A 99,220-nucleotide genomic window follows, 5' to 3' on the forward strand; every position below is an offset into this window, starting at 1 on the left:
GGACAAGATCCATTGATGAATTCGTCCATCCACACACGGAGCAGGACTATGAGATAGCAGCCAAAATCTCAACCGCCCACCCAGACTGGGTAGTTGAGAAACAAAACGCCGCTGATCCCTTCGTCATCGCGTATGCAGCAATCGAGGGGTCGATCCTCGTGACTCAGGAAACAAGAAAGGGACCCGGAGTTCAAGGCCGGAATTTGAAGATTCCCAATGTCGCCGACGAGCATGGTGTCACATGCATCAATTTTTTCGGCCTACTCAAGGCTGAGAACTGGAGGTTCTGACATGATCCCGATCAGCGCCAACGAGGTCCGTAGCCGCGTCACTCCGATCCCCACACCCGCCATCGTGCGCGCGCTGGGTTCGCTGGCTGTGGGCGGTTCCGTGGGCGTGATGGTGTCCGAAGCGCCGCTGGGCATCAAGGCGATCACAGCACTGGTCTGCGTCGTTGTTGCTATCGCGGTGACGTGGTTGCACCCCTACCGGAAGCAGATTGTGGCGTTTGCGGAGGAGAAAAATGTCAGCAGGGTGCCGTCGATAAGCATGGTTGTGCCGCTCATGGTGTGGTGGCTGGTACTCATGATGGGCCCGCTGGTGCACTGGTCCGCGGTGGCGGGGCTGCTGGTTGGCATCCTTGCGGCAGTGGCGGCGTGGTTGCTGTACCCGCACGTGGACGGCACGCGGCGCCTCGCGTACGCATAGAACTACTAGAAAGAATCTACTCGAAAGGCTTTCTAGTAGACGAGTTTTCGCAGCTCAACCTAGAAACATTCCCTTTCGAGTAGCTTTCTAGTAGCTTTCGAGCTACCGCAAAGGCCCTTCCAAAAGCCATACCGCCCGAGGGTCCCGCGGACCTTTACCGCGCCATTGAATAAGGCCCTCCTCCCGCAGCGCTTTCAACGCGCGGCGGGCAGGCGGGTTCGAAATCCCCAAGGCATCTGCAACCTCCCCCGTAGACATTGGCCCGCCTTTCGCTTGCATGACTGACAGGGCGCTGCCGGCGTGAGGCGGGAGGGAGTCCGCGGTCTTCGGATCAAGCCGTTGAACCGCCTTCAACGTGAGCAGAACACTTCCGCTCGTCTGCTGGTAAATCGGGTCAGCAAAACCCACTCGCCGCATACCTGCGAACATACGGCGGATACCCTCGCCGAGTTCTTGACCAATCCGAAGCTCTGCCGTCACCCGCGCAATGAGAGGATTGCGCGCAAATCGAGCAATAGATTCTGGTCGTGTGGGGTCCACCAAACCGGGAAAGCGCCCCGGACTCGAAACTTCGAGGCGAGATGGATAGATCTCGAACCGCACATGGTCACCAGCCATGCTGTACGACCGGTGAATGACAGCATTTACTAATCCCTCAAGCCAAACGTCGTTCGGGATGAGATTTTCATCCTCGAACAACCCCGAAGCGCCCAGGCGCCGGACTTGCGGCAGCATCCCCTCAATCGCCCGCTGAGCAGCCCCAATTTGTTGTGGCAACGGCCCCTCAAACCGGTCGTCGGCCAAAAGCTGTTGCTGATGCCCCGCGAGCCGCTCATCCTCACCGAACCGCAGAACACGGACATGCGCATTAGGGAAGAACTCTTGCGGGTCTTTACCGAAGAGCAAGAGTGCTGCTGTTCGGGGCCTACCTTCACGGTCGATGAGATTTCTTGCTTTAAGAGCGTCTTCAGCGGAAGAAGAACCAATAACGTTGGCATATTCACCAACGACCTCCATATCGAGATCACCCATACCGACACGGGGCAGCACCGTCGCGTCGAACTGTTGCTCACCCTTGGTGTAACGCAGTTCGAGAATGCCGTCTGCATTCAGCAACCGAGATTCGTCGCCGACACGCAGGAAGCAGTCCCCCGACCGCAAATAATGCACATGCTCACTCGGGTCTACATGAAACAGGTAAACCTGCGCACCGTCGCCGACATCGAACGGCTCGATTCGAACACGCACGGTTGGATCCGTGTGGTCGAGCGATGTTTGTCTCAGATCATTGCCCTGCTTAGGCGTCGGTGCCCCATCAAACTCCCGGTCAGTAATTCCGACAGCAATAATGCCGCCCTCCGCATTTGCCATGCCGACGATGGTCTTGGCGAGATCCTTCGGCTTGATACGGAAAGACTTTCGCTCGAACCATTGATCTTCCGGCAGACGCAGAAGGAGGCTCGGGTCATCTCGGTAGTTTCTCTCTGGATGCACAGAAGGAATTCTACTCGAAAGGCTTTCTAGTAGACGAGTTTTCGCAGCTCAACCTAGAAACATTCCCTTTCGAGTAGCTTTCTAGTAGCTTTCGAGCTACCGCAAAGGCCCTCGCGCAGGCCCCGCCATTCTCGAAACCCCTGCTGCGAAGTCCGCCGTAGATACGGATAATGGCACGCATGGCTCAAACCTCATCGACATCGCTCAAGCACATGTGGGAAACCCGCCCGCGGCGCATCACGAAAGACCAAGGTGGTCGGGCCGTATTCGGCGGTGTGTGCACCGGTTTCGGTGCCCGCTACGGCTACGACCCGGTGGCGGTGCGTATCGCGTTTGTGCTCACCGGGTTTATTTTCGGCGGTGGCATCTTCGCATACCTGCTGTGCTGGCTGCTCATGCCGCGTCTTGGGGAGAACATGAGCCCGGGCCGGGCGATCTTTACCCGCAAGGATCAGCGCAGCCCCATCGAGCAGAAGGAGTGCCGCACCGGCTGGCTGCTTCTGCTCGGGCTGATCATTTTCATCCCGGCGGCGGCTGACGCAGGCGATAACCGTGTGACCTTTGGCGTGTTCGTCATGTTGCTGTTCATGTGGGTTTTCGCCTACGCCGAAAACCCGACGCCACCCGAGCAATGGCGTGACGACGACCTCGTGTGGCGCGACCAGAAACGCCGCCGCGGGTTCAGACGCTAGCGGTAGCGCTTCGGCACATCCGGCGCGCCGAGCGTGAGCATGAGACGGTTGGCCCAATTGAAGAAGGCCGACGAGTTGATCACGTCGATGATTGCCAGATCATCCAACCCGACCTCGCGCAGCGCCTCGACGTGCTCGGCACCGAAAGCAAACGGGGTGCGGGTCAGCGCAACCGCAGCCTGGCGGATCGCGTCCCATTCGTTAGAGCCAAGGTCCGCCTCCACGCCCTCGTCCAGCAGGCGGTCGATCGCCTCCGCGTCGCCGCCTTCCTCCTTCGAACGTGCCTGGTGCACGGACGCGCAGTACTCGCAGCCGTTCAAACGGGAGGCGACGGTGGCGGCAAGTTCGCGCTCGGCACGGCCCAGGCCACCTTCGGTGTTGTAGAAGATGTCCAGGTCGGTCAGGGTGCGGGCTTTCAGCGCCTGCGGGTCGCGGGCGAGCAGACGGAAGTACTCCATGCCGATGCGCTCCCGCTTGATCAGGGCGTCGCGCTGCTCGTCGGTGAATTCGGACTCTTCAAGTGGCGCCACCCACGGCTTCCACCCCAGGGAGTGGTTGACAAACTTTTCGGGTGCGACGACCTCCGGTTGCAGGGTCGCCGCTGCGGGAGTCCAGCCGGGATCGGCGACGCCGGCGGCGCGCTCAACAGCAGCATCGCCAGCACCCGAACCACCCGAGGCAGCAGTACCGCCAGCCAGCACCTGCACACCGTGCACGACGCGCAGCTGGAACGCCACAAAGGAGATGAGTTGGCCGAGCGAGACGATCGCGTCCTCGGTGTAGCCAGCGGTCTGCAGGTGCCCGATCGCCGCCGGCGAAGCATCCTTCGGATGGAAGGTCAGCAGGTGGGCGAAGTCGAAGGCCGCCGCGAGCTGCCCCTCGCCGAAGGTGACAAAGTCCCCGCCTGCATACGGGCCGGCGGACACACCTGCGCGCACCGCGTCTTCGACCACGGCAACGAGCGCCTCGTCTTCGTCGGCAAGCAAATCTGCGTAGAACTCCGCGGCACGCTGTGCGCCGGAAATGCCGGCGACGAAGGCGGCGACGGCGTAGCGGGTGGACACCGGCAGGGCCTCGATCAGCGCCGGGTTGGCGGGCTCAAACAGGGCTGCGAAGCTGCGCTGGGCGTTTTCTACGGCTTCGGGTCGGCGGCGGCGCAGTTCGGCAAGGTCGGCCGGGGTTTCTGCGAGCAGGTCGATAATGTCGTTAGACAACAAATTCTCCTAACTGTCGGGCACGGAAGACGGTGCCGGGGATGGCGTCGATAAGTTCACGAGTGACATCGTCGTGCGGGTGCGAGAACACTTCGTCGGTGGGGCCATATTCCACTTGTTGGCCGCGGCTGAACACACTCACGGTATCCGAGATCTGGCGCACCACTGCCAGGTCGTGGGAGATGAACACGTAGGTCAGCCCTAATTCGCGCTGGAGGTTTTCCAGCAGTTCCAGGATCTGCGCCTGCACGGTCACATCGAGCGCGGAAACGGCCTCGTCAAGCACCACCAGTTCCGGCTCGACGATGAGCGCGCGTGCGATGGCGACGCGTTGGCGCTGCCCGCCGGACAATTGCGCCGGGGTGCGCGAGGCGAACCGCTCCGGATCAAGCGCCACACGCTCCAGGTATTCGTTGGCGCGCGCAAGGCTTTCGCGTTTCGACGCCCCCGCGAGGTTGCGCAGCGGCTCCGCCACAATCTCGCCGACCCGCATCTTCGGATCCAGCGAGGAAAACGGGTTTTGGTACACCATCTGGATGCGGTTGCGGAACTGCCGCTTCTGCTTCGGGCTCAGCGTGGTCAGCTCCTCACCGTCGAGGGTGATGCTGCCCTCAGCAGGCTGGTTAAACATGGCGATCGTGCGGCCTGTGGTGGTTTTGCCGGAGCCGGACCCGCCTACCAGCGCGTGCGTGGAGCCGCGCGCGACCTCGAAGGAGATATCGGATACGGCGGTGAAATCGCCGTAGCGCACGGCAAGGTTGTTCACGCGCAGGAGGGTGTCGGTGGTGACAGGGGGTCGTCGATACGCATTTGCCACGGACAGCGACGGCACGTTTGCCAGCAGGCGTTTGGAGTAGTCCTGCGTGGGGTTGGTCAGCACCGTGCTCACAGGACCGTGCTCAACGACGCGGCCGCGCTCCATGATCACCACGTCATCGGCGCGATCGCCCGCCACGGCAAGGTCGTGGGTGATGAAAATGACACCCAAGCCCAACTCGGTACGCATCTCATCGAGCAGGTCAAGGATGGTTTTTTGCACGGTCACGTCGAGTGCGGACGTGGGCTCGTCCGCAATGAGCACCTCGGGCTCGAGCGCTACCGCAGCAGCGATGAGCACGCGCTGCTTCATGCCGCCGGACAACTCGTGCGGGTACTGGTTGTAGCGCTTTTCAGGATCATCGATGCCGACGCGCTCAAGCAGGGCGATTGCTTGACGACGACGCGACGCCGCGTCCCCCACCCTATGAATCTCCAACCCATCCTCCACGGATGCGCCGATGGTTTTCAGCGGGTTGAGCGAGTTGTTCGGATCCTGCGGAACCAAACCAATCTTTGCGCCGCGCAGCTGACGCCACTCGGCAGCGCTCAGGCTGGCAAGGTCTTGGCCCTTGAACCGGATGGAACCCGCGCGCACGTTGCCGGTGGGACCCAACAAGTCGAGCGCCGCCATGGCGGAAGTGGTCTTGCCGGAGCCGGACTCGCCGACGATCGCAGTCATCTTGCCGGCATCGACAGCAAACGCGATGTTTTCCACGGTCGGCTCGGCATCGCCGTACGCAACGGTAAGGCCGTCAACTTCAAGCAAAGGGGTACTCACTTCGCATCACCTTCTGTCTGAATGACCTGGGAGATGTGGTTGGTGGACATCACGGTGGCCACAATGGCCAGACCCGGCAGCAGGATCAGCCACCAGGCGGTGGACATGAAGTCGCGGCCTTCCGCGATCAGCAGGCCCCACTCCGGCACTGGTGGCGGTGCGCCGTAGCCCAGGAAGCCAAGGATGGACAACTGCAGGATTGCGGTGCCAAACTGCAGCGCAGCCAGCGCCAACACTGGGGTCAGCGAGTTGGGCAGCACGTGGCGGAACAACACCTGGGTCTGGGTTGCGCCAGAGCCGTAGGCAGCCTCGACGAAGTCTGCACCGGCAATCTGGATCACCTGCGAACGAGCCAGACGAGCGAACGTGGCCACCGATGTCATACCGACAGCAAACGCCGCCTGCAGCGAACCGAAACCGGTGACGATGATGATGGACAGCGACAGCAAAATGCCCGGGATGGCCAGCAGCACGTCCACGAACCGCATAAGCACGGTCTCTACCCAGCCACGCTGCGTACCTGCAACAAGGCCAATCAAGGTGCCCAGGACCAGGCCGACCACCACGGCGATCAGTGCGCCGAGCAGCGACTGGCGTGCGCCGTAAACCACGCGGGAGTACACGTCGCGGCCCACGGCGTCGGTACCGAAGATGTGCTCGCCATTCGGCGCGAGCAGCGCCACATCCACGCCCTTGTATGGGTCGTAGGTGGCAAACACACCCGGCAGCAGCGCCCACAGGGCAGCGATGACCAGGACGATCAGCGACAGGATCGTCGCCGGCGAGCGCCACCGGCGGTTCTTGCGCGACTTCGCCCGCACGCCAGCGCGCGTATTCGCCCGCGCAACAGGATTCGTTGCTGCTTGTGTTGTTTGTGTTGTCATCGGGCGCCCTCCTTCACGGCAGCCTGAGCGGTGCTCTTCTTAGCCTTGTTGCTCTGTGGCCCCGCATCCCGCAGTCGCACATCAAGCACCGGGTAGAGCAAGTCGACGATGAGGTTGATCAGCACGTACGCGGTCGCGGCGATAAGCACCACGCCCAGCAGGACCGGCATGTCGCGGCTGGACACCGCGTTGACGGTCAGGGAGCCCAAGCCTGCGCGGCCGAAGACGGTTTCGGTCACCACTGCTCCGCCGACAAGTTCGCCGAACAGCAGGCCGGCCATGGTGATGGCGGGCAGCAACGAGTTGCGCAGCACGTCGCGCCAGAAGATGCGGGCCTCGCTGGCACCGCGGGCGCGGATGACTTGGACGAATGGTTGGGCGCGGACGTCGTCGATAGACCGGATGAGCACCTGCATCAGTGGCGCCGCCATGGGCACGGCCAGGGTCAGCGACGGCAGGATGAGCCCCTCGAGCGGGGTCGGGTCGACCACGTTGACCCAGCCGAGTTGGAAGGAGAAGAACTGCAGCAGCAGGATCGCAATCCAGAAGCCTGGCAGCGACACCATGAACGACGGCAGCGCGCGGAAGAAATTACGCACCGCACCGCCGCCCGGCAGCGTGGCCACATAGGCGGTCAGCAGCGCGACGATGATGGCAAGGCCGATCGAGGTCGCCGCAAGCGCAAACGTGTGTGGTGCGGCGTCGACGATGAGGTCGAACACCGGCGTGCCCGAGGCAACCGAGAACCCCAGGTTGCCGGTAAACAGCCCGGCAAGGGTGGCCAGGTACTGCTCGACGAGCGGTTTATCCACGCCCATCTGCTCGCGGATCTCCTCGATCTCTGCCTGGGACAGCCCAAGCGCGGGGTCCGCATAGCGCGCGGCCACGCCGTCCGATGGCAGGGCGGAAAGCAGGAAGAACGCAAGCGTGTAGGCAAGCAGCAGCACGAGCAGCGCCTGCCCGATCCGTTTCAGCACAGTGGTACTCATTTAGTTGTCCTCCCCATCACGGTCGAAGTACACCGAGTAGAAACTCGGGCGGGCCACCGATTCGGTAATAAAGCCCTTCACGTGTGGCGCAAGTGCGTACACCTGCGGCTCCTCAAACAACGGCAGCATGTAGGCCTGTTCGGTGAGGTAGTCCTGCACCGCCTTCGACGCGGCCGCACGGCCCGCATCGTCCGGCGTGGAAACCACCTTTTGCAACAACTCCTCGAGCTTGGCATCCACTGGGGTGCCATCTCCTGCGTTGTTCAGCAGCGAGTCGCGGCGGTTCACCGACAAGTGCGACTCAATCACGTCATAATCCGCACGCCCCACCATCGTGTGCATCAACTGCACGCGGTTGATGTCCTTCTGCGCTGCGTTTTGCGTGGCACGATCCCCGGCCACCATGTTCAGCTCAATACCCAGGTCACGCAGGTCCGACTGCACCATCGTGACAATCTCCTTCGAACGCGGCTGCGGCAGCGCGTGGTTGACCGACAGGCTCAACCGCTGCCCGTCCTTGACGCGGATGCCGTCAGAGCCTGGGGCCCAGCCGGCGTCGTCGAGAAGCGCACGCGCACGATCCGGATCAAACGTGTACGCGCCGGGCTGCTCCGCGTAGCCAAGTGCCGTCGAGGTCATCGACGACGTGGCCAGCGGGTAGGAATCCGACAGCAGAATGCGGATGATCTCTTCACGGTTGATGCCGTGGATAATCGCCTGCCGTACGCGGATGTCCTGCAGCAACGGGTGGTTAAACCGCATGGCCAATTGGTTGTTCATGCCGTTGGTGGCAGAGGCAACCACCTGCACGCCCTGGTCTTCCAGGTGGCGCTCCACCGGCGGGGAGATCGTGCGTGCGATATCCGCCTGGCCGGACAGCAGTGCGCCGGAGCGGACGGCTTCTTCGGCGGCGAGGGTGTAGTGGATGCCGTCAATGCGCGCCCGGCCCTGGTGCTCGAGCGACGGTGGCGCCCAGTTGTAATCCTCGCGCGTTTTCAGCACGAGGTCAGTGCCCAGCGTTTCACTATCGACGACAAAGGGGCCCGAACCGATCACATTCGCCGCCCCGCCTGGGCCGAAGTCCTCGTTGCGCAGCTGCAGGGAGGAATCCGCCAGCAGGCCCGCGTTGTACGAGGACGTAGCCTGCGCGAAGCCCGGAGAAGGTGCGGTGAAGTGGAAGCGAACCGTGTCCTCGTCGACGACTTCGCCGTAGTCGTAGTTGGAGATCTGCTCCGAGACGTTGAGCAGGCGATCCTTGTCGCCCTGGCCGTAGAGGTCGAAGTTGTCCACGATGTTCTGCGCGGTCATCGGCGTGCCGTCGGAGTAGGTCACGTCGGTGCGGATATCGAAGGTGAACACGGTGGCGTCCTCGTTGATCTCCGGCAGGTCGGTGGCAATCCACGGCTGGAGTTCGAGCGTTTCAGGGTCTTGGTAGAGCAACCTGTCTGTTAGCTGATTGATCACACCGCCGTTGGGGTAAAACCCGGCAGCCGGCGGGTAGAGGCTGTTAAACCAGTTGGATTCCAGGTAGGTGAGCACATTGTCACCCTCTGCGTGAGATTCAGCGCCACCCCCTGCGGTGCAGCCGCTCAGCAGGGCAACTGCACCTACAAGTACAACTGGGGCCGCGACCGTTTTCTTCGGCACGTTATCGTCCTCTTTTCCCTTGTGGTTTTCGGCACCATACCACTTTTAGACAATTCGGTTCTTTCTTAATAGACTGCGCAGTCTATACACGTTATAAAGATTCATCGAAATCGTGGAGGTACATCGCTGTGGAAGCAGACATCGCCATCGTCGGAGCAGGACCGCGAGGCATCTCCATCACCGAGCGCATCGCAGCCTTCCTCAACGACCGTGGCGCTACACCACTGACGTTGCACATCATCGACGACGCCCAGCTCGGTGCCGGCCGCATCTGGGACACCGAACAAACCCGCACACTGTGCATGAACACCCTGGCTGGCGCGGTAACCCTGTTCACTGAGCCCGGCGCGACCGTCACCGCACCTGTGCTCGAAGGCCCCACCATGTTTGAGTGGATCCAGGCGCTTCGCGGCGAATTCGCGCATCCGCTTATCAGCGACCACCCGCCGGCCGTCCCCAGCACCTTCGACGCTGAAATCCGTGTGACGCGACCTGAATCTAATCCTTCGCGTGCGTTGTATGGCGAGTACTTGCGCTGGGTGTGGCAGGTTGCGCTGGCCGAGCTGCCGGACTCTGTCACCGTGGTTGAGCACCAGTCCCGCGCGATGTCGCTGTACAGCGACGGAGGCCGAGACGCGATCTTGCTTGCGGACGGCACCCTGATCCACGCCGACGCCACCGTGGTTGCCTCCGGCTGGGTGCTGCCCGCCCCGACCCCGGCGCAGCAGGCGTTTGCCAAATCTGGCTTGACCTACATTCCGCCCGGCAACCCGGTTGAGCAGGACGTAGAGCGCATCGGCGAAGGCGAGCGCCTGCTCGTGCGCGGTATGGGCATGGGCTTTTTCGACCTCATGGCGCTGACCACCATCAACCGCGGCGGCCGCTTCTTCGAAGACGACACGGCCCGCTCCGGTTTGCGTTACGACGCCACCGGCGAGGAACCCCACTTCGTTGTCACCTCCGGTCGCGGCTACCCCTACCTGCCTAAGTCCGAGTACAACTCGCTTCCGCCAAAGGCCGATCTGTCGCGTCTGCGCGCCGCCATCGACGCCAACCCCGCCGAACCCGGCACAGGCACTTTGTCGTTCGGCCGCACCCTGTGGCCAGCGCTCGCCCGCGATGCCTTCGCCGAGTACTACCGCACCCTCGCGCGCGTGCGCCCCGAGGCGCTGAAGGTGCCGCTCGAGGAGATCATCACGCGTATCGACGACACCGACCTGGCCGTCCACGCCTCCCCCGAGGACATCCTGCCGGTCGCCCGCGCCCTGACCGAAGCACTCGAGGGCACAAGCACCGAACCGTTCGACATGGCTGCCTGGGTCGACCCGCTCGCCGGCACGGAAGATCTCAGCCTGGACGAACTCCAGCGCGTGGTCACCGACTCCATGGCAGGCGACATCGCCGAGGCCGTCGCCGCCTGGGACTCCCCGATCAAGGCCGGGCTGTGGGCGATTTCAGCCGGCCGCAAACCCAGCGCCATCGCCACCGAAAACGGCAAAGGCACCCCGGAGGTGGCCCGCTCGCAGTACATGGCGTTCGGTCAGATGGTCGGCTCCGGCCCGCCACTGTTCCGCACGCGCGAACTGCTTGCACTTGCCGACGCTGGCCTGGTGACGTTCCTGGGCCCGCAGCCGGTCGTCGATACGCAAGATGGCGCATTCACCGCGACCAGCCACGGGCGCAGCGCCACCGCGACCGCACTCGCCGACGCGTTCCTGCCTGGCCCGGACATCCGCAACACCAAGGACCCGCTGGTGCGCTCGCTTGTCGACGCCAACCGCGTCCGCCCCTTCGCCCAAACCGCCTCACCCGAAACCGACGCGGACACCCGCCGCGCCGTCCACCCCGACGGCACCCTGGATCCCCGCCTGCACATCGTGGGCATCCCCACCGGCAAGCAGTGGGCGGACACGACGATCTCGCCGATGCCGGGCACGAACCCGCTCATGCTGCAAGAAACCGACAAAACTGCGTTGTCGCTGCTCACCCAGGCGCGCGTGCTCTAGGCCTGTTCTAGGCCGACACTAGATTAAGCGAACGTGTTATCGTCTACCTACATTCATTCGTTTTCGAGAATTCAGAAAGAGGTTTTTCCCTGAAGTTTGGAACTAAGCTTGCTACTTCTATCGCTCTAGCTTCTGTGCTCGTACCAATGCCAGTCGCTACGTCCGCAGAGATTTCTCAGAACGAGGTTCAGCAGCCAACTAGCACCGGGGCGGGAAATGATGTCCTTGAGGAAAGGATTGCTAAGGCACAAGAGGAGCGACAAGCGCTTCTCGTAATCAATGACGCTGATGAGCGCGGATATTCCGCTGAAGTAGTAAACGGTAACGTTCGCAAAGAAGCGGACACAGTATTTGTAGAAAGCCCGAAGGGCGAAGAAGAAGCTCTGCCCACTTCAAAGACTCTCACTACTGGAGAGAAAGTAAACATCGAATACTCGGTTGAAGGTGACCAGATCACTGCAAAGTATTCAACGAACGTTGATCCAGAGTTAGTCGATGCCGCCCTCATTCAACCTCGGTCTACTGCTGGGTGTGTGGGGGCCATCCTCGTAGGGATCGGAGGGACTACAGCATCTGCAGTCGGAGTCGCCACTGCGCCGCTCACAGGTCCTATTGGCCCTATGATGGCTGCAGCTACCATGGCAACCGCATCTGGTTCTATCGTAACCGCTGCTGATCAGTGCGGATAAATATAAGTACCACGAACAGTAAGGAACGAAATGAGCCTTGGACGCAGAATGCTGATCATTGCGTTGAGTACGAACATTGCCATGCTTTGTTTAGTGAGTGCTGTTCTCCAGATAGTTCTGCCGAACGATGCACCGCAGTGGCTCATCTTTGGAAATATTGTTGTCTTCGTAGCGTGTGTCTACTACACATACAAAGCAGTGACGGTGTGGCCGGATGAAGAAAAGGCAGCCACAATTAGTTGATTGCCAAATTTCCTGGAGCGCTACCCTAAGTCGCGCGCAACCGCCCACCGGGTCAACTGGTGGCGGTTCGACGTCTGCGTCTTGCGCAAAATGTTGGAGGCGTGCGTCTCCACCGTCTTCACCGAAATGAACAGCCGCTCGGCGATTTCCTTGTAGGTGTAACCACGCGCAAGCAGCCGCAACACCTCAAGTTCACGCCGGGTCAGCGAGTCCACCGCCGGGTCGTCCTCCTCCACAACCGGACCAGAGGCAAACGCGTCGAGCACAAACCCGGCAAGCCGCGGCGAGAAGTATGCGTCTCCGCCGCGCACCCGCTCAATCGCCTCCGCAAGTTCTGTCCCTGCGATGTTCTTGGTCACGTATCCGCGTGCCCCTGCACGGATCAGCGCGATGACATCCTCGGCAGCGTCGGAGACGCTCAGCGCCAAATACGAAGGTCCCGGCGCGCGCTTGAGCACAGCCAACCCGCCGCCGTCGGGCATGTGCACGTCCAGCAACACCACATCCGGGCGCTCCTTTTCGATCCCGCGCACCGCCTCCGCAACCGTGCCTGCCTCCCCGACGACGTCTAGCTGGCCATCGCCTGCGGCAGCCAGTTCGGCCTTCACTCCGGCCCGAAACACCGAGTGATCATCTACGAGAAACACGCGCGTCATAGGTCTAACGCTAGTTCGATCTCGGAGCCATTGCCTATCGACGACACCACGTTAACCTCTCCCCCAACCCGCTCAACCCGTCCCACGATGGAATCGCGCAGCCCGTGCCGGTCCGCCGGCACAGCCTCCGGGTCGAAGCCAGCACCCCGGTCACGCACGAACACCTCGAGCCTTCCCGCGAGATGCTCGGCGTAGACGTCGATCGTGTCTACCCCCGCATGCTTTGCGGCGTTGACCATCGCCTCCCGGGCGGCGAGCACGACCGCTTCGGTGCGCTCGTCGAAAGGAATGTCGTCTCCCACCGTGACCGGTTGAATCACGACCCCGTAGGCGTCCTCCACCTCGCCCGCGGCTTTCTGCAACGCGGCGAAGGTGGTGGTGTGGTTGGACACGGTGTCGTCGAAAAGCCATGCCCGAAGTTCGCGCTCCTGACCACGGGCAAGGCGCACCACCTCGTCCGGATCATCCGCCTGGCGCTGAATCAGCGCCAGGGTCTGCAGCACCGAATCGTGCAGGCGCGAGGCGATCTCCGCGCGCTGATCCGCCACCGCTTTCGCCTCACGCTCCGCGACAAGCGAGTTGGCCAACTTGGCAATCAGCGGCACCACAAGCACCCCGACACCAAGCACCGTCACCAGCACGGAAACAACCACACCGGCGACCCCGGCGCTCTCCCCGAGGAGTGCCACAGCGAGCACCCCGCTCATAATCAACAGCGCGCCTAAGGTCAACGCGGCGATGTTGCCCCACGAATCCGTACCGCGGTCGTACGCCTGCAACGCAATCACCGCACCGACGATGAGCACGCCGATGATGAACACCACCGTGGCCCCCGCGCCGGAGGAAATCTGCAGCGACGTCAACGCACCAGCGAAACCTGCAAGCACCAGGAAGATGTCGAGCGCACTCGGGCGCTGCCGCGGCGCAGCACTTTCAGCAACCGGGGTAAACACCCACAGACCTGCGTACAGCAGCACGCCGAAGCCACCAGCGAAACTCGCCGCAACCAAAAACAGACGCACCCATTTCACGTCCACCCCGAGCAGGTCAGCCGCCCCGGACGCCACGCCAGCAATGACGCGGCGGGAACGATCACGGGTCAGCCGGGGATACAACGCAGACATGTCCCCTATCGTTGCACGGCAACTCCCTCAGGCACATCGGGGTAAACCCTGAGATGAAAAATCAGGGTCGTTCCCGATACCGCGCTTGGCGTTGCCTCGCAACAATAGAAGCCATGGAAACCAACACACTCAAGCGCATGTGGGAGAGCCGCCCGCCCCGCATCCCACAAGACCAGGGCGGCAAGGCCGTCGTCGGCGGTGTCTGCGAAGGCATCGGTGCCCGCTACCAAATCGACCCAACGCTCATCCGCGTCCTGTTCGTCGTATTGTCAATCGCCTTCGGCGGTGGCCTGTTCCTCTACCTGCTCTGCTGGATCAATATGCCCCGCTTCGGGCTGACCCGCACCCCAGCAACTTCGATCGCCACCCCGAAAGAGCAGCTGACCAAGGTAGAGAAGAAAGAGCGCGACACCGGCTGGCTGCTGCTCCTCGGTCTTGTCATCTTCTTCCCGTCCGTTGCTGTTGCCAGCGACCTGCGCGGTGTTTTGGTTACCTTCGCGCTCTTCGCGCTCGGCTGGTACCTTGCCTACCAGCGCCAGCCGGAGGCACCCGAGGGACTCGTGGTGGGCGTGGAGTCGCAGACGAGCAAAGGCCCTGTCGTAGACACCTCCCACCTGACCGTGCCGGAGGGCTACGAACACCCCGGGCAGAAACCACCGGCATGGGACCCACTCGGCGCGGCACCGGGCCTGTGGCACCTGCCGGACCCAGTCGAGCCAGCTCCGGAGCGTGCGCAACCAAAGAAGCGCTACTGGCTGTGGATCCCCGTCACGCTGGTGCTGACAACGGCAACGGTGTTTGCGCTGGGGGTCACCAGCGAAGTACGACTTGGCAATTACAGTCGCTTCGGCAGCGCGTACATCACCGTGTACGACGTCGACGAGCTACCAGACCAAATGGGCACCAGCGGCTTCATCGGCGAGTCCTACATCGACTTCACCGATCTCGAACCGCTGAGTGAGCCGAAAACGGTCAACATTGCGAACAACATCGGCAGCACCGATATCATCCTGCCGGAAAACGTCCCCGTCGACATCAACTGCAACGTGAACATCGGCGAGGCCGCATGCCCCGAAGAACGACAAAACGCGGACACAGACAGCGCACTACTCACGATTAACGTGTCGCAGCGCGTCGGATCCGTGTCCGCGTACTACGCCCGCGAGGACGCGGGCGAAGGAAACTGACTTACTCCCACTCGATGGTGGCCGGCGGCTTGGATGTCACGTCCAGCACCACGCGGTTGACGTCGGCCACCTCGTTGGTGATGCGGGTAGAGATCACCTCAAGCGTCTCGTACGGGATGCGCACCCAGTCCGCGGTCATCGCGTCCTCGGAAGCCACCGGGCGAAGCACGATCGGGTGGCCGTAAGTGCGGCCATCGCCCTGCACACCAACCGAACGCACATCGGCCAACAGCACGACCGGGCACTGCCAGATCTGGTCATCCAGGCCAGCCTTGGTCAGCTCCTCACGAGCAATCGCATCAGCAGCGCGCAGGGTTTCCAGGCGCTCCTCGGTGACCTCACCGATGATGCGGATACCCAGGCCCGGACCCGGGAACGGCTGGCGGTTCACAATCACCTCAGGCAGGCCAAGCTCGCGGCCAACCGCGCGCACCTCGTCCTTAAACAGCAGACGCAGTGGCTCGACGAGTTCGAACTCCACGTCGTCCGGCAGGCCGCCCACGTTGTGGTGGCTCTTGATGTTCGCAGTACCGGTGCCGCCGCCCGACTCCACAACATCCGGGTACAAGGTGCCCTGCACCAGGTAGTCCACCTTGTGATCCGACAGCACATCAGCCACGGCGCGCTCGAAGGAACGGATGAACTCCGCACCGATCGCCTTACGCTTGGCCTCCGGCTCGGTCACGCCGGCAAGCTTGTCCAGGAAGGCCTTGCGCTCATCCACAGTGACCAGCTTCGCGCCGGTCGCGGCGACGAAGTCCTTCTCCACCTGCTCGCGCTCACCCTGACGTAGCAGACCGTGATCCACGAACACACAGGTCAAACGGTCACCGATGGCACGCTGTACAAGCGCTGCCGCCACGGCGGAATCCACGCCACCAGACAGGCCGCAGATGGCGTAGCCGTCGCCGACTTGGTTACGGACATCGTCGATAAGCTGCTGCGCAATATTCGATGCCGTCCAGTTCTGCTCCAGACCAGCAATCTCCGTGAGGAAGCGAGTCAGCACCTCCTGGCCGTGCGGCGAGTGCATCACCTCCGGGTGGTACTGCACACCGGCAAACTTGCGCTCGACGTTCTCAAACGCAGCAACCGGCGCACCCGGGGTCGAGGCAGTGACCTCAAAGCCCTCCGGCGCCTGCGTCACAGAATCGCCGTGGGACATCCACACCGGGTGCTCATCCAGGCCAGCGTGCAGCACGCCACCCTTGACAGCCATCGCCGTGCGGCCGTACTCGCGGGCACCGGTCTCCTCGACCTTGCCACCAAGCGCCTGCGTCATCACCTGGAAGCCATAGCAAATACCAAAGATCGGCAGCCCCAGCTCAAAGATCTCCGGATCGAGCTGCGGGGCACCCTCCGCGTACACCGACGACGGCCCACCGGAGAGCACCAACGCCTGCGGGTTCTTCTCACGAACCTCCGCAGCCGTAATAGTCGACGGCACAACCTCCGAGAACACATGCGCCTCGCGCACACGGCGGGCGATCAACTGCGCGTATTGCGCACCAAAATCAACGACAAGAACAGGGCGTTTCTGAGCGGTAGTCACGGCCCAAATACTAGCTGATGGCATATAAATCCGAATATATTGTCCAGTCTTCGACGTTTCGTCCCAGAATGATCTGCATGACATTGCGTGCCCCCTCCCCGGTTGAACCCAATGCCGACCGCACCGCCGTGTTGTGCATCCTTGGGTCCTGCCTGTTTCTGCAGCTTGGCGCGGCACTTGCCACGCAGCTTTTCCCCCATGCCGGAACCTGGGCGACGAGTTCATTCCGACTACTCATCGCCTCCGTCATCCTGCTTGCAATCTCACGGCCAGCGTTTTGGCGCTGGACCCCCGAACAATGGGGTGCAGCGATCGTGCTCGGAGTGTCGCTAGGCTGCATGAACGGCTTCTACTACGCCGGTATTGCAACTGTGCCACTCGCATCCGCGGTGACCATCCAATTCCTCGGCCCGCTACTGCTCGCCGCAGTGTTGTCCCGTTCGGTACGCGACGGCATCTCCGTCGGGCTTGCGCTTACAGGTATGGCGCTGCTTGGCGTTGATTCGCTCTCCGGTGAGCCGCTCGACCGCCTCGGTGTCTTCTACGTCCTGATCGCAGGCGCTGCCTGGGCGGTGTACATCCTTGCCAACAAGCGCACTGGCCGCCTCATCGCCGGCCAAGGTGGGCTCGCGGTTGCCCTTGCAGTTGGTGGTTTGGTGACGTTGCCCTTCGGTTTCGAAGGTGCACTCGTTATCGTTTCCGATACCAATCTGCTGCTCCTCGCAATTGGTACCGCAATCTTGGCGTCGCTGCTCCCAACATCACTGGAACTGATTGCTATGCGACGACTCCGCCCCCAGGTATTTTCCATCCTCATCTCGTTCGAGCCTGCATTTGCAGCACTCGTCGGATGGCTTGTGCTCAGCCAGGACCCCTCCCCGCTGAAGCTTGCGGCGATTGCCTTGGTTATCGGTGCTTCCGTCAACCAGACACTCGCCGGCAAGCGACTGCGGCGTCAGGTTTAACGGACCGCAGCGCTGAGGCTGTCCAGAGCCTCGCGTACCTTCTCCGTCGAAGGTGCCTGTGCGAGGCGCTCAGCTGAGCGGTGCAGCTGGTTAATCGAGGCATCAGCAGCAGCCATTGCCTTGTTCACCTGCTCCACCAGCGGTGCAACCTCTTCGCCCATGTCGTTGGTGTTCTCGGACCAACGACGAATCATCTCGAGCGGAATCTTGGTCAGCTCCGTGATGGAGTTAACCTTCAGCTCCACGCGGCGACGGAACGACGAGTGCAAGAACACGGCGTCATCCATGTGCTTGACGTCAGCCTCGAGTGCGTCGACGAGAAGCTGCATCGACTCCTGCACGTTAGCCTCCGTGGAGAACTGTGCGGTCTGTGCGGTGTGCAGACGAGCCAGAGCAATAGCCATACGTGCGTTGGACGTCTTGGCGTAGAGCTCCTGAGCGGTCTCCTCGAGGGTCCTCGCGTTCTCGTCGATAATGCCACGCATCGTCGCCCACACCTGCAGCGGTGCGAGCAGCAGCGTACGCGATGCACCCTCGGTGACCACGTTTTCCATCTCGGCCTTCACGTTGTTGGTCACTGCGTTTTCCTCGACCAGCGTCGCACTGGCCTTGCGCAGCTCCTCAGCAGCGTCCTTAATGGCGGTCTGCACCGTCATGAACTCGTCGAGTTCACGGTAGAGCGTCACGGCAGCCTCGTAGATGTCGCCGGAGCCTTCCGGAAGCGTAAAGCCTGCATCCTCACGTGCCTGGACCTCAGCAGGAAGGACTTCGCGCAGGAATGCGTCGTAGTCCGGCAGCAGCTCCGTAACCTTCTCCGCGCCCATCACTGCACGCTCGCGGCGGCCAACACCGTTGGCCTTCGCCTCGTGCTCAACGATGTTTGCTTCTTGGTAAATACCAGCGGCTGCTTCGAAGTTCTCCGTCATCGGACGGGTACGCACCGACAGGTAACCGCCGTTTGGCAGCGGCGTAACAGTGGCAAACACGTCGTACGCGGAGCCGCTCTTCGCCTTATTACGCACATACGCGGCGAAAGGACGGCCATCCTCGATGGTGTCCCACATGAGTTTGAACGCCGCACCAGGCATCTCCTCATGACGGATGAGGTTGTGCGGCTTACCGATCATCTCTTCGGCGGAGTACTGCGCGTACTTGATGAACACATCGTTCACATGCGTCATCACACCTTTGGCGTCAGTCACCGAAAAGAAGATGTCGTTCACATCAACTTCGTGGAATGGGCCCTCAGGGGCGTCGCGAAGAATCGTTACACGGCTAGACATAGGTCGATTTCATCCAGTTCTTAGTTACGGATTGCCAAATCGGCTTTCTGGAAAGCTTTGATCCCAGTATAGCCACATTTCGCCATAATTCTTTTCAGTCCACCAATGAGATTCATCGCACCCCACGGATCGCTCGATGGACCGAAGAGCACAACCTCCAGTGGCGCCGAAGAAGTGAAGTCAGGTTCCTTCCGCACGCTACCTCGCGGAAAACGTGGGTGAGCTGTCTGAGCTTCCCAATACACGCCACCGGCAGCAGCCTCAGTTGCCTTCGTCAATGGGTTGCCAAGCATGACAGCATCTGCACCACAAGCGATGGCTGCAGCAATCTCGCCTGCCCCCCAAATAGTGGTATCCGCAAGAATGTGGACATAACGTCCACCAGTCTCATCGAGGTAATCCCGACGTGCTGCCGCGACATCTGCGATAGCGGTAGCCATCGGGACATTCACCACCGTGTCGGCATCGCCCGAACCGACAATGACACCAGCAACGCCAGCGCGCATCAGGTGGGTCGCGGTCGTGTAGTCATACACACCACCGGCAATGACCGGCACGTCGAGCGAACCGACGAACTCTTTCAAATTCAACGGTTCCCCACCTTTTTGCACGTGCTCTGCAGACACGATCGACCCCTGAATGAAGAGGATTTCTGCACCTGCGGCGATAACTACAGGCGCCAATTCGCGCACGTTCTGCGGGCTCACGCGCACCGCAACAGTCACACCAGAGTCACGCACCTGGGCGATACGTTCCGAAAGCAAGTCGTGATCAAGTTCTGCGGCGTGCAACTCCTGCAAGGTGCGCACGGCACGCTCACCTGCCTCGACAAACTCCTGGTACTTCTCAGCCGTATCGACGTTAAAGGGGTCCTCGCATGAGTCCACCACCTTCTTCACCGCAGCCTCCAGATCAGCGTGTCGGCCCCACAGGCCTTCCGCGTCAATCACACCGAGGCCACCCTGCTTGCCCATCTCGATAACAAACTCAGGGCTTGCCAACGCGTCCGTCGGATGGGACGCAAGCGGGATATCGAACGTGTAGGCATCAATATGCCAGGAGGTGTCCACATCCTGCGAGGAGCGGGTGCGTCGTTTCGGAACGATCGACAAATCACTCAAGCCGTAAGCCTTGCGGGCTTCGCGCCCAATGCCGATTTCCACGTAGTCACGCATGTTGTGCTGGTTCTCCTACTGGCGGTAGTTCGGTGCCTCGACGGTCTGCGTGATGTCGTGCGGGTGGGACTCACGCAGGCCCGCGGTGGTGATCTGGACGAACTGCTTGGTCTGCAGCTCCTCGATAGTGGATGCGCCTGTGTAGCCCATCGCAGCGCGCAGACCGCCAACGATCTGGTGGGTGATGGAATCCAGGTCACCGCGGAACGGCACGCGCCCCTCAATGCCTTCCGGCACGAGCTTGTCCTCGCTTGCCACATCCGCCTGGAAGTAACGGTCCTTGGAGAAGGAACGCTTCTCACCAGTCAGTCCACGGCCCTGCATTGCACCCATGGAGCCCATGCCGCGGTAACGCTTGTACTGCTTGCCGCCGACAACAACAATGTCGCCTGGCGCTTCCGCCGTGCCCGCCAACATGGAGCCGAGCATGACGGTGGATGCGCCGGCAGCCAATGCCTTAGCCACGTCGCCAGAGAACTGCATGCCACCGTCGGCAATGATCGGCACACCTGCAGCCTTCGCCGGCACGGCCGCCTCGAGGATGGAGGTAATCTGCGGTGCACCAACACCTGCAACCACGCGGGTGGTGCAGATAGAGCCCGGACCGATACCGACCTTGATGGCGTCTGCGCCAGCGTCGATCATGGCCTTCGCAGCGCTACGGGTAGCCAAGTTGCCACCGACAACGTCGACGCGGTCGCCGAATTCCTTCTTCACACGAGAGACCATCTCAAGTACACGGTTGTTGTGTGCGTGCGCGGAGTCGACAACGAGCGCGTCTACGCCCGCCTCAACGAGCAGACCAGCGCGCTCAAATGCGTCCTCACCGGTACCGACGCCAGCAGCGACAAGTAGACGGCCGTTCTCATCCTTCGAGGCGTTCGGGTACTGCTCGCTCTTGACAAAGTCCTTCACCGTGATCAGACCGGCAAGCTTGCCTTCGGAGGTCACAATCGGAAGTTTCTCCACCTTGTTGGCGGATAGCAGATCGAGCGCTTCCTTCTTGTCCACACCCTCCTGCGCTACAACCAGCGGCATCGGGGTCATGACCTCTGCAACCTTGCGCTGAGCATCCGGCTCGAAGCGCATGTCGCGGTTGGTGATGATGCCAACAAGACGGTCAGAACCGTCAACTACAGGAAGGCCCGAGATGCGGAAACGGGCGCACAGTGCATCGACGTCGGCGATGGTCATATCGGGGGTGGCGGTAACCGGGTTAGTCACCATGCCGGATTCCGAGCGCTTGACCACATCGACGTGCTCCGCCTGGTCCTGAGCGCTCAAGTTACGGTGCAGCACACCGATACCGCCCTGGCGCGCCATCGCGATCGCCATACGGGATTCGGTCACTGTGTCCATCGCCGCCGAAATAATCGGCATGCCGAGACGGATATTGCGGGTGAACTGGGCTTCGGTGCTCACCTCAGATGGAACAATGTGGGACTCCGCCGGAAGCAGCAGCACGTCATCAAACGTCAGCCCCCTCAGCGCCACCTTGTTCGGATCGTCGCCACCCGTCCATACTCGTGCCTCAGACATCGACATGTTCTCCTCTCCCGCGCGATTGTTTTCAGCAATGATATAACGTCGCGCAAGCTCTGGGGCTATGCGGGGATGACGCCCTGATTGGCCTAGCAAGCGGCCACTTAATAGGCTGGGCACCGTGAATTACGACGACATGATGCCGCTGGACCCGTTCGCGGACGACCCAAACGATCCGGCGTCGTTCATCGAAGACGATGAGATCGTGGAGCCCCTCTCCCCTGAGGAGCGCGTCGCCGTCATCCAGGACCTTGCACACGTACGCGACGCACAACGCATGCTGAAGCCACGCGGAATTTTGGGCATCCATTTCCTGTGCGAGGACTGCGACCAAATGCACTACTACGACTGGGAGATCATGGAACAAAACATGATCGCCACCCTCAACGGGGAACTTCCCCCGGTGCATGAGCCCAGCGCGCAACCGAACGTCACTGCGTACGTTCCGTGGGATTACGCGATGGGCTACCTCGATGGTCTCGAGGCACGCTAGCTAGAAATTTTCCGACGAGCCCGCCCCGCCCGGCACTACCGGCGCGGGCGTTGCTGCGTACCGCGATGCAGAATCGACTGGATTCGACGGGACATTATCGCGGACCGTCGGCCGTGCTGGCGGCTGATCTCCTGGGATCGGAGTTTGCTCGCGCGAATCGGACGGCTCCACCACCGTCGGTCGCGGTTGCTCCTGCGGCTGGCGCGGCGGCAAGCTCCCGTTCGAAGGCGCCACGGCATCCGACCCCGGCGCCGGTGCCCCAGCCGTCGGCTGCGCATTCTCCGGAGCAGGCGCAGGGTTCTGCTCCGGCGCCGGCGCAGGCTGCTGCACGCTCGGCGGAACTTCAACTTCATGGACCTCCACCACAGTCGTGGTTTCAGTAACCGTGCGTGGCGCTGGTTGCACTACGTCTTCACCGTTACGCGCCTCACGCATCTTGATACCTGCCATAAGCCCCCTAGCCTGCTCAAGCAGGCTTCGGGCGGCCTCCATATCCCCGCTTTGGTTCGCTGCCTCCAGCTCGTCGAGCGTGGTTGCCAACTCCACCATCGTGGTTTCGTTCGCGGAGCTCTGCGTGCCATACACCGCAGCGCCAGTGCCGACGATAGCCACAGACGCAGCTGCAGCACCGACCACACCTGCGACCCATGGGTTGGCGGTCCGGCGGCGCGCGCGGGCGTCGTCAAGCGATGCAACCGGCGCAACCGGCGCAACCGGGATCACCGTGGGAGCCGCTGGCATCGGGCGATCGACGTCCTGCTTTAGTCCAAGCAGCGCCGCAGCCAGTGGGTCACTGCCGTCACTGGGGTCTACACCACTCGAAAGCGCATCAAGAAACGCATCGTCGCGAACGCACTCTTCTCCAAAGTCGCCGCCACCAAAATCACGCGTCATGGCCTGAATGGTCTCCTTCCAACTGCTCACGCAACTTGGACAGCGCCCTATGCTGCGCGACACGCACCGCACCTGGAGTACTGCCCACTACCTCTGCCGTTTCTTCCGCCGAGAGGCCCACAAACACTCTCAGAATCACAATGTCGCGAGCCTTATCACTTAATGAATCGAGTAATGCGCGAACTTCGTTACTTCCGTCTGCAACAACGGCTGCATCCTCCGGCGTGAACGCAACAACCTCCTGGTCAGGGACATCTTCAGTAGGCGTTGTCTTGTCACGCACCAGGCTGCGGTGCGCATCGGCGACCTTGTTAAACGCAATGCCGTACACAAACGCCATGAACGGCCGCCCGGTATCCACGTAGCGGTCAATGGACGTCGCTACCGCCAAGCAGATCTCCTGAGCGACGTCCTCCGCAGTCGGCATGCGCCCGCCTCCAATGCGCGCCCTGGCGTAGCGCAGCACCCGTGGATGGACGATGGCAATCACACGCTGGAGAGCACGCGCATCCCCTTCGGCGGCACGTGGAACGAGGGTGACAAGTTCATCTTCCTCGTCACCCGCTGTCGCGCCGGTATTGCCAATCACAAGCAAACACTATAAACACCCATTCCCCCGCCATATGAGTTACCGACGCGTATTCAAGAATTCACCAACCTTTAACTCTTGCCATTTTCCCTACTAATTGCGCTTTTATTCACAAGAACGTCCGAGAAACACCCGTGCCGTAACCGCGCGGCAACCCTTTGTTCACCCACCGCCGGAACACTGCACTGCTGGTTGTGTACATCGCGTTTTCCACGGCAAAGGAGATCTCACACCATGACGTTGCCACAGCAACTCCCCGGCCCCAATGCAGACTTTTGGGATTGGCAGCTTCACGGCGCCTGCCGAGGCGAAGCCTCGGAAATCTTCTACCACCCCGAGGGTGAGCGGGGCCGCGCCCGCACGCAGCGTGAGAATCGAGCGAAGGCTATTTGCTTCAACTGCCCGGTGCTTACCCAGTGCCGCGAGCATGCCCTGCGCGTGGCCGAGCCCTATGGCATCTGGGGCGGCATGAGTGAATCTGAGCGCTCCACTGCCCTGCGCCGCGGCCTTGGCAGCGTGAAGTACGTCGCCGCCGCCAAGTAAGCGCACGACCGAAGAATCACGCCAAAAGAAAAACAGTGCCCTACCGAAGTGGGGCACTGTTTTAGCGTATCGACGACACCCTAGTGGGCGTGTGCGTGACCTTCCTCGCCTTCTTCGGCCGGCTTGGTCACCACGGATACCTCCGTGGTCAGCACCATGCGAGCCACGGATGCGGCGTTGACCACAGCGTTGTGGGTCACCTTCACCGGGTCGATGATGCCCTGGTCGATGAGGTTGCCGTACTCGAGCGTGGCGGCGTTGAAGCCCTCGCCGTTGTTCATCTCGGCAACCTTGGACACGACGACAGCGCCGTCGAGGCCCGCGTTGTCAGCGATCCAGAATGCCGGCTTGGACAGTGCACGTGCCACTGCCAGCACACCGGTCTTCTGCTCGCCTTCGAAGCCTTCAGCAAACTCCTCAAGCTGCTTGGCAATCTGCACCAGTGCGGAGCCGCCGCCGGCGATGATGCCTTCCTCTGCTGCCGCGCGGGCAGCGTTGATGGCGTCCTCGACGCGGAGCTTGCGCTCGTTCTGTTCGGTCTCGGTCGCTGCACCGACGCGCAGCACCGCGACACCACCGGAAAGCTTGGCCAAGCGCTCCTCGGCCTTTTCCTTGTCCCAGGTGGAATCCGTGGTTTCGATCTCGCGGCGGATCTGCTCGCGGCGCTCCTCGACAGCCTCTGCCGTGCCGGCACCGTCGACGATGACCGTGTCGTCCTTCGTCGTGGTTACGCGGCGTGCGGAGCCAAGGTGGTCCAGGGTGGCGTCCTTGAGGTTGATGCCAACCTCTGGGTCGATGACGGTCGCGTCGGTGACAACAGCAAGGTCATCCATGAACGCCTTGCGGCGCTCGCCGAAGTACGGCGACTTCACAGCAACGACCTTGATCACCTTGCGGATCGCGTTGACAACGAGCGCCTGCAGCGCCTCGCCTTCGATGTCCTCGGCCACGACGAACAGCGGCACCGACTCCGATGCAACCTGCTCAAGCAGCGGGAGGAAATCCGGCAGAGAGGAGATCTTGCCGCGTACGAGCAGCACGCGGGCGTCCTCAAGCACGGCCTGGCCGGCATCCGGATCGGTCATGAAGTACGGGGAGAGGAAGCCCTTGTCAAAGGAAATACCCTCAGTCAGATCCACGTAGGAATCGATGGACTGAGACTCCTCGACGGTAAGCACACCGTCCTTGCCCACCTTCTCCATGGCACCTGCGACCATCTCACCAACCTCAGGGTCGCGAGAGGACACGGTGGCCACGTTGGCGATCTCAGCGGACGACTTCACGTCGGTCGCGCGAGCCTTGAGCTCCTCGACGACCTTGTCGGCTGCCGCCTTGATGCCCTTATTCAGCTCGATCGGGTTCGCACCAGCAGCCACGTTGCGCAGCCCTTCGGCGACGAGCGCCTGGGCGAGCAGCGTTGCGGTGGTGGTGCCGTCACCTGCAATGTCGTTGGTCTTGACTGCGACGGACTTCACCAGCTGCGCACCGAGGTTCTCAAACGGATCCTCAAGGTCAATGTCGCGGGCGATGGTCACGCCGTCGTTGGTGACGGTCGGGCCGCCCCAGGACTTTGCAAGCACAACGTTGCGGCCACGGGGACCGAGGGTGACCTTCACCGCGTCGGCGAGCGTGTTCACGCCGCGCTGGATGCCCTCGCGAGCTTCCTGATCAAATGCGATGAGTTTTGCCATAGCGTTTTACTTACTTCTCGACGACGGCCAGCAGGTCACGAGCGGACAGCAGGAGGAACTCCTCGCCGCCGTACTTCAGCTCGGTGCCGCCGTACTTGGAGAAGATAACCGTGTCGCCTTCCTTCACGTCCACGGCGATGCGGTTGCCATTGTCGTCGAGACGACCCGGGCCAACAGCGATGACGACGGCTTCCTGCGGCTTTTCCGCCGCGGAATCCGGAATAACCAGGCCGGAGGCGGTGGTGGTTTCAGCCTCAGCGATCTGGACGAGGACCTTGTCCTCCAGCGGCTTGATGTTGACGTTTGCCATGATCAAAAACCTTTCATTGGTGAATGAATCAATAGTTCAGGTCTCACGAGGCGCAGCCGTCGTCGCGGGTGAACAACTGTGCTTCACACAACCTGCCTTAGCACTCTACCTATGAGAGTGCCAGCCAACAACACTGGTGGCGTTTAGCGGTTTTTCACCGCGTTACGCCACAGCTCGAACTCTTCGGGATTGTCGTTGCGGAAGTTTTCCACCGCACGGATCGCGTTGACAACCTCTTCGACCGTGCCTTCGCTGATGCTGCCGCCCCCGCGCGCCGCGAAGATCACCGGCCCGCAGATCGACCGGGTGGGATCCGTAAGAAACTCCGGGGTGTCCGTCTCTGCAGTGTTACGCGCAAGGGACGCAACAGGGTTCGGCTCCGCTCCGACAATTCCAGCGTCAACCCGGTAAATCGCGTGGAACCGGTTGCCGTCGCGGTCAAACGCCACGTCCACAACTCCATCGGTTCCGCCACCGAGCATCTCGCGCGCAGAGTCCTCATCGAACACGATGCGACGGTACGTCAGATCTGGGTTGACGAGCAGCCCGAAGCGTTCGCGTTCGGCCTGCTCTTGGCTAAATTGCTCGGTGGTCACGGAGGATTTCCTTTCACGGGATACAGTTCAGGTGCTCAATGTAGCCCCTCCCTGGTGACCTCGCTCGGCGAGCGATTACACGAGCGGAACCTCTACCTCGAGCGACGTGTCCGTGCCTACACCCAAATCAGACGGCGTGGCCCCTTCGTGGATGAGCTGACCCGCAAGCGCTGCGATCATCACACCGTTGTCGGTGCAGAGTTTGAACCGTGGCACACGCAGTTCGATGCCGCGGTCGTCGCAACGCTGCTGCGCGAGTTCACGAAGACGACTGTTGGCCGCCACACCCCCGCCGAGCAGCAGGGTGTTCGCGCCGGTGTCCTCGCAGGCCATGATCGCCTTGGCGGTAAGCACGTCGCAGACTGCCTCCTGGAAGGACGCGCACACGTCCTCCAGCGAGATCACGCGGCCCTCACGCTCGGCGGCCTCAACGTGGCGCGCGACCGCGGTCTTCAGCCCAGAGAACGAGAAGTTGTAACGGTGTTCGCCGCGCAGATCCTCCGCACGCGACAGCGCCCGCGGAAAACGCACCGCATTCGGATCCCCCTGCGCAGCTAACTTGTCGACGACCGGACCACCCGGATAGCCCAACCCCAGAAGCCGGGCCACCTTGTCGTAGGCCTCACCAGCAGCGTCGTCGAGTGTGGTGCCGAGTTCCTTCATCGGCTTGCCTACCGCGTCGACTTCAAGCAGCTGCGTGTGCCCACCGGAGACCAGCAGTGCAATCGAGTGCGGCAGACTCTCCCCCTCGAGGTTGGCTACGGCAACGTGACCGCCAAGGTGGTTCACGCCGTAAAAGGGCACACCCCAGGCGGCAGCGTATGCCTTCGCGGCGGAAGCGCCAACCAGCAGTGCGCCTGCAAGACCGGGCCCGATCGTGGCTGCTACGGCATCTGGCTTGTCAATACCAGCGTCCGCCAGCGCCTTTTCCATCACCTGCGGCATCGCCTCAAGGTGTGCACGGGAGGCGATCTCCGGCACCACACCACCAAAGCGAGCGTGCTGTTCCATAGAGGACGCGACGACGTCGGCGAGGATTTCCATCGTGCCGTCGTCGTGAAGGTTGATGATGCCTACGCCAGTCTCGTCGCAGGAGGACTCGATACCGAGGACGATCATTGCTTACACCCTTTCGCTCTTGCGCGGGCGCGTCATGGTGTACGCGTCCATGCCGGAGGCCTGATAGTAGTTCTTCCGCACGCCGGCGGTGAAAAACTCGAAACGTTTATACAGCGCGATCGCGGGCTCGTTATCCACCCGCACCTCAAGATAGACCGGACCATCCATGAGATCGGCGGTGTGCATCATCTGGTCCATTAACGCCCGGCCCAGGCCGCGGCCCTGCTGTTCGGGGTCCACCCCGATGGTGTGGATCTCAAACTCCGGGTCATCGCGCGGGCCCAACATGGCAAGCCCCGCGTAACCAAGCATCTGCCCTGCCTCAAACGCGCCGAGGTAAAACGTGTGGGGCGCAGCAATCTCTGAACGAAACGCCGCCTCCGACCACGGGTTATCCCCGGCGAACAGGACAGCCTCTATCGCTGCCGCCGCGGCCGCGTCGCCGACTGTCAGTTCACGGAACTCAATCATGACGCAATCACGGCAGCGCGGGCGACTTCGGAGCTTGCTTCGGTGGCACCGCATCCGGCCGGCGCAAATACAGCGGGACGAGAGGCTCCGGGGTGGCGCTCAGATCCGCCACGGCAACCAACCCAGCCGGGGTCGGCGCATGGTACGCAATAGTGCCTGCTACGACCGTGACCTGCTCTGCAAGGTTGTCGGGCACGCTCAGCACGTCCACCTGCTCCACTGGCAGATCCGCCGGCTTACATACCTCGGGGCCTGCAACACGGGCACCGTCGTTGTACCGGGCCCAGTACACCTCGCGGCGGCGGGCGTCGGTCACCACAAGCACATCGCCTTGGCGGTCTACCGCTACCGCATCGTGGGTGCATACCCCATGCACTGGAATGCCAAGCGCCTGGCCAAGCGCAGAGGCGGTGGCCATCCCGACACGCAAACCGGTAAACGGGCCCGGCCCGCAACCGACAACGATGGCGTCGAGGTCAGCGAAGGTGAGCGAGGCTTCGTCGAGAAGCACCTGCACTGTCGGCACAAGCTGTTCGTTGTGCGCACGCGTAGCAACGGTTGCCTCAGCAAGCGTTTTCGCCGCCTCGGTATCCACGACACCTGCGACCAAATCCGTAGTCGCCGTGTCGAGGGCGAGTACCAGCATTACTGGCCCATCCCCAGAGCCCACTGGCCCTTCGTGTTGTAGAACGGCATTGCGGTGTTCAGCGGGAAAGTCTCCGACTGCGGAACAGTGCAGATGTCGACCTTCTTCAACTCAACCGGGTCGATCAGGGCAGTCTCACCCTCCGCTGGGATCAGCAGCACGTAACCCATCTCGCCGTTGAGGTCCACATCCTCATCCGTCAGCGCGAAGGCTTCCTTCTTCGCCTTCACCAGCTCCTCCGGCTCGCCTGGGCACAGCGTGGTGTACCCCATGTACTCGTTTGCGTCGTACACCCTGGACGGGTCAACGAGCTGCGCGGCAACCATGTCGCCGCCCGGACGAGTCTGCGCCAGCGCACGCGTCAGCGAGTTCGTCGGCTTCACCTCATCCACAGCGTTCGAGCCACGGGACTGCGGAATGAAGATGATCCCGATCAGGATCACCAACCACAGCACCGCCGCGAGAATGATCCAACCACGGGCTTTGCTACTCGTTTTCAGCATGGGTGTAAGCCTACATCCCCTCCACGACACGCCAGGAAACTATCCTGCCCTCAGTCTCCGCGAGAGTCTCCCGATCCAACTGCACCAAGATGTGGCGCGCCCCCAACTGCTCCATCAAACCGCCGCCCCATTCTGCGACCACCACGGCATCTTCCAACTCGGTATCCAGGTCGAGCGCATCGAGCTCACCCAGCGGATCGTCGCCGAGACGGTAGGCATCCACATGCACCAACGCGGGCCCGCCCACAGTGGAAGCGTGCTGGCGCGCGATGACAAACGTCGGGCTGGTCACGCGTCCCTTCACCTGCATGCCACGCGCAATACCTTGTGTGAACGTGGTCTTGCCGGCGCCGAGCGGGCCATCCAGGATCACTAGATCCCCCGCCTCAAGTGCTGCGCCGAGCTCCTCACCAAGCTGTTGCGTATCGACGACCCCCTCACACACCCGCTTTCCTTCACACGCAAACGTGTCCTTCACTTACTCCTCCCCTACATAGGTGCGAAGCGTTCGGCCCTCCGGCGCGCACACAACCTCATAGTTGATCGTGCCGGCGGCCTTAGCCAAATCCGTCGCGCTGCGACCACCCGCACCGAAGATGATTGCCTCGTCGCCTGCCTGGACGTTGTCCTCGTTTGCGCCGAGCCACACCACAATCTGGTCCATGCTCACACGCCCAACCTGGGTGTAGGTCTGGCCATTGATGGCGATCTCCAACGCACCCTGCCAGCTACGGTGCACGCCGTCTGCATAACCGGCCGGAATCACTGCGGTGTAGCCGTCCTCGGGTGCTTCCCAGGTGCGTGCGTAACTGGTTACTTCGCCCTGCTTCATCGGCTTAACCGCGATGACCTGTCCCACCCACGTCATCGCCGGTTTCAGGTCGTGGTCAAGCCCCGCCACTGGTTCGAGCCCGTACAGGCTCACGCCCGGGCGCACCATGTCAAAATGCAAATCCTTGCGCGTCCAAGTCGCTGGCGAGTTCGCCATGTGGTTTCGCTCCACACGCAATCCGGCCGCACGCGCCGCCTCGATCGCCTTGCGGAAGTTCTCCGCCTGGAAATCCGTGTAGGGGTCGACCGGGTTGTCGGCGCACGCCAGGTGCGTCATCAAACCAGCAACCTCAATCTTGCCGGCCTGCTCCGCCTCAAACGCCATCTTGAACGCCGCTTCCCACTCCGGTTCGTCGATACCGGAGCGGTGCATGCCCGTATCCACCATGAGGTAGACGGTGCGGTGCGTGGGTTCGTCGATAAGCAACTGCAAATGGGCAACACTCGGCGCGCCAAGATCGATGCCCTCCGGCAACTCCTCGTGGATACTCCACAACCAGGCGAGCACAGGCTTCTGCGTGACCTCACGGACACGACGAGCCTCAGCCAACGTGGCCACGCCGAACGCATCTGCGCCATTGCGATCCATCACCGGAACACACTTTTCGACGCCATGGTTATAGGCGTCCGCCTTCACCACACACATGAGTTTCGCCTCGCCTGCCTGCTCTTTCAGACGGCGAGTGTTGTGCGCAATCGCACCTAAATCAATCGTTGTACGGAGCGGAAACATACGCCCCATTGTGCACCACCTACAGCAGGTGCACGACACCCAGCACAGTCAGCATTACTGCCACAGCCCACGTCGCGGCTGCCGTCACCTGCTGCGGGTGGCTGCGCGCCCACGCAAACCCCCTGCCTGCGAGACTTTCAGGACGAGCGCGCACCAACCCGACCAGCAGCGCACACAGCGTTGGCAGCGACAACGCCACCGAGGCATACAGCGGAATCGCCGCGTAACGCACCTGCGCGTCAATACCCGAGGCGGACAGCAACGCAAGCCCGCCGAAAAACGGTCCCGAGGTTGCGGACTGCACCACTCCCAAGACAAAACCCGTCAGCACCGTCAGCGGACCGGGTGTGTGCAGGTGCTGCATGATCTTCTGCGTCAGCGCCTGGTTGTCACCGCCACGCATGGCAAGCACCGCCGTCAGCAGTCCCGTTGCGATCAGCAGCACACCGAAGACAGGGCCGTTGACAAAACGTTCAACGGCGGAGCCCAACCCGTCGAAAATGACAAGCATCAGCAGCGCAAGCCCCGCCACCCCCAGCCAGTCACCGGCAATCAGCAACGATGTCGTCTTGGCGTAGCGGCCGTTTCCCCGCGGCACCGCAATACCTACTGCAACGATGACCCCGATGAGCAGAAGGTTCACCGAATCGACGAATGCGAGCTGTAACGCGCCGAGCATCCTGCCTCCTGAGTAACCCCGCCTGCAACGATGGACTCACCCTAGTCCAGACAAGGATGCAGTAGGATCGTCGGCGTGTCTGCGAAGCTAAAGAAACTCTCTGACCTGTCCAAGCGTGGCCCCCACCGCGTCCTTGAAGGCGACTTGGGCTACACGGGCCTACCCGGCAAGGTGTACACCCCTGCCGAGGGCAAGAACCTGCCCGCTGTCGCGTTCGGCCACGACTGGACGAAAGACGTCGACGACTACCACGGCACACTGCGCCACCTGGCCAGCTGGGGCATCGCAGTCGCAGCACCCAACACTGAAACCGGGTTTAGGCCAGATCACCGTGGCTTTGCTGCAGACCTGGAGACGAGCCTGCAGATCCTCGCCGGCGTGCGACTCGGCAACGGCAACATCTCTGTCTCCCCAGGCAAACTCGGCATCGTCGGCCACGGCATGGGTGGTGGCGCCGCAGTGCTTGCAGCGGTAGACAACCCGAAGGTGAAGGCTGTGGCGACGGTGTACCCGGCAAACGTCGCACCGTCCGCGGTGGAAGCAGCCCGTGCACTTTTCGCCCCCGGCATGGTCATCGGCCCCGGTGAGGACGGCGATTCCTTGTTCGACCCGGGCAACCCCGCAAAGCTTGCCTACAACTGGGCGGGCGATGTGGTCTACCGCGCACCGAAGAAGGGCGATCAGCAGTCCTTCTCCGAAGACGGCATGATCAAGCGCATCCTCGGCCTGGGTAAGTCCGACCGCGCACTGCAAGAAACCGTGCGCGGCTTGCTCGTGGGCTACTTGCTGCACGTGCTAAACGACGAGAAGGCCTACGCCGGCTACGCGGAAGCCGACGCCGAAGGCTCTGGCGTGGTCTCCCTTTCTGGCGAGAAGCTCGCCAAGGCCGCGGGGCTGGCCCGCGACAACGCCGGTTTCTCCCTGTTCTAGGGCGGCGCGCTTCCGCGAGGTTCTCACCCGCGGGTTAGGCCTCTTCGCCCACGCCAGGCTGCTCCGGCGGAGTCCCCCGGGCCTGGCTTTGCAGCACCGCATGCACCTGCGCCCTTCTTGCGCGACGCGCCGCAGACACACGCGAGCGTTCCAAGGTGTAATCCCCACGCGGCGCGACCGGCTTCGGCCGTTCCATCGTCTCGCGCGCTCTGGCGTAGTGCTTCGCAGTTTGTTCCATCTTGTTCTGGTGCTCGCGCATCATGGCCTCAAAATCAGCCATGCGTTTTTGCGTCCTACGTTGGAACTGGAGCACAAACAACTCGTAATCCATTGGTTACCACTCCCCCGTTTTCTTCATTGCCCACGGATCCTGCCCGCCCTGAGCGCCTGATTGTGCCCCGTCTGCGCCACCTACGGAAGCAGCCGTTGTATCGACGTGCTGTGCCTTCTTCGGCGGTGGTGGCGGCTCTTGCACCTGCGACAGTTCTGGCGGTGGGGCGATAACCCCATCCTTAGTCGGTGTCGGTGCAGGTGCAGGCGGTGGCGGTGGCGTTGGCGCCGGTGCTGGAGCAGGTTTCGGTGCTGGTTTCGCCGGCGGTTCAGGCTCCGGCTTCGGTGCTTCCTCCGGCGGGCATTCCACCTCTCCTTGTGCGAGGTCGAGCTCAACGCCCAGCTTCAGCCCCACATCGACCGAGATATTCACGCCGGCGGCCACAGTGCCGACCGAGGAGCTTGCAACCGTGTCGCATGGTTTCTCCACCGCAGGCTCTGGCTGGGTTTGCGCCGCCTCACCAGTGCACTCGGCAATGCTGTCGAGGCACTCCCGGATCACCCCATTTCGGTCCGTGGTCGTTGCCGTTGCACACCGCAGCGCTTCGATGATCACCTCTACGGCGATCTCCACAATCTGAGTGATCCCGCAACGCTGCGCGATTTCGAACACACGGCGCGCAGGTTCCAAGATCGCACGAATCGCCATATCAGCTGAGCGCACGATCGCTTCTATCGCCGAAGAGCACTCTCCAATACGCTGGCCTACCTGCTTGACGTGTTCAAAGTGGTCGGTCTCGCGGGCTTCATTTCGGCACTCCCGATCCCGGATGCCCACCTCTTCAAACCATCCGCTGTTATCTGCCGTGCACGTGCGCGCTGGCGTATCCGGACGCTCACAACTCAACGCCAATTGCAAGCCGATCTGTGCGAACACCGAAAGGTCGAGCCCGTTGATACAGGAGGACTCGGACATCAACTCACCGGCAAGGCCTCGCACGGCATTGCGCTGGTGTTCTGGCACCTCAGGTGCAACCTCGACCGCTTCGACGAGGGTGCGGACATCATCTTGCACTGTCGGCATCATGGCTGCTCCACCCCCTCAAGTACCTCGGCTGCGAGTGCATCGGCGGCCACGATGTCGTCGGTAAGCGCGAGCACCTGCTCCCAGTTCTCGCTACGGACCTCTAAAAACCGCTTCGACGTACTGTGAAGCGCCTCAAGTGCCTCAGCAACACGCCGGCCTTGCTCCGCGAAGCCATCGCCGAAAGCAGACGGGTCCACCGTGATGCGCCTCGTGTCGAGGTCGTGCGCCGCAGCACGGTACGCGTTAATCGCGGCACCGTACTGCGTTCGAACATTGTCAACGTCAACGTCGACAGCACTGACATGTCGTGTCATTTCCCACCCCTGAAAAGATTCCAGTCCAACTATTTCTACTTAGTTAGACTCCCCCAACGCCCCGGCGGTTCCCTGCCGGGGCAAAAAACTTCTTACTCAGAAGTTACACGGCTGCGACGACCGCCGCGAGCTGTCCGGCAACCTTTCGTGCCTGTTCTTCCTCAGCTGCTTCCACCATCACGCGGAACAGCTCCTCGGTACCCGACGGACGCAGCAAGACACGACCGGTATCGCCCAGCTCCGCTTCAGCTTCGCGGATCGCGGCGGTAACGGATTCGTCGTCAAGAATGCGCGACTTGTCTGAGACCGGAACGTTGATCAGCGTCTGCGGCAGCACGGTCATCACACTCGCCAACTCAGCGAGCGACTTCCCGGTTTCAGCCATGCGTGCCATGAGCATCAGACCGGACAGCACGCCATCGCCGGTGGTCGCATGCTCCGGAACCACAATGTGGCCGGACTGCTCGCCACCCAAGGAGAAGTCGCCACGGTTGAGCTCTTCGAGGACATAACGGTCGCCCACTTTGGTCTCCCGCATCTCGATGCCCTCGCGCTTCATTGCCTGCTTCAGCCCCAGGTTGCTCATCACCGTGGCCACCAGCGTGTTGGAGCGCAGCGAGTTGTTGTCGCGCATCGCGGTTGCCAGTACAGCCATGATCTGGTCGCCGTCGACAACATTGCCCTCGGCGTCCACAGCCAAGCAACGATCCGCGTCACCATCGTGCGCCAAACCAAGGTCCGCGCCGTGCTCAACCACTGCGCGCTGAATCTGCTCCATGTGCGTGGAGCCTGCGCCGTCGTTGATGTTGTAGGCGTCGGGCTTGTTAAAGATCGCGGTCACGTCAGCTCCCGCTGCCGCATACGCCTTCGGGGCTACCTCGAACGCTGCACCGTTCGCGCAGTCCACCACAACCTTGATACCTGACAGGTCGGTGCTTACCGCATCAGCCAGATGCGCCAGGTAGCGGCTCTGCGCATCTGGGGCCTCCTCGATCACACGGCCGATGCTGGTGCCGGTCGGACCGGTTTCCTCCAGCTCGTCCATGGCGCGCTCAATCTCGTCTTCAATATCGTCGGGCAGCTTGTGACCACCAGCGGAGAAGAACTTGATGCCGTTATCCGGCATCGGGTTGTGGGAGGCGGAAATCATTACACCGATGTCGGCTCCGTAGTCGTCCGTAAGAAACGCCAAGCCAGGCGTCGGAATCACACCGACACGCAGCACGTCCACGCCCTTCGACGCCATGCCGGCTGCCATCGCTGCCGCCAGCATCTCACCGGAGACGCGCGGGTCGCGCCCAATGAGCGCTACTGGGCGACGCTTCCCGGAGCGACGGTCCTTCGTCAGCACCGTTGCCGCAGCTGCGCCGAGCTTCAACGCCAACGGCGCTGTCAACGCCTCGTTGGCCAAGCCGCGAACACCATCAGTTCCAAACAATCGAGTCATGCCCACAATTATGCATGCTTGCTGCAATTGCTTATCGACGAACCCTCGCAACCGGTCCGCTCACCAACAATGACAGAAGAAACGGCAAACGCCGCCACCCGAAACCGGGCGACGGCGTGTGGAGTAAGCCAGCGATTAACGCTTGGAGTACTGCGGTGCGCGACGGGCCTTGTGCAGACCAGCCTTCTTGCGCTCCACGGCACGAGCGTCACGGGTGAGCAGGCCGGCCTTCTTCAGGGTCGGGCGCTCAGCCGGGTTGTAGATGTTCAGTGCGCGGGCAATAGCCAGACGCAGAGCACCGGACTGGCCGGTCGGGCCACCACCGGAGATGTTGGCCTTGATGTCGAACTGGCCCTCGCGCTCGAGCAGCGTCAGCGGGGTCAGGATGTCCTGCTGGTGCAGCTTGTTCGGGAAGTACTCCTCGAACTCACGGCCGTTGACCGTGATCTTGCCTTCGCCCTCGACGACGGTCACGCGAGCGATTGCGCGCTTACGACGACCAACAGTCTGGATCGGGCCCTCGTGCAGCGGTGCGACCTCAACGGTCTCCTCAGCAGCGTCAGCCTCCGGCGCAATTGCGTCACCGATGGTGTAGTTGAACTCCTCGGTTGCTGCGGTTGCGGCATCGATGTCGGTGTCGGCAGCGAGGTTGTCGTAGTTGTTCGGCTCGGTCATTACTGTGCCACCTGCTTAAACTCGTAGGTTTCCGGCTTCTGAGCAGCGTACGGGTGCTCGGAGCCGACGAAGACGTGCAGCTTCTTGATGGACTGGCGGGAGAGCTTGTTGTGCGGCATCATGCCCTTCACAGCTTCCTCGATCACGCGGTCCGGACGCTCGTCCAGTGCGCGGCCCAGGGTCATGGACTTCAGACCACCCGGGTAGCCGGAGTGGCGGTAACGCATCTCGCGATCGCGCTTGTTGGAGGAGATGTGGATCTTGTCGGCGTTGATCACGATGACGTGATCGCCGGTGTCAACGTTCGGTGCGAACTGCGGCTTGTGCTTACCGCGCAGCAGGTCTGCTGCGGTGGAAGCAAGCTTGCCCAGCACCACGTCGGTTGCGTCGATGACGTACCAGTTACGGGTCACGTCACCGCTCTTCGGGTGGTAAGTAGACATGCATGACTCCTTAAAGTCTGTCTAGATTGCTGCCGGCCATACTTCGCATGTTCCTCGACGGTTCCGGCGGCCGGTGGAGACCCGAAACGCGCGTCAGGCGGGACACACAGGGGTTAAACACTACGGCAATCTGGCCGCAAAACAAAAACGCCGCCGCAGGTGTTCCCCATAGTCACCTGCGGCGGCGTTTCCCCCGAGTCCCCCTTTTTTCTTTTGTGGATGCGCCGGGGACGGGTCTGCCGCGCCCTATCCCCCGATGGTCGGCGTTGTCGCCCCGACGCAAGTCTGTTGGTTAGCCCCAGCTGTTCGCTGCAGCGTTGTTGACGGCCAACATGGTGGAGTTGCCATCCTCAACGGTCTGCGCGATCTGGGTGAGGATCTGGTTGAGGTCCTCTGCTGCCTGGTCCCACTTGGCTTGGTGTGCCTGGTAGGCGGTGGCGGCGGTACCTTCCCAGGTCTGGACCATGGGCTGGAGCATCTGCTTCAGTTCGGCCAGGTCGCCGTTGATGCGGGATGCGGATGCGCGCATATCTTCGGATGCGCCGGCGATCTGAGTGAAGTCGTATTTGATCTGCATGGTGGTTCCCCCTTGTGGTTAGAGTGCGAGTCCGCCAGCGAGCTGACGGAGGCTGTCGGTGTTGGTTGCGTCGGTGGACTCGTAGTGCTTCGCGTTGTCGCGAATGTTCGCGGAGATCGCGGTCAGTGCCTCCGACAAACGCTTTTGAGCGTCGTCGTAGCGCATCATCAGGTCGTCGAAACTGCGCTGCGCGTTGCCCACCCAGTAGTTGCGAGTGGATTCGACTACCTGTTGGATGCGGTCGATTTCGCGGTTGACGTTTGCGTTGGTGTCGTCGGTACGGTCTGCGGCGGCGCGCATGACCTCCGCTTCAGTGGCGAACAGCTCCATGGTTTCCCCCTTGTGTGTTTAGGTTGGATGAACGGTGTGTGTTTGCCGTTCATATATCTGACTGACATTTGGTGCTTTCGGTTCCATCGAATTCAAAAGTTTTTCATGTCCGCATGTCAGCCCCCTTAAATTCAGCGGTTTCCATGGCCATTCGACACGTTGCGCGTTGCACTGTGGTGGGTTCATGGCGCGTGTGACAGCCCACGAAAAGCTGGGTGGTGCCGTGCGGCCAGGTCTTCCAGAGCGCCTGCGATCCATCCGCGGCGCGCTCCAGGTAGGTCACCGAGGTGCCGTCCGTGTCCACAAGTTCTGTTTGCGGGTCCGCCTCAACATCGGCGAGGAGTTGCTCGGCCATAGTCTTGGCCGGTAGTTGGTACAGCCTCTCAACGGCGATGTGGAGGCGGAAGTTCGGATCATCGCCGGTTGCGCGCCATGTGCCATCGTCGGCCTCAAGAGCGAACCCGGCAGGCAGTTCCACTTGAAGGCCGTCTTGTTCAAGCAGGACGGTCTGCGGTGCTTCTTCGCGTATCGACGACTCCACCGCCACAGACGGCGTTGCCCCCGCCGCAGCTTCAGTAGCCGTCGGTGTCGCAATTGAACTGTCCGTGTTCGCTGCACTGCTGGCGCTGCCGGCACTGCCAACGCTGCCTTTCCAGACAACGTTGAAGATGACCACCGCACACACGACTGCGACCACCACGACGACTGCGGCGATGATCCAGACGCCGATGTTTGACGAGCGGTTGTCCGCAATCGCCGCGAACGTGTCTGTCGGCGGGTCCCGTGGCGGATCCCACGGCGCAGGTGGCGCGGAGGGTGCGTTGAGCGAACGTGGCACGTCTGCCGGATCGGGACCAAGGAGTTCGGTGGTTAAGTCAATGTCGTAGTCCGCCAGGGCGTACTCGAGCTCGCGCAGGCGCGTGTCGTCTGCGGTGATGTGCACGTGTGCCCCGTCTGGGTTCGGCCCCAGCACAGTGCGGATCGTGTTCGCGATTTCACGGCTGCTTGGCGCGTCGAAGCGGTGGACGTCGGCCGCACCGGTGAACACGGTCGACGCATCGGTCGCGGTAATGCGCAGGTCTGTCATTTAGTCCCCCATATTCAGCATCGGCAGTTGGATCATGCCCTTCGGCTCGCCCTGTACGAGCGTTGCGCGCCCTGGTGGCTGCGGTGCCGGTCGGACGCCGAAGAGTGCGCCTTCGTCCTTGGTGCCGTCCATAATCAGCACGTCTGGGTGAAGGTCTTTCACAGCGGAGAGGAACGGGCCAAACATGGCACGCCCAACACCGCCGAACTTGCGTGCCACCACGATGTGCAAGCCGATGTCACGCGCGTGGGGCAACAAGTCGATGATTGGGCGCAGTGGTTCGTCGCCGACCAGGTCGAGATCGTCGATAAGCAAGTAGAGCTCTGGGCCTGCCCACCAGGACCTGTCTGCCAGTTGGGCGGGCGTGACGTCGCTGCCCGGCAGTCGCGAGGTCAGCGTGGTGGCCAGCGAGCGCACCGCATCGGTGAGCGCACTCGAGGAAGCTGCGTACGCCGCGACCATGTCGCTGTCCGCATGAGCCAGGTGTGCCCGGCGCGGGTCGCAGATCACCATGCGGGCTTGTTCGCGTGGCATCGCTGAAATAGCCGCAATCGTGCTGGCGATGAAGGCGGATTTGCCCGCGCCGCCTGCACCGATGGCCAGGATGTGGCCGGTGGAGTACAGCGGTGCAAGGTCCGCTCCGCCAATGCCGAGTGGGATGCGGGTGCCGTCGATAAGCGGTTGCGCGTCGACTCTTGCTGGCAGCACGCGCAGGCGTGGCACCGGCGTCTGGATCGCCGCCTGGGCTGCGATGTGTGCGATGTCTTCGGCGCTGGTCAGCGCGACATGCATGACTTTGCCGTCCGGGGTGAGCGCACGTCCCGGCACGGCGGCGAGGCGTTCTTGGGCCTTGCGGTCGATCAGCGAATCCATCGGCTCGGTCAGGCGCATCTCGATGCGGGTGCCGATGAGGTCGCGCACATTCGCGCGCACCGCGTTCCACCGCTGTGTGGTAATCAGCAGGTGCACGCGTGCCGCAGGGCCTTCGGAGGCGATTCGCGCCAAAGGATCACGCAGGTCTTCGAGTTTGGAATCGTTGGCCAGCAACGCATGCCAACCATCGACAACGAGCAGTGTCGCGCGCGAGGCAGGCGCATCCAGGAGTCCGGTGACCTCGTCGATAACACGACGCGTGCGTTCTTCATCCTTCACGTTCGCCACACCCGCCACGTGAGGCAGGGATTCGATGTCGCTGTAGTCGCCGCCGCCAGCGTTGATGATGTAAATCGCCACCTCATCGGTTGTGCGACACAGCGCTTGCTTGGCGACGATCGACCGCACCGCCATCGACTTCCCCGTCTGCGGCGCACCAGCAATGGCGGCATGCCCACCGGCACGGGAAAAGTCCACGGCGAAGGGGACTTGGAGTTGGCGATAGGGCTCGTCGACGAGGGCGATGGTGTCGTCGACAAGCGAAGAAAGCGCGAGAGTATCCGGCAACGGTGGCAGCCAGACCTGGTGGGCGCGCATGCTCCGGGTGGCGGCGACGTCGCGGGCTTTCTCCACAACGGCGTCGAACAGGGTTGTCGAATAGTCGGTATCGGTCACGGTTTGCGGAGCGATTTCTATCTCATCGCCGGTAAACACCCGCACTGTCGGGGTGTCGTCGGAGTGCGACAGCACCTGGCGGGTCAGCGGGCCGGAGACGTAAGAACCCCTAAAGCGAGTGAGTTCCATACCTGACTTGAGGTAACCCGAGCCCGGCTCACTGGGCAGTTCATAGGCATCCGGCACGCCGAGGACTTGGCGCGACTCCCCTGCGGAAAACGTCTTCAACCCGATGCGATACGACAAGTGGGAATCGAGCCCGCGCAGCTTTCCTTCCTCGAGCCGCTGCGAGGCGAGCAACAAGTGCACACCAAGTGAGCGGCCCAGGCGGCCCACCGCGACGAAAAGGTCCGCGAAGTGCGGGTGTTGCGAGAGCAATTCTGAAAACTCATCGACGATGATCACCAGCGACGGCAGTGTGTGCCCGGCGCGGGTGTAGTCGGTGATGTTGGCAAAGTTGCCTGCGGCACGCAGCAGTTCCTGGCGGCGGTTCAACTCGCCGGAGATGGCATCAAACATGCGCTCGACCAGCACGGCCTCGTCTTCAAGGTTGGTGATCACCGCACTGGTGTGGGGCAGGTCCTCGCAGCCGAGGAAGGTTGCGCCGCCCTTGAAGTCCACAAGCACCAAGTTGAGCTCGTCCGGCGAGTGCGTTGCGGCAAGCGCAACAACGATTTCCTTAAGCAGTTCGGACTTACCACTACCGGTAGCTCCGATGCAGAGCCCGTGTGGGCCCATGCCACCGAGCGCTGATTCTTTGAAGTCCAGGTACACCGGCTGCCCATCGGGGGTCGCGCCGATGGGCACGACAAGCTTGTTGCGCATCCCCGGCCACATTGTGGTGGCATCGAGTGCATCCAGGTCCGTAATCCCCAGCATGGCAAGCAGATCGCCCGTGTCTTCACTCGCACCTTCTGGGCGTCGGTAGAACCCGAGGTGGCGAGCGATGAACTCGGCCTGCGCGTCAGTGAACGAGTCCGGAAGGCCGAGTTGCTCCATGCCCTGTTCGGTGACCGCAGCGAGCGTATCGGTGCACACGAGGTGGAAGGCATCCGGGTCCACAAAGTAGTGCTCGTCCGGGTGGACGACAATCACACAGTCGGCGTCGGGGGCGTGGAGGTGCTCCACGGTGGCGTCGATAAGCACCACGCGAAAACGTGCATGTTCCGCGCGAGCGTGCGGCAGCCACTTCGCCCACGCGAATGGCGCGTCGATGCTGATCAACTCGGGCCCATGAAAAAACGCGAGTTGGCACACGATGGAACGCGCCACCTCATGCGCACCGGGACCAGCCAGGGTGACCGCGGGAAATGCATCGAGCTGCACAACAATCGGCATGCCAGGCACGGTGCTTACAGCAGCGACAGTGCGACGAAGACTCACCGCGCACACCGGGTCAAGGTCCTCTGGGCTTCCCGGATCCTCTACATCGACAGGCGTGCACAGCGCACCGCTGCCAGTCCCCAACCGGACGGTCAACGCCAGCGGTGACGCCGCAGTGCGCTCCCAAACCCGCTCCACCGGTGTCGCAGCAACAAGATCTGCCGGAGCCGGGTGCAACCCTGTCGCGTGCGCGCGCTGTTGCGCTGCGTTCGCGCGCGCCTTCCGGGTCAACGCATCCAGGTGGCGCAGGTACACCCGGCGCGTTTCGTTGATATCTCCCTGCCGATCTTGCGGATTGATCATGCCCAACAGTCCGAAAAGCATCATCAGCGGGAAGATCAACATCATTGGGCTCACAGTGCGTCCAGATGTCATCATCAGCGCCATCACCGCACCAACGGCAACCACCATCACAATTGGCAGCAAGATTTTGATCACCGGCTGCGTCTGCGGCTTTTGCGCTGTTGGGACTGGCTCTGCACGCAGTTGTCCTGTTGGCAGTGCCGGCACGTCAGGTGTGCCCGCAGTTGGTGCGAGCACAGCATCGTGGTCTAACCCGAGCATTCGTGGATCCCCCCTTTTCACCCCATGTGGCCACAGTTCCCCCGAACTGTGTTGGGCATAGTGTTGAGCGCAGTGTAGACCATTTGCCCGCCAAAGGGGTACGAAAAGCTGGACTGCAGCGTAACGGTGCGCCATACTGGCCCAAGTTGCGTGGCAAATGGGGGCCACGCGTTGAGACTTCCGGGGGAAGAGTTTTGGTTGCTACTTCGGCGCACCACATTGTGCGCGTAACCGTACGTGTTTCTGTTGCGGCGTTTCACCGCGATATCGATGTCACACTGCCGACATCCTCAACGTTTGCAGAGGTGCTGCCCGAATTGGCGCGTCTTGTGGAACTGCCGCAGATCCACCGCCCGTGGGAAATCTCCACAGCAGGCGGGCGCCCACTCGATATGCATACGCCGTTGTACGCGCTCAAGCTTCACGACGGCGCCGTGATCGCCCTGCGCCCCAAAGAACCCATCGCACCTCCCGTGGTACGCGACGCCGCCGACGCCCTCGCGCACGCAGGCCGCAATGCCCGCAGCGTGCACGGCCTCGACACCGCCGCAACCCTCGTAGGGTTAGCGTGCATTGCGTTGCTGCTCAGCATGTTTGCCCCATCTCCCGCGACCTTCGCCGTCACCGGGTTATGCGCGCTCACCCTCGCTGCTGTTGCGAAATCGCCCGCCGTGTTTGCTGCAGCGCCGTTGTGCCTCGGCTGGGCCGCCGCCACATGGGTCATCGGTGGCACAGAACCGAACCTACACAGCACAGACGTTGCTCTTGGCGCCCTCGCAGGCGTCGTCACAGCCTTCATCACCGTCGGCATTGGAGTGGCTCTGCGCCTTGCGGGCCCTGCATTGGTGGCGTTTGCTGTCACGGTTGGGGTGCTCAGCGGCATTGGCACGTTAGGCACCTGGCTGCCCGCCGCAAACTCGCCTGCTGCGTTATCCGTCCTCACCGGCCTGTTTACGGTTGCCGCCACACCCGGCATCGCCACCCGTGCTGCAGGCCTTGCCGTGGCGCACGTGCCCACCGCCGGCGAAGAATTCGATCGCGCCGACGAATACCAACCAGACGTCGACGCACGCAGCCGAGTCGCCACCACCATCGCCAGCGCAGTCACCGCCGGAATTGCCACAGTGAGCATCCCTGCGCTCCTCCAGATCGGCAGCAGCGGCGGTGCATGGAACTTCGTGTTCTGCACCTGCATCGCCGGCGCACTCGTCGTCTACGCATCGCGCCACCACTGGGCTGCAACCCGCATTGCGCTGATGGCGATAGCACTCGCGGCAGTCATTGCTTCCGCCATCAGCATCGTGCGTATCGACGACCCGCATCCCGCCCTCATCACCATCGCCGCCCTCACCGCACTGGCAGCTACAACCACCGTGCTGTGGGCCCGGCGCGTACCCGACCTAGAACCGACAACCGTTGTCTGGTTCGAACGTGCCGAAATCGCCGCCCTCATCGCCGTCATCCCACTCGCGGTACACCTCACCGGGGTCTTCGACCTGATTCGAGGGCTGTAACAATGCGCACACGTTCCCTGCCCGCTTCCGCACTGTTGCCACTGATGCTCGCCATGCCTGTACTTTGCGCACCTGCAGCACTCGCGCCGGGCTCGCTTACCTACGCCTCCGCCCAAGACATCGCCTGCGCCGTGCCTTCGGCAGCACAACCACCAGGTGAGACACCTGCGGAGCTCCACGAGCTCCGTCGCTTCGCCACCGGAGCCGGCGTGCGCGTCGCCGTCATCGACACTGGCGTCGCTCCACACTCGGAACTTAATCACCTGCGCCCCGGAGCCGACTTTGTCGGCGACAACGCGCTTGCGGACTGCGACAGCCACGGCACCGTCGTCGCCGGCGTCATCGCTGGGCGCACGCTCGGCATCGCACCAGATGCGGAGATCCTGGCGGTGCGTCAAACGTCAGCCCATTACCGCGGTGGCCGCGGCCAATCTGTCGCGGGGGACCTTGAGACGCTCGCTTCTGCAATCAACAACGCGCTCGACGAAGGTGCGCGCGTGCTCAACGTCTCTGTCGTGTCCTGTGTGGACCCGGGGCTTGCCTCACGCATTGATCTCAATGGACTGCGCGGCGCGTTGCACCGTGCCGAGGCCGACGGCGCAGTCGTCGTCGCCGCATCCGGCAACACCAGCGCCGATTGTGAACCAGGCTTTAGCGTGATCCCAGCTCTGTTTCCCACGGTGCTTGCTGTGGGGGCTCGCGAGGACACCCACACGCTCGCGTCATACTCCTTGCCAGCGGAAATCTCCGCAGCCGGTCTTGTCCCACACGCGCTCGCATCCAGCGGCAACGGCTGGGCCGACGGCACGCTCACCCGCGACGGGTCACGCCCCTACGTTGGAACCAGCTTCGCCGCACCGGTAGTCAGTGGTGCGGCCGCGTTACTCATGCAGCGCTACCCCGGCATCACGCCGGACCACGTGCGCACGCTCATCACCGCCGCAGCACAACACGGCGGCGGCGCAATCACCCCGCACAACGTGATCAGCCAACTCACGCCGGACGACATCGCGCCCCGAGACACCGTCACCGTGGCCCCAACAGAGCGCACCGCCTCCTTAGCCGTGAAACGGTTCAGCAGTGTCGGCCTCGGCGCAGTTGTGTTCGCTCTGCTGGGTGTCCTTGTACTGTGTGCTGTTAGTACGTGGCGGTCAAAGCCGCAGCCCGGGTCAGCTCCTCACCCTCCGGCAAGAGGCTGACAATCTCCCAAGGCACGCGCTCGACATGCACCGCACCCACCGTGGCAAGTGTTTCCGCATCGGGTGCACGGTGGCGCAACCCGTTGCTCGCCACGACGTGGAAGCCATGTCCGGAATCCACACCGATCGAGCCATCCGCAAGCCCCACAAAGTGTGTCGCCACCGACGTCCCAGACAACGCAATCGCCGAAGTATCACCGGATCGCACTGCGCCGTACCGTGCTGTACCGGCGTGTTCTGCACCAGCGTGTTCTGTACCGGACTGCACCGCGCCACCACGGTCCTGGTCCACGCATACCGTCTGCTGCACCGGGTCAACCCACTGCGGGCGACGCTCTGGAATCGTCAGCCCTAAGTCCCCGTCCTGATACGTGGCTAACTGTTCGCGGCCGATGCTGCGTTGCTTCGCGCCAGCATCCAACAGCACTGCCTGCTGCACCTCACTGAGCGGCTCGATTCTCCCTTTGAACAGCGCCCACGCACCGCTCTCAGCGACCAATACTTCTGGCAGCCGGTCGGGCGCAGGTACTGATACCGGTGGCAATTCCTTCAGCGCCGTCATCACCTGCAACGGTGGCTCCCACATCGGAGTGGTGTGCCCGACCCCCAACGCACGGCGCACGATACGCCCCTGCGGGGACGCCGCATCAGGCAGCAACTGTCTGCCCTCACCAGTCACCAACCATTGGCGGGTGCCGTCGGTGGCCAGCACGGTATCGTCGCCAAGCAAAGGCTCCGGACGCTGCCCCGCAACCACCGTCACACGGCCCGGCACCGCACACACCGACCATGCAGCATCAACCGCACCCTCCGGCGCAAACATCGCCGGCGCAGCCACAATGCCCACCGGAACGCCACGTGGCATCGCCGCCAAATGCTCATCACCCACCCGCGACGGATCAGCCGCCGCACCAGCAATCAAGCGTGCAGAAGAAAGATTGGTCACCGGATGAACAGTGTCATCAACACGCACATACAGCGTGCCGTCCGACGCCCGCAGAATCGGGGCATCCCCCGGATCTGCATTCGGACGCATCCACGCAAACAACCCCATCACCCCGGCGATCATCACCACCGCAGCAACACCAAACACCGTGGCGCGATGGCGCGCCGACAACGGGTCATGAATCATCCGGATATCCCCGAACAACAACCCATGCTCCATACGACGGCGCATGAACTGGTGGCCCGAAACCTGGGCACGTGTAGTAGGCAAAAGTTTCGCCATAATTCCCCCTCCCCCGAGTAAGTACTCAACAGGCTACAGCCTTAGCACCCCGCGCGCATCTACCAGGCGGCTACACCGGCATCTTCAAGCTCGTAAAGCTCATCCGAGCCGTGGTCCTGTCCGTCTTTGCGCATCGCCCGCAACTGGGCGGTGGAGAACTCGCTGTTGACCGCAAACACCGACGTCGTGCCCTTGCGATACACCGGCGTCACCCCGTTTGACGCCCAGAACGATCGCAGCATCGGATACTGCGGTTTCTGGTCCGCCCAAAACGACCCCGGGCTGAGCACAAAGAACCGTACGTTCAAGTCCTTCAGCGCCTGCTCCACCACTTCGCCGTTGTCTTCTCCGATGAAGTCCGCGTGCTGGAAAATTGTGTCGTGCGCTGAGCCAATCCCGCCGGTCGGCCATAGGTAATGGCGGGAAACCGACGGCAACCCGTTGTAGGCATACATCCACGAATATCCATCCGCAGGATCACCCATGATCGTGCCTTCCCACGCTGCGTCCTGGGTCGCCAACCAGTCAAACACCTGGAGGTCATCCGCGCTTACCATCCGTCCGCTTTGGCGCGGGGTAGCAAACGCGTCCTGTGCACCAGCCTCAGTGTGGTTGCGTACCTGTGGCACCGCCGCAGACCCGGCGATCACCGCCACCGCGATCGACGCCAGCACCGTGGCTCGCTGCCCCGTACCGGTTCGTGCTGCGAGTGGAGCGAAGGTGACAAGGCGGATAATCACAGCAATGCCGATGGCGGCCGCTGCCCACACGCACATCACCACCGGCATGATCAGCCGGTGCCCCGTGCTGTAGTGCAGGTTGCCCACCATGGCCAGTACATCGCCCCACGCGTTATCGAATGGTGTGAGCGCATTTGCGGTCACCGCAAGCGAAACCACATACAACAGCACAGGCCACACCTGGCCACGCCACAGCACCAACGCCAGCGCGCCTGCACCGGCGAGCCACAGCATCACCGTCGGGTCGAAGTCCGGGAAAAACTGAGAGACGTGCCGGGTGTCCATCCGAAACGCACTCCCCCACGCGCCGCCGCGGCCTAGTTTCTCCTGCGGCGCCCACGAGGCAACCTCACTCGCCTGGTCCGACCCCGCCAGCACTTGGGGCAAAAACACGAGCGTTGCCGCGGCTGCCGGGAGTGCCATCCACACCGTATCGCTGCGACGCGAGCGCACCGGGCGAACCAGCAGCGACGTCGCCCACGCAAAGATGACGCCGAGTACCACCACCGTCACCGCAGCCGGGTGTGTGCACAACACGCCAAGGAACCCGATCGCAGCAGGCAGCGCACCCGCATGCCGTGCCGGAACTTCAAGGAACTGCCAAACCACGATGCCGGTCAGGGTCATCGCAAACAGGTACGGCCACATCCCCACGTAGTCGGGCACCCACAGCAGCTGCGGGGCCGCGTACGCCATGATCGCGGCAAACGCGGCGGCAATCTGCGCGGTGAGCCCAGTCGAGCGCATAAACGCGAACACCAGACTCACCATGGTCAGCGGCAGTGCCACCGCTGGCAGCACCGTCGACGCGATGTTGACCGCCCGAATCGGCTCAAGTCCAGCAGCCTCCGCAAAGAGAGCAACACCCGCGTGGAATCCCGACGGGTAGAACAGCCGCGCGTGCGTTTCGAAGTTCTGCAGCTCGCCCATGCGTGTCGACGACGCCACGCCCGTCTCCATCACAAACCGCACCGCATTCGCATGCCACTGCGAATCCCACCCCTGGACGATATTGTCCGCACCGTTGGGCATCTGAGCCAACCACGACAGCCGGTCCGTAACTGCCATCCACGCCGCGACCACTACCCCGACAAACGGAATGCCCCAGTGCGTCCACTCCACCTTGCCGGGAAAAAGCGCACGGCGCCACGGCACATCACCACCGCGGCGGGCCTTGCGTGCAAACGCATAGCGCCAACCGCCAGCCACCGCGAGGGCAAGCACCATGCTCACCCCGAACGTCCACAGGTTAAACGGCGCACTAGTCACACCCCACATCCACGACGACACTCCGATAACACCGAAGGTCACCGGCAGCGCCGTGGTCACCGCTGCAGGAACTCGGAGGCCTGCAACCCACGCCACCAGGAATCCGGGAAGCAGGAAAAACACAACTGCAAACCATGCTGCGGCTGCTGTGGTCATCGCACCTCCCAGATTGTCAGTAACCCAAGCATGCTACATCTCGCGACGCGCGCGGGTAGCTTCGGCGCGGGCAGCTAACTCAGAATCAGCGGGATACTCGACGCCGACCAACGTCAGGCCACGAGCGGGAGCGAGTGGGACTTCGGGCGCGCGTTCGTCGCGAAGCAAGAGCTCCTTTGGCCAGTCACTCCCCCGGCGGCCCTCCCCGACGGTTAAACACGTCGCGGTCAGCGCGCGAACCATATTCCAGCAAAACGCATCCGCAACAATGCGCGCTTCGTACACGGTGTCCTCGACCTGCGACCACTCGAAAGAATGCACGTCGCGGATCGTGGTGGCATGCTCCTTCGGGCGGCAAAACGCCGCGAAGTTGTTCAAGCCCACAAGCGCATCGGCACACGCCTGTGTCGTCTCAAGGTCGATAGGTTTTGGCCACACCGCCGTATCGCGCGCCCGTGTTGGCAACGCACCTGCCGGATGCGTAGTCACCCGATATACGTAGGTGCGAGCCAACGCCGAGAAACGCGCGTCAAACCCCTCTGGCGCTTCCACGACATTAAATACGCGGACGTCTTCCGGGAGCAGTTTTGCTAATCGACGAACCAACCGTCCCGGGTCCCCCTCAATCGAACGCTGATCAAGGCTGCTGCGAGGAATATCCACATGGGCGGTCTGTCCCGAGGCATGGACTCCTGCGTCGGTGCGTCCAGCGACGGTAAGGGAGACGCTACTACGCAGCACGAGGCTCAACGCCTCTTCGATGGTCTGTTGGACTGTGCGGATGCCGCTTTTCTGGCGCGCCCAACCGTGAAAATCGGTGCCATCGTAGGCGATATCCAATCGCAGCCGCATCGTCTCATCCATGGCGATCAATCTTATCTGGGCAATACAAAACGCCCAGCTACACGGGGTAGCTGGGCGTTACGCGAGGAAGGAAGTGAGTTTACTTCTCTTCCTCAGCAGCGGTCTCCTCTGCCGGAGCCTCGGTGGTCTCCTCTGCCGGAGCCTCCTCAGCCTTGGCCTCCTCAGCCTGGCGGGATGCAGCTGCGCGTGCAGCGCGGGTTGCCTCGGTGGTAACGGTCTCCTCGAGCACCAGGGAAATCTGGGTCATCGGAGCGTTGTCACCGGAGCGGTTCGGGAGCTTGATGGAGCGGGTGTAGCCGCCCTCACGGTTCTCGAACTTCGGCGCGAGCTCGTTGAACAGGTAGTTAACAACCTGCTTGTTCGGCAGCTCAGCGAGGACTGCGCGGCGGTCAGCCACAGTGCCCTTCTTCGCCTTGGTGATCAGCTTCTCAGCGTACGGACGCACGGCGCGTGCCTTAGCGTCCGTCGTCTTGATAGCGCCGTTCTCGAAGAGGGACTGCGCCAGGTTGGCCAGAATGTGCTTCTGGTGCGAGGCGGACCCTCCGAGGCGGGCACCCTTCTTGGGGGTAGGCATATTCGAACTCCTCGTATGCGGTTAGTTGAGCGCGTGCTCTGTTGTGTTACTCGGTCTCGTCCGCGCCGTCGTCCACGAAATCGCCAGTTTCGGCGTCGTAGCCTTCGAGCTGGGTCGGGTCGAAATCTTCCGGAGCGTCCTTCAAGGTCAGGCCCAGGTTAGCGAGCTTGATCTTGACCTCGTTGATCGACTTCTGGCCGAAGTTGCGGATGTCCAGCAGGTCGGTCTCGCTGTACTCAGCAAGCTCGCCCACGGTGTGGATCTCCTGACGCTTCAGGCAGTTGTAGGAACGAACAGAGAAGTTCAGGTCCTCGATCGGCGTGGAGTACGCAGCGATGTACTCGGACTCCTGAGCCGACGGGCCGATCTCGATGCCCTCTGCAGCGGTGTTGAGCTCACGAGCCAGGCCGAAGAGCTCCACCAGGGTGGAACCAGCCGACGCGAGCGCGTCACGTGCGGTCATCGAGTTCTTCGTCTCAACGTCGATGATGAGCTTGTCAAAGTCGGTGCGCTGCTCAACACGAGTTGCCTCAACCTTGTAAGCAACACGGGTCACCGGCGAGTAAATCTGGTCGACCGGGATACGGCCGGCCTCTCCACCGGAGTTCGGCATAGCCGGGACGTAGCCACGGCCGCGCTCGACAACAAGCTCCATCTCCAGGCGTGCCTGCTCGTTAAGGGAGGCGATGTGCAGATCCGGGTTGTGGATCTCCACGCCTGCCGGTGGCTCGATGTCACCTGCGGTGACGTCGCCCGGCCCCTCGACTGCAAGCTGCATGACTACCGGCTCGTCAAAGTCGGAAGACAGCACGAGGTCCTTGATGTTGAGGATGATCTCGGAGACATTCTCCTTGACACCGTTGATCGTGGTGAACTCGTGGAGCACACCGTCGATCTTGATGGACGTCACGGCTGCGCCCGGGATGGACGACAGCAGCGTGCGACGCAGGGAGTTGCCCAGGGTGTAACCGAAACCAGGCTCGAGCGGCTCGATGACGAACTTCGAGCGGTTGGTATCGATGTACTCCTCGGTCAATTCAGGACGCTGAGAGATGAGCATGAACTTCTCCTTTGGCTCCCGCTATATGAAGCCGGTAGGGACTGATATGGAAGATTCCGTGCACCGTGGACGGCGCGCGGGGTGAAGCAAACGTGTGAAAGTTTACTTCGAGTAAAGCTCGACGATGAGCTGCTCCTGCAGCGGCACCTCGATCTGAGCGCGCTCGGGCAACTGGTGCACGAGGATGCGCAGGGTGTCCGGAACGACCTGCAGCCAAGCCGGAACGACAGCGTCCAGGAGGTTGTCCTGAGCCTCTTCGAACCACAGCATGTTGCGGGACTTCTCACGGACGTCGATGATGTCGTACTGCGTTACCGCGAACGACGGAACGTCGATGCTCTTGCCGTTGACCGTGAAGTGGCCGTGGGACACGAGCTGACGTGCCTGACGGCGGGTCTTAGCCAGACCAGCACGGTAGACAACATTGTCCAGACGGGACTCCAGCAGGATGAGCAGGTTGTCGCCGGTCTTGCCCGGGCGACGGTTCGCTTCTTCGTAGTAGCGACGGAACTGCTTCTCCATCACACCGTAGGTGAAGCGGGCCTTCTGCTTCTCCTGCAGCTGGAGCAGGTACTCGGATTCCTTGATGCGAGCGCGGCCAGCCTGCCCCGGAGGGTACGGGCGACGCTCGAAGGACATGTCGCCGCCGACGAGGTCGACGCGGAGGCGACGGGACTTACGGGTAGCAGGGCCGGTGTAACGAGCCATGTCTCTTTACCTCTTTTCCTTTCAGCCTTAAACGCGACGACGCTTCGGCGGACGGCAGCCGTTGAACGGCTGAGGCGTCACGTCGGAGATCGAAGACACCTCCAGGCCGGCAGCCTGGAGCGAACGGATAGCGGTCTCGCGGCCGGAGCCCGGACCCTTGACGAAAACGTCGACCTTCTTCATGCCGTGGTCCATTGCCTTGCGGGCAGCGTTCTCTGCAGCCATCTGCGCAGCGAACGGCGTGGACTTACGGGAGCCCTTGAAGCCAACGTGGCCGGAGGACGCCCAGGAGATGACGTTGCCCTGCGGGTCCGTGATGGACACGATGGTGTTGTTGAAGGTGGACTTGATGTATGCGTGGCCTGCGGCCACGTTCTTCTTGACGATGCGACGTCCGCGACGTGCACCGGAACGAGTCTGAGTAGCCATAGGTTACTTCTTCTTTCCTGCGATGGTCTTCTTCGGGCCCTTGCGGGTACGCGCATTGGTCTTGGTGCGCTGGCCGCGGACAGGCAGGCCACGACGGTGGCGCATGCCCTGGTAGGAGCCGATTTCGATCTTGCGGCGGATGTCTGCCTGAACCTCGCGGCGCAGGTCGCCCTCGACGGTGTAGGAGGACTCAATCGCGTCACGCAGAGCGGAGAGCTGGTCATCGCTCAGATCGTCCGTGCGCAGGTCCGGAGAAATGCCCGTCTTCTCGAGCAGTTCCTTGGATCGGGTTGCACCGATGCCATAGATGTAGGTGAGAGCGATCTCCATGCGCTTATTGCGCGGGAGATCAACACCAGCTAGACGTGCCATGAGGTACGTACCTTTCGGGTTGTTACGGTGGTTTTCTCCCCACCCGTCCACGTCAACCAACGCTTTATCCGGACCGTGCCGGAGGATGGGTTGGGATTACACGCGGCTCCAGCCACCGTGGCCGGAGGTAAACGACCCACTATGAGCAGGTCTGGGTGAGGAGGCTGAAATGCTTACTTGTAGCGGTAAGTGATACGCCCGCGTTCCAGGTCGTAGGGAGAGAGCTCCACCACGACACGGTCCTCAGGGAGGATGCGGATGTAGTGCTGGCGCATCTTGCCACTGATGTGGGCGAGAACTTCGTGCCCATTGTCGAGTTCGACACGGAACATGGCGTTCTTCAGGGGCTCGACGATGCGGCCCTCAACCTCGATTGCGCCTTCTTTTGCCATACACTCCACTTCCTACACTGCCCGCAAATGTGCAGGCAGAAACGTTTTCTTACCGTGACAGTCGGTACATGCCAACACTTCGTGGCAGCACCGTTGGACTACTTTATCCGCTCACCTGCGAAAACGCAAAAGGCCCCAGCATTTCGCCGGGGCCAATATGCAACAAAGATGCCTAGTAGACGTAGACCTTGTCACCGATCTGCAGATCACTGAAGTAGCGCTGTGCATCACCGCGGTACATGCGGATGCAGCCGTGGGACAGGATGCTCGGGTCCCCTTCGTGGAACGCGATGCCGTTGTAGGTGAAGTACGTGGCGTACGGCATCGGTGCGTTGCCGAACTCCCAGGAGATCTCGTCCTTGACCTTACGGTTGACGTAGAAGGTACCGCGCGGCGTCTCGTAGCCCGGTCGGCCCGGACCAATCAGGCCCGACTGGTAGTACATGACACCGTTGTTCTGCAGCCAGGAACGGCGACCATCAATGTCAATGCAGGCCTTGGCATCGGCCGGGCACGGACCGTAGTCAAAGCCAGCACGCGGGTTCGGAGCCGGCGCCGGAGCAGGAGCTGGTGCCGGAGCGGGAGCCGGCTTCGGTGCAGGCTTCGGCTTCGGAGTCTTCTCGGCGATGAGTCCGGGGAAGAAGACCTCCACGATCTCGTCGATACGCTGCTTCGCCTTCGCCGGCAGATCCGGGCTGATATTCGCCAACCCGTCTGCCTGCAAGCGCAGGTTGTTGCGAAGATCCCAAGCTGCATCCCGTGCAGACTTATCCAGGTTTGCAAACGCGGTGTTTGCCGACGAGGACAGCGCATCAAGGCTGGAGGTTGCAACCGGATTCGGGGCCGGAGCAGGCGCTGCCTGCGCAGTCACAGGTGCGGCGAGCGTAGCGACGACACCAAAACCGGCGGCAAACGTAATTGCACGTCGCTTCAACGGCGACTGCTTTGCATGGCGAGGACGGTAAGACATGCCGGAAGTATAACCGTATAGCTATGAATCACGCATCGACGCGCCAGCCGTTTATACGCGCGGAGTAAGAATTCGTGGTCCCTGAGCGGTCGCTGCCACGGTGTGTTCCCAGTGTGCTGCCGGCGAGCCATCGAGGGTGGTAACCGTCCATTCGTCGTCAAGTACGCGCGTGTCGTAGCCACCACCCAGGATCAACATCGGCTCGATCGCCAACACCGAACCTTCCTGAATCACAGGACCCCGATTCGGCTTGCCCTCATTAGCCAGGTACGGGTCTTCGTGCATCGTGCGGCCAATGCCGTGCCCGCCGTAGCCATCCACAATGCCGAGCTCAACGCCGAAACTCTCCTCGGCGGCGTAGGTTGCCAACTCCAACGCGTGAGACACGTCAGTGAGCTTGTTGCCCGGAACCATGGCTTTCAGGCCTTCTGCGAGCACCCACTCGGTTGCGCGGTTGAGCGCGTCCACATCCGGCGCAAGTTCACCGATACCGAACGACCAGGCACTGTCCCCTACCCAACCGTTGAAGGTTGCGCCGCAGTCGATGGAAACCAGGTCCCCTTCATTGAGCACCACGTCGGCGGATGGAATGCCATGGACCACCACATCGTTGACCGACGCACAAATCGAGCCAGTAAAACCGTGGTATCCGAGGAAGGTCGGCACCGCGCCATGGTCGCGAATGACGGTTTCCGCCACCTTGTCAAGGTCAAGCGTGCTGACACCCGGCTTTGCCGCAGCACGGACCTCCTGCAGCGCGACACCGACAATGCGGCCGGCTGCCTCCATCGCATCGAGTTCGTCGGGGGTTTTGGCGGCAATCTTGCGTTTGCGGAATGCCATAGCGGGGTGCTCCTTTGTGGTGGTCGTCGATAAGCAAAAGCGAAAGGCCGGTGCGAACACCGGCCTTGAGCGTATTCGGGCTACTTGCCCAGCTGCGCCATGGCGCGCTGGTTGATCTCGTCGACGTCGCCCACAGCGTCGATAGAAATGATCTCCTCACCGTAGTGATCGATCAGCGGTGCGGTCTCATCGCGGTACACGGCGAGACGGGTGCGGATGGTCTCCTCGTTGTCGTCTGCACGACCACGGGCGAGCATGCGCTCCACGACAACGTCCTCATCAACAACGAAGTTGAGCACGCCGTCGAGCTTCTCGCCCTTCTTCGCCAGTAGGTCGGTCAGGATCTCAGCCTGCTCCACCGTGCGCGGGAAGCCGTCCAGCAGGAAGCCGTCCTTCGCGTCGTCCTGGTTCAGGCGATCCTCAACCATGCGTGCGGTGACATCGGTCGGCACAAGCTTGCCGGCGTCGATGTAGCTCTTTGCCTCAACACCGAGCGGGGTGCCCTCGCCAATGTTGGCGCGGAACAGATCACCGGTGGAGATGTGCGGAACACCGAGCTTTTCGGAAAGGATAGCGGCTTGGGTGCCCTTGCCGGCACCGGGAGGGCCAAGGAGAACGAGACGCATTATCGCAGAAGTCCTTCGTAGTTGGATTGCAGAAGCTGGGATTCAATTTGCTTAACCGTGGTCAGGGCCACGGAAACCATAATCAGGATGGCCGTACCGCCAAACGCGCTCATACCCATCCGGCCGGAGCCGGTGATACCGGCGTCCATTGCCAGGTTCGGCAGCACTGCGATCAGCGCGAGGTAAATCGCGCCGACGAACAGCAGGCGGTTCATGACGAACGCGAGGTATTCAGCAGTCGGACGGCCCGGACGGATACCCGGGATAAAGCCACCGTACTTCTTCATGTTCTCTGCCTGATCGACCGGGTCATACTGGATCGACACATAGAAGTAGGAGAAGAAGATGATCATCACGACGTAGGTGAGGATGTACTGCCACGAACCCGGGTTCTGCAGCCATGCCATCACGTGGTTCATCCACCAGTTGTCCGGCGGAGTCGGGTTATTCATGGTCACGATCTGTGTGATCAGAACCGGCACGTACATCAGAGACGAGGCGAAGATGACCGGGATAACGCCAGCCTGGTTGACCTTCAGCGGCAAGTAGGTGGAAGAGCCACCGTACTGGCGACGACCCACCATGCGCTTGGCGTACTGCACCGGGATGCGACGCTGGCCCTGCTCAATGAAGACAATGCCGACGACCAGCGCAACAAGCGCGAGGATGACGAGGATCAGCGTCAAGGCACCGGAGTTCTGGAGGATGAACGCACCCTCGGACGGGATCTGGGTTGCGATACCCGCAAAGATGAGCAGGGACATACCGTTGCCCACGCCCTTTTCAGTGATGATCTCGCCGAGCCACATGATGAGCACCGCACCGGAGGTCATCACAAGGATCATCATGATCAAGGTCCAGACATTGCGGTCTTCCACCAGCACCGGCATTCCCTGGCCGAGCAGCTGCTCGCGGTCTGCCAGCGCGACGATACCTGCGGACTGCAGCAACGCCAGCGCAACCGTGAGGTAGCGCGTGTACTGCGTCATCTTGGCCTGGCCGGACTGACCTTCCTTCTTCAGCTCCTCGAACTTCGGGATCACGACAGTGAGCAGCTGCACGATAATCGACGCCGTAATGTACGGCATGATGCCGATCGCGAAGATCGACAACTGCAGCAGTGCACCACCGGAGAACAGGCCAATGATGGAGAACATCGTGGCACGGTCACCCTGGGCAACCTCTTCGAGTCGCTGGTTGATCAACGCGTAATCAACGCCCGGGGACGGGATCTGGGCACCTACGCGGTACAGAATCATCAGCGCAAGGGTGATCAAGATCTTCTTGCGAAGGTCAGGATCCTTAAACGCCTGAGCAATTGCGGACACATAGCCTCCTGGCTTCCACCTGAACCGCGGCGGAAGGTAGTGGATAGTGCAGCGCCGACTCGTGCATGAAGGCACACAAAACGGGCCGTCGCCGTGTTTGACCCCACTACCCTAGCAGCTGTGCTTAAAAAGTTGATACTCACGGTCGACTTTACCGCTACAGCACAGCGAAAACCCCCACACCGGACAGTGATTGTCCAGTATGGGGGCTATCTCAAGCGCGGAAAGCGTTACGCTTTCGGCTCTTTACGCGTCCTTCGGAGCGCGCTTGGAGAACTCGACGACGGTGGCGGAGCCGCCAGCAGCCTTGAGCTTCTCCTCAGCGGACTTGGAGAACTTGTTTGCGGTGACGTTGAGTGCGACGTTGATGTCGCCCTCTGCCAGCACCTTCACCGGCTGCTTCGGGCGAACGAGGCCCTTAGCGACGATGTCGGCAACTGCAATGTCGCCACCCTGCGGGAATGCTTCCGCGAGGTCCGCGACGTTGACCACCTGGTACTCGACGCGGTTCGGGTTCTTGAAGCCCTTGAGCTTCGGCAGACGCATGTGCAGCGGCATCTGGCCACCCTCGAAAGCAGCGGAAACCTGCTTACGAGCCTTGGTGCCCTTGGTACCGCGGCCAGCGGTCTTGCCCTTGGAGGCCTCACCGCGACCAACGCGGGTCTTGGCCTTGTTTGCGCCCTCTGCCGGGCGCAGATCATGGAGCTTGATGATGTCAGCCATGTTTTATCTACTCCCCTGCAACTTCTTCGACGGTGACGAGGTGACGCACCTTGAGGATCTGGCCGCGGGTAGCAGCGTTGTCCTTCTTCACCACGGACTGACCGATCTTGCGCAGACCGAGAGCCTCGAGGTTCTTGCGGGTCACCGGCTTCTCACCGATCTTGCCGTGGTGCAACGTAATCTTCAGTGCCATTGTTCTTAGGCCTCCTGTCCTGCGCGAGCGCGCAGCATACGTGCCGGGGCAACGTCCTCGACAGCCTTACCGCGCTTCGCTGCGACCTCTTCCGGACGCACGAGCTGCTTCAGGCCGGCAACGGTGGCCTGAACCACGTTGAGGGCGTTGTCAGAGCCGAGGGACTTGGCCAGGATGTCCTGGACACCAGCGGCCTCGAGCACCGGGCGGACTGCGCCACCGGCGATCACACCGGTACCCGGAGCAGCCGGGCGGAGCATGACGATACCGGCGGCTTCTTCAGCCTGAACCGGGTGAGGAATGGTGCCACCGATCATCGGGACGCGGAAGAAGTTCTTGCGAGCCTCTTCTGCACCCTTCTGAATTGCGGCGGGAACTTCCTTCGCCTTGCCGTAGCCAACGCCGACCATGCCTTCACCGTCGCCGACGACGACGAGAGCGGTGAAGGACATGTTGCGGCCACCCTTAACGGTCTTGGCAACACGGTTGATGGTGATGACGCGCTCGATGTACTTATCGCGCTCGTCGTTCTGGTTGCGACGGTCGTCGCGACGGCCACGGCCGCCGCGGTTACCGCGGTCGTTGTTGTTCTGGTTGTCGGCGGAGCGCCCGCCGTCACGCCGTTCACGTTCGGCCATTACGCGATCCTTCCGTTGATGGTGATGTTTGCCGTGATCATTAGAACTTCAGACCACCTTCACGAGCAGCTTCAGCCAGGGCCGCAACGCGGCCGTGGTACTTGTAGCCACCACGGTCGAAGACGATCTGCTCGATGCCTGCTGCCTTGGCACGCTCAGCGACGAGCTGGCCAACCTTTGCGGCCTTCTCCTTCTTGTCGCCCTCCAGGTTGCGCACGTCTGCCTCGATGGACGACGCAGAAACCAGGGTGTGGCCTGCGAGGTCGTCGATGACCTGGACGTGGATGTGGCGAGACGAGCGGTGCACAACGAGACGCGGGGTCTCCGGGGTGCCACGCAGGGTCTTGCGGATGCGGTAGTGGCGACGTGCGCGAGCCTCGCGGCGGCGGGACGAGATGTCCTTGCCCACCGGGGTGCGCTTGGTGTTCTCTGCAGTATTGCTCATGATTACTTACCCGTCTTTCCGACCTTGCGGCGGACCTGCTCGCCGGCGTAGCGGATGCCCTTACCCTTGTACGGGTCATCCTTACGCAGACGGCGGATGTTTGCCGCAATCTGGCCAACCTGCTGCTTGTCAGTGCCTTCGATGGCGAACTTGGTGTTGCCATCGACGGAGAACGTGACGCCTTCCGGCGCCTCAATCAGGATCGGGTGCGAGTAGCCGAGGGAGAACTCAAGGTCCTTGCCCTTCTGCTGCACACGGTAACCGACGCCGAAGATCTCCATGTTGATCTTGTAGCCCTCAGTCACGCCGATGATCAGGTTGTTGATCAGCGAGCGGGTCAGGCCGTGCAGCGAACGGCTGTCACGGTGATCGTCCGGACGGGACACCACGACTTCGTTGTCTTCGACGGAAGCGGTGATCGGCTCCGGCATCTCGAGGTCCATGGTGGCCTTCGGGCCCTTGACCTCAACACGCTGGCCGTCGATCTTCACCTCGACGTTGTTCGGGATTGCGATGGGTGCATTACCTACACGCGACATAGTCTTTTCAACCTCCCCTTACCAGACGTAAGCGAGGACTTCCCCGCCTACACCCTTCTCTTGAGCCTGGCGGTCGGTCAGCAGGCCGTGGGACGTGGAGATGATTGCCACGCCCAGGCCACCGAGCACCTGAGGCAGGTCGTTGGACTTGGCGTACACGCGCAGGCCCGGCTTGGACACGCGGCGCAGACCAGCGATGGAAGCCTCACGGGTCGGGCCGTACTTGAGGTTGAGCGTCAGCGATTTGCCAACCTTCTCGTCCTCAACTTTGTAATCTTCGATGTAGCCTTCCTGCTTCAAGATCTCAGCAATAGCTGCCTTGAGCTTGGAGGACGGCATAGACACGGTGTCGTGCTGCGCAGTTGTTGCGTTGCGCACGCGCGACAGCATGTCCGCAATCGGATCTGTCATGGTCATTGTGGTGACCGTTTCCTTTCTCGTTGCGGTTCCCTAAACCCACCTGACCCTTTTCAAGGTCGCGTTTTCCGCATGGTCTATCGGGGGCTACTCAACGCTGCCCACACTCAGTAGCGTGGGCCGCTCGCCGCCTCCCTTGCACGCGGTCCGCATCTTGGCGAGGGGCCTGCAACAAAGTTGGATGTTCAAATGTTTCTCTCGGCTTGGCACGCCGAAATCTCGGCGCACAAGTCCGATCGACCAAGTTACCTGCTTGTTCGCTCAGAACCAAATTGCTTAACGACGACACCTAGCCCCCGACAGCATCTCCCGACACCGAATTCATCAGAACGGCAGCGCCGCCCTGGACTTCACCCGTGTTTGGCCGAGGTCTGAATTCTCTCCCGCGGCGTGTCCGCTGAGGTACGCACCTGGGTCGAACGAGCGGTTGGTTTGGTGCGCGGAGAGCACAAAGCCCTGCTCTTCGGCAAATTTGGAGCGGGCTTGCTCGGCCTTTGCGGCGTCGTCGACAAGCACAAGCGCATATTCGCTATCCACACGTGCTGCGCCCTCTTCTGCTTTCATCAGACGTTTGCCGATGCTTGTCGCGAACCCCTGCATAAACGACCGACGCATCACCACGACTGATTCACCGAAGTTTGTGGCGCGGATCTTTTGTGATTCTGCAAGCATCACCGGCAACAGCAGCGCGTAGAGCATGTCCACCCGGTCGAGGTGCCGCTGAAGGCCAAAAATGTCTGCGTCCTTGACGCGCGTGGAGTTATACACCCGCTGCGTAAACCCCGTACAGTGCAACGACCTCGCGATGGAGTGCAGCAGCGTTGCCTGCATATCGGTGTAGGCGCCGCGGAACGTGTAGGCGCGGTGGCCTACGTTGTCGCCAGCATCGGGACTTGCAAGATCGCGCTCGTCGTAGCCGTACTGTGCCATCAGCTCGAATGCTCGGGCATAGAACGCGTCACCCTCCGGTGTCCCTTCCCTGTCGTTGGCTTGATTGAGTAGTTTTTGTACTCGTTGTTTGATCTTTTCCTCGGTACGCATCTGACGCACCCACCCCTTCCCCATTGCTGTTTGGATGTGTGCCTGTAGTTATAACGAACTCGCACGACATGTCCGTTTCAGCTTGTGGAATTTGCAATTTCCGCCCTGTGGATAACTTCTCTTTGCGCAGGTTGTAGCGCTGCGACGACACCCCTCCGTCCCGCTTGCACCCTAAGCGCTAGCATCGTTGCAATGAGCAGGACCAAGCGCAGTTTCGCCGTCACAAAGATTTCCGCTAGCGGCACCCGCGACACGCGCGCGGGCCAAGTGGAAGTGGAAGAACCACTCGAGGTGCGCGCCGGTGGCCGAGAGGTCGCTCAGTTGTTTCGCACCCCGGGCCACGACATCGAACTCGCCCACGGTGTGCTCCTGACGCAGGGCCTCATTACCACCCCTAAAGACGTCATTACCGCCCGCTATTGCGAAGGTGCCATCGGCGGCGAAAACACCTACAACCTGCTCGATATCGAGCTTTCCTACCCTGCTGCACCGCAGTTCATCGACCCAATCCCATCACAGTCCTGTGGTATTTCCGCCGAGCAGCGCGTACGGGAGTTGGCGGTCCGCCTGAACGTGCGCAGCGAGTTCGCCCCTATTGATCAGGATGCGATCTTCGCCTTGCCAGAACGTCTCAACCAGGCGCGTCGTCGCGACCTGCCCACCGCGCTCGCTGGCGAGACCGCGCGTCAAGATATCGACGCCGTCAACGCGGTACAGAAGATCGCTGGGCGTTTGCTTCTCGACGACACCCTGCCCGCCCACAACCTCACCCTCGCAGTGGATACGCGCGTGACGTTTGAAATGATGCGTGCTGCAGCAGCGGCCGGCTTCAGCATTGTCGCCACCACACGCGACGTCACGTCGATGGCGGTGGAATTGGCCCGCGAAACAAATACAGCGCTCGTCGGCGCAATTACCGACGAGCGCTTCAGCGTGTACTCGGGCGCTTAGCCAATGAACATGCCAGCAGCCTTCGCGGCAGTGGCCCACAGACCGTAGATAAGCAGTCCAGCGATGATTGCCGCCAGAATGATCGCGACAATCTTGTGGGCCTGGCCCGCGGAAGCCCCACGCGCCTGACCGGCACCAGCACCTTCAAGCGCGGAGGCGCGATCTGCCTCGATCTTCGCCTGAACGGTGTCTTGGTCTTCGAACCACTTCGACGCCACCGGGCGTACAAGGATGTTGGCGATCAGGCCAACAGCAAGCAGGCAGCACATGACGTACAGCGACAGGCGGTAAAGGTCCGGGCCTTCGCCGCCGTTGGCTGCCTGGCGCTCCACGACCATGTTGATGATCAGCGGGCCAGCTACACCTGCAGCCGACCATGCGGTAAGCAGACGGCCGTGGATAGCGCCGACCTGGTAAACACCGAATAGGTCGCGCAGGTAGGCCGGGATACTGGCAAAGCCACCCCCGTAGAAGGACAGCAACACCAGTGCGCAGATCACAAACAGCGCAATGTTGGCGTGGCCGAACCTGGCGAAGATGAAGTAGAAAGCCAACCCGATACCCAGGTACACCATGTAGATGTTCTTGCGGCCAATGACGTCAGAAACCGACGACCAGACGAAACGGCCAGCCATGTTCGCCAGCGACAGCAAGCCAACAAAGCCTGCGGCGGCCGCCGCGGTCAGTGCCGGGAAGTAGTCCTGAATCATCGGTGCCGCATTCTCCAGCACGCCGATACCCGCAGTGATGTTGCAGAACAGGATCACCCACAGGCACCAGAACTGCGGGGTTCGAATGGCGTTGTTGGCGCTAACATTTGCACCGACGATGGCAACCTTGGAAGGTTTGCGCCCCTGCTTCGCTTCGCCCGACGGGGTCCAATCCGGGTGCGGCATGCGGATGCAGTACGCGCCCATAGCGATGACGACGAGGTACACGACGCCAAGGGTGACAAAGGTGGGTTGGATGCCCGCGGCGCGGTTGGCGATGTCCGCACCACCGCCGTAGAACTCCATGAGGCGGTTCGACGCCGGCGAGGCAATCAGTGCGCCGCCGCCGAAGCCCATGATCGCAAGGCCCGTAGCCAGACCGGGGCGATCCGGGAACCACTTCATCAGCGTGGACACCGGCGAGATGTATCCGATGCCCAAACCGATGCCGCCGATAAAGCCGTAGCCGAAGTACACCAGCCACAAGTTTCCGGTGGTGACACCCAGGGTGGCAACGAGGAAGCCTGTCACCCATAGCACGCCGGAAACTGCCATGGACGCGCGTGGGCCGACTCGCTCGACCCAGGAACCGAACAGCGCGGACGAGATGCCGAGCATGCCGATTGCCAACGAGAAGATCCAGCCCACAGCAACTTCGCCGACACCGAAGTGTTCCATCATTGGCTTCTTGAACACGGAGAACCCGTAGACCTGGCCGATAGAGAGGTGGATGGCGAGTGCCGCAGGGACAATTAGCCAGCGATTGAATTCCTTAGGCGCGATAATTGCGCTTCGGGAGAAGTAACTCATGGGGGTTCCCCTATTATGGATGCCAAACAATGTATTTAATACAGCGGACATCATAACCACCTATAGCCAGCTTCACGCAAGCTTTCTTTCATGCTTTTCCAATACGACAAAACCCCTGCGACCGCGGTATAAAAACCGGGTGCAGGGGTGTCGTCGTCAAGTGAACGCTTATGCGCGCTTCATCTTGCCGTCCTTGTCAGCGAACGGGAAGCCGAGGTGCGTCAGCAGTGCGCGACCCTCGTCGTCGCTACCAGCGGTGGTCACGAGCGTGATGTCCATGCCGCGAACGCGATCGATCTTGTCGATGTCGATTTCGTAGAACATGGTCTGCTCGGACAGGCCGAAGGTGTAGTTACCGTTGCCGTCGAACTGCTTGTCGTTCAGGCCACGGAAGTCGCGAATACGCGGGAGAGCAACCGTCAGCATACGGTCGAGGAACTCCCACATACGGTCGCCGCGCAGGGTGACCTTTGCGCCGATCGGCATGCCCTCACGGAGCTTGAAGTTAGCGATGGACTTCTTCGCGCGACGCAGCTGCGGCTTCTGGCCGGTGATCGCGGTGAGGTCCTCGAGTGCGCCGTTGATCACCTTGGAGTCGCGGGCAGCGTCGCCCACACCCATGTTCACAACAATCTTGGTCAGGCCCGGGATCTGCATGACGTTGTCGTAGTTGAACTGCTCGTTCAGCTTGGTGCGGATCTCGTCCTGGTAGCGGGACTTCAGGCGCGGGGTGTAGTTCTGAATGTTCTCAGCCATTAGATGTCCTTCCCGTTCGACTTAGCCACGCGGACCTTCTTGCCGTTCTCGTCGAAGCGGTAGCCCACGCGGGTCGGCTTGCCGTCGGAGTCCAGGATCATCACGTTGGACACGTGGATCGGAGCTTCCTGGCTGACGATGCCGCCGGACTCGGCGCCGCGCTCGTTGTAGGAGTTTGCGACGTGCTTCTTGATGCGGTTAACACCCTCGACGAGGACCTTGTCGCGCTGCGGGTACGCCTCAATGACGCGACCCTGAGCACCCTTATCCTTGCCGGCGATGACCTGCACCATATCGCCCTTCTTGATCTTCATACTTAGATCACCTCCGGTGCGAGAGACACAATCTTCATGAAGCGCTTGTCGCGGAGCTCACGAGCAACCGGGCCGAAGATGCGGGTACCGCGCGGCTCGGTGTCGTTCTTGATGACGACAGCAGCGTTCTCGTCGAACGAGATGTAGGAGCCGTCCGGACGACGGGTCTCCTTCTTCGCACGGACGATGACAGCCTTAACGACCTCGCCTTCCTTGACGTTGCCGCCCGGGGCAGCTTCCTTCACGGTGGCGACGATCGTGTCGCCGATGCCGGCGAAGCGTCGAACGGAACCGCCGAGAACGCGGATGCACAGCAGTTCGCGTGCACCCGTGTTGTCGGCGACCTTCAGACGCGATTCTTTCTGAATCACAGTTGGTCTCCTGACCTGGGTCAATGTGCGCCAGATTTCCGTCCTGCACGCACGTGGTCAATGTTCTTGCAGCCTATTGCTTATCGACGAACCTCGTGCGCTCGTCCCTCGCACACGAGGAGAGCGCAGTCTGGTCGAAGGGTCTCGGACGCTTCACTCGGAAACGCGTGTCACGCCCGACCAGCAGTAGACAACTGGAGTATTTAACCATGAGCAGCGCCGATCGCCCAAATTGCCGCTAAATCGTGTCGCCTGAAGATACAAAAATCGCCCCACCCCGAAACTTAGGGGTGAGACGATGAGTGTGCCGCAGCGTTAGCGCAATTTTAGACGGTGCTAGCAGCAACGGCGCCGAGGCCGAGCACACCAGTGAGCGACAGGATGGTGATGATCCAGCCCACGGAAGACAGGGCAGCTGGAACCAGCAGCAGGTTCGGGGCCAGCGGGCCACCGAGAGCGCGCATCTCATTGATGACCTGGTTGAGCGGCTCCGGGTAGGTAGCAGCCTCAGCGACAGGAGCACCAGCACCGATTGCAACAGATGCCGCAAGAGCAACAGCGGCGAGACGACGGAACTTCATGTTCGTTTCCTTTCAGGAGAGGTGTGTACGTGTCGCGGCTTACTTAGCAGCAGTGACGATGGACTGAATGATCGAGATGACAACGTTCAGCGAAGAAAGCGCTGCCGGCAGCAGAATGATGTTCTGGGCTTCCCAGCCACCGACCTTGTAAATCTCGTACAGAACACGGTTCAGCGGTTCCGGAGCAGGCTGAGCGGTAGCAGCCGGAGCAGCAACAGCAACGGTGGTTGCGACGGCCGCCGCAGCAACAAGACGACGAAGCTTCATGTGAGTCTCCAATTTTCTTAATGAACGGTAGGCATCGGCCGCAGCTTTAACGACCTTGCCCACCGAACATTACCGTGACGTTTTACAGTTTTTGGCAGAATTCTCATTTTCTTTCACGATTTTCCAAAGCTTTCCAATCGCCGAATAGGTATTACCACATTTCCTTTTAAGATAGTACCTCTTGTACATTGGAGGGCGTGAGTTTCTACGAAGCCGCCCCCGAGGCAATCAAGAATAAGGTCGATCTGTTCTCGACAGAACCTGCCCGATTTGCCACGCGCTCCGTGCTCGCGGGCGTGTACCTGGGCATCATGACGGCATTCGCCGCATCCACGGCACAACTACTCGACGGCTACGCCCCCGGCTGGGGCAAATACGCCTTCGGTGCCATCTTCGCGTCAACGCTGTACATCATCATCGTCTTGCAAGGCGAACTCGCCACAGGTGACATGATGTTCATGACCTATGGCGCCATCCATAGGCTCAACACCATCACCCGCGGGTTCCTCCTCGTCTTCTTTGTCACCGTGTTCAACCTCATTGGTGCAGTGGCGATTTCATGGCTGATTTCCCGGACCACCATGGGCCAGATGGTCGAGGTGGACGGATTCCTCCACGATTTGCTCGTCGCCAAGCTGCAAAAATCCAGTTCCACCCTGTTCGTTGAAGCGATCCTGGCAAACGTCGTGGTCAACATCGCCTTCATGCTGGCCACCCAGGCCGGCAAGGACTTCAGCGCGAAGCTGTGGGGGGTCATCCTGATCATCCCGTCGTTTGCCACCATGAGCTACGAGCACTCCATCGCGAACTTCATCCTCACCAGCCTGGGCGGGTTTACGCTCGGCCCGGAGACGATCGAGGGCTTCACCAACTGGAACGTCATCCGCAACTGGGTGGTCGTCTGGCTGGGCAACTTCGTCGGCGGCGGGTTCATCATGGGCGGCCTCTACGGATGGCTGAACCTGACCAAGACCGGTTACAAGGACTAACCAACAAGGACTAACTCCCCTCACCCTGGGTGTCTCTGCCAAAATGAGACGGGTGAGTACCCAGACACCTGACGTCCTCGAAGCTGTTCGCAGTGTTCGCGATGCCCTCGCGGACACTGCCTTACCTATTGATGCAGCCCCAGAGGCCCGCGCAATTGTCAACCAGCTCGACGACTATGTCCTGCCCCGCCTCGCCAACCTGGACGCGCCGCTGCTCGCCGTGATCGGCGGCTCCACCGGCTCTGGTAAGTCCACGCTTGTCAATGCATTGCTGCGCGAGCGGGTTTCCAACCCAGGCGTTATCCGCCCCACCACCCGGCAACCTGTGCTTGTGGCAAACCCCGCGGATGCTGATTGGTTTAACTCCCCACAGGTTCTCCCCGGCCTGACTCGTTCGCACGGTGAGGGCAACGAGCAGTCGACGACACTTCGAGTCGTGGATACGCAAAGCGTGCCCGAGGGCCTTGCGCTTCTCGACGCCCCCGATTTCGACTCCATCGACGACAAAAACCGCGCCCTGGCAAGTCAGCTCCTTGCGGCTGCGGATCTGTGGGTGTTCGTCACCACCCCGGCGCGCTACGCCGATCAACTTGTGTGGAACTTCCTCCACGACGCCGCTGGCCGCGGCATTGAGGTTGTGGTGGTCCTCAACCGCCTGGACGAAAAGGCTGCCGAAACCGTGCCGGACGATCTGCGCCGCATGATGAATGAGGCTGGCTTGCACGACGCAACAGTCTTTACTGTGCCGTTCGTCGCGGACCTTGGCGCGGAGAAGTCTGGAGAGTCCGGGGAGTTTCTCGCCGAAGACCTTGTCGCTTCACTGCGCGATTACCTGACCACGCTCGCCGAGGACACCGTCGCCCGGCGCGACGTGGCTGGCAAGACTGTGGCCGGCGCGGTTCAGACTGCGCTTGATCGAGTGGATACCTTGGTCGGCCGCCGTGAGCGTCAGGAGGCGTTTGCCAACCAGCTCGACGCATCGATCCACGAGTTTTACACCACCGCCAACCGTCAGGTCATCGACGCGACTTCCGACGGACAGTTGCTGCGCTCCGAGGTCATGGACCGCTGGCAGGACGTCATCGGTACCTCTGACGTGTTCCGTGGCTTCGAGCGCTGGTTCAGCAGCGCAATAGATAAGGTGGGCAGTTTCTTCACCGGTCAGCCCGCTCCCCTGCGTGAGGTGGAGACCGAGATCGAGTCCGGTCTGCACGCAGTCATCGTCGATGCTGCCGAATCCGCAGCATCGCGCGCCTGGGCGCATACCGGCGCGGTCGCTCCTGAGCTGCGCACCGACGCCGATCCGGCTCTCGCACGCGCCAGCGCCGACATTTCCGAACAGGCGGCGAAACTGGTGCGAGACTGGCAGCAAGAACTCGTCGGACACATCCAGGACACTGCTGGCGATAAGCGTCAGCGCGCCCGTCTCATGTCCTTTGGGCTCAACGTGGTCACCGTGGCACTCATGCTTACAGTGTTCGCCTCCACCGCAGGTTTGACTGGCGGCGAGGTGGCCATCGCGGGCGGTTCTGCGGTACTTGGCCAGAAACTTTTGGAGACCATCTTCGGCGAAGACACGGTGCGCCGCATGGTCACTCAGGCCCGCAACGACCTCAACGAGCGCCTTGGTGGACTCTTTGCTGCCGAGCGCGACCGCTACCACGTGTTCACCGACCCGTTGCTCGAAGGCGCAACGGCCGAGCAGATCCGCGATGCCTCCCAGCAGGCTCGCCGGGCGGTGGATGCGAAGCTGCTGGGGGTCGTCGACAAGCAAGTGCCTGCGCGTATCGACGACACCCCCAACGACGACCTGAACAACAGCGCCCTGCGTGGCCTGTTTGACCAGCTTCGCGGCAACTTCCGAAAGGGGTCCGACAATGGCGCTGTTTAGCAAAAAGATTGGGCTGAGCAAACGGCTGAGCGCGCTCGAGGACGCTGCCGAAATTGGTGCACCGTACCTGTCCGGCGAGCAACGCGAACGCCTAGAACGCGTGGCCAAGGCTGGCGCCGAGCGTCGCGCCCTGTCCGCCGAGCACACCGTCGTGGGCTTTTTCGGCGCGACCGGTTCCGGTAAAACCTCGCTGTTCAACGCCGTTGTCGGCGAGGACCTGGGCAAAGCAGCGGCGCGCCGCCCAACCACGTCCTCTCCCCTGGCCGCAATCTGGCAGCCGGAAGGCTCTGAGGAACTCCTGGGCTGGCTCGGCGTGGAAGACCGCCGCGAGCGCCAAGGCGAGTTTGCCAAAAATGCTGGCCCGCTGATCCTGCTGGATCTTCCCGACTTCGACTCGGTAGAGGCCTCCAACCGCGTCATCGCCGAACGCCTCGCCGGCCAGGTCGACGTGCTCGTGTGGGTGTCCGACCCCGAGAAGTACGCCGACAGTGTCATCCATGACCAGTTCATCCGCCCGCACGCGAACCACTCCGCGGTCACACTGGCAGTGCTGAACAAAGCCGACCTTTTGGCGGAGCGCGACGTGGACACCGTAGCTGGCTCTTATGCGGGCTTGCTTCGCGACGACGGCCTGACCAACGTCCACGTCATCCCCACCTCCACCCTGACCGGCGCTGGTATCGAAGACCTGCGCGGCGCGATCGCGCGCGTGGCAAAGGCCCACAATGCGCAGACTGCCCGCATCGAGGCCGACATCGCCTCCGTTGCCGCCCCATACGCCGGAACGAAGGGTGCCGGTGGTGTGGACAAGCACGCCAAACGCGACCTCGACACCGCACTGACCAAGGCCGCGGGTGCAGAACGCATCGCGGGCATCACCGCTGCCGCCTACCGCAAACGCCTGCGCCAACGCACCGGCTGGCTGCTCACTTCCTGGATCACCCGCTTCAAACCCGACCCGCTTCGTCGCTTAGGGCTGCGCGAGGATGCCGACGAACTGGGCGTGCACCGCACCTCCATGCCGGAACTCGACGCCGCCTCGAAAGCCGTGGCCAACTCCGGCCTGCGCAACTACGCCACCGCCGTCGGCGCTGGCCTGCCCCACGAGTGGGCTGCTGCCGTGGCGGATCGTTCCGAGGAGATCTCCACCGGCCTTCCCGCCGAACTGGATCGCGCTGTGGCCCGTGCGAAACTGCCCGCGGAGCCGTCCAAGGGGTGGGCAGTGCTGACCATCTTCCAGTGGTTTGCGCTGCTCGCCGCCCTGGTTGGTGTGCTGTGGTACCTGCTGGTCGCCTTCGTCCCGGGCGTGCTCACACCGCTGCTGGGCACCGACCTGGTGCCGGATGTGGAAGGCTGGCCGATTCCTACCCTGCTGATCATGGCTGGCTTACTCACCGGTGTAATCATCGGATTGATATCCGCGGCCTTCGGCGGCGTGCTGGGCTCTGGGGTGAAACGCCGAACACGCAACGCCATCCAAAAAGAGGTGGCCGCAGCCTCCGAAACTGCTGTGTCCCAGCCGCTGTTGGCCATCCGCGAGGACTATTCCCGTTTTGCCGAGCGCATCGCCCTCGCCGCTGGGTAGTTCCGGGTAGCGTCAGTGCCTATGGCACGCATCCCAAGAGTTCTCTCCATTGCCGGCACCGACCCCACAGGCGGTGCCGGCATTCAAGCTGATCTGAAGTCCATCGCCGCCGCAGGTGGCTACGGCATGTGTGTGGTCACTGCGCTCGTCGCCCAGAACACGCAGGGCGTGCGCGAGATCCACACCCCACCCCAGTCATTCCTGCGCGCGCAGTTGGATTCCGTGTTCGACGACGTCACAGTCGACGCCGTCAAGATCGGGATGCTGGGCGATGTGGACACCACCCGCACGGTCTCCGAGTTCCTTTCGCAACACCCCGTCCCGGTCGTTGTTGTCGATCCCGTCATGGTCGCCACCTCCGGCGACCGCCTCCTCACCGAGGATGCCGAAGACGCCCTGCGCGCCCTCGTTCGTGAGCACGCCACCGTGGTCACCCCGAACATCCCCGAGCTCGCAGTGCTTTGCGACGACACCCCCGCCACCACATTCGACGAAGCGGTTTCCCAGGGTCGTCGATACGCAGCAGATGCGAACGTGTCCGTCCTGGTCAAAGGCGGGCACCTCACCGGCGACCACGCCTCCAACGCGCTGATCACCCCCGACGGCGACACCCACATCGCGGACGTGCCCCGCGTGCGCACAAAAAACACCCACGGCACCGGCTGTTCCCTCTCCGCAGCCCTTGCAACCCGGCTTGTTCTCGACGACGCCCCCGCCGCCGTCGAGTGGGCTTCCGCCTGGCTCCACGAAGCCATCGCCCACGCCGACGACCTCGAGGTGGGCCAGGGTCACGGGCCGGTGCACCACTTCCACCAGCTCTACCGCCTCGCCGAACCGCTAGAATCACCTGCATGACTGACCCGCGCAACGAAGATCAGAAGGTCGCCGCCGTGAACGCCTCCATGATCATGGCGGGCCAACCCATGTCCGCCGAGGACGAGGCGCTTCTGCGACGCCAGCTGCGAGGAGATATCTCAGCCGACGAGGCCGTGTTGCAGGTGCTCGAAAGGGAGGGCCTGGGAAACACGCCTCGCGCACGTGAACTGCGGCAACGCATCACCGGGGCTGCCTAAACACCGTGGCACGACGAAGCAACGAGGTCCCGGAAAACCTATTCGGGCTAACGGACCCAGTTTTGCTGGACCGCATCGCTGGCAACCTCGCACTTCAACGACTCGGCGAGCTCGAAAACGGCCCACTGCTGACCGAATTCACACGTGAATCCCTACAGTCCACACACCACTACCTCATGCAGGACATTTACCCCTGGGCGGGCCAGATCCGCACCGAGGAAGTTAGTGCGATGGGCATGGCGATGTGTCGAGCGCGATACGTTGAGGCTGAACTCGACTGAGTGATGGGTCGGATCGCGAAACTGCCGGTCTCCTGCGATGACAAGTCTGCTGCGGTAAACACCGTCGCGGACCATTGGAGCGAATTGACAATCGTGCACCCGTTCCGGGACGGTAATCCGCGGACCCAACGCTTCTTCTTCGATCAAATGCTGCGTGCTTCCGGTTGGGCAGTCGACTGGACACGCATCGACGCCGCAGAAGCCCACGCCGCCCGCTACGTCGGCGCAGCGACGGCTGACCCCTCATTTCTGGCAGAGGTCCTCACCCCGGGAGTATTCGCGCCTGATGCGTTGCCTGACAACACGGGTACGCTCAGCGCGACACAGGGGCAGCGGGCTGGTGCTGCGGAGATCTTCCACCAGATGATGAAATACCGCAGCGCCAATCCCGGGGCGCCCTGGCGCGGTCGGTAGCTTCTACTCCACCGTGACGGACTTGGCCAGGTTACGCGGCTGGTCCACGTTCAGGCCGCGTGCTTCTGCGACGGCGCAGGCGAAGATCTGCAACGGGATCGTCGCCAAGAGTGGCTGCAGCAAACCCGGGGACTCCGGGATGCGGATGATGTGGTTGGCAAACTGCTCCACATCCGTGTCGCCCTCTTCCGCGATCACGATGGTCACGGCACCACGGGCGCGCACCTCTTGGATGTTGGAGACGACCTTGGCGTGCAGGTTGTGGCGCGACTTCTTCGACGGCACGATGACGAACACCGGCTGGCCTTCTTCGACCAGCGCGATCGGACCGTGCTTCAACTCGCCTGCAGCGAAGCCCTCGGAGTGCAAATAAGCAACCTCCTTGAGCTTCAGCGCGCCCTCGAGGGCGACCGGGAAGCCGACGTGGCGGCCAAGGAAGAGCACGGACTTTGCATCCGCCATATCCTGGCCCAACTGCTTGACCTGGTTTTCGTTGTCCAGCACGCGCTGGATCTTCTCCGGCATCAGCTCCAGCTCGCCGATGATCTGACGGATCTCGTCGGCGTACTTGTTGCCACGCACCTGCGCCAGGTACAGCGCCAGCAGGTACGCCGCGACAATCTGGGAGATGAACGCCTTCGTCGACGCCACAGCGATCTCCGGGCCTGCGTAGGTGTACAGCGACGCATCCGCCTCACGCGGGATCGAGGAGCCCACGGTGTTGCAGATAGCGACGACCTTCGCGCCCTGCTCACGTGCGTGACGGACAGCCATCAGCGTGTCCATGGTCTCTCCGGACTGGGAAACGGCAACGACGAGAGTCTGCTCGTTGACAATCGGGTCGCGGTAGCGGAACTCGTGGGCGAGCTCCACTTCCGTCGGGATACGGCACCAGTGTTCGATGGCGTAACGCGCCACCTGGCCCGCGTACGACGCAGTACCGCAAGCGACGATGATGATTTTGTTGATGGAGCGCAGCACGGATTCGTCGATACGCAACTCGTCCAACATCAACTTGCCATCTTCGTCGAAGCGACCGTAAAGCGTGTCGCGGACGGCACCCGGCTGATCATGGATCTCCTTCTCCATGAAGGAGTTGTAGCCACCCTTCTCCGCAGCGGTGACATCCCACTCAACCTTGAACGGCTTCGCCTCGGCGGGGGTGCCGTCGAAGTCAATCACGTCGTAGCCATCAGCCGTCAACGTCACAATCTGGCCGTTGTCCATCTCCACCGCGTCACGGGTGAACTCAATGAAGCCAGCGACATCGGAGCTCAGGAAGTTCTCGCCCTCGCCTACACCGATCACCAGCGGGGAGTTCCAACGCGCCGCAACAATGCGGTCTGGATGGTCCGGGTGGATGGCGAGCAGGGTGAACGCGCCCTCCAGACGGTTCGCTGCCAACTGCATCGCACGGGTCAGATCCCCGTCCGCTTCCGTGTTGTAGATATCCAGCAGCAGCGTGCCAGCAACCTCAGTATCGGTTTCAGACTTGAAGGTGTAGCCCTTCTCTGCGAGCTCAGCCTTCAAATGCGAAAAGTTTTCGATGATGCCGTTGTGCACCACTGCCATACGGCCATCTCCCACCACATGCGGGTGAGCATTCGCATCCGTCGGACCGCCGTGGGTCGCCCACCGGGTATGCCCGATGCCCAGGTTCGATGCTGCGATGGGGTTGTTAGCAATCTCCGCTTCGAGATCCGCTACCTTGCCGGCCTTCTTCCGGCATTCGATCGACTGGTCGTTCACCACCGCAACACCTGCGGAGTCGTACCCGCGGTATTCGAGGCGGCGAAGACCATCGATGATTACGTCTTTCGCGTCACGCGTTGTCGCGTTTGCGCCTACATATCCAACGATTCCACACATGCGGGAAATCGTACCCTTGTGTAAGGGCGCAGAAAAAGTTGAAAACGCAAAAACCGCCCCGGGTTGGTAGCCAACCCGGGGCGGTGGAGTCGTCGAGAAGCGACTAGCTTTTAGCGAGCCTTCTCGATGATGTCGACGAGACGGAAGTGCTTGTCCTTCGACAGCGGACGCGTCTCCTCGATGTGGACGAGATCGCCAACACCAGCGGTGTTGTTCTCGTCGTGAGCCTTGACGCGCTTCGTGGTACGCACGATCTTGCCGTAGAGGGCGTGGGACTTGCGGTCCTCAACCTCGACGACGATCGTCTTGTCCATCTTGTCGGACACGACGTAGCCACGGCGGCGCTTCTGCACGGCCTTGTCCTTGGTGTTCTCAGTCACGTTTGCCTCACTCATGGTTATGCCTCAGCTCCCGTGGACTCCGGGACGACGGACAGACCAAGCTCACGCTCGCGCAGCACCGTGTAGATGCGAGCGATGTCGCGCTTCACGGTGGAGATGCGGCGGTTGTTGGTCAGCTGGCCGGTTGCAAGCTGGAAGCGCAGGTTGAACAGCTCTTCCTTCGCCTCGTTGAGGCGGCCCTTCAGCTCGTCGTCGTTGAGCTCGCGGAACTCAGATGCGGGGGTACCGTTAGCCATTAGAACTGGTCCTCCTTCTTGATGACGCGGACCTTGCACGGCAGCTTCGCGCCTGCACGGCGCAGCGCCTCAATGGCAGTTTCCTCGTTGGGGTAGGACATTTCGAACAGGATGCGGCCAGGCTTGACGTTGGCCACCCACTTCTCCACCGGGCCCTTACCGGAACCCATACGCACGCCGAGCGGCTTCTGGGTCAGCGGACGATCCGGGAAGATGTTGATCCAGACCTTGCCACCACGCTTGACGTGGCGGTTGATAGCAATACGGGCAGACTCGATCTGGCGGTTCGTGATGTACGCCGGCTCGAGGGCCTGCAGGCCGTAGTCGCCGAAGTTGATCTGGTTGCCACCCTTGGACACGCCAGAACGGGTCGGGCGGTGCTGGCGGCGGTATTTCACGCGCTTAGGGATGAGCATGAATTAGCCCTCCTTCTTCTGCTCTGCCGCCCGGCGACGCTGGCCGCCGCGGCGCGGGCGACGGTCGCCACGTCCACGACGATCGTTGCTCGGTGCATTGAGCTCAGACTCGCGGACGCCACCGACGACGTCACCCTTGTAGATCCACACCTTGACGCCAATGACGCCGAAGGTGGTGTGTGCTTCTGCAGTGCCGTAGTCGATCTCCGCGCGCAGCGTGTGCAGCGGAACGCGACCCTCGTGGTAGCGCTCGACACGGGACATTTCCGCGCCGCCGAGACGGCCGGACGTCATAACCTTGATGCCCTTGACCTGCGGGTTACGCATAGCGGACTGGATGGCCTTACGCATGGCGCGACGGAACGCGACACGGTTGACCAGCTGCTCGGCGATGGACTGAGCAACCAGGGTGGCGTCTGCATCGACGTTCTTCACCTCGAGGATGTTCAGTGCAACCATCTTGCCGGTCAGCTTCTCCAGCTCACGGCGAATACGGTCAGCCTCAGCGCCGCGACGGCCGATGACAATGCCCGGACGTGCGGTGTGGATGTCCACACGGACGCGGTCGCGGGTGCGCTCGATGACAACATCGGAGATGCCAGCGCGCTCGAGGTTCTTCTCGAGCCACTCGCGGACCTTGATGTCCTCAGCGACGTACTCGGCGTAGTTCTTGTCGGCGTACCAGTGGGACTTCCAGTCGGAAGTGATACCCAGGCGCAGGCCGTGTGGGTGAATCTTCTGGCCCATTACTTGGCCCCTTCCTTGGACTCGACAACAACGGTGATGTGAGAGGTGCGCTTCCGGATCTGGAATGCGCGACCCTGTGCACGCGGCTGGAAACGACGCATGGTCGGGCCCTCGTTTGCGTAGCACTCGGCAATGACGAGCGTGCGCGGATCCAGGCCGAAGTTGTTCTCCGCGTTGGCTGCTGCGGAAGCAACAACCTTTGCAACGTCCTTGGACGCACCCTGCGGGGCGTACTTCAGGATGGCGAGTGCCTCAGCAACCGACTTGTTGCGGATGAGAGCAAGCACGCGGCGTGCCTTCATCGGAGAGACGCGAACGAACTTGGCAGTCGCGGATGCAGTGGTGATGGTGTCAGCCATTGCTTATCGACGTCCCTTCTGTTCCTTGACGTGACCCTTAAAGGTCTTGGTCGGTGCAAACTCGCCGAGCTTGTGGCCAACCATGGACTCGTCCACGAACACCGGCACGTGCTTACGACCGTCGTGGACGGCGAAAGTGTGACCGATGAAATCGGGGAGAATGGTCGAACGGCGCGACCAGGTCTTGATGACCTGCTTGGTGCCTGCCTCGTTCTGAGCATCCACCTTGTTGAGGAGGTGCTCGTCGACGAACGGGCCCTTCTTAAGGCTACGTGGCATGTCTGTTTACCTCCTCTTAGCGCTTCTTCGAGCGACGACGTCGCACGATCATGTTGTTGGAATAGCGGTTCGGGTTGCGGGTGCGGCCTTCCTTCTGGCCCCACGGCGAGACCGGGTGACGACCACCGGAGGTCTTGCCCTCGCCACCACCGTGCGGGTGGTCGACCGGGTTCATAACCACACCACGCACGGTCGGGCGCCAGCCCTTCCAGCGCATACGACCAGCCTTGCCCCAACGGATGTTGATCTGGTCAGCGTTGCCGACCTCACCAACAGTTGCACGGCAGCGGATGTCCACGCGGCGGATTTCGGAAGACGGCATACGCAAAACTGCGTAGTTGCCTTCCTTACCCAGCAGCTGGATGGACGCGCCAGCGGAACGAGCCAGCTTTGCGCCTGCGCCCGGCTTGAGCTCCACAGCGTGGATGGTCGTACCGGTCGGGATGTTGCGCAGCGGCAGGTTGTTGCCAACCTTGATGTCCGCGTTCGGACCAGCCTCGACGATGGTGCCCTGCTTCAGGCCCTTCGGGGCGATGATGTAGCGCTTCTCACCGTCGTAGTAGTGCAGCAGTGCGATGTTCGCGGTGCGGTTCGGGTCGTACTCGATGTGAGCAACCTTTGCCAGCACGCCGTCCTTGTCGGAGCGGCGGAAGTCGATCACACGGTAGCGACGCTTGTGGCCGCCGCCGCGGTGACGAGTGGTGATGTGGCCGTGGGTGTTACGGCCACCCTTCTTCGGGAGCGGGCGCAGCAGCGTCTTTTCCGGGGTCGAACGAGTGATCTCGTCGAACGCGGACACGGAGCTGGCACGGCGACCCGGAGTTGTCGGCTTGTACTTACGAATAGCCATAGTGGTTCCTTTTCTATCGTCTCTTCAGCGAGCCGCGGGTTACGCGGTCGCACCGCCGAAGATGTCGATGGAGTCGCTGCCCTCGCGGAGAGTGACGTAGGCGCGCTTGGTGTCCTTACGCTTACCGAAACCGGTGCGGGAGCGCTTGCGCTTGCCCTCACGGTTGACGGTGTTCACCGAAGCGACGTCAACGCCGAAAATCTCTTCCACGGCAATCTTGATCTGGGTCTTGTTCGCGGACGGGGACACGTAGAAGGTGTACGTGTTCTGCTCCATCAGGCCGTAGCTCTTCTCAGAGAGCACCGGGGCGATGATGATGTCGCGCGGGTTAGCGATCTTTGCCATTTACTTCTCCTCCTCCGCAGCGGCGGCAACAGCTGCGCCGCGGTTGATGAAGGTGTGGAGTGCCTCGACCGAGAACACAACGTCATCAGCGTTGAGGACGTCGTAGGTGTTCAGCTGAGCCGGCTCAATGATCTGGACGCCCGGCAGGTTCCTTGCGGAGAGACGGGAATTCTGATCATCACGGCCGATCACCAGCAGGACCGACTTGCGGTCGGTGAGGCGCTCGATGAATGCACGAGCGGACTTCGTCGACGGGGTCTGGCCCGGGACGAGATCCTCCACGATGTGGATGCGCTCGTTCTGCGCACGGTTGGTCAAAGCGCCGGCGAGGGCAGCCTTGATCATCTTCTTTGGGGTGCGCTGTGCATAGGAACGCGGCTGCGGACCATGCACAATGCCACCACCGGTGTAGTGCGGAGCACGGATCGAACCCTGACGGGCGCGACCGGTGCCCTTCTGGCGGAACGGCTTCTTGCCGCCGCCGGAAACCATGCCGCGGGTCTTCGTTGCGTGGGTGCCCTGGCGCTTAGCAGCAAGCTGTGCATTCACAACCTGGTGCATGAGTGCCACGGATACCTCGCGGTCGAAGTACTCGGCCGGCAGGTCGACGGAACCCTTGGTAGCTCCGTCTGCGGTGTGGACGTCAAGCGTCAGCTTCGTCATGCGTGAGCACCGCCCTTCACTGCGGTCTTGACGGTAACAACGGAACCCTTTGCGCCAGGGATGGCGCCCTTGATCAGGATGAGGTTGTTGTCGCCGTCGATGCGTTGAATCTTCAGGTTCTGGGTGGTAACGCGGTTACCGCCCATGCGGCCAGCCATACGGGTGCCCTTGAACACGCGACCCGGGGTCGCGCAGGCGCCGATGGAACCCACACGACGGTGGGCAGCCTGGTTACCGTGGGAAGCACCCTGGCCGGCAAAGCCGTGGCGCTTCATGGCACCGGCGTAGCCGTGGCCCTTGGTGGTGCCTGCGACGTCGACGAAGGTGTCGCCTTCGAAGATCGTTGCATTGAACTCCTGGCCGAGCTCGTAGCCCGAGGTGTCGTCCATGCGGATCTCAGCAACGTAGCGACGCGGGTTGACGCCAGCCTTCTTGAAGTGGCCAGCCTGCGGCTTCTTAGCCTTACGGGGATCGATGTCGCCGTAAGCGATCTGGATGGCGGAGTAGCCATCGGTCTCAGGGGTACGGATCTGGGTGACAACGCACGGCCCAGCCTCGACGACGGTAACCGGGATAACGCGGTTCTCCTCGTCGAAGATCTGGGTCATGCCGAGCTTCTTGCCCAGAATGCCCTTGATCTGGTTGTCAGACATGTGTTAGTTCTCCACTACTTACGTTGGGGATTGCTCTACTGGATGTTCACGTCGACGCTGGCCGGCAGATCAATGCGCATAAGCGCGTCTACCGTCTTCGGCGTCGGGTCGAGAATGTCGATGAGGCGCTTGTGAGTGCGCATCTCGAAGTGCTCGCGAGAATCCTTGTACTTGTGGGGAGAACGAATCACGGCGTACACGTTCTTCTGGGTTGGCAACGGCACCGGGCCGACGACGCGGGCACCCGTACGGGTGACCGTCTCGACGATCTTCTTCGCGGATGCGTCGATCGCCTCGTGATCGTAGGCCTTCAGCCTGATGCGGATCTTCTGTCCCGCCACGCTTACCTCTTCCTCGCATCCCCACGTTCAACTCTCGCTTCGCTCGAAGTTGAACGAAGTGAAACGAGAGAGAAGCGGTGGGGTTTGTAGCTTCTAGTTTCTCTATAACGTTGTCCGGGCTGGGCCCTTGGCTCAACGCCAGTGTCTTTTCTGACTGTCATGACACATCCGGAAGTTGAGACCTGCGCAATAAACGCGCCGACGCTCAGTGCTTCCGCCAAGGCACGTTGTTGGCCGACACGTCATCGTCGACAAGCAATATGCCCGGGTATCAGACACGGAAGGGTGCGTGACCCTCGCGTACTGCCGCTGTTTATTTGCCATGGCCCCTTCACCGGTCTTCCGACTGGAAGGTGTCATGTTTGCCGAGCCACCGGCCGACTTCCGTCAACCCATGTCAAGGCAACCTGCGTATTAAAACACAAGGTTGCCACCAACGCAAGCCCGCTTGACGACGACAACCTGTGTACCCTTGTTCCCATACCGTGCGCGTCATCTATATAGGCGCACTCGGAACATGAACATCACAGTTGAAAGGACCGTCATGGCCGACCAGAACGCAAACAACGCTGCAAACAACACTGCAAAGAACACCCCAGCAACCACCTCGACCGCAACCGAGACCGAGAAGCAGCGCCCGCGCAACGAAAACCTCGAAACCGAGCACGGCAGCACTGTTATCGACGACAACGTTGTTGGCAAGATCGCCGGCATCGCAGCACGCGAAGTCTCCGGCGTCCACAACCTCGGCGGCGGCGCAGCCCGCATGTGGGGCGCAGTCCGCGAGTCCCTGACCTCCTCCACCAACGTCCAGCAGGGCGTCAACGTGGCAGTCGAGGACGGCCACGCATCCGTCGCAGTTGCCATCATCGCCGAGTACGGTGTCGCCATCCACGAGCTGGCAAACGCCATCCGCGAAAACATCACCGTCGCCATCACCCGCATGACCGGCCTGATCGTCGACCGCGTCGATGTCACCGTCCACGACGTCAACCTGCCGGAGCAGGAGACCGCAGGTGAGAACTACGACGACGGCAACTACCAGGCAGTCAACCAGTCTGTAAACCAGCAGATCCAGTAATCATGGCCAACACCCCCGTTACCCGAGAGGTTGCGGAGGGCGTCCGCGACGCCACACTCGCCGTCAACGGAGTAGCAAAACTCTACGGCGGCCGACTCGGCGAAATCGCAACCTACTTGCCGCACCAACGCATCGAAGGCATCCGATCTGCCTCACGCAACGGCAAAGCGGGCCTCGAAGTCCACTTCACCTTCGACGTCGCCTCAGGACGCAACGTCCACGAGGTCGCCGAAGACGTACGCGCCGCAGCACTGAGCGCTTCGGACGCCGAGTTCGTGGACGTCATCGCCGGCGATGCGCAATAGCAGCAACACGGGCTACGCCCCCGCACCTCACACAACAACCCGAAACGTGGTTTAACAATGAATCTCTTTGCCAACAAGGCACTGACCGGCGTCATCATCGGCGTCATCGTTGCCTTCTTCGTCACATTCGGTGGCTGGGCCGGCCTACTCTGGCTGCTGCTGTTTACCATCCTCGGCGGCGTAGTAGGCGCCCAACTCGACGGCCGCCTCGACCTAGCCAGCATCATCGGCAACGGAACCGGCCGGAGCAATAGCTGATGGACACTTCCTTCTACCACGTCAGCGAACGCACCATCGAGCGCGTGGCGGAAGTGGCGGCCTCAACAGTGCCGGGATCCCGCAACATCGACGCGAAATTGGCGGGCCTGGCGGGCCGCAGCCTTCCGCGCATCGAGGCACACATCGACCGCACGACGGGCCTTGTCGCCATCGATGCCGAGATTGCCACGTCCTACCCCGCGCCCGTCGCGGCGATTACGGACGCTGTGCGCGCCACCATCATCGCCCACATCCGCACCCTCGCAGGGATGGATGTCTCCCGCGTCAACGTCACCGTTGCCAACGTCGAATCGATCGACGATGGTTCCCGTGTGACCTGGGACGATGTTGCGACCCACGATGCTTTCATCATCCCAGAGCCCATCCAGGTTTCTCCCACCGAGATCACGCACCCCGTGACCAGCGAGCGCGAGGAACTGGCGCCGATCGAAGCGCGATCGCTTGTCGACGACATGCGTGCCGTCACCACACCAACTCCCCCAAGCGTACGAACACCGAAGCAGCCCCAACCGGTCACCGTTTCTGGCGTTGATGTGCCCGAGCCACTCGAGCCGTTCGCCCCAGAGACGCCCATGCCCGTGGCTCTGCGCGCCCCGTCGCTGCCAGCGTTGCAGCCCCTCGCCCCGATCGCTGTCAAGGCGTTCGGGCACATGCGGCCGGTTGAGGTGCCGTGGCAGCGACCGTTGCGCGATATCACCGTAGATAGGCAGCCGCTCAAGCCGGTGACAATCCAGCCCAGTGCGCGCCCAACAAGCCCGCGCGGCCCGGCTCCGAAGCCCGTGGTCATCCCACAGGCCCCACAGCCGAAGCCACTTCAGCAGATCACGATAGAACCGGTGGTGAAGTACTATGACCGAACCAACTAGCGCCCGCCCAGTCGGGCCACACCCCGGCGACGAACCGCTAGGCACCCCTGCATCGCGCTGGATCGCAGTCCTCATCAGCCTGCTCCTCATCGCTTTAGCGGGTGTCGGCGCGCGTGACCTCTGGTACTACACCTACGAGTCGGAATCACCCGAGCAGTCCTGGTTTGGTCGCGCGTTTGAGTTCCTCGGCTCGTTCACCACAGAGATCCCCGCCGTCATCATTGCGTGCCTGCTGGCCTTGGTCGGCCTTGTGCTCATCGTGGTTGCGCTCAAACCCCGTCCGCACCGGTTTGTCCGAGTGAACTCCCCAGTGTCTATCTGGACCCGTCCCGTCGATGTGGCACGAAAGTCCACCAACACAGTTCACAGCGACCTCGGTGGCGAGCAAGTACGCTCCAAGGCGACCCGCAAGTCGGTCAAGGTACAGGTTGTCGACGACGGCTCCGGCCCCGCAATGCAAGAACGCATCACGCAATCGCTCAACAGCGAGCTCAAGAGCCTCGCCGCGCCTCCTGCGGTGTCCGTGAAGGTGTTGCCTAAGGAAACGCCTCAGGCACAAGTCGCCACCACGACGCAGTCGACGCCCGAAGTGTCCGACGTCCGTCCCCTGGAGGTGCACCGATGACCAAAACATTGAGCTTCTTCAACCGTCTGGTCACGTTCCTGCTCGGCCTGTTGATGGTCGTTGTGGCCCTATTCCCCATTGCGGAGTACTGGGAAATCCCGTACCTGAGCGATTTCCTCCGCGACATCGACCGCAGCCGCGTGACGTACCTCGCCTACGAGGACTGGTATACCAAGGCGCTTATCGCCGCCGCTATTGTCCTGGCCGTGTTGGGATTGTGGATCTTGCTTGCAAATCTACGCTCCCGCGCGTTCTCCAACGGCAACATCGTGCCAGCCGATGCCGCGCACGGTGACACGGTAATCAACGTTCAGCGCGTCGCCGAGGCAGCCTGCAACACCATCCAGCGTCTCGACGAAGTCCAACGCGCCGACAGCCGCGTCGCTATGGTCGGCCAACGCCCGACCGTCACGTTCACCGTCACCGCGAACCCGAACTACCCGTTGGAAAGCGCCATCCGCGCTATCGAGGCCGCAGACGACGATTTCCGGCTCGCAAGCCACACCATGGACATCGATACCGTATGGAAGCTGCAATTCGATAGGATCTCCGCCTAAACGCGGCTTCGCGGCTGTCTAGGCTTCCTCCTGAACTTCCAGCGGCAACACCGCGGTAACTCGCCCCAGCACCACCGGCTCCCCGCCGGAGGCTGGGGCGATTGTCATGTCCGCCCCCGCCTCGCATTGAAGAATGCGTGCCCAGGCGAAGGTATCCACGTCAACATCACGACGCGCCTGTACCCAACGTCGGATCCGGCTGCCGACCACAGCCCTTGCTCCATCTTCCAGCGCGACCAACCATCGGTTCCCTCCGACGCTATCTTGCAGCAATCCCGCCAGCGAACGACTCTCTCCCGGCGCAAAAAGCTTCAAATGACGGACAATCCCCAGCCGATGTTCCACCCCCTCCGCATCAGTTACCACGAGAGGTAACCCCGGACCGCTACGTCGCATCGACGCATACCGCCACACCGACGGCATTCGCCCTGGGTGCGCCGCGCTTCGCACCACCACATTTCCGTCCACCAAGGTGACCTGCAGGTGCGGCTCGACGGTGGTGAAGGTGATGGGGGCGGAGGTGTCGTCGACAAGCGAAGGATGCTCCTGAGAGAGCTGCTGAAGAACTGCGAGCGCCTCTGCGTCAGTTGAGTCCCACCCCAGCCCACGATTGCCCAGTACCCCAAATAATTGGCCGAGGTTCAAATCTGGTTGCCCCTCCCAAACCTCTTGAAGCGCGGCCAGAATCTTCGGGATACGTGTTGGGTCCTGCACGCCTCAGACCATAAACCACCCTCAGGGCATGCAAAAGGCCGCCCCTCCCAAACGGGAGAGGCGGCCTTGGCGTTTATCCGACGGTTACCTCAGATCGACTCGAATTAGTCGAGGATCTTGGTAACGCGGCCAGCGCCGACGGTGCGGGAGCCCTCGCGGATAGCGAAGCGCAGACCCTCATCCATAGCGACCGGCTGGATGAGCTCGACGGTCATGTCGACGTTGTCGCCCGGCATAACCATCTCGGTGCCCTCCGGCAGCTTCACAACACCGGTAACGTCGGTGGTGCGGAAGTAGAACTGCGGACGGTAGTTGTCGAAGAACGGGGTGTGGCGGCCGCCCTCGTCCTTGGACAGGACGTAGACGGAGCCCTCGAACTTGGTGTGCGGGGTGTAAGCGCCCGGCTTGATGATGACCTGGCCGCGCTCGACGTCCTCGCGCTTCAGACCACGCAGCAGCAGTGCAGCGTTGTCGCCAGCCTCAGCGGTGTCGAGAAGCTTGTTGAACATCTCGATGGAGGTGACGGTGGTCTTCTGGGACTTCTCGCGGATACCGATGATCTCGACCTCGTCGTTGAGGTTGAGGACGCCACGCTCCACACGGCCGGTAACCACGGTGCCGCGGCCGGAAATGGTGAAGATGTCCTCGATCGGCATCAGGAACGGCTTGTCGGTCTCGCGCTCCGGATCCGGGATGGAGTCATCGCAAGCCTGCATGAGGTCGACGATGGACTGAACCCACTTCTCATCGCCCTCGAGAGCCTTGAGAGCGGAGATGTGGACGATCGGTGCTTCCTCGTCGTAGTCCTGCTCAGCCAGCAGCTCGCGGACCTCCATCTCGACGAGCTCGATGATCTCTTCGTCGTCGACCATGTCGCACTTGTTCAGTGCAACGAGGATGTACGGAACGCCAACCTGGCGAGCGAGCAGAACGTGCTCACGGGTCTGCGGCATCGGGCCGTCGGTAGCAGCAACCACGAGGATTGCGCCGTCCATCTGAGCAGCGCCGGTAATCATGTTCTTGATGTAGTCGGCGTGGCCCGGGGCGTCGACGTGTGCGTAGTGACGCTTCGGGGTGTTGTACTCCACGTGGGAGATGTTGATGGTAATGCCGCGCTCGCGCTCCTCCGGAGCCTTATCGATCATCGCGTAGTCGAAGGCCTTGTTCTCCTCCGGGTACTGGTCTGCCAGTACCTTGGTGATCGCAGCGGTGGTGGTGGTCTTGCCGTGGTCGACGTGACCAATGGTGCCGATGTTCACGTGCGGCTTAGTGCGCTCGAACTTTTCCTTTGCCACTGATTGTCCTCCTGGACTTCATGGTGGCTACGACCTTCGCAGCCACGTGGTTTGCTTACGCCCAACCGCTACAGCCCAAAACGGATATAGCGACGGGAGCCATTTCACAATGTGCCAGTTACAAGATCCTAGGTTCAAAAAGGCCGTTTTTCAAACTGGCCGATCCGATTCCCCGGACCAACCTAGAGGGTAACGGCCGGCTCAGACAACGCCCGTTGTTGCGTTGCCTCAGCGCGACCGCTACCCCGCTAGGGGTTCTCCCTTGTACGCCAGCTGCTGGCACGCAGCTGGCGGGAGAGGGCGACTTAGTTGCCGTTGCGCTTCTCGATGATCTCCTGCGCAACGCTCTGCGGAACCTCAGCGTAGGAGTCGAACACCATGGTGAAGTTTGCACGGCCAGCGGTCGAGGAACGCAGGTCGCCGATGTAGCCGAACATCTCGGACAGCGGCACCTTCGCACGGACGACCTTTGCGCCGGAGCGATCTTCCATGGCGTAGACCTGGCCACGGCGGGAGCTGATGTCACCGTTAACGGTGCCCATGTACTCCTCCGGGGTCACGACCTCAACAGCCATGACCGGCTCAAGCAGAACCGGCTTCGCCTTAGCAACAGCTTCCTTGAGGACCTGGGAGCCAGCGATCTTAAACGCCATTTCCGAAGAGTCGACGTCGTGGTAAGCGCCGTCCTCGAGGGTGGCCTTGATGTTCACCAGCGGGTAGCCAGCGAGGTAGCCGTACTGCATTGCGTCCTGGATACCAGCGTCGACGGACGGGATGTATTCCTTCGGCACACGACCACCGGTGACGGCGTTCTCGAACTTGTAGGTTGCGGACTCGCCCTCTTCCAGGGTCTCCGGATCCGGGTTGTACGGCTCGATGGTTACGATGACCTTTGCGAACTGGCCCGAACCACCGGTCTGCTTCTTGTGGGTGAAGTCGAGGGACTCGACCTTCTTGCGAATGGTCTCGCGGTAAGCAACCTGCGGGGAACCGATGTTTGCCTCAACCTTGAACTCGCGCTTCATGCGGTCCACCAGCACGTCGAGGTGGAGCTCGCCCATGCCGCCGATGACGGTCTGGCCGGTCTCTTCGTCGAGCTGGACGGTGAAGGTCGGGTCCTCTTCAGCAAGCTTCTGAATAGCGGTACCGAGCTTCTCCTGGTCGGCCTTGGTCTTCGGCTCGATGGCCACCTGGATAACCGGGTCCGGGAAGTCCATGGACTCGAGGATGATCGGGTGATCCGGGTTGCACAGCGTGTCGCCGGTCGTGGTTTCCTTCAGCCCGATGAACGCGTAGATGTTGCCGGCGTCTGCGTGCTCGACCGGGTTCTCCTTGTTCGCGTGCATCTGGAAGAGCTTGCCCACGCGCTCCTTCTTGGACTTCGTGGAGTTGAGCATCTGCTCGCCCGGAATAGCCTGGCCGGAGTAGACGCGCACGTAGGTGAGCTTGCCGAAGAACGGGTGCACGGCGATCTTGAAGGCCAGTGCGGAGAACGGCTCTTCGACGGACGGCTTACGGAAGAGTTCCTCGGAGCCGTCGACGGAGGTGCCACGCACCTCGCCGATGTCCAGCGGGCTCGGCAGGTAGTCAACAACAGCGTCGAGGATCGGCTCGATGCCCTTGTTGCGGTATGCGGTACCGCAGAACACCGGGTAGATCTCGGAGTTCACGGTGAGCTTGCGGATGGCGCCCTTGATTTCCTCGATGGTGAGTTCTTCGCCACCGAAGTACTTCTCCATGAGCTCTTCGTCGGACTCAGCAACGGTCTCGAGAAGCTTCTCGCGGTACTCTTCTGCGAGCTCCTTGAGGTCCTCCGGGATCTCGGTGATCTGAGGCGGCGTGCCGGTCTCGACCTTGCCCGGCCACTGCAGAGCCTTCATCTCGAGCAGATCGACGACGCCGTCGAAGTCGTCCTCAGCGCCGATCGGAATCTGCATTACCAACGGCTTAGCGCCGAGGCGGTCGACAATGGTGCCGACGGTGTAGAAGAAGTCTGCACCCAGCTTGTCCATCTTGTTGACGAAGCAGATACGCGGTACGTCGTACTTCGCAGCCTGACGCCACACCTGCTCGGACTGCGGCTCAACACCTTCCTTGCCGTCGAACACGGCGACAGCACCATCGAGCACGCGCAGGGAGCGCTCCACCTCAACGGTGAAGTCCACGTGACCCGGGGTGTCAATGATGTTGATCTGGTTGTTGTTCCAGAAACAGGTCACAGCTGCGGACGTAATGGTGATGCCGCGCTCTTTCTCCTGATCCATCCAGTCGGTGGTTGCGCCACCGTCGTGGGTTTCGCCGACCTTGCGGTTGATGCCCGTGTAGAACAGGATGCGCTCGGTGGTGGTGGTCTTACCGGCGTCAATGTGGGCCATGATGCCGATGTTGCGGACCTTGTGCAGGTCCTTAAGCACTTCTTGTGCCACGTTTGTTACCCCAACTTAATGTCGTCGACGCGGTGAAGCGTCTTTGTCGGTTAGTTGTCGTTAGTCAATTCTGCCACTTTGTTGCTCAAATGGCAGCGCGAGCTTGTGCTTATCGACGAAAACCCCGAAAACGCGGGCCCCACGAGGGGACACATATGCAGTTTCGGGGTCTGCCGACGATCATCTCGCTTCCAGCTCTTACCAGCGGTAGTGGGCGAAGGCGCGGTTGGCCTCTGCCATCTTGTGGACATCCTCGCGACGCTTCACGGATGCGCCGAGACCGTTGGAAGCATCCAGGATCTCGTTGGCGAGACGCTCGATCATCGAGTTCTCGCGACGCTGGCGGGTAAAGGTGACCAGCCAACGCAGGGCGAGAGTGGTGGAGCGCTCCGGCTTGACGTCAACCGGGACCTGGTAGGTTGCGCCACCAACACGGCGGGAGCGAACCTCGAGGTCCGGGCGAACGTTGCCGATAGCCTTTTCCAGGGTGCCCACCGGATCGGTGCCGGTCTTCTCGCGGCAGATCTCGAGTGCGCCGTAGACGATGCGCTCGGCGGTGGACTTCTTGCCGTCCTGCAGGATCTTGTTCACAAGCTGGGTGACCAGCTCGGAGTCGTATACCGGATCCTTAACGATGGGACGCTTCGGTGCTTGCTGCTTACGCATTGATTACTGTCCCTTCTTCGCGCCGTAGCGGGAACGTGCCTGCTTACGGTCCTTCACTGCCTGGGTATCGAGGGCGCCACGAACGATCTTGTAGCGCACACCCGGGAGGTCCTTCACACGGCCGCCGCGCACGAGCACCATGGAGTGCTCCTGCAGGTTGTGTCCCTCGCCCGGAATGTAAGCGGAAACCTCAATGCCGGAAGTCAGGCGCACACGGGCGACCTTACGCAGTGCAGAGTTCGGCTTCTTCGGGGTGGTGGTGTACACGCGGGTGCACACGCCGCGGCGCTGCGGGGAGCCCTTCAGCGCAGCAGTAGCCACCTTCGCGCTCTTGGTGTGGCGGCCCTTGCGGACCAGCTGCTGAATAGTAGGCATTCAAGCCCTTTCTGTTCGCGCGTCCCGCTCACACATGGCCATACATGCAAAAATAGGGGCTCTTCTTCCGGGGCCCTGCCGTTTGCATGAACTACCTAGTGAACGAGTCGCATGGAGTTCGTTTAACTTCGCACCGATTCACACGGGCGAAACGTCAAATAATTTACAACACGCCAGGGCACGACAGCAAATCCGTGCTAGCTTTCGTGGCATGAGCGAGCAAAACCTCCCTCGTAAGCGACTGAGCAGCGCCGACCGTGAACGTGCCGCAGCCTTTCTCCACGACGCCTTCGTCGATGGACAGCTCACCGTCACCGAGTTCGACGAACGTTCCCGCATGCTCTACGAGGCAACCTTTATCGATGAGCTGCCAGCGCTTATCGACGATCTCTCACCCGTCACCGTCCAACACACCTCAGGAGCGAGAAATTACGTTACCGGCGAATCTGGCGGCTCCCAGTTCAGCCTCGCCGTCATGGGCGGCAGCGAACGCGGCGGAGACTGGTTGGTGGCTCCAACACACACTTCCCTCACCGTGATGGGAGGAAGCTCAATCGATCTGCGCGAGGCTCGGTTGAGTTCTTACGAGACCGAGATCAACGCGTTCGCCATTATGGGCGGCATCGAAATTGTCGTGCCCGACGATGTCCGAGTCGTTGATTCAGGAATTGGAATTATGGGTGGTTTCGGGGTGGAAACTCATTCGTCCTGCAGGTATTCCCTCGCAGAGATTCCCGTCGACGCCCCCGTCGTCCGCATCCGCGGTCTGGCACTCATGGGCGGTGTAGGTATTGTCCGCGCCGCCCGCGGCGCACGCATTTAGCGAACTTCGCGCCGCATCACCTCGCGTTCCGCTTCAGAAAAAGCCCGGCCTCCCCACATGTGGGGAGGCCGGGCTATGAAGCAGACCTAGCTAAGCCAGAATGCTGGGGCTGCTTTAGAGCTCCTCGTAGCCGAACTCTTCCATCGGCACGGACGCGCCGGTGAACTCGCCGTAGCCTTCGTCGCCGTAGATGGAATCGCCGAAGGTCGGGATGGCGTACGCCGCGGAGCGTGCTGCCTCGGTCGGCTTGACCTGGATGTTGCGGTAGCGGGAGATGCCGGTACCAGCCGGGATCAACTTACCAATGATCACGTTCTCCTTCAGGCCGATGAGCTTGTCGGAGCGCTTGTTAATCGCAGCGTCCGTGAGCACACGGGTGGTCTCCTGGAAGGATGCGGCGGACAGCCAGGACTCGGTAGCCAGCGACGCCTTGGTGATGCCCATGATCTCGGAGCGCATCTCGGCCGGCTCGCCACCGTCTGCCACAGCAGCGGCGTTGACCTGGCGTGCCTCCGACAGGTCCACGAGCGTGCCCGGGAGGAACTCGGTGGTACCCGAGTCGATCACGGTGCCGCGACGCAGCATCTGGCGGATGATGATCTCGATGTGCTTGTCGTGAATGGACACACCCTGGGTGCGGTACACGGCCTGGACCTCGTCGATAAGGTGCTTCTCCACACCGCGACGGCCGAGAACCTCGAGCACGTCGTGCGGGTCAGCAGCACCGCGAAGCAGGCGCTCGCCCACCTCGACGTGGTCACCCTCGCGCAGGCCACGCTCGATCATGGCGTCCGGGTTGGACTCCATCGGGCGGCGAACCTGGGCCAGGCCCTGGCGCTTGGACAGCTTCTCGTAGACCACCACGTCGGAACCGTCATCCGGGTGGATGGTCAGCGTCCAGAAGTTGCCCTCGTCCTCGAGCGAGATCGTGCCGGCCACGGAAGCGATCGGGGCGCGGTTCTTCGGAACGCGGGCCTCGAAGAGCTCCTGGACACGCGGCAGACCACCGGTAATGTCGCCACCGACACCACCCTGGTGGAAGGTACGCATGGTCAGCTGAGTACCCGGCTCACCAATGGACTGTGCAGCCACGATGCCGACGGCTTCGCCGATGTCGACGAGGTGACCGGAGGCCATGGACTTGCCGTAGCACTTCGCGCAGACACCGGTCGGGGTCTGGCAGGTCAGCACGGAGCGAACCTTGACCTCGGTGATGCCGGCGGCCACGAGGTCGTCGATACGCTGCTCGCTCAACTCGGTACCAGCCTCGGCGATGACCTTGCCATCAGCGTCGGTGGCATCCGCAGCCAGAACGCGGCCGGAGACAGAGGTCTCGACCAGGTCGTGGCGGTGGAAAACGCCAGCGTTTTCCACGGCAACAGGAACCTTGACGCCCTGACGGGTGCCACAGTCCTCCTCGCGGACGATGACGTCCTGCGCCACGTCCACCAGACGACGGGTGAGGTAGCCCGAGTCAGCGGTACGCAGAGCGGTATCGGCAAGACCCTTACGGGAACCGTGGGAGTTGTTGAAGTACTCCATCACGGACAGGCCTTCGCGGAAAGAGGTCTTGATCGGGCGCGTGATGTACTCACCACGCGAGTTCACGACCATGCCCTTCATGCCGGCCAGGGTCCAGATCTGACGCATGTTACCTGCAGCACCGGACTTCACGATCATCGGAATCGGGTTGTCGTCCGGGTACAGGTCCTCGACGGCCTGACCAACCTTGTTGGTGGCATCCTGCCACAGCTCGACCAGACGGTCGTAACGGTTCTCCTCCGTAAGCGCGCCCTTCTCCCAGAACTTGCGCTCGATGGCCTCGGCTTCCTTCTCGTACTGCTCGAGAACTTCGTTCTTGTTCGGGAGAATCAGCACGTCGGACATGGAGATGGTGACGCCGGAACGGGTGGACCAGTAGAAGCCAGCGTCCTTCATCTTGTCCAGCACCTGAGCGACGGTGATCATCGGGTACTGCTCAACCATGGACTGGATGATGTCGCCGAGCAGCACCTTGCCGCCGCCACCGCCCTTACGGACCATGGCGCCTTCCTGGTACGGGAAGTTAAACGGCATGAGCTCGTTGAACATGATGCGACCAAGGGTGGTCTCCATCATCCACGGCTGACCCTTCGTCCAACCATCCGGGAACTGCTCTGCCTCGATCTCCTCCGTCGGACGCAGGTGATCGATGCGCACCTTGATCGGTGCCTGCAGGCCAAGCACGCCCAGGTCGTAAGCCATGATGGCCTCACGGTAGGACGAGTAGACGCCGCGCTCCGGGCCGTTTTCGTCGGCAGGTGCATATGCGCCCTCGCCGCCGATCTCCTGCGGGCCCTTGAGCATGGTTAGGAAGTACAGGCCGGTCACCATGTCCAGGCGCGGCATTGCCAGCGGCTTGCCGGATGCCGGGGACAGGATGTTGTTGGAGGACAGCATCAGGATGCGGGCCTCAGCCTGCGCCTCTGCGGACAGCGGCAGGTGGACTGCCATCTGGTCACCGTCGAAGTCGGCGTTGAATGCTTCACAGGCCAGCGGGTGCAGCTGAATTGCCTTACCCTCGACCAGCTTCGGCTCGAACGCCTGGATACCCAGACGGTGCAGGGTCGGTGCACGGTTGAGCAGCACTGGGTGCTCGGAAATCGCCTCTTCGAGGACGTCCCACACCTCAGGGCGCTGACGCTCCACCATGCGCTTGGCGGACTTGATGTTCTGCGCGTAGTCATTATCGACGAGGCGCTTCATCACGAACGGCTTAAACAGCTCAAGCGCCATACGCTTCGGCAGACCACACTCGTGCAGCTTCAGCTGCGGGCCGACGATAATCACGGAACGGCCGGAGTAGTCCACACGCTTACCCAGCAGGTTCTGGCGGAAGCGGCCCTGCTTGCCCTTGAGCAGGTCAGACAGGGACTTCAGCGGACGGGTGCCCGGGCCGGTGACCGGACGGCCACGACGACCGTTGTCGAACAGCGCGTCGACGGACTCCTGCAGCATGCGCTTCTCGTTGTTCACGATGATCTCTGGTGCGCCCAGGTCGATCATGCGCTTCAAACGGTTGTTGCGGTTGATCACGCGGCGGTACAGGTCGTTCAGGTCGGAGGTAGCAAAACGGCCACCGTCGAGCTGGACCATCGGACGCAGCTCCGGCGGGATCACCGGAATGGCGTCGAGGATCATGCCGGCCGGGTCGTTGCCCGAGCGCTGGAACGCAGCGACAACGCGCAGACGCTTCAGGGCGCGGACCTTCTTCTGGCCCTTGCCCTCGGCGATGATGCCACGCAGCTCCTCAGCCTCGGCGTCGAGGTCGAAGTTGCGGATCAGGGTCTGGATTGCCTCGGCGCCCATGCCGCCGGTGAAGTAATCCTCGTAACGGTCGACGAGTTCCTCGTAGAGGTTTTCGTCGATAATCATCTGCTTCGGAGCGAGCTTCTGGAAGGTGGTCCAGATCTCGTCGAGGCGCTCAACCTCGCGCTCGCCAGCCTCGCGCAGGTGCTGCATCTCCTTATCGGCAGCGTTCTGCACCTTCTTGCGGGCAGCAGCAGTCGCACCGGAAGCCTCGAGCTCAGCGAGGTCCTCCTCCAACTTCTGCGCACGGTCGGCGATCTCGGAGTTGGTGTCGTCCTCGACATCCTTCTTCTCCATCAACATCTCCGCCTCGAGGGTGGACATGTCGTTGTGGCGAGCCTCGTCATCAACCGAGGTGATGATGCTCGCCGCGAAGTAAATGATGCGCTCAAGATCCTTCGGCGCCAGGTCGAGCAGGTAGCCCAGACGCGACGGCACACCCTTGAAGTACCAGATGTGCGTCACCGGAGCAGCCAGCTCAATGTGGCCCATGCGCTCACGGCGCACCTTGGACTTGGTCACCTCGACGCCGCAGCGCTCGCAGATGATGCCCTTGTAGCGGACACGCTTGTACTTACCGCAGGCACACTCCCAGTCGCGGGTCGGACCGAAGATGCGCTCGCAGAACAGGCCGTCCTTTTCCGGCTTGAGCGTGCGGTAGTTAATGGTTTCAGGCTTCTTCACCTCGCCGTGGGACCAACGGCGAATGTCGTCGGCGGTGGCCAGGCCGATGCGAAGCTCATCGAAGAGGTTTACGTCAAACACGTAAAGATTCCTTTTCTTTTAAGTGGTTGGCTATTGCGTTCGTTTGATCGTCGACAAGCAATTGCTTTACGACGACCACCTGGCGCCTAAGCGGTATCCGCCGCTGCACCCTCATCGCGGGACAGGTTAATGCCGAGCGAGGAGCCAGCCTGATCAAACTCGTCGTCATCGCCGTCGAGCTCCATCGGCGTGCCATCAGTAGAGAGAACCTCCACGTTCAAGCACAGGGACTGCAACTCCTTGAGCAACACCTTGAAAGACTCCGGAATACCCGGATCCGGGATGTTGTCGCCCTTGACAATCGCCTCGTAAACCTTCACACGGCCGACCACGTCATCCGACTTAATGGTCAGCAGCTCCTGCAGCGTGTAGGCAGCGCCGTAAGCCTGCATTGCCCACACCTCCATCTCGCCGAAACGCTGGCCACCGAACTGAGCCTTACCGCCCAGCGGCTGCTGCGTAATCATCGAGTACGGACCAGTGGAACGAGCGTGAATCTTCTCGTCCACCAGGTGGTGCAGCTTCAGCATGTACATGTAACCGACCGAAATCGGGTACTTGTACGGCTCACCGGAACGGCCGTCGAACAGGACAGTCTTGCCGTCGCCGTCCACCATGACGTCACCGTCGCGGTTCGGCTTGGAGTTAGCAAGCAGGCCAGCGATCTCGTCGTTGGTCGCACCGTCGAACACCGGGGTTGCGGTCAGCGACTCCGGCGGGACGTCATACAGGTGCTCCGGCAGGGTCTCCAGCAACTTGGCGTTCGCCGGATCGTCCGGGTTCACCGTCCAGCCGGCCTTCGCCAGCCAGCCCAAGTGAACCTCGAGCACCTGGCCGATGTTCATACGACGCGGCACACCGTGGGTGTTCAGAATGATGTCCACCGGGGTGCCGTCAGCCATGAACGGCATGTCTTCCTGAGGCAGGATCTTGCCCACGACACCCTTGTTGCCGTGGCGGCCAGCCATCTTGTCGCCGTCCTGGATCTTGCGCTTCTGAGCCACGTACACGCGGATCATCTCGTTCACGCCCGGGGACAGATCGTCGTCGTCCTCACGGGAGAAGCGACGCACAGCAATGACCTTGCCCTGCTCGCCGTGCGGCACCTTCAGGGAGGTGTCGCGGACCTCGCGGGCCTTCTCGCCGAAGATGGCGCGCAGCAGGCGCTCCTCCGGGGTCAGCTCGGTCTCGCCCTTCGGGGTGACCTTACCGACGAGGATGTCGCCGTCACGCACGTCAGCACCGATACGGATGATGCCGCGCTCGTCCAGATCCTTCAGCACGTCCTCGGACACGTTCGGGATCTCACGGGTGATCTCCTCGGCACCGAGCTTGGTGTCGCGGGCATCAATCTCGTGCTCCTCGATGTGCACGGAGGTGAGGATGTCCTCCTCGACCACGCGCTGGTTGAGGATGATGGCGTCCTCGTAGTTGTGGCCTTCCCACGGCATGAACGCAACCAGCAGGTTACGGCCGAGAGCCATCTCGCCGTCCTTGGTGCCCGGGCCGTCAGCGATAACCTGACCGGCCTCGACGCGGTCGCCCGCGTTCACGATCGGGGTCTGGTTGTAGCAGGTGCCCTGGTTCGTACGCTCGAAGGTGCGCAGCATGTAGGTGTCGCGGCCACCCTCATCATCCATGACGGTGATGTAGTCGCCCGTGACGTTCTCAATCACGCCGGCCTTCTTGGAAATGACGGTATCGCCAGCGTCGTATGCAGCACGCTGCTCCATACCGGTAGCCACGTATGCGGACTCGGCGCGCAGCAGCGGCACAGCCTGCTTCTGCATGTTCGCACCCATGAGGGCACGGTTCGCATCGTCGTGCTCGAGGAACGGAATCATCGCCGTAGCCACGGACACCATCTGACGCGGGGAAATATCCAGGTAGTCAACGCCCTTCGGGCCGACGACGCCGATGTCGCCGTCCTTGAGGCGGACCTCGATACGCTCACCGGTGAGGTTGCCGTCCTTATCCATCGGGGTGGCCGCCTGCGCAATGGCGTAGCGGTCCTCCTCGTCGGCGGTGAGGTAATCAATCTGGTCGGTCAGCTTGCCGTCTTCGACCTTCTGGTACGGCGTCTCAATGAAACCGAACGGGTTGACGCGCGCGTACGAGGACAGCGCACCAATCAGACCAATGTTCGGGCCTTCCGGGGTCTCAATCGGGCACATACGGCCGTAGTGCGACGGGTGCACGTCTCGCACCTCGATGCCGGCGCGCTCACGCGACAGACCACCCGGACCAAGCGCAGACAGACGACGCTTGTGGGTCAGGCCAGACAGAGAGTTGTTCTGGTCCATGAACTGCGACAGCTGCGAGGTACCGAAGAACTCGCGGATCGCAGCGGAGACCGGACGCACGTTAATCAGCGACGTCGGGGTAATCGACTCCGCATCCTGGGTGGTCATGCGTTCACGCACGACGCGCTCCATACGGGACAGGCCAACGCGGACCTGGTTCTGGATCAGCTCACCCACGGTGCGCAGACGACGATTACCGAAGTGGTCGATGTCGTCGGTGTTGATCGGGATGATCTCACCGGACGGGGAGGTCATCTCCGACTCACCTGCGTGCAGACGCACCAAGTACTCGAGGGTGGTAGCAATGTCCTCTTCGGTCAGCGTCATCAAACCGTCGTGATCGCCGCCGAGACCAAGCTTGCGGTTGACCTTGTAACGGCCCACGCGAGCCAGGTCGTAACGCTTCGCCTTGAAGAACGAGTTCTCCAGCAGGGACTGCGCAAGGTCACGCGTCGGCTGCTCGCCCGGACGCTGCTTGCGGTAAATCTCCAGCAGAGCCTCGTCGGTGTTGTTCACACCGTCGTTTTCCAGGGTGGACATCATGATCTCGGAGAAGCCGAAGCGCTCCGTGATCTGTTCCGTGGTCCAACCCAGAGCCTTCAGCAGGACGGTAACCGGCTGGCGACGCTTACGGTCAATACGCACACCAACGGTGTCACGCTTGTCCACGTCGAACTCGAGCCAAGCGCCGCGAGACGGGATAACCTTCACGGAGTGCAGCGGGCGCTCCGTGGACTTATCAATCGACTCGTCGAAGTACACGCCTGGGGAGCGCACCAGCTGGGAGACAACGACACGCTCGGTGCCGTTGACAATGAAGGTGCCCTTGTCGGTCATCAGCGGAAAATCGCCAATGAACACGGTCTGGGACTTAATCTCCTGCGTGTCGTTGTTAATGAACTCCGCGGTCACATAGAGCGGCGCGGAGTAGTTGATGTCCTTGTCCTTGCACTCGTCGATCGTGTACTTCACGTCTTCGAAGCGCGGCTCGGACAACGTCAGGCTCATGTTGCCCGAGTAGTCCTCGATCGGGGAGATCTCCTCAAGAATGTCCTCAAGGCCCGAGGTGACGCGTGCATCGTCGCCACGGCTCGCCTGCTCATTCTCACGCCACTCCGACGTACCGACGAGCCACGCGAACGATTCGAGCTGCACATCGAGCAAGCCCGGGACGGTAATGGGCTCGTTAATCTTCGCGAACGAATAACGTTCCGGAGCCCCCGGGATTTCAGCCATATTCATGGTCTGGTCTGAGACTGCCAAGTTGGGTCCTTCCAGCACCTCTGGCGGATGCTCACCGGCCCGCGTCTGGCTTCGCGGTCCAGCGGCATTTCCGCAGGATAAGTTAGCATTTGGTCTGCTTCGGAAGACCCGCCCCCAGAGACAACAAAATCACCTTGTCAAATAGGAAATTCTCATCCGTATGCACAAGGCTTCAATGACGTACTGGAGACGGCTTCCAGCGCAACGAGCAAGCTTATACAAAAGCTAACAAATTGTAAAGGGCCCTATCGGGCACTCAACCCCCCGCGTTACAACCCTCACGCACCCGTGCCGTCTGGTGCCGTTGTCCAAGTTGCTGGAGGGCAGCCTACCACCCCACCCGCGCGACTCGTCAATTGCGACGCGCCGAAACAACCGAACCAATCAGCCCCACCAGGGCCAACACCGCACCGACACCGGTGACAATCCACCACAACAACGGATTGGCCGCCTTCGGCTGCGCCTGACCAACCCGCTGCACAAGTTCCGTGACCTGCGCCTCGTCCATACGTCCGTCATAGGTCAGCACGTTCTGCACGCCGTTCCCCTCGGCGTCGGCATAGTAGTCGTCGACACGCTCGTTGATGCCCACAACAACGCCCGTTTGCTCGTCGACAAGCAACTCGCGCTCCGCCGCATGAGTAAAGAACGTACGTTCACCATCAACCGTCAACGTATTACGCGGATCGGCGTAGCGCTGCGCGATATTCGTCGGAGCGACCGTCTGCTGGTAGCGGTTGACGGTGCGTCCGCCGATCTCTTGCGTATCGACGAACCGCGCCACCGCCGAACCACGCAACACCGGATCAAACACGTCCACGTCCGACGCGGGCGCGGGCGACGGGAATTTCAGCCACACACCATTCACCGCCACCTGAGCAGCAGGCATCGCAAAAATTACCTGCGCCTGCGCCGGCGACAACGCCTCACCCGACACCCGATCCAACTCATACGACCACGTCGTCGCAGACACCAAATTCTCAAAATCCCCCGGAGCCTCACCCGCTCGCACCGAATCCCCCACACGAATAGCCGCCCGCTCATCCCCCGAAGGCTCCATCACCTCCAAATGCAACTGACGCGTCACCGGCGCCGACTCCCCCGCACGCATGCCATCCGGATCCGTAATCGTCCACGTCGCATCCCCCAACGCCAACGGCAACCGCTCCCCTGACAACAACACCCGCGGCGCCAACACCCCAGCAACCACCAGCGCAATACCCACACCAGCAACCAACGCGGCCAAGGAACGGGAAAAACGCAGCATGGTCCGAAATCTTAGCGCAGGACAAGCGAAACCCCCGCCAGCCGGTAAACGTACCGGTGGGCGGGGGTGTCGTCGAAAAGCGAAAGGCTCTTACTTGAGGGTGACCTTTGCGCCAGCCTCCTCGAGCTTAGCCTTAGCAGCCTCAGCATCGTCCTTGGAAGCGCCTTCCAGGATGGCCTTCGGGGTGCCCTCAACCATTTCCTTAGCGTCCTTCAGGCCCAGGCCCGGAACGAGCTCGCGGACAGCCTTAATGACACCGATCTTCTTGTCGCCAGCGTCCTCGAGAACAACGTCGAACTCGTCCTTCTCCTCAGCAGCCGGAGCATCGCCAGCAGCGCCCGGAGCAGCAGCAACTGCAACCGGAGCAGCAGCGGTCACGTCGAAGACCTCCTCGAATTCCTTCAGGAACTCGGAAAGTTCGATGAGGGTCATTTCCTTGAACTGCTCAATGAGCTCGTCCTTGGTGAGCTTAGCCATGATGGCTTCCTTTCTTTAGGTGGGCGTCTGCAGCCCAGATGTAAAAGTTTGCTTACGCGGCTTCCTGCTTGTCCTGCAGCGCAGCGACAAGACGAGCCGTCTTGGAGGCCGGAGCCTGGAACAGGCCGGCAGCCTTTGCCAGAGAACCCTCGAACGCACCAGCGAGCTTCGCAAGGGTGGTCTCGCGGTTGTCCATCTCAGCCAGAGCGTCGATCTGGGAAGCGTCCAGGACGTTACCGTCCATGAAGCCACCCTTGATCACGAACGCGTCGTGGTCCTTGTTGAACTTCTTCATCACCTTCGCAGCATCAACAGCCGCGTCGCCCTTGATGAACGCAACAGCGGTCGGGCCGGTGAGAAGATCGTCGAGACCCTCAATGCCCTGCTCATTAGCAGCGATCTTGATGAGAGTGTTCTTGGCGACGTGGTACTCGACATCAAAGCCCATATCGCCGCGCAGCTGCTGGAGCTGGCCGACGGTCAGGCCACGGTACTCAGTCAGCACGATGGAGTCCGCCTCAGCGAACTTCTCCTTCAGAGCTGCAAGTTCCGCAACATTCTTCGGGTTTGCCATGACACACGCCTCCTTCCGATACTTCATGTCCTTCAATCCGCCCGGAGCACCAATGAAAAATGCCCCGTGCAGAAGGCACGGGGCAGACGCAAGTCCAGCCTCGTTTCTCCTGCGTGGGTCGATCCCTGGAATGGGATACCTTCGACTCCCTTACGGAAGTGACCGACGGTCTTCGGTGAAACTTGAGCGCGACCCTTACGGATCGCTCAAACTTCGGTGGGTATCTTAGCGGGTTTCGCCGCGAGGTCAAATTGCCTGTGGATAAGCCATTACTTTTCGACTGCTTTTCGACGACCCCACGCGCAGTTATCCACAGGCCAGGTGCAATTTCTGCGCCGGGCGTTTAGCGTTTTGGGTATGAATTCGTTCGAGGTGTTAGTGCAGGCGATGT

The 99,220-nt window shown here is 61.8% G+C and carries 109 protein-coding genes and 1 pseudogene (1 of these 110 running past the window's edge); 28 read left to right on the forward strand and 82 right to left on the reverse strand.

Annotated elements, in window-relative coordinates:
* Window positions 1-290, forward strand: partial view of a DUF4411 family protein gene (locus HMPREF2734_RS09005; protein WP_070570563.1) — the 3' portion only. Its footprint begins 175 nt before the window's first position; only the last 290 of its 465 coding nucleotides appear in the window; the start codon falls outside the window, past its left edge; it ends in the stop codon at window positions 288-290.
* A gap of 1 nt (window position 291) precedes the next feature.
* Window positions 292-708, forward strand: a complete 417-nt coding sequence (locus tag HMPREF2734_RS09010; protein ID WP_070570565.1) for a hypothetical protein — start codon at window positions 292-294, stop codon at window positions 706-708.
* Window positions 709-810: 102 nt separating this feature from the next.
* Here HMPREF2734_RS09010 and HMPREF2734_RS09015 read toward each other — a convergent pair whose 3' ends face one another.
* Window positions 811-2,202 carry an RNA-binding domain-containing protein gene (locus tag HMPREF2734_RS09015; RefSeq protein ID WP_070570567.1) on the reverse strand — a complete coding sequence of 464 codons (1,392 nt, stop codon included), beginning with the start codon at window positions 2,200-2,202 and terminating at the stop codon, window positions 811-813.
* 179 nt (window positions 2,203-2,381) lie between these two features.
* Between HMPREF2734_RS09015 and HMPREF2734_RS09020 the strand changes: the two genes are divergently transcribed.
* A complete protein-coding gene (locus tag HMPREF2734_RS09020; RefSeq protein ID WP_168163612.1) occupies window positions 2,382-2,894 on the forward strand; it encodes a PspC domain-containing protein in 513 nt (170 codons plus the stop codon).
* Here HMPREF2734_RS09020 and HMPREF2734_RS09025 read toward each other — a convergent pair.
* The 5 genes from HMPREF2734_RS09025 to HMPREF2734_RS09045 are packed head-to-tail and all read right to left on the reverse strand — an operon-like array spanning window position 2,891 to window position 9,225.
* Window positions 2,891-4,108 (reverse strand): alkylhydroperoxidase domain protein, encoded by a 1,218-nt coding sequence (locus HMPREF2734_RS09025; RefSeq protein WP_070570570.1) that lies wholly within the window; start codon window positions 4,106-4,108, stop codon window positions 2,891-2,893. The two genes, HMPREF2734_RS09020 and HMPREF2734_RS09025, sit on opposite strands and share 4 nt — an antisense overlap.
* On the reverse strand, window positions 4,101-5,705 hold the full coding sequence (locus tag HMPREF2734_RS09030) for a dipeptide ABC transporter ATP-binding protein (RefSeq protein WP_070570572.1): 1,605 nt from the start codon (window positions 5,703-5,705) through the stop codon (window positions 4,101-4,103). The genes HMPREF2734_RS09025 and HMPREF2734_RS09030 overlap by 8 nt, the downstream gene beginning before the upstream one ends.
* On the reverse strand, window positions 5,702-6,589 hold the full coding sequence (locus HMPREF2734_RS09035) for an ABC transporter permease (protein ID WP_070570574.1): 888 nt from the start codon (window positions 6,587-6,589) through the stop codon (window positions 5,702-5,704). The genes HMPREF2734_RS09030 and HMPREF2734_RS09035 overlap by 4 nt, the downstream gene beginning before the upstream one ends.
* Window positions 6,586-7,578, reverse strand: a complete 993-nt coding sequence (locus tag HMPREF2734_RS09040; protein WP_070570576.1) for an ABC transporter permease — start codon at window positions 7,576-7,578, stop codon at window positions 6,586-6,588. Before HMPREF2734_RS09040 ends, HMPREF2734_RS09035 begins: the two co-directional genes overlap by 4 nt.
* Entirely contained in the window at window positions 7,579-9,225 is a 1,647-nt protein-coding gene (locus HMPREF2734_RS09045; protein ID WP_070570578.1) for a TIGR04028 family ABC transporter substrate-binding protein, read from the reverse strand. It abuts the gene before it with no gap.
* Between the two features lie 128 nt (window positions 9,226-9,353).
* Here HMPREF2734_RS09045 and HMPREF2734_RS09050 point away from each other — a divergent pair, with 128 nt between their 5' ends.
* The 3 genes from HMPREF2734_RS09050 (at window position 9,354) to HMPREF2734_RS09055 (ending at window position 12,163) form a co-directional block, all read left to right on the forward strand.
* A complete protein-coding gene (locus tag HMPREF2734_RS09050) occupies window positions 9,354-11,231 on the forward strand; it encodes an FAD/NAD(P)-binding protein (RefSeq protein ID WP_371440430.1) in 1,878 nt (625 codons plus the stop codon).
* Window positions 11,232-11,377: 146 nt separating this feature from the next.
* A complete protein-coding gene (locus HMPREF2734_RS11610; RefSeq protein WP_246816813.1) occupies window positions 11,378-11,920 on the forward strand; it encodes a hypothetical protein in 543 nt (180 codons plus the stop codon).
* Between the two features lie 30 nt (window positions 11,921-11,950).
* Complete coding sequence (locus tag HMPREF2734_RS09055) at window positions 11,951-12,163, forward strand: hypothetical protein (RefSeq protein WP_224213060.1); 213 nt, start codon at window positions 11,951-11,953, stop codon at window positions 12,161-12,163.
* 20 nt (window positions 12,164-12,183) lie between these two features.
* Here the strand turns inward: HMPREF2734_RS09055 and HMPREF2734_RS09060 are convergent, their stop codons facing one another.
* Window positions 12,184-12,819, reverse strand: a complete 636-nt coding sequence (locus tag HMPREF2734_RS09060; RefSeq protein ID WP_070570581.1) for a LuxR C-terminal-related transcriptional regulator — start codon at window positions 12,817-12,819, stop codon at window positions 12,184-12,186.
* Window positions 12,816-13,943: an ATP-binding protein gene (locus HMPREF2734_RS09065; RefSeq protein ID WP_070570583.1), complete on the reverse strand. Its 1,128-nt coding sequence runs from the start codon at window positions 13,941-13,943 to the stop codon at window positions 12,816-12,818. The genes HMPREF2734_RS09060 and HMPREF2734_RS09065 overlap by 4 nt, the downstream gene beginning before the upstream one ends.
* Window positions 13,944-14,056: 113 nt before the next feature.
* On the opposite strand from HMPREF2734_RS09065, the gene HMPREF2734_RS09070 reads away from it, so the two are divergent.
* The gene (locus HMPREF2734_RS09070; protein ID WP_070570585.1) at window positions 14,057-15,130 is read left to right on the forward strand and encodes a PspC domain-containing protein; all 1,074 of its coding nucleotides are present in this window, start codon (window positions 14,057-14,059) and stop codon (window positions 15,128-15,130) included.
* A 1-nt stretch (window position 15,131) separates the two neighbouring features.
* Here HMPREF2734_RS09070 and guaA read toward each other — a convergent pair whose 3' ends face one another.
* A complete protein-coding gene (gene guaA / locus HMPREF2734_RS09075) occupies window positions 15,132-16,706 on the reverse strand; it encodes a glutamine-hydrolyzing GMP synthase (RefSeq protein WP_141743312.1) in 1,575 nt (524 codons plus the stop codon).
* Between the two features lie 53 nt (window positions 16,707-16,759).
* On the opposite strand from guaA, the gene HMPREF2734_RS09080 reads away from it, so the two are divergent.
* Complete coding sequence (locus HMPREF2734_RS09080; protein ID WP_070570638.1) at window positions 16,760-17,647, forward strand: EamA family transporter; 888 nt, start codon at window positions 16,760-16,762, stop codon at window positions 17,645-17,647.
* On the opposite strand, the gene HMPREF2734_RS09085 is transcribed toward HMPREF2734_RS09080, so the two are convergent.
* Genes HMPREF2734_RS09085 through guaB form a run of 3 tightly spaced genes read right to left on the reverse strand, consistent with a single transcriptional unit; the run spans window position 17,644 to window position 21,644 of the window.
* A complete protein-coding gene (locus tag HMPREF2734_RS09085; protein WP_070570587.1) occupies window positions 17,644-18,930 on the reverse strand; it encodes a PAS domain-containing protein in 1,287 nt (428 codons plus the stop codon). The two genes, HMPREF2734_RS09080 and HMPREF2734_RS09085, sit on opposite strands and share 4 nt — an antisense overlap.
* Before the next feature lie 20 nt (window positions 18,931-18,950).
* Window positions 18,951-20,105: a GuaB3 family IMP dehydrogenase-related protein gene (locus tag HMPREF2734_RS12180; RefSeq protein WP_070570589.1), complete on the reverse strand. Its 1,155-nt coding sequence runs from the start codon at window positions 20,103-20,105 to the stop codon at window positions 18,951-18,953.
* Between the two features lie 15 nt (window positions 20,106-20,120).
* A complete protein-coding gene (gene guaB / locus HMPREF2734_RS12185; protein WP_070422775.1) occupies window positions 20,121-21,644 on the reverse strand; it encodes an IMP dehydrogenase in 1,524 nt (507 codons plus the stop codon).
* A 124-nt stretch (window positions 21,645-21,768) separates the two neighbouring features.
* Between guaB and HMPREF2734_RS09100 the strand changes: the two genes are divergently transcribed.
* Complete coding sequence (locus HMPREF2734_RS09100) at window positions 21,769-22,140, forward strand: DUF5319 domain-containing protein (RefSeq protein WP_070422774.1); 372 nt, start codon at window positions 21,769-21,771, stop codon at window positions 22,138-22,140.
* On the opposite strand, the gene HMPREF2734_RS09105 is transcribed toward HMPREF2734_RS09100, so the two are convergent.
* Window positions 22,141-23,034: a hypothetical protein gene (locus HMPREF2734_RS09105; protein ID WP_070570591.1), complete on the reverse strand. Its 894-nt coding sequence runs from the start codon at window positions 23,032-23,034 to the stop codon at window positions 22,141-22,143.
* Window positions 23,024-23,623: a sigma-70 family RNA polymerase sigma factor gene (locus tag HMPREF2734_RS09110; protein WP_224213064.1), complete on the reverse strand. Its 600-nt coding sequence runs from the start codon at window positions 23,621-23,623 to the stop codon at window positions 23,024-23,026. Before HMPREF2734_RS09110 ends, HMPREF2734_RS09105 begins: the two co-directional genes overlap by 11 nt.
* A 234-nt stretch (window positions 23,624-23,857) precedes the next feature.
* Between HMPREF2734_RS09110 and HMPREF2734_RS09115 the strand changes: the two genes are divergently transcribed.
* Window positions 23,858-24,166 (forward strand): WhiB family transcriptional regulator, encoded by a 309-nt coding sequence (locus HMPREF2734_RS09115; protein ID WP_070570593.1) that lies wholly within the window; start codon window positions 23,858-23,860, stop codon window positions 24,164-24,166.
* 80 nt (window positions 24,167-24,246) lie between these two features.
* On the opposite strand, the gene groL is transcribed toward HMPREF2734_RS09115, so the two are convergent.
* The 10 genes from groL to HMPREF2734_RS09165 all read right to left on the reverse strand — a co-directional run bounded on the left by groL (window position 24,247) and on the right by HMPREF2734_RS09165 (window position 31,745).
* The gene (gene groL / locus HMPREF2734_RS09120) at window positions 24,247-25,857 is read right to left on the reverse strand and encodes a chaperonin GroEL (RefSeq protein ID WP_070422771.1); all 1,611 of its coding nucleotides are present in this window, start codon (window positions 25,855-25,857) and stop codon (window positions 24,247-24,249) included.
* Window positions 25,858-25,867: 10 nt separating this feature from the next.
* On the reverse strand, window positions 25,868-26,167 hold the full coding sequence (gene groES, locus HMPREF2734_RS09125; RefSeq protein WP_070422770.1) for a co-chaperone GroES: 300 nt from the start codon (window positions 26,165-26,167) through the stop codon (window positions 25,868-25,870).
* A gap of 143 nt (window positions 26,168-26,310) precedes the next feature.
* Window positions 26,311-26,763 carry a hypothetical protein gene (locus tag HMPREF2734_RS09130; protein ID WP_070570595.1) on the reverse strand — a complete coding sequence of 151 codons (453 nt, stop codon included), beginning with the start codon at window positions 26,761-26,763 and terminating at the stop codon, window positions 26,311-26,313.
* A 75-nt stretch (window positions 26,764-26,838) separates the two neighbouring features.
* A complete protein-coding gene (gene tsaD, locus HMPREF2734_RS09135) occupies window positions 26,839-27,882 on the reverse strand; it encodes a tRNA (adenosine(37)-N6)-threonylcarbamoyltransferase complex transferase subunit TsaD (protein ID WP_070570597.1) in 1,044 nt (347 codons plus the stop codon).
* Window positions 27,883-27,885: 3 nt separating this feature from the next.
* The gene (gene rimI, locus HMPREF2734_RS09140) at window positions 27,886-28,353 is read right to left on the reverse strand and encodes a ribosomal protein S18-alanine N-acetyltransferase (protein ID WP_070570599.1); all 468 of its coding nucleotides are present in this window, start codon (window positions 28,351-28,353) and stop codon (window positions 27,886-27,888) included.
* Between the two features lie 7 nt (window positions 28,354-28,360).
* A complete protein-coding gene (gene tsaB / locus HMPREF2734_RS09145) occupies window positions 28,361-28,999 on the reverse strand; it encodes a tRNA (adenosine(37)-N6)-threonylcarbamoyltransferase complex dimerization subunit type 1 TsaB (RefSeq protein WP_070570600.1) in 639 nt (212 codons plus the stop codon).
* Window positions 28,999-29,502, reverse strand: a complete 504-nt coding sequence (locus HMPREF2734_RS09150; protein WP_070482475.1) for a hypothetical protein — start codon at window positions 29,500-29,502, stop codon at window positions 28,999-29,001. Before HMPREF2734_RS09150 ends, tsaB begins: the two co-directional genes overlap by 1 nt.
* Window positions 29,503-29,512: 10 nt before the next feature.
* Window positions 29,513-29,980 (reverse strand): tRNA (adenosine(37)-N6)-threonylcarbamoyltransferase complex ATPase subunit type 1 TsaE, encoded by a 468-nt coding sequence (tsaE, locus tag HMPREF2734_RS09155; protein WP_083284743.1) that lies wholly within the window; start codon window positions 29,978-29,980, stop codon window positions 29,513-29,515.
* Entirely contained in the window at window positions 29,981-31,066 is a 1,086-nt protein-coding gene (gene alr / locus HMPREF2734_RS09160; protein WP_070570639.1) for an alanine racemase, read from the reverse strand.
* Between the two features lie 19 nt (window positions 31,067-31,085).
* A complete protein-coding gene (locus HMPREF2734_RS09165; RefSeq protein WP_070570601.1) occupies window positions 31,086-31,745 on the reverse strand; it encodes a hypothetical protein in 660 nt (219 codons plus the stop codon).
* A gap of 75 nt (window positions 31,746-31,820) precedes the next feature.
* On the opposite strand from HMPREF2734_RS09165, the gene HMPREF2734_RS09170 reads away from it, so the two are divergent.
* Window positions 31,821-32,675 carry a dienelactone hydrolase family protein gene (locus HMPREF2734_RS09170; protein ID WP_070482476.1) on the forward strand — a complete coding sequence of 285 codons (855 nt, stop codon included), beginning with the start codon at window positions 31,821-31,823 and terminating at the stop codon, window positions 32,673-32,675.
* 34 nt (window positions 32,676-32,709) lie between these two features.
* Here HMPREF2734_RS09170 and HMPREF2734_RS09175 read toward each other — a convergent pair whose 3' ends face one another.
* From HMPREF2734_RS09175 to eccCb, 10 genes are all read right to left on the reverse strand, one after another.
* A complete protein-coding gene (locus tag HMPREF2734_RS09175) occupies window positions 32,710-32,955 on the reverse strand; it encodes a hypothetical protein (RefSeq protein ID WP_141739346.1) in 246 nt (81 codons plus the stop codon).
* A gap of 54 nt (window positions 32,956-33,009) precedes the next feature.
* Complete coding sequence (locus HMPREF2734_RS09180) at window positions 33,010-34,032, reverse strand: hypothetical protein (RefSeq protein WP_070820716.1); 1,023 nt, start codon at window positions 34,030-34,032, stop codon at window positions 33,010-33,012.
* On the reverse strand, window positions 34,029-34,346 hold the full coding sequence (locus HMPREF2734_RS09185) for a hypothetical protein (protein WP_070450572.1): 318 nt from the start codon (window positions 34,344-34,346) through the stop codon (window positions 34,029-34,031). Before HMPREF2734_RS09185 ends, HMPREF2734_RS09180 begins: the two co-directional genes overlap by 4 nt.
* Before the next feature lie 103 nt (window positions 34,347-34,449).
* On the reverse strand, window positions 34,450-35,793 hold the full coding sequence (gene glmM / locus HMPREF2734_RS09190; protein WP_070482481.1) for a phosphoglucosamine mutase: 1,344 nt from the start codon (window positions 35,791-35,793) through the stop codon (window positions 34,450-34,452).
* A 135-nt stretch (window positions 35,794-35,928) separates the two neighbouring features.
* The gene (rpsI, locus tag HMPREF2734_RS09195; protein ID WP_070422757.1) at window positions 35,929-36,468 is read right to left on the reverse strand and encodes a 30S ribosomal protein S9; all 540 of its coding nucleotides are present in this window, start codon (window positions 36,466-36,468) and stop codon (window positions 35,929-35,931) included.
* On the reverse strand, window positions 36,468-36,911 hold the full coding sequence (gene rplM, locus HMPREF2734_RS09200) for a 50S ribosomal protein L13 (RefSeq protein ID WP_070422756.1): 444 nt from the start codon (window positions 36,909-36,911) through the stop codon (window positions 36,468-36,470). Before rplM ends, rpsI begins: the two co-directional genes overlap by 1 nt.
* A gap of 292 nt (window positions 36,912-37,203) precedes the next feature.
* Window positions 37,204-37,488, reverse strand: a complete 285-nt coding sequence (locus HMPREF2734_RS09205) for a WXG100 family type VII secretion target (protein ID WP_070450580.1) — start codon at window positions 37,486-37,488, stop codon at window positions 37,204-37,206.
* Window positions 37,489-37,506: 18 nt separating this feature from the next.
* Window positions 37,507-37,818 carry a WXG100 family type VII secretion target gene (locus HMPREF2734_RS09210; RefSeq protein ID WP_070422754.1) on the reverse strand — a complete coding sequence of 104 codons (312 nt, stop codon included), beginning with the start codon at window positions 37,816-37,818 and terminating at the stop codon, window positions 37,507-37,509.
* Between the two features lie 103 nt (window positions 37,819-37,921).
* The gene (locus tag HMPREF2734_RS09215) at window positions 37,922-38,905 is read right to left on the reverse strand and encodes a type VII secretion-associated protein (RefSeq protein WP_070570605.1); all 984 of its coding nucleotides are present in this window, start codon (window positions 38,903-38,905) and stop codon (window positions 37,922-37,924) included.
* Window positions 38,906-42,400, reverse strand: coding sequence for a type VII secretion protein EccCb (gene eccCb / locus HMPREF2734_RS09220; RefSeq protein ID WP_070570607.1), 3,495 nt, complete (start codon window positions 42,398-42,400; stop codon window positions 38,906-38,908).
* A gap of 221 nt (window positions 42,401-42,621) precedes the next feature.
* On the opposite strand from eccCb, the gene eccD reads away from it, so the two are divergent.
* Together eccD and HMPREF2734_RS09230 are read left to right on the forward strand one after the other, a co-directional pair.
* A complete protein-coding gene (gene eccD / locus HMPREF2734_RS09225; RefSeq protein WP_070570609.1) occupies window positions 42,622-43,914 on the forward strand; it encodes a type VII secretion integral membrane protein EccD in 1,293 nt (430 codons plus the stop codon).
* 2 nt (window positions 43,915-43,916) lie between these two features.
* A complete protein-coding gene (locus HMPREF2734_RS09230) occupies window positions 43,917-45,113 on the forward strand; it encodes a S8 family serine peptidase (protein ID WP_141750461.1) in 1,197 nt (398 codons plus the stop codon).
* Here the strand turns inward: HMPREF2734_RS09230 and eccB are convergent.
* The 20 genes from eccB to HMPREF2734_RS09330 all read right to left on the reverse strand — a co-directional run bounded on the left by eccB (window position 45,052) and on the right by HMPREF2734_RS09330 (window position 60,668).
* A complete protein-coding gene (eccB, locus tag HMPREF2734_RS09235) occupies window positions 45,052-46,329 on the reverse strand; it encodes a type VII secretion protein EccB (protein WP_246816814.1) in 1,278 nt (425 codons plus the stop codon). The two genes, HMPREF2734_RS09230 and eccB, sit on opposite strands and share 62 nt — an antisense overlap.
* Before the next feature lie 71 nt (window positions 46,330-46,400).
* The gene (locus tag HMPREF2734_RS09240) at window positions 46,401-48,506 is read right to left on the reverse strand and encodes a DUF6541 family protein (RefSeq protein WP_070570612.1); all 2,106 of its coding nucleotides are present in this window, start codon (window positions 48,504-48,506) and stop codon (window positions 46,401-46,403) included.
* Between the two features lie 33 nt (window positions 48,507-48,539).
* Window positions 48,540-49,370 carry a tRNA pseudouridine(38-40) synthase TruA gene (gene truA / locus HMPREF2734_RS09245; protein WP_070570613.1) on the reverse strand — a complete coding sequence of 277 codons (831 nt, stop codon included), beginning with the start codon at window positions 49,368-49,370 and terminating at the stop codon, window positions 48,540-48,542.
* A gap of 79 nt (window positions 49,371-49,449) precedes the next feature.
* Window positions 49,450-49,944 (reverse strand): 50S ribosomal protein L17, encoded by a 495-nt coding sequence (rplQ, locus tag HMPREF2734_RS09250; RefSeq protein ID WP_070422747.1) that lies wholly within the window; start codon window positions 49,942-49,944, stop codon window positions 49,450-49,452.
* Window positions 49,945-49,990: 46 nt separating this feature from the next.
* Window positions 49,991-51,004: a DNA-directed RNA polymerase subunit alpha gene (locus HMPREF2734_RS09255; protein WP_070422746.1), complete on the reverse strand. Its 1,014-nt coding sequence runs from the start codon at window positions 51,002-51,004 to the stop codon at window positions 49,991-49,993.
* Window positions 51,005-51,106: 102 nt separating this feature from the next.
* Window positions 51,107-51,712, reverse strand: a complete 606-nt coding sequence (rpsD, locus tag HMPREF2734_RS09260) for a 30S ribosomal protein S4 (RefSeq protein WP_070422745.1) — start codon at window positions 51,710-51,712, stop codon at window positions 51,107-51,109.
* Window positions 51,713-51,739: 27 nt separating this feature from the next.
* On the reverse strand, window positions 51,740-52,141 hold the full coding sequence (rpsK, locus tag HMPREF2734_RS09265) for a 30S ribosomal protein S11 (protein WP_070422744.1): 402 nt from the start codon (window positions 52,139-52,141) through the stop codon (window positions 51,740-51,742).
* A gap of 3 nt (window positions 52,142-52,144) precedes the next feature.
* Window positions 52,145-52,513: a 30S ribosomal protein S13 gene (gene rpsM / locus HMPREF2734_RS09270; protein WP_070422743.1), complete on the reverse strand. Its 369-nt coding sequence runs from the start codon at window positions 52,511-52,513 to the stop codon at window positions 52,145-52,147.
* 173 nt (window positions 52,514-52,686) lie between these two features.
* Window positions 52,687-52,905 carry a translation initiation factor IF-1 gene (infA, locus tag HMPREF2734_RS09275; RefSeq protein ID WP_070422742.1) on the reverse strand — a complete coding sequence of 73 codons (219 nt, stop codon included), beginning with the start codon at window positions 52,903-52,905 and terminating at the stop codon, window positions 52,687-52,689.
* Window positions 52,906-53,077: 172 nt separating this feature from the next.
* A complete protein-coding gene (locus HMPREF2734_RS09280) occupies window positions 53,078-53,875 on the reverse strand; it encodes a L,D-transpeptidase (RefSeq protein WP_070422741.1) in 798 nt (265 codons plus the stop codon).
* A 51-nt stretch (window positions 53,876-53,926) separates the two neighbouring features.
* Window positions 53,927-54,718: a type I methionyl aminopeptidase gene (gene map / locus HMPREF2734_RS09285; RefSeq protein ID WP_070570614.1), complete on the reverse strand. Its 792-nt coding sequence runs from the start codon at window positions 54,716-54,718 to the stop codon at window positions 53,927-53,929.
* An 80-nt stretch (window positions 54,719-54,798) separates the two neighbouring features.
* The gene (locus tag HMPREF2734_RS09290; protein WP_070422739.1) at window positions 54,799-55,344 is read right to left on the reverse strand and encodes an adenylate kinase; all 546 of its coding nucleotides are present in this window, start codon (window positions 55,342-55,344) and stop codon (window positions 54,799-54,801) included.
* Window positions 55,344-56,672, reverse strand: a complete 1,329-nt coding sequence (secY, locus tag HMPREF2734_RS09295; RefSeq protein ID WP_070422738.1) for a preprotein translocase subunit SecY — start codon at window positions 56,670-56,672, stop codon at window positions 55,344-55,346. Before secY ends, HMPREF2734_RS09290 begins: the two co-directional genes overlap by 1 nt.
* 246 nt (window positions 56,673-56,918) lie before the next feature.
* Window positions 56,919-57,395 carry a 50S ribosomal protein L15 gene (gene rplO, locus HMPREF2734_RS09300; protein ID WP_070422737.1) on the reverse strand — a complete coding sequence of 159 codons (477 nt, stop codon included), beginning with the start codon at window positions 57,393-57,395 and terminating at the stop codon, window positions 56,919-56,921.
* Window positions 57,396-57,402: 7 nt separating this feature from the next.
* Window positions 57,403-57,588, reverse strand: coding sequence for a 50S ribosomal protein L30 (gene rpmD, locus HMPREF2734_RS09305; RefSeq protein ID WP_034997282.1), 186 nt, complete (start codon window positions 57,586-57,588; stop codon window positions 57,403-57,405).
* A gap of 5 nt (window positions 57,589-57,593) precedes the next feature.
* Window positions 57,594-58,226 carry a 30S ribosomal protein S5 gene (gene rpsE, locus HMPREF2734_RS09310; protein WP_070422736.1) on the reverse strand — a complete coding sequence of 211 codons (633 nt, stop codon included), beginning with the start codon at window positions 58,224-58,226 and terminating at the stop codon, window positions 57,594-57,596.
* Window positions 58,227-58,266: 40 nt separating this feature from the next.
* Window positions 58,267-58,671, reverse strand: coding sequence for a 50S ribosomal protein L18 (rplR, locus tag HMPREF2734_RS09315; protein WP_070422735.1), 405 nt, complete (start codon window positions 58,669-58,671; stop codon window positions 58,267-58,269).
* A 2-nt stretch (window positions 58,672-58,673) separates the two neighbouring features.
* Entirely contained in the window at window positions 58,674-59,210 is a 537-nt protein-coding gene (gene rplF / locus HMPREF2734_RS09320) for a 50S ribosomal protein L6 (protein ID WP_070422734.1), read from the reverse strand.
* Between the two features lie 18 nt (window positions 59,211-59,228).
* Window positions 59,229-59,627: a 30S ribosomal protein S8 gene (gene rpsH, locus HMPREF2734_RS09325; RefSeq protein WP_070422733.1), complete on the reverse strand. Its 399-nt coding sequence runs from the start codon at window positions 59,625-59,627 to the stop codon at window positions 59,229-59,231.
* Window positions 59,628-59,951: 324 nt separating this feature from the next.
* Window positions 59,952-60,668 (reverse strand): DUF2786 domain-containing protein, encoded by a 717-nt coding sequence (locus tag HMPREF2734_RS09330; protein WP_141750462.1) that lies wholly within the window; start codon window positions 60,666-60,668, stop codon window positions 59,952-59,954.
* Between the two features lie 192 nt (window positions 60,669-60,860).
* Here HMPREF2734_RS09330 and HMPREF2734_RS09335 point away from each other — a divergent pair, with 192 nt between their 5' ends.
* The gene (locus HMPREF2734_RS09335; protein ID WP_070450599.1) at window positions 60,861-61,619 is read left to right on the forward strand and encodes a formate dehydrogenase accessory sulfurtransferase FdhD; all 759 of its coding nucleotides are present in this window, start codon (window positions 60,861-60,863) and stop codon (window positions 61,617-61,619) included.
* On the opposite strand, the gene HMPREF2734_RS09340 is transcribed toward HMPREF2734_RS09335, so the two are convergent.
* The 6 genes from HMPREF2734_RS09340 to HMPREF2734_RS09365 form a co-directional block, all read right to left on the reverse strand.
* Entirely contained in the window at window positions 61,616-63,139 is a 1,524-nt protein-coding gene (locus tag HMPREF2734_RS09340; RefSeq protein ID WP_070482511.1) for an L-lactate MFS transporter, read from the reverse strand. The two genes, HMPREF2734_RS09335 and HMPREF2734_RS09340, sit on opposite strands and share 4 nt — an antisense overlap.
* A 168-nt stretch (window positions 63,140-63,307) precedes the next feature.
* Window positions 63,308-63,895, reverse strand: coding sequence for a 50S ribosomal protein L5 (gene rplE / locus HMPREF2734_RS09345; protein ID WP_070422729.1), 588 nt, complete (start codon window positions 63,893-63,895; stop codon window positions 63,308-63,310).
* Window positions 63,895-64,209 carry a 50S ribosomal protein L24 gene (rplX, locus tag HMPREF2734_RS09350; protein ID WP_070422728.1) on the reverse strand — a complete coding sequence of 105 codons (315 nt, stop codon included), beginning with the start codon at window positions 64,207-64,209 and terminating at the stop codon, window positions 63,895-63,897. The genes rplE and rplX overlap by 1 nt, the downstream gene beginning before the upstream one ends.
* Before the next feature lie 2 nt (window positions 64,210-64,211).
* The gene (gene rplN, locus HMPREF2734_RS09355) at window positions 64,212-64,580 is read right to left on the reverse strand and encodes a 50S ribosomal protein L14 (RefSeq protein ID WP_070422727.1); all 369 of its coding nucleotides are present in this window, start codon (window positions 64,578-64,580) and stop codon (window positions 64,212-64,214) included.
* A 326-nt stretch (window positions 64,581-64,906) separates the two neighbouring features.
* Window positions 64,907-65,161, reverse strand: coding sequence for a hypothetical protein (locus tag HMPREF2734_RS09360; RefSeq protein ID WP_070570616.1), 255 nt, complete (start codon window positions 65,159-65,161; stop codon window positions 64,907-64,909).
* A 39-nt stretch (window positions 65,162-65,200) separates the two neighbouring features.
* Window positions 65,201-65,428 (reverse strand): hypothetical protein, encoded by a 228-nt coding sequence (locus HMPREF2734_RS09365; RefSeq protein ID WP_070482515.1) that lies wholly within the window; start codon window positions 65,426-65,428, stop codon window positions 65,201-65,203.
* 197 nt (window positions 65,429-65,625) lie between these two features.
* On the opposite strand from HMPREF2734_RS09365, the gene HMPREF2734_RS09370 reads away from it, so the two are divergent.
* From HMPREF2734_RS09370 to HMPREF2734_RS12395, 7 genes and pseudogenes are all read left to right on the forward strand, one after another.
* Window positions 65,626-66,417, forward strand: coding sequence for a formate/nitrite transporter family protein (locus HMPREF2734_RS09370; RefSeq protein WP_070422867.1), 792 nt, complete (start codon window positions 65,626-65,628; stop codon window positions 66,415-66,417).
* Between the two features lie 52 nt (window positions 66,418-66,469).
* A complete protein-coding gene (locus tag HMPREF2734_RS09375) occupies window positions 66,470-68,308 on the forward strand; it encodes a GTPase (protein WP_246816815.1) in 1,839 nt (612 codons plus the stop codon).
* The gene (locus tag HMPREF2734_RS09380; protein ID WP_210384755.1) at window positions 68,295-69,893 is read left to right on the forward strand and encodes a GTPase; all 1,599 of its coding nucleotides are present in this window, start codon (window positions 68,295-68,297) and stop codon (window positions 69,891-69,893) included. The genes HMPREF2734_RS09375 and HMPREF2734_RS09380 overlap by 14 nt, the downstream gene beginning before the upstream one ends.
* A gap of 21 nt (window positions 69,894-69,914) precedes the next feature.
* Window positions 69,915-70,739: pseudogene (gene thiD / locus HMPREF2734_RS09385) on the forward strand (bifunctional hydroxymethylpyrimidine kinase/phosphomethylpyrimidine kinase); the annotation flags it as partial.
* 5 nt (window positions 70,740-70,744) lie between these two features.
* The gene (locus HMPREF2734_RS09390) at window positions 70,745-70,966 is read left to right on the forward strand and encodes an antitoxin VbhA family protein (RefSeq protein WP_070422723.1); all 222 of its coding nucleotides are present in this window, start codon (window positions 70,745-70,747) and stop codon (window positions 70,964-70,966) included.
* A 62-nt stretch (window positions 70,967-71,028) separates the two neighbouring features.
* Window positions 71,029-71,247, forward strand: a complete 219-nt coding sequence (locus tag HMPREF2734_RS12390) for a Fic family protein (protein ID WP_141750463.1) — start codon at window positions 71,029-71,031, stop codon at window positions 71,245-71,247.
* Between the two features lie 3 nt (window positions 71,248-71,250).
* Window positions 71,251-71,661 carry a Fic family protein gene (locus tag HMPREF2734_RS12395; protein ID WP_371440435.1) on the forward strand — a complete coding sequence of 137 codons (411 nt, stop codon included), beginning with the start codon at window positions 71,251-71,253 and terminating at the stop codon, window positions 71,659-71,661.
* Between the two features lie 3 nt (window positions 71,662-71,664).
* On the opposite strand, the gene glmS is transcribed toward HMPREF2734_RS12395, so the two are convergent.
* The 12 genes from glmS to rpsJ form a co-directional block, all read right to left on the reverse strand.
* Window positions 71,665-73,530 (reverse strand): glutamine--fructose-6-phosphate transaminase (isomerizing), encoded by a 1,866-nt coding sequence (gene glmS, locus HMPREF2734_RS09405; RefSeq protein ID WP_070570620.1) that lies wholly within the window; start codon window positions 73,528-73,530, stop codon window positions 71,665-71,667.
* 110 nt (window positions 73,531-73,640) lie between these two features.
* Window positions 73,641-73,925 carry a 30S ribosomal protein S17 gene (rpsQ, locus tag HMPREF2734_RS09410; protein ID WP_070422720.1) on the reverse strand — a complete coding sequence of 95 codons (285 nt, stop codon included), beginning with the start codon at window positions 73,923-73,925 and terminating at the stop codon, window positions 73,641-73,643.
* A gap of 2 nt (window positions 73,926-73,927) precedes the next feature.
* Window positions 73,928-74,167 (reverse strand): 50S ribosomal protein L29, encoded by a 240-nt coding sequence (gene rpmC, locus HMPREF2734_RS09415; protein WP_070422719.1) that lies wholly within the window; start codon window positions 74,165-74,167, stop codon window positions 73,928-73,930.
* Window positions 74,167-74,583, reverse strand: a complete 417-nt coding sequence (gene rplP, locus HMPREF2734_RS09420; RefSeq protein ID WP_070422718.1) for a 50S ribosomal protein L16 — start codon at window positions 74,581-74,583, stop codon at window positions 74,167-74,169. Before rplP ends, rpmC begins: the two co-directional genes overlap by 1 nt.
* 3 nt (window positions 74,584-74,586) lie before the next feature.
* Complete coding sequence (gene rpsC, locus HMPREF2734_RS09425; RefSeq protein ID WP_070422717.1) at window positions 74,587-75,330, reverse strand: 30S ribosomal protein S3; 744 nt, start codon at window positions 75,328-75,330, stop codon at window positions 74,587-74,589.
* Entirely contained in the window at window positions 75,330-75,689 is a 360-nt protein-coding gene (gene rplV / locus HMPREF2734_RS09430; protein WP_070422716.1) for a 50S ribosomal protein L22, read from the reverse strand. Before rplV ends, rpsC begins: the two co-directional genes overlap by 1 nt.
* A 3-nt stretch (window positions 75,690-75,692) precedes the next feature.
* Window positions 75,693-75,968: a 30S ribosomal protein S19 gene (rpsS, locus tag HMPREF2734_RS09435; protein ID WP_018017481.1), complete on the reverse strand. Its 276-nt coding sequence runs from the start codon at window positions 75,966-75,968 to the stop codon at window positions 75,693-75,695.
* A gap of 16 nt (window positions 75,969-75,984) precedes the next feature.
* Complete coding sequence (gene rplB, locus HMPREF2734_RS09440) at window positions 75,985-76,818, reverse strand: 50S ribosomal protein L2 (protein ID WP_070422715.1); 834 nt, start codon at window positions 76,816-76,818, stop codon at window positions 75,985-75,987.
* Between the two features lie 39 nt (window positions 76,819-76,857).
* Window positions 76,858-77,163, reverse strand: coding sequence for a 50S ribosomal protein L23 (gene rplW / locus HMPREF2734_RS09445; protein WP_070422714.1), 306 nt, complete (start codon window positions 77,161-77,163; stop codon window positions 76,858-76,860).
* Window positions 77,164-77,826 carry a 50S ribosomal protein L4 gene (gene rplD, locus HMPREF2734_RS09450; RefSeq protein ID WP_070450615.1) on the reverse strand — a complete coding sequence of 221 codons (663 nt, stop codon included), beginning with the start codon at window positions 77,824-77,826 and terminating at the stop codon, window positions 77,164-77,166. It lies immediately after the preceding gene.
* Window positions 77,823-78,479: a 50S ribosomal protein L3 gene (gene rplC / locus HMPREF2734_RS09455; protein WP_070422712.1), complete on the reverse strand. Its 657-nt coding sequence runs from the start codon at window positions 78,477-78,479 to the stop codon at window positions 77,823-77,825. The genes rplD and rplC overlap by 4 nt, the downstream gene beginning before the upstream one ends.
* A gap of 35 nt (window positions 78,480-78,514) precedes the next feature.
* Window positions 78,515-78,820, reverse strand: a complete 306-nt coding sequence (gene rpsJ / locus HMPREF2734_RS09460; protein ID WP_034997227.1) for a 30S ribosomal protein S10 — start codon at window positions 78,818-78,820, stop codon at window positions 78,515-78,517.
* A 517-nt stretch (window positions 78,821-79,337) separates the two neighbouring features.
* Here rpsJ and HMPREF2734_RS09465 point away from each other — a divergent pair.
* Genes HMPREF2734_RS09465 through HMPREF2734_RS09490 form a run of 6 tightly spaced genes read left to right on the forward strand, consistent with a single transcriptional unit; the run spans window position 79,338 to window position 82,533 of the window.
* Entirely contained in the window at window positions 79,338-79,901 is a 564-nt protein-coding gene (locus tag HMPREF2734_RS09465) for an Asp23/Gls24 family envelope stress response protein (protein WP_224213080.1), read from the forward strand.
* Between the two features lie 2 nt (window positions 79,902-79,903).
* Window positions 79,904-80,206 (forward strand): hypothetical protein, encoded by a 303-nt coding sequence (locus HMPREF2734_RS09470; RefSeq protein WP_070570621.1) that lies wholly within the window; start codon window positions 79,904-79,906, stop codon window positions 80,204-80,206.
* Between the two features lie 57 nt (window positions 80,207-80,263).
* Window positions 80,264-80,464, forward strand: a complete 201-nt coding sequence (locus HMPREF2734_RS09475; protein WP_070422710.1) for a hypothetical protein — start codon at window positions 80,264-80,266, stop codon at window positions 80,462-80,464.
* Window positions 80,464-81,351: an Asp23/Gls24 family envelope stress response protein gene (locus HMPREF2734_RS09480; protein ID WP_070570622.1), complete on the forward strand. Its 888-nt coding sequence runs from the start codon at window positions 80,464-80,466 to the stop codon at window positions 81,349-81,351. The genes HMPREF2734_RS09475 and HMPREF2734_RS09480 overlap by 1 nt, the downstream gene beginning before the upstream one ends.
* Window positions 81,335-81,976, forward strand: coding sequence for an Asp23/Gls24 family envelope stress response protein (locus HMPREF2734_RS09485; protein WP_070570623.1), 642 nt, complete (start codon window positions 81,335-81,337; stop codon window positions 81,974-81,976). The genes HMPREF2734_RS09480 and HMPREF2734_RS09485 overlap by 17 nt, the downstream gene beginning before the upstream one ends.
* A complete protein-coding gene (locus HMPREF2734_RS09490) occupies window positions 81,973-82,533 on the forward strand; it encodes a hypothetical protein (RefSeq protein WP_070422707.1) in 561 nt (186 codons plus the stop codon). The genes HMPREF2734_RS09485 and HMPREF2734_RS09490 overlap by 4 nt, the downstream gene beginning before the upstream one ends.
* Before the next feature lie 18 nt (window positions 82,534-82,551).
* Here the strand turns inward: HMPREF2734_RS09490 and HMPREF2734_RS09495 are convergent, their stop codons facing one another.
* From HMPREF2734_RS09495 to rpsL, 5 genes are all read right to left on the reverse strand, one after another.
* A complete protein-coding gene (locus tag HMPREF2734_RS09495) occupies window positions 82,552-83,247 on the reverse strand; it encodes a hypothetical protein (protein WP_070570624.1) in 696 nt (231 codons plus the stop codon).
* A 104-nt stretch (window positions 83,248-83,351) separates the two neighbouring features.
* A complete protein-coding gene (tuf, locus tag HMPREF2734_RS09500; protein WP_070422705.1) occupies window positions 83,352-84,542 on the reverse strand; it encodes an elongation factor Tu in 1,191 nt (396 codons plus the stop codon).
* 305 nt (window positions 84,543-84,847) lie between these two features.
* Window positions 84,848-86,968: an elongation factor G gene (gene fusA, locus HMPREF2734_RS09505; RefSeq protein WP_070422704.1), complete on the reverse strand. Its 2,121-nt coding sequence runs from the start codon at window positions 86,966-86,968 to the stop codon at window positions 84,848-84,850.
* Between the two features lie 198 nt (window positions 86,969-87,166).
* Window positions 87,167-87,634: a 30S ribosomal protein S7 gene (rpsG, locus tag HMPREF2734_RS09510; RefSeq protein WP_070570625.1), complete on the reverse strand. Its 468-nt coding sequence runs from the start codon at window positions 87,632-87,634 to the stop codon at window positions 87,167-87,169.
* Between the two features lie 3 nt (window positions 87,635-87,637).
* On the reverse strand, window positions 87,638-88,009 hold the full coding sequence (rpsL, locus tag HMPREF2734_RS09515; RefSeq protein ID WP_070570626.1) for a 30S ribosomal protein S12: 372 nt from the start codon (window positions 88,007-88,009) through the stop codon (window positions 87,638-87,640).
* A gap of 211 nt (window positions 88,010-88,220) precedes the next feature.
* Between rpsL and HMPREF2734_RS09520 the strand changes: the two genes are divergently transcribed.
* Window positions 88,221-88,832 (forward strand): DUF1707 SHOCT-like domain-containing protein, encoded by a 612-nt coding sequence (locus HMPREF2734_RS09520; protein ID WP_070570627.1) that lies wholly within the window; start codon window positions 88,221-88,223, stop codon window positions 88,830-88,832.
* A gap of 114 nt (window positions 88,833-88,946) precedes the next feature.
* On the opposite strand, the gene HMPREF2734_RS09525 is transcribed toward HMPREF2734_RS09520, so the two are convergent.
* The 5 genes from HMPREF2734_RS09525 to rplJ all read right to left on the reverse strand — a co-directional run bounded on the left by HMPREF2734_RS09525 (window position 88,947) and on the right by rplJ (window position 98,829).
* Window positions 88,947-92,945, reverse strand: coding sequence for a DNA-directed RNA polymerase subunit beta' (locus tag HMPREF2734_RS09525; protein WP_070570628.1), 3,999 nt, complete (start codon window positions 92,943-92,945; stop codon window positions 88,947-88,949).
* An 86-nt stretch (window positions 92,946-93,031) separates the two neighbouring features.
* Window positions 93,032-96,529: a DNA-directed RNA polymerase subunit beta gene (locus HMPREF2734_RS09530; RefSeq protein ID WP_070570629.1), complete on the reverse strand. Its 3,498-nt coding sequence runs from the start codon at window positions 96,527-96,529 to the stop codon at window positions 93,032-93,034.
* A 334-nt stretch (window positions 96,530-96,863) separates the two neighbouring features.
* Window positions 96,864-97,778: a cell envelope lipid trafficking protein PgfA gene (locus HMPREF2734_RS09535; RefSeq protein ID WP_070570630.1), complete on the reverse strand. Its 915-nt coding sequence runs from the start codon at window positions 97,776-97,778 to the stop codon at window positions 96,864-96,866.
* A gap of 90 nt (window positions 97,779-97,868) precedes the next feature.
* Complete coding sequence (gene rplL, locus HMPREF2734_RS09540; RefSeq protein ID WP_070422697.1) at window positions 97,869-98,255, reverse strand: 50S ribosomal protein L7/L12; 387 nt, start codon at window positions 98,253-98,255, stop codon at window positions 97,869-97,871.
* 52 nt (window positions 98,256-98,307) lie between these two features.
* Entirely contained in the window at window positions 98,308-98,829 is a 522-nt protein-coding gene (rplJ, locus tag HMPREF2734_RS09545) for a 50S ribosomal protein L10 (RefSeq protein WP_070422696.1), read from the reverse strand.
* Window positions 98,830-99,220 lie beyond the last annotated feature (391 nt).

Origin of the sequence: Corynebacterium sp. HMSC055D05 (assembly GCF_001810365.1) — a bacterium.
In the GTDB taxonomy this organism is placed as follows: domain Bacteria; phylum Actinomycetota; class Actinomycetes; order Mycobacteriales; family Mycobacteriaceae; genus Corynebacterium; species Corynebacterium coyleae.

Coding starts and splice junctions, on each gene's coding strand:
- truA (WP_070570613.1), bottom strand. CDS start 49,370: ATGGATGAGACGATGCGGCTGCGATTGGATATCGCCTACGATGGCACC.
- rpmC (WP_070422719.1), bottom strand. CDS start 74,167: ATGGCTAACGGTACCCCCGCATCTGAGTTCCGCGAGCTCAACGACGAC.
- HMPREF2734_RS09060 (WP_070570581.1), bottom strand. CDS start 12,819: ATGACGCGCGTGTTTCTCGTAGATGATCACTCGGTGTTTCGGGCCGGA.
- rpsG (WP_070570625.1), bottom strand. CDS start 87,634: ATGCGTAAGCAGCAAGCACCGAAGCGTCCCATCGTTAAGGATCCGGTA.
- rpmD (WP_034997282.1), bottom strand. CDS start 57,588: ATGGCACTGAAGATTACGTTGCACCACGGCAAGATCGGTGAGAAGCCG.
- HMPREF2734_RS09475 (WP_070422710.1), top strand. CDS start 80,264: ATGAATCTCTTTGCCAACAAGGCACTGACCGGCGTCATCATCGGCGTC.
- HMPREF2734_RS09360 (WP_070570616.1), bottom strand. CDS start 65,161: ATGAAGTTCCGTCGTCTCGCCGCTGTTGCTCTTGCGGCATCTGTTGCA.
- rplW (WP_070422714.1), bottom strand. CDS start 77,163: ATGGCAAAGATCGCTAACCCGCGCGACATCATCATCGCCCCGGTGCTC.
- rplX (WP_070422728.1), bottom strand. CDS start 64,209: ATGAAGATCAAGAAGGGCGATATGGTGCAGGTCATCGCCGGCAAGGAT.
- HMPREF2734_RS09210 (WP_070422754.1), bottom strand. CDS start 37,818: ATGGAGCTGTTCGCCACTGAAGCGGAGGTCATGCGCGCCGCCGCAGAC.
- guaA (WP_141743312.1), bottom strand. CDS start 16,706: ATGCCATCAGCTAGTATTTGGGCCGTGACTACCGCTCAGAAACGCCCT.
- rplV (WP_070422716.1), bottom strand. CDS start 75,689: ATGGCTGACACCATCACCACTGCATCCGCGACTGCCAAGTTCGTTCGC.
- rplD (WP_070450615.1), bottom strand. CDS start 77,826: ATGACGAAGCTGACGCTTGACGTCCACACCGCAGACGGAGCTACCAAG.
- tsaD (WP_070570597.1), bottom strand. CDS start 27,882: ATGATCGTCCTCGGTATCGAGTCCTCCTGCGACGAGACTGGCGTAGGC.
- HMPREF2734_RS09010 (WP_070570565.1), top strand. CDS start 292: ATGATCCCGATCAGCGCCAACGAGGTCCGTAGCCGCGTCACTCCGATC.
- HMPREF2734_RS09240 (WP_070570612.1), bottom strand. CDS start 48,506: ATGACCACAGCAGCCGCAGCATGGTTTGCAGTTGTGTTTTTCCTGCTT.
- glmM (WP_070482481.1), bottom strand. CDS start 35,793: ATGACTCGATTGTTTGGAACTGATGGTGTTCGCGGCTTGGCCAACGAG.
- rplM (WP_070422756.1), bottom strand. CDS start 36,911: ATGTCTACTTACCACCCGAAGAGCGGTGACGTGACCCGTAACTGGTAC.
- HMPREF2734_RS09255 (WP_070422746.1), bottom strand. CDS start 51,004: ATGCTCATCTCTCAGCGTCCTGAATTGACCGAGGAGTACATCGATACC.
- HMPREF2734_RS09390 (WP_070422723.1), top strand. CDS start 70,745: ATGACTGACCCGCGCAACGAAGATCAGAAGGTCGCCGCCGTGAACGCC.
- HMPREF2734_RS09520 (WP_070570627.1), top strand. CDS start 88,221: ATGAGCGAGCAAAACCTCCCTCGTAAGCGACTGAGCAGCGCCGACCGT.
- rpsL (WP_070570626.1), bottom strand. CDS start 88,009: ATGCCTACTATTCAGCAGCTGGTCCGCAAGGGCCGCCACACCAAGAGC.
- HMPREF2734_RS09480 (WP_070570622.1), top strand. CDS start 80,464: ATGGACACTTCCTTCTACCACGTCAGCGAACGCACCATCGAGCGCGTG.
- HMPREF2734_RS09185 (WP_070450572.1), bottom strand. CDS start 34,346: ATGACACGACATGTCAGTGCTGTCGACGTTGACGTTGACAATGTTCGA.
- HMPREF2734_RS09165 (WP_070570601.1), bottom strand. CDS start 31,745: ATGCTCGGCGCGTTACAGCTCGCATTCGTCGATTCGGTGAACCTTCTG.
- HMPREF2734_RS09085 (WP_070570587.1), bottom strand. CDS start 18,930: ATGTCTAGCCGTGTAACGATTCTTCGCGACGCCCCTGAGGGCCCATTC.
- HMPREF2734_RS09035 (WP_070570574.1), bottom strand. CDS start 6,589: ATGACAACACAAACAACACAAGCAGCAACGAATCCTGTTGCGCGGGCG.
- HMPREF2734_RS09040 (WP_070570576.1), bottom strand. CDS start 7,578: ATGAGTACCACTGTGCTGAAACGGATCGGGCAGGCGCTGCTCGTGCTG.
- HMPREF2734_RS09205 (WP_070450580.1), bottom strand. CDS start 37,488: ATGCAGATCAAATACGACTTCACTCAGATCGCCGGCGCATCCGAAGAT.
- rpsI (WP_070422757.1), bottom strand. CDS start 36,468: ATGACCGAGCCGAACAACTACGACAACCTCGCTGCCGACACCGACATC.
- HMPREF2734_RS09105 (WP_070570591.1), bottom strand. CDS start 23,034: ATGACGCGTGATTTTGGTGGCGGCGACTTTGGAGAAGAGTGCGTTCGC.
- rpsH (WP_070422733.1), bottom strand. CDS start 59,627: ATGACCATGACAGATCCGATTGCGGACATGCTGTCGCGCGTGCGCAAC.
- rplL (WP_070422697.1), bottom strand. CDS start 98,255: ATGGCTAAGCTCACCAAGGACGAGCTCATTGAGCAGTTCAAGGAAATG.
- HMPREF2734_RS11610 (WP_246816813.1), top strand. CDS start 11,378: ATGCCAGTCGCTACGTCCGCAGAGATTTCTCAGAACGAGGTTCAGCAG.
- groES (WP_070422770.1), bottom strand. CDS start 26,167: ATGGCAAACGTCAACATCAAGCCGCTGGAGGACAAGGTCCTCGTCCAG.
- rpsK (WP_070422744.1), bottom strand. CDS start 52,141: ATGGCTACTCAGACTCGTTCCGGTGCACGTCGCGGACGTCGCATCGTC.
- map (WP_070570614.1), bottom strand. CDS start 54,718: ATGGCATTCCGCAAACGCAAGATTGCCGCCAAAACCCCCGACGAACTC.
- HMPREF2734_RS09055 (WP_224213060.1), top strand. CDS start 11,951: ATGAGCCTTGGACGCAGAATGCTGATCATTGCGTTGAGTACGAACATT.
- rplR (WP_070422735.1), bottom strand. CDS start 58,671: ATGAGCAATACTGCAGAGAACACCAAGCGCACCCCGGTGGGCAAGGAC.
- HMPREF2734_RS09150 (WP_070482475.1), bottom strand. CDS start 29,502: ATGCTGAAAACGAGTAGCAAAGCCCGTGGTTGGATCATTCTCGCGGCG.
- rpsM (WP_070422743.1), bottom strand. CDS start 52,513: ATGGCACGTCTAGCTGGTGTTGATCTCCCGCGCAATAAGCGCATGGAG.
- rplO (WP_070422737.1), bottom strand. CDS start 57,395: ATGGCTGACATCATCAAGCTCCATGATCTGCGCCCGGCAGAGGGCGCA.
- HMPREF2734_RS09020 (WP_168163612.1), top strand. CDS start 2,382: ATGGCTCAAACCTCATCGACATCGCTCAAGCACATGTGGGAAACCCGC.
- HMPREF2734_RS09080 (WP_070570638.1), top strand. CDS start 16,760: ATGACATTGCGTGCCCCCTCCCCGGTTGAACCCAATGCCGACCGCACC.
- HMPREF2734_RS09115 (WP_070570593.1), top strand. CDS start 23,858: ATGACGTTGCCACAGCAACTCCCCGGCCCCAATGCAGACTTTTGGGAT.
- eccCb (WP_070570607.1), bottom strand. CDS start 42,400: ATGCTCGGGTTAGACCACGATGCTGTGCTCGCACCAACTGCGGGCACA.
- rpsS (WP_018017481.1), bottom strand. CDS start 75,968: ATGCCACGTAGCCTTAAGAAGGGCCCGTTCGTCGACGAGCACCTCCTC.
- rplQ (WP_070422747.1), bottom strand. CDS start 49,944: ATGCCTACCCCCAAGAAGGGTGCCCGCCTCGGAGGGTCCGCCTCGCAC.
- rplE (WP_070422729.1), bottom strand. CDS start 63,895: ATGGCTGAGAACATTCAGAACTACACCCCGCGCCTGAAGTCCCGCTAC.
- groL (WP_070422771.1), bottom strand. CDS start 25,857: ATGGCAAAACTCATCGCATTTGATCAGGAAGCTCGCGAGGGCATCCAG.
- HMPREF2734_RS09330 (WP_141750462.1), bottom strand. CDS start 60,668: ATGCGTACCGAGGAAAAGATCAAACAACGAGTACAAAAACTACTCAAT.
- HMPREF2734_RS09490 (WP_070422707.1), top strand. CDS start 81,973: ATGACCAAAACATTGAGCTTCTTCAACCGTCTGGTCACGTTCCTGCTC.
- HMPREF2734_RS09230 (WP_141750461.1), top strand. CDS start 43,917: ATGCGCACACGTTCCCTGCCCGCTTCCGCACTGTTGCCACTGATGCTC.
- HMPREF2734_RS09485 (WP_070570623.1), top strand. CDS start 81,335: ATGACCGAACCAACTAGCGCCCGCCCAGTCGGGCCACACCCCGGCGAC.
- HMPREF2734_RS09180 (WP_070820716.1), bottom strand. CDS start 34,032: ATGATGCCGACAGTGCAAGATGATGTCCGCACCCTCGTCGAAGCGGTC.
- tsaB (WP_070570600.1), bottom strand. CDS start 28,999: ATGCTGGTACTCGCCCTCGACACGGCGACTACGGATTTGGTCGCAGGT.
- HMPREF2734_RS09340 (WP_070482511.1), bottom strand. CDS start 63,139: ATGAGTTACTTCTCCCGAAGCGCAATTATCGCGCCTAAGGAATTCAAT.
- rpsE (WP_070422736.1), bottom strand. CDS start 58,226: ATGGCCGAACGTGAACGGCGTGACGGCGGGCGCTCCGCCGACAACCAG.
- HMPREF2734_RS09535 (WP_070570630.1), bottom strand. CDS start 97,778: ATGCTGCGTTTTTCCCGTTCCTTGGCCGCGTTGGTTGCTGGTGTGGGT.
- rpsC (WP_070422717.1), bottom strand. CDS start 75,330: ATGGGCCAGAAGATTCACCCACACGGCCTGCGCCTGGGTATCACTTCC.
- HMPREF2734_RS09175 (WP_141739346.1), bottom strand. CDS start 32,955: ATGGCTGATTTTGAGGCCATGATGCGCGAGCACCAGAACAAGATGGAA.
- rimI (WP_070570599.1), bottom strand. CDS start 28,353: ATGATTGAGTTCCGTGAACTGACAGTCGGCGACGCGGCCGCGGCGGCA.
- HMPREF2734_RS12395 (WP_371440435.1), top strand. CDS start 71,251: ATGGGTCGGATCGCGAAACTGCCGGTCTCCTGCGATGACAAGTCTGCT.
- HMPREF2734_RS12180 (WP_070570589.1), bottom strand. CDS start 20,105: ATGCGTGACTACGTGGAAATCGGCATTGGGCGCGAAGCCCGCAAGGCT.
- HMPREF2734_RS09290 (WP_070422739.1), bottom strand. CDS start 55,344: ATGCGTCTCGTTCTCCTTGGCCCTCCCGGTGCCGGCAAGGGCACCCAA.
- HMPREF2734_RS09380 (WP_210384755.1), top strand. CDS start 68,295: ATGGCGCTGTTTAGCAAAAAGATTGGGCTGAGCAAACGGCTGAGCGCG.
- glmS (WP_070570620.1), bottom strand. CDS start 73,530: ATGTGTGGAATCGTTGGATATGTAGGCGCAAACGCGACAACGCGTGAC.
- HMPREF2734_RS09470 (WP_070570621.1), top strand. CDS start 79,904: ATGGCCAACACCCCCGTTACCCGAGAGGTTGCGGAGGGCGTCCGCGAC.
- HMPREF2734_RS09365 (WP_070482515.1), bottom strand. CDS start 65,428: ATGAAGCTTCGTCGTCTTGTTGCTGCGGCGGCCGTCGCAACCACCGTT.
- rplF (WP_070422734.1), bottom strand. CDS start 59,210: ATGTCGCGTGTAGGTAATGCACCCATCGCAATCCCGAACAACGTCGAG.
- rplJ (WP_070422696.1), bottom strand. CDS start 98,829: ATGGCAAACCCGAAGAATGTTGCGGAACTTGCAGCTCTGAAGGAGAAG.
- guaB (WP_070422775.1), bottom strand. CDS start 21,644: ATGTCTGAGGCACGAGTATGGACGGGTGGCGACGATCCGAACAAGGTG.
- HMPREF2734_RS09065 (WP_070570583.1), bottom strand. CDS start 13,943: ATGTCTGCGTTGTATCCCCGGCTGACCCGTGATCGTTCCCGCCGCGTC.
- HMPREF2734_RS09335 (WP_070450599.1), top strand. CDS start 60,861: ATGAGCAGGACCAAGCGCAGTTTCGCCGTCACAAAGATTTCCGCTAGC.
- rpsQ (WP_070422720.1), bottom strand. CDS start 73,925: ATGAGTGAGGCAAACGTGACTGAGAACACCAAGGACAAGGCCGTGCAG.
- HMPREF2734_RS09070 (WP_070570585.1), top strand. CDS start 14,057: ATGGAAACCAACACACTCAAGCGCATGTGGGAGAGCCGCCCGCCCCGC.
- rplC (WP_070422712.1), bottom strand. CDS start 78,479: ATGTCTGACAACCAGATCAAGGGCATTCTGGGCAAGAAGCTCGGCATG.
- alr (WP_070570639.1), bottom strand. CDS start 31,066: ATGTTTCCGCTCCGTACAACGATTGATTTAGGTGCGATTGCGCACAAC.
- HMPREF2734_RS09465 (WP_224213080.1), top strand. CDS start 79,338: ATGAACATCACAGTTGAAAGGACCGTCATGGCCGACCAGAACGCAAAC.
- HMPREF2734_RS09215 (WP_070570605.1), bottom strand. CDS start 38,905: ATGACAGACCTGCGCATTACCGCGACCGATGCGTCGACCGTGTTCACC.
- rpsD (WP_070422745.1), bottom strand. CDS start 51,712: ATGGCTCGTTACACCGGCCCTGCTACCCGTAAGTCCCGTCGCCTCCGC.
- rplB (WP_070422715.1), bottom strand. CDS start 76,818: ATGGCTATTCGTAAGTACAAGCCGACAACTCCGGGTCGCCGTGCCAGC.
- infA (WP_070422742.1), bottom strand. CDS start 52,905: ATGGCAAAAGAAGGCGCAATCGAGGTTGAGGGCCGCATCGTCGAGCCC.
- HMPREF2734_RS09280 (WP_070422741.1), bottom strand. CDS start 53,875: ATGTCTTACCGTCCTCGCCATGCAAAGCAGTCGCCGTTGAAGCGACGT.
- rplP (WP_070422718.1), bottom strand. CDS start 74,583: ATGCTCATCCCTAAGCGCGTGAAATACCGCCGCCAGCACCGCCCGACC.